At 70.8% G+C, this 115,343-nt stretch carries 95 protein-coding genes and 1 pseudogene (2 of these 96 running past the window's edge); 44 read left to right on the forward strand and 52 right to left on the reverse strand.

The window, feature by feature from the left end:
• The 17 genes from PV396_RS11030 to PV396_RS11110 all read right to left on the reverse strand — a co-directional run.
• Positions 1-817, reverse strand: partial view of a phage tail protein gene (locus PV396_RS11030; RefSeq protein ID WP_319203086.1) — the beginning only. 3,290 nt of this gene lie to the left of the window's left edge; 817 of the gene's 4,107 nt are visible here — the first part of the coding sequence; it begins with the start codon at positions 815-817; its stop codon lies off the left edge, out of view.
• Complete coding sequence (locus PV396_RS11035; protein ID WP_319203088.1) at positions 814-2,430, reverse strand: baseplate J/gp47 family protein; 1,617 nt, start codon at positions 2,428-2,430, stop codon at positions 814-816. The genes PV396_RS11030 and PV396_RS11035 overlap by 4 nt, the downstream gene beginning before the upstream one ends.
• 86 nt (positions 2,431-2,516) lie before the next feature.
• On the reverse strand, positions 2,517-2,882 hold the full coding sequence (locus PV396_RS11040) for a GPW/gp25 family protein (RefSeq protein ID WP_319203091.1): 366 nt from the start codon (positions 2,880-2,882) through the stop codon (positions 2,517-2,519).
• Positions 2,883-2,941: 59 nt separating this feature from the next.
• Positions 2,942-3,304 carry a hypothetical protein gene (locus PV396_RS11045; protein ID WP_319203093.1) on the reverse strand — a complete coding sequence of 121 codons (363 nt, stop codon included), beginning with the start codon at positions 3,302-3,304 and terminating at the stop codon, positions 2,942-2,944.
• A complete protein-coding gene (locus PV396_RS11050) occupies positions 3,301-4,104 on the reverse strand; it encodes a phage baseplate assembly protein V (RefSeq protein WP_319203096.1) in 804 nt (267 codons plus the stop codon). The genes PV396_RS11045 and PV396_RS11050 overlap by 4 nt, the downstream gene beginning before the upstream one ends.
• Positions 4,105-4,108: 4 nt before the next feature.
• Positions 4,109-5,272, reverse strand: coding sequence for a hypothetical protein (locus PV396_RS11055; protein ID WP_319203098.1), 1,164 nt, complete (start codon positions 5,270-5,272; stop codon positions 4,109-4,111).
• Positions 5,273-5,590: a hypothetical protein gene (locus PV396_RS11060; protein WP_319203100.1), complete on the reverse strand. Its 318-nt coding sequence runs from the start codon at positions 5,588-5,590 to the stop codon at positions 5,273-5,275.
• 34 nt (positions 5,591-5,624) lie between these two features.
• Positions 5,625-6,371 (reverse strand): hypothetical protein, encoded by a 747-nt coding sequence (locus PV396_RS11065; RefSeq protein WP_319203102.1) that lies wholly within the window; start codon positions 6,369-6,371, stop codon positions 5,625-5,627.
• A gap of 22 nt (positions 6,372-6,393) precedes the next feature.
• Positions 6,394-8,307 carry a hypothetical protein gene (locus tag PV396_RS11070; protein ID WP_319203104.1) on the reverse strand — a complete coding sequence of 638 codons (1,914 nt, stop codon included), beginning with the start codon at positions 8,305-8,307 and terminating at the stop codon, positions 6,394-6,396.
• On the reverse strand, positions 8,300-10,327 hold the full coding sequence (locus PV396_RS11075; RefSeq protein ID WP_319203106.1) for a hypothetical protein: 2,028 nt from the start codon (positions 10,325-10,327) through the stop codon (positions 8,300-8,302). Before PV396_RS11075 ends, PV396_RS11070 begins: the two co-directional genes overlap by 8 nt.
• Before the next feature lies 1 nt (position 10,328).
• Positions 10,329-12,281, reverse strand: coding sequence for a hypothetical protein (locus PV396_RS11080; RefSeq protein ID WP_319203108.1), 1,953 nt, complete (start codon positions 12,279-12,281; stop codon positions 10,329-10,331).
• A gap of 204 nt (positions 12,282-12,485) precedes the next feature.
• Complete coding sequence (locus tag PV396_RS11085) at positions 12,486-13,340, reverse strand: hypothetical protein (protein ID WP_319203110.1); 855 nt, start codon at positions 13,338-13,340, stop codon at positions 12,486-12,488.
• A 79-nt stretch (positions 13,341-13,419) separates the two neighbouring features.
• Entirely contained in the window at positions 13,420-13,887 is a 468-nt protein-coding gene (locus PV396_RS11090) for a phage tail protein (protein WP_319203112.1), read from the reverse strand.
• Between the two features lie 28 nt (positions 13,888-13,915).
• On the reverse strand, positions 13,916-16,033 hold the full coding sequence (locus PV396_RS11095) for a phage tail sheath C-terminal domain-containing protein (RefSeq protein ID WP_319203114.1): 2,118 nt from the start codon (positions 16,031-16,033) through the stop codon (positions 13,916-13,918).
• Between the two features lie 43 nt (positions 16,034-16,076).
• The gene (locus tag PV396_RS11100; protein WP_319203116.1) at positions 16,077-16,427 is read right to left on the reverse strand and encodes a hypothetical protein; all 351 of its coding nucleotides are present in this window, start codon (positions 16,425-16,427) and stop codon (positions 16,077-16,079) included.
• Positions 16,424-17,476, reverse strand: a complete 1,053-nt coding sequence (locus tag PV396_RS11105; RefSeq protein WP_319203118.1) for a hypothetical protein — start codon at positions 17,474-17,476, stop codon at positions 16,424-16,426. Before PV396_RS11105 ends, PV396_RS11100 begins: the two co-directional genes overlap by 4 nt.
• 146 nt (positions 17,477-17,622) lie before the next feature.
• Positions 17,623-18,300 (reverse strand): uracil-DNA glycosylase, encoded by a 678-nt coding sequence (locus tag PV396_RS11110; RefSeq protein WP_319203120.1) that lies wholly within the window; start codon positions 18,298-18,300, stop codon positions 17,623-17,625.
• Between the two features lie 182 nt (positions 18,301-18,482).
• Between PV396_RS11110 and PV396_RS11115 the strand changes: the two genes are divergently transcribed.
• The gene (locus PV396_RS11115; protein WP_319203123.1) at positions 18,483-19,403 is read left to right on the forward strand and encodes a hypothetical protein; all 921 of its coding nucleotides are present in this window, start codon (positions 18,483-18,485) and stop codon (positions 19,401-19,403) included.
• A 110-nt stretch (positions 19,404-19,513) separates the two neighbouring features.
• Here PV396_RS11115 and PV396_RS11120 read toward each other — a convergent pair whose 3' ends face one another.
• The gene (locus tag PV396_RS11120; protein WP_319203125.1) at positions 19,514-20,539 is read right to left on the reverse strand and encodes a lactonase family protein; all 1,026 of its coding nucleotides are present in this window, start codon (positions 20,537-20,539) and stop codon (positions 19,514-19,516) included.
• A gap of 269 nt (positions 20,540-20,808) precedes the next feature.
• Between PV396_RS11120 and PV396_RS11125 the strand changes: the two genes are divergently transcribed.
• The gene (locus PV396_RS11125; protein WP_319203127.1) at positions 20,809-21,495 is read left to right on the forward strand and encodes an HAD family phosphatase; all 687 of its coding nucleotides are present in this window, start codon (positions 20,809-20,811) and stop codon (positions 21,493-21,495) included.
• 240 nt (positions 21,496-21,735) lie between these two features.
• Here PV396_RS11125 and PV396_RS11130 read toward each other — a convergent pair whose 3' ends face one another.
• A complete protein-coding gene (locus PV396_RS11130; RefSeq protein WP_319203129.1) occupies positions 21,736-23,613 on the reverse strand; it encodes a helix-turn-helix transcriptional regulator in 1,878 nt (625 codons plus the stop codon).
• 308 nt (positions 23,614-23,921) lie between these two features.
• Here PV396_RS11130 and PV396_RS11135 point away from each other — a divergent pair, with 308 nt between their 5' ends.
• Positions 23,922-25,385 carry a lipase/acyltransferase domain-containing protein gene (locus PV396_RS11135; protein WP_319203131.1) on the forward strand — a complete coding sequence of 488 codons (1,464 nt, stop codon included), beginning with the start codon at positions 23,922-23,924 and terminating at the stop codon, positions 25,383-25,385.
• A 40-nt stretch (positions 25,386-25,425) separates the two neighbouring features.
• Here the strand turns inward: PV396_RS11135 and PV396_RS11140 are convergent, their stop codons facing one another.
• The gene (locus PV396_RS11140; protein WP_319203133.1) at positions 25,426-26,166 is read right to left on the reverse strand and encodes a LysR substrate-binding domain-containing protein; all 741 of its coding nucleotides are present in this window, start codon (positions 26,164-26,166) and stop codon (positions 25,426-25,428) included.
• A 67-nt stretch (positions 26,167-26,233) separates the two neighbouring features.
• On the opposite strand from PV396_RS11140, the gene PV396_RS11145 reads away from it, so the two are divergent.
• The gene (locus tag PV396_RS11145) at positions 26,234-26,638 is read left to right on the forward strand and encodes a DUF5997 family protein (RefSeq protein ID WP_319203135.1); all 405 of its coding nucleotides are present in this window, start codon (positions 26,234-26,236) and stop codon (positions 26,636-26,638) included.
• Positions 26,639-26,758: 120 nt separating this feature from the next.
• Complete coding sequence (locus PV396_RS11150) at positions 26,759-28,504, forward strand: SpoIIE family protein phosphatase (RefSeq protein ID WP_319203138.1); 1,746 nt, start codon at positions 26,759-26,761, stop codon at positions 28,502-28,504.
• Positions 28,505-28,591: 87 nt separating this feature from the next.
• Here the strand turns inward: PV396_RS11150 and PV396_RS11155 are convergent, their stop codons facing one another.
• Positions 28,592-32,467: a glycoside hydrolase family 2 TIM barrel-domain containing protein gene (locus PV396_RS11155; protein WP_319203140.1), complete on the reverse strand. Its 3,876-nt coding sequence runs from the start codon at positions 32,465-32,467 to the stop codon at positions 28,592-28,594.
• A 434-nt stretch (positions 32,468-32,901) separates the two neighbouring features.
• Here PV396_RS11155 and PV396_RS11160 point away from each other — a divergent pair, with 434 nt between their 5' ends.
• A complete protein-coding gene (locus PV396_RS11160; protein WP_319203142.1) occupies positions 32,902-33,801 on the forward strand; it encodes an amidohydrolase family protein in 900 nt (299 codons plus the stop codon).
• 38 nt (positions 33,802-33,839) lie between these two features.
• Here the strand turns inward: PV396_RS11160 and PV396_RS11165 are convergent, their stop codons facing one another.
• Together PV396_RS11165 and PV396_RS11170 are read right to left on the reverse strand one after the other, a co-directional pair.
• Positions 33,840-34,595, reverse strand: coding sequence for a CoA-transferase subunit beta (locus PV396_RS11165; RefSeq protein ID WP_319203145.1), 756 nt, complete (start codon positions 34,593-34,595; stop codon positions 33,840-33,842).
• Positions 34,592-35,470: a CoA transferase subunit A gene (locus PV396_RS11170; protein WP_319203147.1), complete on the reverse strand. Its 879-nt coding sequence runs from the start codon at positions 35,468-35,470 to the stop codon at positions 34,592-34,594. The genes PV396_RS11165 and PV396_RS11170 overlap by 4 nt, the downstream gene beginning before the upstream one ends.
• A 162-nt stretch (positions 35,471-35,632) precedes the next feature.
• Between PV396_RS11170 and PV396_RS11175 the strand changes: the two genes are divergently transcribed.
• From PV396_RS11175 to PV396_RS11195, 5 genes are read left to right on the forward strand one after another with little or no spacing between them, the layout of a single operon-like run.
• Positions 35,633-36,724, forward strand: coding sequence for an NAD(P)H-dependent flavin oxidoreductase (locus tag PV396_RS11175; RefSeq protein ID WP_319203149.1), 1,092 nt, complete (start codon positions 35,633-35,635; stop codon positions 36,722-36,724).
• A gap of 36 nt (positions 36,725-36,760) precedes the next feature.
• Positions 36,761-37,525: an enoyl-CoA hydratase family protein gene (locus PV396_RS11180; RefSeq protein ID WP_319203151.1), complete on the forward strand. Its 765-nt coding sequence runs from the start codon at positions 36,761-36,763 to the stop codon at positions 37,523-37,525.
• Between the two features lie 3 nt (positions 37,526-37,528).
• Positions 37,529-38,674 carry an acyl-CoA dehydrogenase family protein gene (locus PV396_RS11185; protein WP_319203153.1) on the forward strand — a complete coding sequence of 382 codons (1,146 nt, stop codon included), beginning with the start codon at positions 37,529-37,531 and terminating at the stop codon, positions 38,672-38,674.
• Between the two features lie 9 nt (positions 38,675-38,683).
• Positions 38,684-39,715 (forward strand): acyl-CoA dehydrogenase, encoded by a 1,032-nt coding sequence (locus PV396_RS11190; RefSeq protein ID WP_319203155.1) that lies wholly within the window; start codon positions 38,684-38,686, stop codon positions 39,713-39,715.
• The gene (locus tag PV396_RS11195; RefSeq protein WP_319203157.1) at positions 39,712-40,593 is read left to right on the forward strand and encodes an SDR family oxidoreductase; all 882 of its coding nucleotides are present in this window, start codon (positions 39,712-39,714) and stop codon (positions 40,591-40,593) included. Before PV396_RS11190 ends, PV396_RS11195 begins: the two co-directional genes overlap by 4 nt.
• Positions 40,594-41,005: 412 nt before the next feature.
• Here PV396_RS11195 and PV396_RS11200 read toward each other — a convergent pair whose 3' ends face one another.
• Complete coding sequence (locus tag PV396_RS11200) at positions 41,006-42,406, reverse strand: cytochrome P450 (RefSeq protein WP_319203159.1); 1,401 nt, start codon at positions 42,404-42,406, stop codon at positions 41,006-41,008.
• Positions 42,407-42,601: 195 nt separating this feature from the next.
• A complete protein-coding gene (locus PV396_RS11205) occupies positions 42,602-43,708 on the reverse strand; it encodes an NAD(P)/FAD-dependent oxidoreductase (RefSeq protein WP_319203161.1) in 1,107 nt (368 codons plus the stop codon).
• 270 nt (positions 43,709-43,978) lie between these two features.
• Between PV396_RS11205 and PV396_RS11210 the strand changes: the two genes are divergently transcribed.
• The 11 genes from PV396_RS11210 (at position 43,979) to PV396_RS11260 (ending at position 55,333) form a co-directional block, all read left to right on the forward strand.
• Positions 43,979-44,578 carry an acyltransferase gene (locus PV396_RS11210; protein ID WP_319203163.1) on the forward strand — a complete coding sequence of 200 codons (600 nt, stop codon included), beginning with the start codon at positions 43,979-43,981 and terminating at the stop codon, positions 44,576-44,578.
• Positions 44,579-44,863: 285 nt separating this feature from the next.
• Positions 44,864-46,030 (forward strand): hypothetical protein, encoded by a 1,167-nt coding sequence (locus PV396_RS11215; protein ID WP_319203165.1) that lies wholly within the window; start codon positions 44,864-44,866, stop codon positions 46,028-46,030.
• Positions 46,027-46,797, forward strand: coding sequence for a WecB/TagA/CpsF family glycosyltransferase (locus PV396_RS11220; RefSeq protein WP_319203167.1), 771 nt, complete (start codon positions 46,027-46,029; stop codon positions 46,795-46,797). The genes PV396_RS11215 and PV396_RS11220 overlap by 4 nt, the downstream gene beginning before the upstream one ends.
• Positions 46,797-48,056: a nucleotide sugar dehydrogenase gene (locus PV396_RS11225; protein ID WP_319203169.1), complete on the forward strand. Its 1,260-nt coding sequence runs from the start codon at positions 46,797-46,799 to the stop codon at positions 48,054-48,056. Before PV396_RS11220 ends, PV396_RS11225 begins: the two co-directional genes overlap by 1 nt.
• A 3-nt stretch (positions 48,057-48,059) precedes the next feature.
• Positions 48,060-49,193 (forward strand): non-hydrolyzing UDP-N-acetylglucosamine 2-epimerase, encoded by a 1,134-nt coding sequence (gene wecB, locus PV396_RS11230; RefSeq protein WP_319203171.1) that lies wholly within the window; start codon positions 48,060-48,062, stop codon positions 49,191-49,193.
• 69 nt (positions 49,194-49,262) lie between these two features.
• Positions 49,263-50,147 (forward strand): chain length determinant protein, encoded by an 885-nt coding sequence (locus PV396_RS11235; protein WP_319203173.1) that lies wholly within the window; start codon positions 49,263-49,265, stop codon positions 50,145-50,147.
• On the forward strand, positions 50,110-51,663 hold the full coding sequence (locus PV396_RS11240) for a lipopolysaccharide biosynthesis protein (RefSeq protein WP_319203175.1): 1,554 nt from the start codon (positions 50,110-50,112) through the stop codon (positions 51,661-51,663). Before PV396_RS11235 ends, PV396_RS11240 begins: the two co-directional genes overlap by 38 nt.
• 4 nt (positions 51,664-51,667) lie before the next feature.
• Positions 51,668-52,810: a hypothetical protein gene (locus tag PV396_RS11245; protein WP_319203177.1), complete on the forward strand. Its 1,143-nt coding sequence runs from the start codon at positions 51,668-51,670 to the stop codon at positions 52,808-52,810.
• Positions 52,807-53,604, forward strand: coding sequence for a glycosyltransferase family 2 protein (locus tag PV396_RS11250; protein ID WP_319203179.1), 798 nt, complete (start codon positions 52,807-52,809; stop codon positions 53,602-53,604). Before PV396_RS11245 ends, PV396_RS11250 begins: the two co-directional genes overlap by 4 nt.
• A gap of 71 nt (positions 53,605-53,675) precedes the next feature.
• Positions 53,676-54,353 (forward strand): class I SAM-dependent methyltransferase, encoded by a 678-nt coding sequence (locus PV396_RS11255; RefSeq protein ID WP_319203182.1) that lies wholly within the window; start codon positions 53,676-53,678, stop codon positions 54,351-54,353.
• The gene (locus tag PV396_RS11260) at positions 54,347-55,333 is read left to right on the forward strand and encodes a class I SAM-dependent methyltransferase (RefSeq protein WP_319203184.1); all 987 of its coding nucleotides are present in this window, start codon (positions 54,347-54,349) and stop codon (positions 55,331-55,333) included. Before PV396_RS11255 ends, PV396_RS11260 begins: the two co-directional genes overlap by 7 nt.
• Before the next feature lie 213 nt (positions 55,334-55,546).
• Here the strand turns inward: PV396_RS11260 and PV396_RS11265 are convergent, their stop codons facing one another.
• Together PV396_RS11265 and PV396_RS11270 are read right to left on the reverse strand one after the other, a co-directional pair.
• Complete coding sequence (locus tag PV396_RS11265) at positions 55,547-56,446, reverse strand: glycosyltransferase family 2 protein (protein ID WP_319203186.1); 900 nt, start codon at positions 56,444-56,446, stop codon at positions 55,547-55,549.
• A complete protein-coding gene (locus PV396_RS11270) occupies positions 56,443-58,500 on the reverse strand; it encodes an O-antigen ligase family protein (RefSeq protein ID WP_319203188.1) in 2,058 nt (685 codons plus the stop codon). Before PV396_RS11270 ends, PV396_RS11265 begins: the two co-directional genes overlap by 4 nt.
• Positions 58,501-58,625: 125 nt before the next feature.
• On the opposite strand from PV396_RS11270, the gene PV396_RS11275 reads away from it, so the two are divergent.
• Positions 58,626-59,306 carry a hypothetical protein gene (locus PV396_RS11275; protein ID WP_319203190.1) on the forward strand — a complete coding sequence of 227 codons (681 nt, stop codon included), beginning with the start codon at positions 58,626-58,628 and terminating at the stop codon, positions 59,304-59,306.
• 65 nt (positions 59,307-59,371) lie between these two features.
• Here the strand turns inward: PV396_RS11275 and PV396_RS11280 are convergent, their stop codons facing one another.
• The 8 genes from PV396_RS11280 to PV396_RS11315 all read right to left on the reverse strand — a co-directional run bounded on the left by PV396_RS11280 (position 59,372) and on the right by PV396_RS11315 (position 70,658).
• The gene (locus PV396_RS11280) at positions 59,372-60,418 is read right to left on the reverse strand and encodes a glycosyltransferase family 2 protein (protein WP_319203192.1); all 1,047 of its coding nucleotides are present in this window, start codon (positions 60,416-60,418) and stop codon (positions 59,372-59,374) included.
• Between the two features lie 74 nt (positions 60,419-60,492).
• Positions 60,493-64,098, reverse strand: coding sequence for a DUF4082 domain-containing protein (locus tag PV396_RS11285; protein ID WP_319203194.1), 3,606 nt, complete (start codon positions 64,096-64,098; stop codon positions 60,493-60,495).
• 79 nt (positions 64,099-64,177) lie between these two features.
• Positions 64,178-65,296: a DegT/DnrJ/EryC1/StrS family aminotransferase gene (locus tag PV396_RS11290; protein ID WP_319203196.1), complete on the reverse strand. Its 1,119-nt coding sequence runs from the start codon at positions 65,294-65,296 to the stop codon at positions 64,178-64,180.
• A complete protein-coding gene (locus tag PV396_RS11295; protein WP_319203198.1) occupies positions 65,293-65,982 on the reverse strand; it encodes an acetyltransferase in 690 nt (229 codons plus the stop codon). Before PV396_RS11295 ends, PV396_RS11290 begins: the two co-directional genes overlap by 4 nt.
• Entirely contained in the window at positions 65,979-67,118 is a 1,140-nt protein-coding gene (locus PV396_RS11300; protein WP_319203200.1) for a DegT/DnrJ/EryC1/StrS family aminotransferase, read from the reverse strand. Before PV396_RS11300 ends, PV396_RS11295 begins: the two co-directional genes overlap by 4 nt.
• Entirely contained in the window at positions 67,115-68,110 is a 996-nt protein-coding gene (locus PV396_RS11305; protein WP_319203202.1) for an NAD-dependent epimerase/dehydratase family protein, read from the reverse strand. Before PV396_RS11305 ends, PV396_RS11300 begins: the two co-directional genes overlap by 4 nt.
• A 29-nt stretch (positions 68,111-68,139) precedes the next feature.
• On the reverse strand, positions 68,140-69,195 hold the full coding sequence (locus PV396_RS11310; protein ID WP_319203205.1) for a Gfo/Idh/MocA family oxidoreductase: 1,056 nt from the start codon (positions 69,193-69,195) through the stop codon (positions 68,140-68,142).
• A 23-nt stretch (positions 69,196-69,218) separates the two neighbouring features.
• On the reverse strand, positions 69,219-70,658 hold the full coding sequence (locus PV396_RS11315) for a sugar transferase (protein ID WP_319203207.1): 1,440 nt from the start codon (positions 70,656-70,658) through the stop codon (positions 69,219-69,221).
• A 287-nt stretch (positions 70,659-70,945) separates the two neighbouring features.
• Here PV396_RS11315 and PV396_RS11320 point away from each other — a divergent pair, with 287 nt between their 5' ends.
• The 3 genes from PV396_RS11320 to PV396_RS11330 are packed head-to-tail and all read left to right on the forward strand — an operon-like array spanning position 70,946 to position 74,149.
• Positions 70,946-71,794: a glycosyltransferase family 2 protein gene (locus PV396_RS11320; protein WP_319203209.1), complete on the forward strand. Its 849-nt coding sequence runs from the start codon at positions 70,946-70,948 to the stop codon at positions 71,792-71,794.
• A 29-nt stretch (positions 71,795-71,823) separates the two neighbouring features.
• Entirely contained in the window at positions 71,824-73,095 is a 1,272-nt protein-coding gene (locus tag PV396_RS11325) for an MFS transporter (RefSeq protein WP_319203211.1), read from the forward strand.
• Positions 73,096-73,126: 31 nt separating this feature from the next.
• On the forward strand, positions 73,127-74,149 hold the full coding sequence (locus tag PV396_RS11330) for a TolB-like translocation protein (protein ID WP_319203214.1): 1,023 nt from the start codon (positions 73,127-73,129) through the stop codon (positions 74,147-74,149).
• 24 nt (positions 74,150-74,173) lie between these two features.
• Here PV396_RS11330 and PV396_RS11335 read toward each other — a convergent pair whose 3' ends face one another.
• From PV396_RS11335 to PV396_RS11355, 5 genes are all read right to left on the reverse strand, one after another.
• Entirely contained in the window at positions 74,174-75,451 is a 1,278-nt protein-coding gene (locus PV396_RS11335) for an SGNH/GDSL hydrolase family protein (RefSeq protein ID WP_319203218.1), read from the reverse strand.
• Between the two features lie 4 nt (positions 75,452-75,455).
• Entirely contained in the window at positions 75,456-77,873 is a 2,418-nt protein-coding gene (locus tag PV396_RS11340; RefSeq protein WP_319203221.1) for a glycosyl hydrolase family 95 catalytic domain-containing protein, read from the reverse strand.
• 27 nt (positions 77,874-77,900) lie between these two features.
• Positions 77,901-79,691 carry a carbohydrate-binding protein gene (locus PV396_RS11345; RefSeq protein ID WP_319203224.1) on the reverse strand — a complete coding sequence of 597 codons (1,791 nt, stop codon included), beginning with the start codon at positions 79,689-79,691 and terminating at the stop codon, positions 77,901-77,903.
• A gap of 92 nt (positions 79,692-79,783) precedes the next feature.
• Complete coding sequence (locus tag PV396_RS11350; RefSeq protein ID WP_319203227.1) at positions 79,784-80,980, reverse strand: ROK family transcriptional regulator; 1,197 nt, start codon at positions 80,978-80,980, stop codon at positions 79,784-79,786.
• Between the two features lie 145 nt (positions 80,981-81,125).
• On the reverse strand, positions 81,126-81,902 hold the full coding sequence (locus PV396_RS11355; RefSeq protein ID WP_319203231.1) for a carbonic anhydrase: 777 nt from the start codon (positions 81,900-81,902) through the stop codon (positions 81,126-81,128).
• A 264-nt stretch (positions 81,903-82,166) separates the two neighbouring features.
• Between PV396_RS11355 and PV396_RS11360 the strand changes: the two genes are divergently transcribed.
• Complete coding sequence (locus PV396_RS11360; RefSeq protein WP_319203234.1) at positions 82,167-83,387, forward strand: metallophosphoesterase; 1,221 nt, start codon at positions 82,167-82,169, stop codon at positions 83,385-83,387.
• Between the two features lie 122 nt (positions 83,388-83,509).
• Positions 83,510-84,277, forward strand: coding sequence for a Stf0 family sulfotransferase (locus tag PV396_RS11365; RefSeq protein ID WP_319203237.1), 768 nt, complete (start codon positions 83,510-83,512; stop codon positions 84,275-84,277).
• On the opposite strand, the gene PV396_RS11370 is transcribed toward PV396_RS11365, so the two are convergent.
• The 6 genes from PV396_RS11370 to PV396_RS11395 form a co-directional block, all read right to left on the reverse strand.
• Entirely contained in the window at positions 84,242-84,889 is a 648-nt protein-coding gene (locus PV396_RS11370; protein WP_319203240.1) for a DUF5825 family protein, read from the reverse strand. The two genes, PV396_RS11365 and PV396_RS11370, sit on opposite strands and share 36 nt — an antisense overlap.
• Positions 84,886-86,853, reverse strand: coding sequence for a RiPP maturation radical SAM C-methyltransferase (locus PV396_RS11375; RefSeq protein ID WP_416071377.1), 1,968 nt, complete (start codon positions 86,851-86,853; stop codon positions 84,886-84,888). The genes PV396_RS11370 and PV396_RS11375 overlap by 4 nt, the downstream gene beginning before the upstream one ends.
• A 15-nt stretch (positions 86,854-86,868) precedes the next feature.
• Positions 86,869-87,660, reverse strand: a complete 792-nt coding sequence (locus PV396_RS11380; protein WP_319203243.1) for a hypothetical protein — start codon at positions 87,658-87,660, stop codon at positions 86,869-86,871.
• Positions 87,657-88,673, reverse strand: coding sequence for a DUF692 family multinuclear iron-containing protein (locus PV396_RS11385; RefSeq protein WP_319203246.1), 1,017 nt, complete (start codon positions 88,671-88,673; stop codon positions 87,657-87,659). Before PV396_RS11385 ends, PV396_RS11380 begins: the two co-directional genes overlap by 4 nt.
• Positions 88,670-90,682 (reverse strand): B12-binding domain-containing radical SAM protein, encoded by a 2,013-nt coding sequence (locus tag PV396_RS11390; RefSeq protein WP_319203249.1) that lies wholly within the window; start codon positions 90,680-90,682, stop codon positions 88,670-88,672. Before PV396_RS11390 ends, PV396_RS11385 begins: the two co-directional genes overlap by 4 nt.
• A gap of 69 nt (positions 90,683-90,751) precedes the next feature.
• A complete protein-coding gene (locus PV396_RS11395; RefSeq protein ID WP_319203252.1) occupies positions 90,752-90,904 on the reverse strand; it encodes a hypothetical protein in 153 nt (50 codons plus the stop codon).
• Positions 90,905-91,172: 268 nt separating this feature from the next.
• Between PV396_RS11395 and PV396_RS11400 the strand changes: the two genes are divergently transcribed.
• The 6 genes and pseudogenes from PV396_RS11400 (at position 91,173) to mmuM (ending at position 98,026) form a co-directional block, all read left to right on the forward strand.
• On the forward strand, positions 91,173-94,220 hold the full coding sequence (locus PV396_RS11400) for a lantibiotic dehydratase (protein ID WP_319203254.1): 3,048 nt from the start codon (positions 91,173-91,175) through the stop codon (positions 94,218-94,220).
• Between the two features lie 150 nt (positions 94,221-94,370).
• A pseudogene (locus PV396_RS45075) lies at positions 94,371-94,544 on the forward strand (helix-turn-helix domain-containing protein); the annotation flags it as partial.
• 104 nt (positions 94,545-94,648) lie between these two features.
• Positions 94,649-95,551 (forward strand): ABC transporter substrate-binding protein, encoded by a 903-nt coding sequence (locus PV396_RS11405; protein WP_319203256.1) that lies wholly within the window; start codon positions 94,649-94,651, stop codon positions 95,549-95,551.
• The gene (locus tag PV396_RS11410; RefSeq protein ID WP_319203258.1) at positions 95,548-96,378 is read left to right on the forward strand and encodes an amino acid ABC transporter permease; all 831 of its coding nucleotides are present in this window, start codon (positions 95,548-95,550) and stop codon (positions 96,376-96,378) included. Before PV396_RS11405 ends, PV396_RS11410 begins: the two co-directional genes overlap by 4 nt.
• Positions 96,378-97,127 (forward strand): amino acid ABC transporter ATP-binding protein, encoded by a 750-nt coding sequence (locus PV396_RS11415; RefSeq protein ID WP_319204070.1) that lies wholly within the window; start codon positions 96,378-96,380, stop codon positions 97,125-97,127. The genes PV396_RS11410 and PV396_RS11415 overlap by 1 nt, the downstream gene beginning before the upstream one ends.
• Positions 97,124-98,026: a homocysteine S-methyltransferase gene (gene mmuM / locus PV396_RS11420; protein WP_319203260.1), complete on the forward strand. Its 903-nt coding sequence runs from the start codon at positions 97,124-97,126 to the stop codon at positions 98,024-98,026. The genes PV396_RS11415 and mmuM overlap by 4 nt, the downstream gene beginning before the upstream one ends.
• 74 nt (positions 98,027-98,100) lie before the next feature.
• On the opposite strand, the gene PV396_RS11425 is transcribed toward mmuM, so the two are convergent.
• Positions 98,101-98,658 (reverse strand): FAD-dependent oxidoreductase, encoded by a 558-nt coding sequence (locus PV396_RS11425; RefSeq protein WP_416071393.1) that lies wholly within the window; start codon positions 98,656-98,658, stop codon positions 98,101-98,103.
• On the opposite strand from PV396_RS11425, the gene PV396_RS11430 reads away from it, so the two are divergent.
• Positions 98,566-99,207, forward strand: a complete 642-nt coding sequence (locus PV396_RS11430) for a molybdopterin cofactor-binding domain-containing protein (protein WP_319203264.1) — start codon at positions 98,566-98,568, stop codon at positions 99,205-99,207. The two genes, PV396_RS11425 and PV396_RS11430, sit on opposite strands and share 93 nt — an antisense overlap.
• A 650-nt stretch (positions 99,208-99,857) precedes the next feature.
• On the opposite strand, the gene PV396_RS11435 is transcribed toward PV396_RS11430, so the two are convergent.
• Positions 99,858-100,280, reverse strand: coding sequence for a YjbQ family protein (locus tag PV396_RS11435; RefSeq protein WP_319203266.1), 423 nt, complete (start codon positions 100,278-100,280; stop codon positions 99,858-99,860).
• Between the two features lie 138 nt (positions 100,281-100,418).
• On the opposite strand from PV396_RS11435, the gene PV396_RS45080 reads away from it, so the two are divergent.
• The 5 genes from PV396_RS45080 to PV396_RS11455 all read left to right on the forward strand — a co-directional run bounded on the left by PV396_RS45080 (position 100,419) and on the right by PV396_RS11455 (position 104,494).
• Positions 100,419-100,487 (forward strand): putative leader peptide, encoded by a 69-nt coding sequence (locus PV396_RS45080; protein WP_351286961.1) that lies wholly within the window; start codon positions 100,419-100,421, stop codon positions 100,485-100,487.
• Positions 100,488-100,623: 136 nt separating this feature from the next.
• Complete coding sequence (locus PV396_RS11440) at positions 100,624-101,514, forward strand: ABC transporter permease (protein WP_319203268.1); 891 nt, start codon at positions 100,624-100,626, stop codon at positions 101,512-101,514.
• On the forward strand, positions 101,487-102,224 hold the full coding sequence (locus PV396_RS11445; protein ID WP_319203270.1) for an ABC transporter ATP-binding protein: 738 nt from the start codon (positions 101,487-101,489) through the stop codon (positions 102,222-102,224). The genes PV396_RS11440 and PV396_RS11445 overlap by 28 nt, the downstream gene beginning before the upstream one ends.
• A 67-nt stretch (positions 102,225-102,291) precedes the next feature.
• Positions 102,292-103,326 (forward strand): ABC transporter substrate-binding protein, encoded by a 1,035-nt coding sequence (locus PV396_RS11450; protein ID WP_319203272.1) that lies wholly within the window; start codon positions 102,292-102,294, stop codon positions 103,324-103,326.
• Between the two features lie 70 nt (positions 103,327-103,396).
• A complete protein-coding gene (locus PV396_RS11455) occupies positions 103,397-104,494 on the forward strand; it encodes an NAD(P)-binding domain-containing protein (protein WP_319203274.1) in 1,098 nt (365 codons plus the stop codon).
• A 29-nt stretch (positions 104,495-104,523) separates the two neighbouring features.
• Here PV396_RS11455 and mltG read toward each other — a convergent pair whose 3' ends face one another.
• The gene (mltG, locus tag PV396_RS11460; protein ID WP_319203276.1) at positions 104,524-105,429 is read right to left on the reverse strand and encodes an endolytic transglycosylase MltG; all 906 of its coding nucleotides are present in this window, start codon (positions 105,427-105,429) and stop codon (positions 104,524-104,526) included.
• 65 nt (positions 105,430-105,494) lie between these two features.
• Complete coding sequence (locus PV396_RS11465) at positions 105,495-107,294, reverse strand: ABC transporter ATP-binding protein (protein WP_319203278.1); 1,800 nt, start codon at positions 107,292-107,294, stop codon at positions 105,495-105,497.
• Positions 107,295-107,391: 97 nt separating this feature from the next.
• Here PV396_RS11465 and PV396_RS11470 point away from each other — a divergent pair, with 97 nt between their 5' ends.
• The gene (locus PV396_RS11470) at positions 107,392-107,862 is read left to right on the forward strand and encodes a MarR family transcriptional regulator (RefSeq protein WP_319203280.1); all 471 of its coding nucleotides are present in this window, start codon (positions 107,392-107,394) and stop codon (positions 107,860-107,862) included.
• Positions 107,863-107,934: 72 nt separating this feature from the next.
• Here the strand turns inward: PV396_RS11470 and PV396_RS11475 are convergent, their stop codons facing one another.
• A complete protein-coding gene (locus PV396_RS11475; RefSeq protein ID WP_319203282.1) occupies positions 107,935-109,341 on the reverse strand; it encodes a cation:dicarboxylate symporter family transporter in 1,407 nt (468 codons plus the stop codon).
• A 144-nt stretch (positions 109,342-109,485) separates the two neighbouring features.
• Positions 109,486-111,120 carry a peptide-N4-asparagine amidase gene (locus PV396_RS11480; protein ID WP_319203284.1) on the reverse strand — a complete coding sequence of 545 codons (1,635 nt, stop codon included), beginning with the start codon at positions 111,118-111,120 and terminating at the stop codon, positions 109,486-109,488.
• 215 nt (positions 111,121-111,335) lie between these two features.
• Between PV396_RS11480 and PV396_RS11485 the strand changes: the two genes are divergently transcribed.
• From PV396_RS11485 to PV396_RS11495, 3 genes are all read left to right on the forward strand, one after another.
• Complete coding sequence (locus PV396_RS11485) at positions 111,336-113,150, forward strand: ABC transporter ATP-binding protein (protein ID WP_319204072.1); 1,815 nt, start codon at positions 111,336-111,338, stop codon at positions 113,148-113,150.
• Positions 113,147-114,928 carry an ABC transporter ATP-binding protein gene (locus tag PV396_RS11490; RefSeq protein WP_319203286.1) on the forward strand — a complete coding sequence of 594 codons (1,782 nt, stop codon included), beginning with the start codon at positions 113,147-113,149 and terminating at the stop codon, positions 114,926-114,928. Before PV396_RS11485 ends, PV396_RS11490 begins: the two co-directional genes overlap by 4 nt.
• 141 nt (positions 114,929-115,069) lie before the next feature.
• Positions 115,070-115,343 carry the 5' portion of a DUF5709 domain-containing protein gene (locus tag PV396_RS11495; protein WP_319203288.1) on the forward strand. 197 nt of this gene lie beyond the right edge of the window, so 274 of the gene's 471 nt are visible here — the first part of the coding sequence; its start codon is at positions 115,070-115,072; its stop codon lies off the right edge, out of view.

Consider the following 115,343-nt stretch of genomic DNA (forward strand, 5'->3'; position numbering starts at 1 on the left):
TCTCGTTGCGCCGACGGGCGATGTCCTGGTCGGCGGTGAGGTCCCAGCCGATCCAGTCGGCCAGCAGCGGCAGGAACCGCGCGTCCACCGATGTCACGTCGCGCAGTGATCGCAGGCCCTCGGCGGAACTGCGCACGGAATCGAGTCCGGCGCCGAACACGTCGACGAACCTGCGCAGTTGGCCGCCCTTCCCGGCGGCCTCCGGCAGCAGTCCGGTGCCCTCGTCCGGCGGGCGGGTGACCGTGTCGTGGCGGCGGTACACCTCCGGGATCAGTTCGTACAGGGTGCGGTTGTGTCCGTGGGGCGATCCGGGGGTGGCGGTGGCGAGCAGCGGCTCGCCGGGCCGGCCGGGGGTCTCGAGCCGGTAGTAGTAGGTCGTGCCCGGGTCGAGTTCCGTGCCAGGCCCGCCGACGTCCAGGAGGTCCACCTCGTGGCGCAGCACCCGGCGGTCGGCGGCGAAGACGGTGCGGACGGTTCGGCGCACCATCTCGCGCGGGGCGCCCGTGACCAGTTCGGCGACGGTCACCGTCTGCTCCCTGACGCGCTCGGCGCCCTCGGTCCAGTCACGGTCCGGCAGATCCCGTACGACCAGCACTCCGGGCACGGGGGCTGGCGGGAAGGCGGCGCTGTCGTGGACGAGATAGGGATCGGCGCCGTTCGACGGCACGCCAGGGAAGGAGAAGTCGCGCAGTTTGCGCCGCAGGGCGACCGGCGGCGGAACGGCGACGCTCTCCCCCGGCTCCGGTACGAAGGTCCAGCTCACCAGGACACGCCGGCCGATCAGGTCGGCCGTCGCGGTGAACGCGTCGACTCTCATACCGCCCCCGTCCTGACCCGCACGTCGAGTGCGCCGAGGACGGGGATCTCGAACTCCCCTATGTCGATACGGCCCTCGGTCGCGATGTTCGACAGTGCCGCTTCCCGCAGGAATGGCGGGAGTTCCGCGAGCGGGGGCAGGTTGTGCCGGGCGAGCTCGGCGTCGAGGTCGGCGGGCGGCCGGTCGGCCCGGCGCAATGTGGTGATCGTCGAGGACAGCACGCCGGGGACCGCTTCGGCCACGGCGTAGAAGTCGCTCTGGTACAGGGTCTGCGCGAAGTCCACGCGGTCGAAGGCCAGCAGGCCCGCGATGGCCGTCTCGACATGGCTGGCCACGGCGTCGCTCACGAACCGTTCGTCGGTGAGGAGTTCGATCGTGATGTCCACGGGCACGGCCTGGGCGTCCAGGACACGTACCAGCGTGCCCGCCATCCGCTTGTCCTCGAAGTATCCGATCAGCCGGTGGCGCAGTGCCTCGGGTACGGGGCGGAAGGAGTCGCCCGCCGGGGCCACGTACAGGTCGATCCGGTTCCAGGAGGCGCTGTACGCCCGGGCCTTGGCGACGGTGCCGGTGCTGTGGGCGAGCGCCACGTAGTCGCTGGTGGTGACCGCGCGGTTGGTGGAACGGAAGGCGAACGGGGCGTACTTCGCCGCGTGGTCCGTGCGCTCGGCGTCGCCACCGCCCGCCGCGCCCTGGGGGTTGACCACGGCACGCAGTGAGGGAACGGGAGTCAGCGGCTGGGTGATCGCCCCCGCTCCCAGGTTGCCCGCCGCGCCCCGGCACACCCGGTAGGAGGCCCGGACGTTGCTGAGGCCCACCGGAGGACGCCGCCCCGCGCCGAACACCACATGCGCGGTGCCGGTGCCGTCGATCAGGAGCTGGTAGTGCCGGGCCTCCGGATGCGAGAACACCGCCCTGCCGTCCGCGGAGATGTCGAAGAGCAGGCTGTCCCTGCGGTCCCAGGTGACCCAGCCCGCGCCCTCGTTGACCTGTACGACGACGGAGTCGACCACCACGGTCGGGTCCGGCAGCCGGAACGTCTGGTTGGGTTCGCCGGTGGACGAGCCGAGCACCACGTCGTCGACGGCGACGCTCTGCTCCACCGGCAGCCCGTCGTAGTGCACGACGGGCCCGAGGTCCGGATCATCGCCGGGCCGAAGCTGGTCGGAGAGCAGGTCGAGGTCCAGGTCCGGCCCCAGATACACGTACTCCAGCACGGCGGCGCCGTCCTGCGACCGGGAGGCGAAACGGGTGCCGTGTGCCACCCTGACCCGCTGGGCGGTCGTGGGGCGGGTGAAGGTCAGCAGCAGGTCGGCGACGGCGGGGACGGCCGGGGACAGTTCGTAGCCGATCAGCCGGAGCAGGTCGACCACACTCTGCCGCTCGGTGGCCGTGCCGGGGAACAGCTCACTGGCGATGCGGTCCTGGTAGTACAGCATCACGTCGCCCGCGTAGGCGAACAGATCGACCATCAGCATGCCCAGGTCGGCGGGCGACTCGTCGGTCCATTCGGGCAGCCGCAGCCGGGCCAGCCGCAGCATGGCGTCCCGCAGGGACCGGAAGTCCTTGTCGGTGTAGTCGATGGCCGGCGGCGTGGCGGGCGGCTTGGTCACGGTGGGCTCCTGGATCGGTTCTTCTGTCTGCTCTTCTGTCTGCGAAGCGGCAGTCGGGGTGTCCCGAGGTGCGTGCCGGGGTGCGGTCAGTCCAGCGGCACGATCATCTGGCCGCCCACGGGCTGGTCGGCGTGGATGTAGTCCAGCGCCAGCCGCAGTTCGCCCTGGTCATGGCTGACATGGGCCCGGGTGACGACGATGCGCCGTTCCCAGCGCACGACGGCCTCGTGGGCCTGCCTGCGCAGCAGGTCGGCGGTGACGTCGTCGGCGGGCTCGTGGACGAGCGAGTGCACCCGGGTGCCGTACTCGCGCAGCATCGGCCGTTCGCCGAGCCGGGTGAGCAGCAGGATCCGCAGGTCCTCGCGGACCTTGTCGAAGCCGGTGGTCCAGGCGACCCCGCCGGTGCGCGGATCGATCCGGAACGGAAACGCGGCTCCCGCGGCTTCGGGCATGGTGTCCTCCTCGTTCGGTGATCGGTACGGAGTCGGTGGAGCGAGCTCGGTGGAACGGGTCAGTCGAGCGGGCAGGGCGGCGGTGCGGGCAGGTGCGGCGGCGCCGGAATCGAGGGCGCCGCGGGCAGACCGGGTACGGCGGGCAGGGGCACGGGGATCTCCGGGACCGGTGGGGCGGGCAGCCCCGGCAGCGCGGGGAGTGCGAGGCTCGGCGGCGCGGGAAGCGCGGGTGCGGCCGCCAGTCCCGGCACCGCGGGAAGGGGCACGGCGATCTTCGGCAGGGGTGGGGCGGGCAGGCCGGGAAGCACCGGCGTTTCGAGGACGGGCGGGGCCGGGGGTTCGGGAACCGTGGGCAGCCCCGGCAACGCCGGTACGGGTACCGGGATCTCCGGGAAGGCCGGGAACGAGCAGCGGCTGGTCATTTGACGACCACCGCGCTGCTGAAGTGCGTGCCGGGCTTCGGTAGGACGGTCGCCAGGTCCAAGGACGCCGTGGCCGTCCCCTGCGGCGTCGGGTGCGTGTGAGCGACCACGGCCTTCCACAGCGCCTCGAACCCCGACTTCAGCACCACCGCCTCTCTCGCTCCGCTGCCCACGGCCACGGTCGTCGCGTCCAGGACGATCTTGGCGGCACTGACATGGACGGTGTCCCCGGCGACGTTGAGGGTGGTGCCGTCCGGATTGACCAGGGCGGTGCCTTTCTCCCCCATCACCAGGTGGTTGCCGTGCTGTTCGACGAGGGTCGTGGTGCCGTTCTCCGCGTCGAGGTGCAGGTGCGATCCCTGCTGGTTGGCCAGCAGAACACTGCCGTTGTGGTCGATCGAGACGAACGCGTCGCCGCTGTGCCGGATGAGGACGCGCTCCTCCCCCTCGGTGTCGTCGATCTCGATGGTGTGTCCCGAGCGGGTCTGGATCACCCGCCGCTCGGGAGGGGAGACCTGGGTCTCCGGCGGGGTGGAGCCCTCCGGGTGCCACACGCCGACCCACAGCGGCGACTGCGGATCCCCCGCTTCGAACTCCACCCAGACCCGGGCGCCCACGGGCGGCACGAAGAAGTGCCCGTACGGCATGCACGCGGCGGCGGCGACCGCTGTCCCGCGGAATATTGTCGGCACCAGCACCGTGAGGGTGCCCTGGTTCTTGGGGTCGTTGTTGTCGACCACCTCGCCCCGGTACTTGCCGTAGTACCTGCCCATGTGCCGGCTCAGTCCGTCAGTAGGCATGTGCTCACCTCGTCGCCGTGAACTTGGTGTGGTACGAGGACCGGACCCGGTCCTTCTCCCGCACCCGGGAGTACACGTGGTTGACCTTGGTCAGGTACCAGTCGCCCTCCGCCCACGACGCGACGCCCTTGATCGTGACCATCGACTTGGCCCGTAGCTGTACGTTGCCGATGGCCACCCCGCGACCGTTCAGCCCGAGCCGGCGCGTGGGGTCGGGTTCGACCTGCACGGCCGTGGCCGCGACGGCGGCCTCTCCCGCCAGGTGCTCGACGGGACGTACGAGGGTGGCCGCCGCCTTGGCCCCCAGTTCCGTCAGTGCCTCGATCGCCCGCTTCTGTGCGACGGTCGCCTCCCGGTTGCGGACGGTTGCGGGGGGCGGCACCGGGTCTTTGGGCGGCTCGGCGGGTGCCTTCTGCTCGACGACCTGGCCGGTCGCCGGGTCCATCGCGCCGGCCTCGCGCAGCGCCAGCGCTCCGGAGCTGACCCGCTCGAAGGAGAATTCGAGGAGGCTGCCCGTGCCCTGGCAGTAGGTCAGCGTGCCGACGGGCTTGCTCTCCGCGACCGACTTGATGGGCAGGAAGTAGAACTTGGACACGTCGTCCTTGCTCACGAACTCCACGAACGCGAGGCAGCCCTGCAGTTCGGCCTGTCCGAGGATGAACTGCCATTCGGTGCCGCCCACTTGGCCCACCGGGCGGTGCGCGTCCATGACCCGGTCCTGGACGGGGAGGATCTCCGCCGTGCGGATCCGGTTCCCGGTCCGGGTCACCAGGCGGTCGATCACCGTGCTGAGCCGTTCACCCGGTTTCCACTCGTCCGGTGCCAGAGCCCGCCCGCTCATGAAGTAGCTGAAGTCGAACGCCGTGAGCTCGCAGCCCTGCCCGCCGGGCAGGGCGAGCATCCGGCTGCTGCGGATGACGCCTTCGAACACGGTGGCGTGCTCGGCCTGCCAGCCCACGGTCACCCGGGTCAGCAGTCCCTCGAACGACGCGTGCGCGAGCATGCCGGTGCTGTCGTCGAGCACGATGACGGCCTGGTCGGTCAGCCGGTCGTTGTCCTCGACGTCCACGGACTGCACAGCCGAGGAGACCGGCACCCAACTGTCCTTCGTCCCGTCGACACTGACCTGGAAGTCGACGAACGCCGCGTCGTCACCTGGCGATGCCATCTACAGGATCCGTTCTCGGTCGATCCGGCCGAAGCCGGAGATGGTGGGCACGGAGAGGGCGTCACCGGGCCGCAGGTCCAGCGGGCAGGCGGTCGGGTTGGCGTCGGCGATGCGCCACCAGATCTCGCTGTCGCCGTGGAACCGCCACGCGAGGTACTCGATGTCCTCGACGCCGGTGACCCGGTGGTGGTAATCCACGCCGTCGGCGCGTGGCGGGACATGGCGGCGGATCGCCACGGTGGGGTGCACCGCCCCGGTGGCGTCCGGGGCGTCGTAGACCTCCAGCCCGCGGTACCGGGATGTGATCGATACGGCCATGGCCGTCTCCTCCTGATGCGTGGGTCCGTTCCGGTCAGAATTCGAAGATGTTCTGGACGAGGCCCGCCCCGGGGGCCGCCTGGATCCAGTCGGAGCCGTCGAGCTGTCCGTACGACTTGGCGACCTCGACGAGCCGGCCGATGGCGTCGAGGCTGGTGGACAGCGAGTGGGTCTGCTCGCTCAGCGACACGCTGACCTCGGCCCGCTCGGGCGTCAGGTCCGGCTTGAACTTGGTGATCTTGATGTTGAGGTCGGTCATCACACAGTCCAGGTCAATGCCGCCGAGCTTGAGCGTGCACACCGGGGGCTTGACCGGCGGGCAGAACCCCTTGTGCCCGGTGACCCAGGCCAGCAGGTCGCTCGCCGGGTCCCAGCTGGGGTTCATGAACGAGCGCAGCACAGCCAGGCTGGGCTCGATCCGGCCGCCGAACCGGTCGTCGCCCTCGACCGGCACGCCGGGCTGGGAGACCGGCAGGTCCGGCAGCGGCCTGGCGTCCAGGGCGAAGTCGAGGGCGAAGGTACGGGGTTTGCCCGTCTCCGCCTCGAGGGCCTTGGTGTTGACCAGCCGGCTGCCGAGTTCCTTGAGGTCGTCGACGATGCCGAAGACGTTCCCGAAGCCCGTGGCACTCGCGGTCTGGTCGAAGTCCCACTTGCCGAAGTCGTTGGTCTCCCGGTAGCCGAAGCTCTTCTTCTCGGTCAGCAGTTCCGGGTGGAACTGGAAACGGAAGATCAGCGGAGGGACGTTCAGTACGTTGGCGAGGTAGCCGGTCGTCCGTGCCATGGTCTGTTCCCGTTCCTTTCGTCTAGAGGGGCAGCGGCCCGAGGCCGCGGCCACCGCGCAGCGCGTAGTCGGCGCGCATCCGGGCGTCGTGCTCCATGTAGTCCCGGTCCGCGGACGGCGGGAAGGGCAGGTCGGAGACGCCCAGCGGGCCGGGCGCGGCGGGCTGGGCGGGAGCGGCGGAGCCCGGCGCCGCCTGGGCACCGCCCACCTCGATCACCACCTCGTCGATACGGATGGTCGCGGCCGGCCGGGCGGCCGCGCCGGCACTGGTGATCGCGTCCGGTACCCCCTTGCGGCCGCGTTCGCCGGTGAAGTGGTCGGTGATTCGGTTGAGCAGGGCGTCCATGCCGCCGCCGGTCATCCAGGCCCCGTAGGCGTCGGCGATCTTCTTCAGCCTGCTGTCCGGCTCGACCGTCTCGCCCACGACCAGCGCGCCCGCCAGCTCCACCGAGCGCTTGCGGACCTGTTCCAGGCCCCGGTCGAGTACGGAGTCCGACAACCGTGCCTCCGCCCGCGCGCCGGTGTCGGCCCGCACGGCGAGGTCGGTCATGGTGGTCTGCATGGCCCCGGCGACGGTGCGCACACCATCTCTGGTCACCTGCTTCAGCCGGTCGAACTGGGCGGTGACAGCGTCCCGGCTCTTCTGGTCGGTGAGGGCCGCGCCGAAGTCGGGGACGGGCGGCGGCAGTACCGGAGCTCCGGTGGCCCCGGGCTTGCCGGGTGTCAGCGCGTCGAGGAACGGCAGCTCCGCCGCTTTCGTGAGCGCGTCCGCCTGGTTCTTCGGCAACGCCTTGTTGTCGTTGGCCAGCGCGTAGAGCGGCGGGATGATCGCAGGGAGGATCCGGACGACATGGGTCAGGACCCGGAAGGCGCGCAGATCGGCGAAGTTGCGCAGAATCGTGTCCACGGCGGGGACGAGCCAGTTCAGCAGTCTGTCCACGGTCGAGGCGACCGACGTGCCGAGCGCCGCCGCCAGGTCCATGGTGGCGAACAGTGCCTCGCGGACGGTGTCGAAGACCGCCGTGAGGATGCCGTCGAGCGCCTTGGCCAGGATGCCCACGACGTTCGCCGCCATCCGGGCCACCATGGCGAGGGTGTCGAACGCGATGACGGCGAGGGAGCCGCGCAGGAGCAGGGTATTGCGCAGGACGAAGGCCAGGGTCTCCGCGATGGCCTGCCGGATGTCCACGAGCCGGGTGATCAGCCATGCGAACGCGCCGAGGAGCAACGGCAGGGTGAGGACGAGTCCGTCCACCAGGCGGGACAGCGACTCGACGATCCCCTGGGCGCGGGCCCCCAGGGCCAGCCAGTTCTGCGCGTCGGTGCCCAGCGGGGCGTTCGCCACCTCCGTTTTCTGCGGGGGCTTGCCGGACGCGGCGCGGAACACACCGGTGATGCCGTCGAGCATGCCGCGCAGGTTGTCCATCCGGGCGACCTGGTTCCCGGCCGGTTCGACGGCCGCCGCGGTCTGCGGCGCGGGTTCCGTGGCCGCCGTCTTGCCCGCCTTCACGGCGGCTGCCGCCGGATCGGGCTTGGCGGGTTCGCCCACGCCCAGCAGTTTCAGGATCCGCTCGACGCGGGTGGCGATCTCGTTGATGGTGTCCAGATAGTTGGGGATCGCGAGCGAGGAGATGAGGCTGCCGCCGAATCCGCCCACCAGGTTGCCCACGAAGGCACCGGCCCCGCCGAGCAGCCCTTGGAGGAAGGCGCCGAACCCGCCGCCGGGGGCAAGGTCGGAGATGTTGACGACATGGACCTTCAGGGCGCCGTCGTACATCGGCGGGGCGCCGAACTTCGGCCCCGCGGTGACCACGGAGGTGAAGTTGAACGTGCCGTAGTTCGATGTGGCGCGTTCGATGTCCTCCAGTGCCCGCCGTGCGGATCTGGTCTGGGTCAGCAGCAGCCCGAGCTGGCCGATCAGTACGTCCTCACCCATGTCGGCGGCCACCCGTTCCGGCCCGTGCCGCCAGTTCCCTCAGTCCGGTCCGGTAGGCACCGCGCACCGCTGTCGCCAGTTGTTCGGCGACAGCGTCGGCCAGCGTCTCGTCGAGTTCACGGCCCGGCGTGGCGCGCAGCAGGACGCGGGGCACCTCCACCGCTTCGAGCAGGGCGCGGCGGCGCAGGATGTGCGGTGAGGTGGGCAGCGCCTGACCGGTCAGCTCCGTGGTCTCGGTGAGCCGCGCCTCCCAGTACGCGGCCAGTTGGCCGACGTAGGCGGGGATGGCCTCGCCGAGGAGCGCGAATCCGCCACCGGCCAGCCAGGATTCGAAACTCCCGGCGAGCGGGTCCAGGGCTCCGCGGGCCGGGCGCGAGGCCGTGACCTCGGGGCGGAGGACGAGGTCGGCGGAGTGCGCCGACCGCTCGCCGAGACCGGTCAGCGGCCCTCCGTCGCCGAGCCGGGCCGCCCGTGCGGCGTCCGCCGCGAACTCGGCGGCGAGCCCCGTCAGGGCGGTGCCGGCGGATTCGAGGGCGCCCCCGAGCCCGCCGCGCACCGCGGACCCGAGCCGGTCGACGGCGTCGGTGACGCGCCGGCCCCGGCCGCCGCCGAACAGGCCGTCGGCCAGGTTCGGGAAGGCGGAGCGGAAGGCGAGGGGGGCGGTCTCGACGAGCTCGGGCGTCACATAGCCCTTGCTGTTGTAGCCGAACAGCGCGTCCACCAGCTCCTGCGCGTGGGCGAGGGTGTCGGAGAGACCGAGGGTGAGCACCCTGGCGTCGAGGACGGCGTCGGAGAGTTGCAGGTGCAGCAGGGAGTTGGGGCGCCGCCCGTCGGCGTCGAGCAGATCGTCCAGGGAGAAGTCCACCACCCAGCCGACCACGTCACCCAGCTTCGACTGCCAGAGCTTGGTCAGGTCGAACGCGGTGAACGCGGTCAGCATCGCCGGAACGGCGTTCAGCAGGGCAACCATGTCGGCCAGGTAGCCGCTGAGCGCGGTGAGAAAGCCGGCCACGCCGGAGGACACCGTACTGAAGAACAGCTGGGCGAATCTGAGCTGGAAGGCGATGTTGGAGGCGATGACCCCGTGGGCGCCGATGGCCAGCGCGCTGCCCCGCCGCGCGAGACCACTCAGCTCGGTGAAGGCGGTTTCGAACGCGGTACGGCGCAGGTCCAGCACCGTCCGCTCGGCCTCGGCGAGGGTGTCGACCGCGACAGCTCGCAGGATGCCGGCCGCCACGTTGAGCAGGGCGGAGAGCAGCGCGGGCCCCGCGATGGTGCCCAGCAGGCCGGCGGTCAGCAGCCGGGCACTCTCGTCGAGGGACTGCGCCAGGTCGGGACCAGCGGGCAGGGACTGCTCGCGACCGGTGGACTCCGGCTGTCCGACAGTGCTTGTCGCCGGCTGCGAAGTGCCGCCGACCGCGGCCGAGTTGGCCGCGGCGGCGTCGTCCGGCCGCGCGGGCGGTTGCAGGGCCTTCGCGGCCCCCTCGATCTGTCCGCGGAACCGGTCGAGGGCGCCGCCGGTTCCGCCTGCCTCAGCCGCCGCCCGGAATCCGAGCGCGGCCGACCCGAACAGGTCGGAGGCGGTGGCCCGGCCAGGATCGAACATCCGCGCTGTGGGCGTTGCCGAACGTCGCACGGCCTCCTCGATGTCCCGCAGGGCCCGTTCGGCTCCGCCAAGGAGCCGGGTGATGGCGGTGTCCTGGGAGTCCTCGGCGAAGGGGGCGGTGGCGCGGGCGATGCCGTGGAGGAAGTCAAGGCCACCCTGCGCGAGGGAGCTTCCCAGCGACGGCGGTGGTTCGAGGCCGGTGAGCGACTGCCCGGGAGCCAGGCTCAGGGTCAGCGCGTCGCCCTCGAAGCGGAGCACGGGGTACTGCCTGGTGGCGCGCTCCACCAGTACGGCGGCGGCCTTACGTTTGGTGAGGACGGGCCCGATGGCGAGCTGTGCCATGGCCGCGCCCTTGAGCTGGAGGGCGAACGCTGCCGCGAACCGGGCGGCGACGGCGGTGAGATCGACCGGCATCTCAGGCCCCTCCCGCACGCTGCGGCAGCGGACCGGTGACCGGGTACTCGATACGCCGCAGGCGCTCGGTCACCAGGTTCTGGAAGCGTCGTACGGCGGCGGGGTCGGCCCCCGGCATCCGCAGCCGCAGCGTCCTGACCACCGGTGCGAGCCGCGCCCCTGAGGGCACGTCGAGCACGGGGTGCAGGTCGCCGTCGGCCTGTCCCGCAGGGCCGGTTCCGGTGCCCTTGCGGTCCAGGAACTCCTGGTGCTCCTGGTCGATCGCGGTCAGCACCCCCGCGATCCTCGGCAGCACGGTGGCCCGCATCCTGGGCGGCAGGACCTGCTCGACGACGGGAGTCAACAGGGCGCGGACGCGCTCGAACTGCTGGAGGTTCAGCAGGACCACCAGCGCCGGAGCGTCACCGGCCGCGTCCATGGCCCGCCGCTGGGCGGCGAACACGCCCAGTCGGCGCTCCGTCCTGGACAGGGCGGTACGAGCGGCGGCGCTCAGCTCGGCGGGCCGTCCCCCGTAGCTGCTGAGGCCCCACCCCTTCGCGGCCTCCTCGATGGCGCGGCCGGTCAGTGGCGGCACCGCGTCCCCGCCGGCCTTGCTGCGCAGTTCCGCCGTGTCCGGAAGGCCCGGCAGCGCGGGAAGGTCCGGGACGTCGGGGAGTTTGGGCAGCGCGTTGAGGACCAGGTTCTTGGGCGAGGGTGGCGGGCTGCTGAGCCACTGCCCGAGGCCGTACATCCGGGCGGCGACCCCCGGCGGGATCTGGATCGGGACGCCCGGTGTGGGTGTGGCCTTCGGTCCGGCCTCCGCCCACGCCTCCTTGATCGCCTGGACCTGTGCCCGCAGGGCCAGGAACACCCGGGCGACGGGGTGATCGGTGAACAGCTTGCCGACGAAGACCAGAACGTTCTCGCCGTACGCGGACAGGGTCGTGTCGAGGAGCTCCCAGGGAGTTCGGCTCGCCTGTATGACGAGGTCCAGTTGCTGGCTCATCGCGCGGACCGCCTTGACCAGCATCCGCCGAGCCACCCGGCCGGCGTCGGCCAGTACTGCGGGCACGGACGCGCTGCCCTCGGCCAGCGCCCGCAGGCGGTCCTTCAGCCCGTCCGCCACCGTGCCGAGCGTGGCGGTCACCGCCGATGCCAGGTCCCCCAGCCGGACCAGGCTCCTGACCGCCGGTTCGAGCCGCGGCCCGAATTCGACGACGACCACCGCCGCCACGCCCAGTGCCTGGGCCAGCAGTGCCGCCAGCCTGTCACCGAGGCGCAGCAGGTCGCGCAGCAACGGGTTGCGGACGGCCTCGCGCGGCCCGTGCAACTGGTCCAGCAGGTCCACGGTCGCGTTGGCGATCCGGGCCGCCGCGCCGCCGAGGTCGTAGAGCGCCTGCACCTCGCGGCGGTCGCCGAGCGCGGCGGCCACCGGGAACGCCGCGCCGGCCGCCAGGAGCCCGCCGCCCACGAGCGTGCCCGTGCCCTTGGCGATGCGGCCGATCACGCCGGCGCTCGCCGGGACGAAGTGGATCAGCACCGGGGCCGCCAGCACGGCCAGCGGGTACAGGAGCAGGGCCAGCGCCTTGGCGATCGCCTTGACGCTGCCGTCCGAGAACCGGAGCAGCAGTCCTGCCACGACCGCCGTGTTGATCGGGCTGAGCAGCATTCCCGCGACGGCCCCGGCGAAGCCCAGTACCGGCGCCGTGAGATTCGGCCCGTCGGCGCTGGTCCGTACCGACTGTCGCGCGGCCCGGAACTGGGCTTCCAGTTCACGCAGGTTGACCAGGCGAACCCGCAGGCTCAGGCCGTCGAGGGGCAGACGGGGGCCGAACCAGTGCACGAGGAAGGCACCGCGGGAGCGAGCCACGATCGTGGACTCCAGGTCGACGATCGTGATCCACGGCGTCAGTGTTTTGACCGCCGTGCCGAACGTGCCGGCCAGCTTCTGTACGAGCAGCATCGCGATGGGCATGCGCGCTCACCTCCCTTCCTCTTGTCGGGGGCCGGGGTCACCGGTCGCGGATGGACTCCACCCGGGCGTTCTCCCGGTCGATCTGCTCGACCAGGAGCGTCACGTAGGCACGGCGCTCCGCCGACTCCATGTCCATCAGCTCCGACCAGGGCCAGTGCAGGTGATAGGCGAGGAAGAAGACTTCGCGGCGTAGTTCGTCGAGCCCTACTCCGGAGTTAAAAAATTGGTCATGTCCAGGCTGGCCCGCAGTTCGTGCCCGCAGGCCGGACAGTCCAGCTCCCGGATCAGGTCGACGCCGGGCGCACTGTCGTTGAACGCCCGGTCGATCAGCCGTCGGTCGGTGAGCGTGAGGTCGGCCAGGATCTTGGGGCCCAGCGCCTCCAGCCGGTGCACGGGCATGTCACCGAAGGACTTCAGGCACCGGGAGAGCAGGGCGTTCTTCCCGAGTGAGGCGTTCTTGCGCATCTGCGGAGCGGCCGCCGACTCGTCGCTGCCGCGGGCGAGGCGCAGTGTCATCGACGTGTGCACGCTGCCGTCCCGGTCGACATATCCGTCATCCAGTTCGACGACGATGTCCTCCGGCTGTTCACCGTCGGCGAGCATCCGCGTGGGCAGCGCGTCAAGATCCTCGGTCTGCTCGAAGCGTTCGCCGCAGGAGGGGCAGCCGTACGCTGCGGACAGCTCGGGGCCGAAGGTGAAGCTGCGCAGCCTGATCAGCAGGTAGTTGCGGTCGACGGAGTACATCGACTCGATGTCGGCCCTGCGCAGCGTGGTCCTGTCGCCGAGCCGGGTGATGCAGCTGTGCAGCAGCGCTGTCACCAGTCGGCCGCCGTTGCGCTGGTTCGCCGGATCCGCGAGCAGTGCCTCGTCGCGGCCGGTCATCTTGCGCAGGGTGACCTGCCGGTGCGCGGCACCGTCCTCGTCGGTGTGGCCGACGGGCAGCGTCACCTCGATCTCGCGGGCGCCACGGGGTCCCGCGGCGGAGGGCGGCGGCTCGGAGAAGGGCGGAGCGAGGCCCTCGGGCAGGGCTCCGCCGTAGGGCTGAGCGGTGGTGGTCATGGTGAAAACCTCCTGAGGACTACGGAGTTGAGGTGTCCTGGGGGCGGAAAGAGGGCGGCGTCACAGCGGTGTGCGTCGGTCAGTCGACGCGTTCGAGCTCCTCGATCTCCAGCACGATCGTCTGGATGAACAGGCCGGTGGAGCCGGCCTCCATGTCGCTGAACGCGGAGGACTTCACCCAGGCTCCGTAGAAAGCGAACTTCAGCACGTCCTCGCCGAAGTGCCGCTTGATGATCATTCCGTTCTTGCGGACGGTGGAGCCGCCCCGCGTGGTGTCGAGCCGGAAGGTCTGGCGGAACCAGTCGAGGAACCTCTTGTCCTCCGCGCTGCCGTCCACCCTGCGTTCGATCGTCAGCGGCTGGAACGTCCGCTTGGCGGCGGCCAGTTTGTAGACATGGCCGGTGGCGCCGTCGGCCTGTTCGATGGTGTCCAGAGAGCCTTCGCTCAGTCCCGAGATCTTGCTGACTCCCGGACTCACCGTGCCGTCGATCATCATCACGAACTCGTCGGCCCTCAGGCCCTCGTAGAAGTCGCCCACTCTGGGCATGGCTGCTCCTCGAAATTCCGGTGGGGGCTCACGCCTCGCTGACGGAGGCGCCGCTGGGCTGCTGGCCGACGGTGATCACGACGGTCTCGGCGGGACTGTTGGGATACAGATAGACCTCGATGTTCAGCAGTCCCTGCTGCACCTGATCGGGTGGGTTGTTGGTGGCGTCGACGATCACGGTGAACGTCTCCGCCGGGCTGCCCGTGCCGAACGCGCCCAGCCGCCACAGCCCGGTCAGGAACGGGGTGACCGTGCCGAACTTGACCGCGTCCCACAGCGTGTCGCGGTTGGGCTCCTGCCTCACCCAGCGCAGTCCGTCGCGCAGACTGGACTTGACGAAGTTGAACAGCAGCCGCACGTTGACGTACCGCCAGCGCGGGTCGCTGCTGAGGGTGCGGGAGGCATCGATGACGATGCCCTCGCGGGGCAGCGGGCGGATCCCGTTGACGGCCCCGTTGACCACCAGGTCGGTGTGGTCGGCCTCGGAGAGCCGGGTCTCCACGTCGAGCACGCCGAGCAGGTTCGCCTCCTGCCCCGCCGGCGCCTTCCACACTCCGCGTCCGCTTTCGATCCGGGCGAAGACCCCCATGACGTGGCCGGTCGGCGGAATCGACTTGCGCGGGTTGTCGCCGACGCCGATCGGGTCCTGCACGACGATCCACGGTCCGTACAGCGCCCCGTACGACTTCTTCGTCATCAGAGCCTGGCCGTAGGCGACCGCCTGGCCGCCCCCGACGAACCCCTCGGGAACGGCGCCCACGTACATCGCGTCGCCCCGGCCCTCGCAGTAGGCGATGCCCGCCGAGGCGACGGCGGTGTCCGTGCGTTCGGCGCACACGAGCTGGACGTCGTACGGGTCGAAGGCGTGGAAGCCGGTGCGCGCGGACTGGTCGCCGATGAAGTGGTTCGCCGTGGGCAGACCGTCGTTGCCGCCCTCCAGGAGCAGGAACGCGCCCCCGGTGTCGGCGGGCCGGTCGGCGTTGGTGCCCGGCCCGCCGGAGTCGGTGAGCCGCACGAGGCGGGAACCGGTCAGTTCGTGGTTGAGCACGCGGACCGCGTAGTTGGGGCGGTCGCTCTCCATGGTGAGACCGGTGTGGGTCTCGACCACATGCCCGGCGTCGGCGCCCCCCACGGCGACGAGCAGGTCGAACTCGGCGGCGGAGACCGTCACTTTGCGAAGGTCGGTGAAGGCTCCGGGATTCGACAGCGCCGGTGCCCAGGTGACGGCGCCGGTGCTCGCGTTGACGGTGAGCAGCTTCACCTGGACGGGTGCCGTCCCGGCGGTGTCGCCGACGACCACGGTGGTGCCCGCGGTGAGGTCACGCGCCCGCGCCAGGGTGGTGCCGCCGGCCGTCAGGGCCGCCGGGGTGCCCTGGACGGGCTGGGCCATGACGGTGAAGCCGAGGGCGGCGTTGGCCGCGGTGACCTGCAGCGCGCTCCACTCACCGGTCAGCGCGGCCTGCTCCCCGGTGGAGGTCAGCACGAGCTGGTTGGTGCCGGCGCCGCCGATGGCGGCCGTCAGCAGATGGGTCTGCCGGTTGATCGCGTTTCTGATCTCCACCCGGGTCGCGGCGGCCGGGTTGGTGAAGTCCGAGGCGGCGAAGGTGAGTTCGGTGGGCGTGCCGGCACCGTCGATCCGCACCGCGAGTTTCGGGAAGGCCGACATGTCGATGGTGGCGGCGATCACCGACCCGGTCACGAACGCCTTCGCGGTCTCGGCGAGCCGGGTGACCGCCCCGGCGCTGTGCCGCACCCGCACCGCGAGACCGCCGCCCCAGCCGCCGGGGTCCGCCTTGCCTCGGTAACCGGCCTCGACGACCAGGCTCGGGACGTTGCCGGCGCCGTTGAGCGTGCGGGTGGCCGCCACCGCTCCGGTACCGGGAGCGGGGTCGATGATCCGGTTGACGTAGGCGGTGCGGCCTCCGTTGTCGAAGAAGCCCTTCACCAGGTACGCGCCGTAGCCGCTGGTGACATGGCGCCCGAACCGCTCGACGAACTGGGTGAAGCCGGTGATCCGGACCGGTTCGTTCGGTACACCGCGCTGGGTGACGATGTTGAACGCACCGACCGAGACGGCCGCGCCCGTGATCGACGGCGAGCCGGTGCCGTCCACTTCGACGACATTGACGCCGATATTGTTGGCCATCGCTGGGTCTCCTCCTTGGCCGTCCGGGGTGGGACCGCCGGGTCTATTCCTGGTCGGACGGCGCTGTGCGCCGGGCTCGTGCCGGGCTGTGTCGGAGCGCCCGTTTCGGCGGGGCGCCGGAGGCCGACGACTGTTCGTCGACCGGCGGCGCCGCGCTCTGCGGGGCGGATTCGGGCTCGGTGACGCGTACGGCGAGCACCCCTCGGCGGCACAGCTCCCGCACCTGGCCTCTCACCAGGTCCTCGGCCGCGCACCCGACGCGGGCCAGCGGCGACAGCACGACCACCGCGTCCCCGAGATGCAACTCCACCGGCCTGTCACAGGTGTTGACGAGAGTCGTGGCCGCCTCGCCGCCGGTCGTCGACGTCGCTTCGTCCTCGGTCGTCCTGCTCATAGCGCCTCCCACTGGTGGGGTTCGATGCGTACGTCGCTGACCACCTGGACGGGGCCGCCGCCGGTCGCGGCCCGCCGCGCCCCGACCCGGAAGACCAGGACCGGCACCTCTTCCGGCGCGCCGCCGATCCGGTCCGTTCCCGCGAGTCGCACCAGCTCGACCGGCAGCCGCTCACCGTTCACGGCCAGCTCGTCCAGCGGGGCCAGCCGATCGAGCACGGCCTCGATCAGAGCCGCCTGGTCGGCCCGGTCCTGGGCGACGGGGCTGATCGCGTAGTCGAGGTCGAAGGGGTCGCCGTAGTCGGCCAGTCGGGCGCCGCCGTCGGTGTGGGCGACGACCCGCTGCCCGTCGAGTGCCCGCTCCGCGGCGAACTGCGTGTCGAAGTGCACGACGTCCAGGGCGGGCGCGTCCGGCAGGGGTTGGCCGGCGGCGCGTATCGCCACGCCGACCGGGCCGGTGCCGACGGTGATCCCGGACAGCCTCACCAGAAGGGCGTGGTCGGTGTCGGCGAGCAGTTGCGGGCGTACCGCCACCATGTCGTCGAGGTGGGCGGTCAGCGGGGCGGTGGCGTCGACGCAGCGGAGCTGGATCTGGGTGAGCGCGCCGGAGACGGCTGTGTCGAGATCGTCGATGGCCATCCGTACCGTCTCCCAGCGGTGGGGAGCGCGCACGGGCAGCAGCCGGTGCCAGGTGTTGCCGGGATCGGTGAGGGGGCTGCCCGCGGAGCCCAGGCTCAGCTCCAGGAAGAACGGCCCGCCACCCGTACCGGCCCGCCGGTTCGACCGCAGCGACAGCCGCAGCTCCGAGCAGGCGGAGATGTCCAGGGGAGCGATCGTGCGGCGCAGCAGATGTCCGAGGGCTTTTGTCGTCCCTGTGACCCGGCTGCTGACCCCGTCCGGGCCGTAGCCGACGACGGTGGAGTCGTCGCGGATCGCGAGCTCGGTCGACGGGCGGGTTCCGTCCGGCTCCAGCGCCGTCCACTCCTGGGCGGAGTTCATGGCCTCGACGACGACGGCGCTCACCGGGCGGGGCCGTTCGAGTCCATGCACGAGGGAGTGCTTCGGTTGGGCATGGCCGGACTCTCGCAGGGGCCTCGTCACCGGGGCGTCACGCCGGTGTCACCGCCCCCGAACCGCCCGCCCCGGAACCGCCGGCGCCCGGCTGCCCGCCCGACCGGGCGGCCCCCGGCCGTCCCCTACGGCAGTTGCCAGTCCACCGGCTGGGCTCCCTGCTTGACGAGCAGGTCGTTGGCCCGGCTGAACGGGCGTGAGCCGAAGAAGCCTCTGTCCGCCGACATCGGGGACGGGTGGGCGGATTCGATCGAGGGCAGTTCCCCGAGAAGGGGCCGCAGATTGCGCGCGTCACGCCCCCACAGGATGGACACCAGCGGCTTGCCCCGGGCGGCGAGAGCGCGGATCGCCTGCTCGGTGACCTCTTCCCAGCCCTTGCCCCGGTGCGCCGCCGGGCTGCGCGGAGCCGTCGTCAGCGCCCTGTTCAGCAGCAGCACGCCCTGCTTGGTCCACGGCGTCAGATCACCGTTCGACGGCCTGGGCGCCCCCAGGTCGGAGTGCATCTCACGGAAGATGTTCTCCAGGCTGCCCGGCAGCGAACGCACCTCGGGGGACACGGCGAAACTCAGTCCGATCGCCATCCCCGGGGTGGGATAGGGGTCCTGACCGACAATCAGGACACGGACGTCGTCGAACGGCTGCTGGAAGGCCCGCAGGACGTTCGCCCCGGCCGGCAGATAGGTCCGGCCCGCCGCTATCTCGGCCCGAAGGAAGTCGCCCATCGCGGCGATACGCTCGGCCGCGGGTTCGAGAGCCTTCGCCCAGCCCGCTTCGACAAGTTCATGCAAGGGTCGTGGTGCCACGATCCGTCACCCTACTGGCACACACCGGAGCCCACACAAACAGGCAAAGCCCCGGCCGGGAAGTCATCACGTACCGACCGCTTCCGCTCCGTACGTAACTCATCAGACAAAAGCGGACGGATACCGCTCACCTGCCCCCTCCCCGAACAAGGGAGCCCAATAAGCCAGTAACATGCGGCGCCATGAGCTCCCCCACTGGGCCCGCCGGCCTGCCAGTACGAATGCCGCGCCCCCGCCAGCCGGGCCGGCACCGCCGCCCCGAGCCACTGGCGGCTCCCGAGGGGGCGCCTGCGCTCGTCCTCGCGGTGCCGGGTGCGCCCAGCCCCGCCACGCGGAGCCTCGCCGAGGAGGTCGTGAGCATCGCCCGCTCCGAGCTCCCCGGCCTCGACGCCCGCATCGGGTACCTCGACGGTGACGACGCGGAGTTCCCCACGCTCCAGTCCGTGCTCACGCACTCCGCGCAGGAGCGCACCGCCCGCTACGAGCAGGCCCTTGCCGCCGGTGTCGACGTCAAGCAGCCCGAGGGGCCCGTGGCCGTCGTCGTGCCGCTGCTCGCCGGTCCGGACAACGCGCTGCTGCGCCAGGTCCGCCAGGCCGTCATGGAGAGCCGTATCGCGGCCGACCTGACCGATGTCCTCGGCCCGCACCCGCTGCTCGCCGAGGGCCTGCACGTACGGCTGTCCGAGGCGGGCCTCGCGCGCGCCGACCGGGCCCGTCTGTTCACCGTGGCGACCGCCGCGGACGGCATCATCCTGGCCTCCGTGGGCGGCGAGGAGGCCGTGCAGGCGGCCGGTATCACGGGCATGCTGCTCGCCGCGCGGCTCGCCGTGCCGGTGATGGCGGCCGCCCTCGACCAGGACGGCTCGATCGCGGCCATCGCCGAGCAGCTGCGCGCCTCGGGCTCGCAGAATCTCGCGCTCGCTCCCTATCTGATCGGCCCGGAGATCGACGCCGGCCTGCTGGAGGCCGCGGCCAAGGAGGCGGGCTGCGCCTCCTCCGACGCGCTCGGCCCCTACCCGGCCATCGGCAAGCTGGCGCTGGCCAAGTACACGACGGCGCTGGGCATCGCCCCGCAGCAGCCGCAGGGCGCCCCGGTCCGCTGACGCCGACGGCATCCCCGTACGGCGAAGGCATCTGGTACGCCGAAGGGCCCGCTCCTCGCCCGGAGCGGGCCCTCGGCGTGTCCGGCCCGTGGGCCACGTGGGGCGTCGGCTCAGCCGAAGACCACGCAGGAGGCGGCCGGTACGGCGACCGAACCGGCCCGGCGCGGGATGCCGGTGTCTGGGTCGAGGCCGAACCAGGTCACATCCCCGGAGCGCTCGTTCGCGACGTACAGGAAGCCGTCCGAGGCGGCGAGCGCGCGGGGCCAGTGGCCGCCGCACGGCACCGTGTCCACCAGCCGCAGGGCGGCTCCGGCGTCGTCGACGGCGAGCACGGACACGACGTCCTGGCCGCGTGTCGCGGTCCACACGAAGCGTCCGTCGGGCGAGGCGACGATGCCCGAGGGGTAGGCGTCGCCGGCCGGGGCTCCCGCCAGTACCGGCGTCTCACGCAGGGGCGTCAACAGGCCCTCGGCGGCGTCCCAGCGGCAGACGGTGACGGTCGGGGCGAGCTCGTTCAGCACGTACGCGTACGAGCCGTCCGGGTGGAAGGCCAGGTGACGCGGCCCGCAGCCGGGGCGCAGCGCGGTCTCGAGGTGCGGTACGAGGGTGCCGTCGCGCAGGGCGTACACGTGCACGGAGTCCGTGCCGAGGTCGACGCAGACGGCCCATCGGCCGCTCGGGTCGGGCTGCACCTGGTGGGCGTGCGGCTCGCGCTGACGGGTCGGGTGCGGGCCCGAGCCCTGGTGTCGGCGCACGTCGGACGCGGCGTCGGCGAGGGTGCCGTCGGCGTGGACGGGCACCGCGGAGACGCTGCCGGAGCCGTAGTTGGCGGTCAGTACATGCCCGGCGAGGAGAGCGAGGTGGGTGGGCCCGCTGCCGGCGACCGGCACGGGCGGCCCGGCGAGTTCGGGCTTGTCGCCGCTCACCCGGTAGGCGGCGACCGTGCCTTCCACGGTCTCGCTGACCGCGTAGAGCATGCCTCCGTCGGCGGCCAGGGCGAGATACGACGGGTCGGGCAGGTCGTCCGTCGCGCCGAGCACGGTCAGCGCGCCGCTGTCGTCGTCCACGGCGGCGATGAGCACCCCTGGGCCGCCTGCCGCCGTGAACGAGCCGATGAACGCTCGCTGTTGCCCCACTGTCGTCCCCTCCCGGCCACCGGATCGGTCGGGGCGACAGTACCCTATCGGTCTAGACCAATCTCGCGGGCGCGGTAGTCGCTGAAGGGACGCGAGTACCCGGTGCGCAGGGCGCTTATGGGCGCGTACGGGGTTGAGTGGATGCACGGGCGGCGCGACCGGGAGTCGCACGCGCCCCAACGGCGGTTCCCGTTCGGCCGTGCGCGCGGGTGGCGCGGGTCGTGGCCCGCGACGGCCCCGTTCCTCATCCCTTTGTCATCCTGAGAGCCATGAGCACTCTTGGCACCACCGCGGTCATCTTCGATCTCGACGGAACACTCGTGGACAGCGAGCCGAACTACTTCGAAGCAAGCCGGCAGACGCTCGCCGCGTACGGCGTCACGGGTTTCACCTGGGCCGACCAGGAGGAGTCCGTGGGCATCAGCATGCGCGAGACGGTCGCCCTCTGGCGTGAGCGGTACGGGCTGCGCGCGCCGGTCGAGGAACTGCTCGCGGAGAAGAACCGCCGGTATCTGGAGCTGGCCCGGGCCGGCACCTCCGTCTATCCCGAGATGCGGAAGTTCGTGGAGTTGCTGGCGGGGGACGGTGTTCCCATGGCGGTGGCCTCGGGTGCCACGCTGCGAGCCATCGACGCGATCCTGGCGGGTACGGGCCTGGACGCGTATCTGCGGACCGTCGTGTCCTCCGACGAGGTCGCTCGGGGCAAGCCCGCACCGGACGTCTTCCTGGAGGCCGCACGCCGCCTCGACGCGGCCCCCGCGGACTGCGTGGTCCTGGAGGACGCCGCACCGGGCGCCGCCGCCGCGCACGCGGCCGGCATGCGCTGTATCGCGATCCCGTACCTGACAGCACAGGCGGACGCCCCCGAGTTCGCGACGGCGGAGCTGCTCCTGCGGGGTGGCCAACGGGAGTTCACGGCGAGGACGACATACGACTGGCTGGTCCGCAGGGGGTAGGGCCCGGACCGGGCCCGATCCAGCGGCACGACTGCCCGCAGCGGGGTGAGGTGGAACGGGACGCGCGGGCCGTGGGCAACGCCCAGCCGCAGACGCGCGAGCAGCCGCTCCCACTCCAGGGGCGCGGGGAACTGCGCGAAAACCCCCACCGAGCCGCAGACACAACCCAGCCGACCCACCCCACAACGCGGGCCAACCGCTCGGTCGGAGTCGTCAAGTCGGCCTGGGTCGGGTCACCCGTCAGGGCCGTGGTCGAAGTTGTTGTTCGGGGAGGGTCGGGGCCTGTGCTGTGAGCAGGTCGGCGCATTCTGCGGCCAGGCGCCGCATTCCGTTCGTCTCCGCTCCTGCCAGGGCCGCGCGGAGCAGCCCCACCGCCTCGGGGCGGCGGGCGCCGTCCTTCTGGCGCAGGAGGGCCCGGGCCTCGTCCGCTCTCAGGCGGGCCGTCTGAGGTGGGGAGCTGCCGACGACCAGGCGTTCGGCCTGGTGGAAGTGGCCGAGGGCCGTCGCCGTGTCGCCCTCGGCGAGAGCCAGCAGGCCCATGGCGCGTTCCGTCGGGCCGACCAGCACCACAGGCCAGCCCGCCAGCGCGATCCCCGCCGGTCTGCGGGCGAGCGCCTCGCGCAGCACCGGTACGGCGCGCGCGAGTTCGGCGTCATACCCGCCGCGTGCGTCGAGTCCGGCGCAGACCTCCGCGAGGAGGACCAGCGCCGGTACGGACCAGCCGTGCGGCGGCAGGGAGGCGCAGTCGGCGGTCTCGCGGAGGAAGGCGAGCAGGCGGTCGGCCGCCTCGTCATGGTCGCCGACCTCGCAGCGGGCCAGCGCGAACCCGGCCCGCCAGACAGGGAAGTACCCGTGCCGTTCGACGCCGTCGGCGAGCCCCGAGCTGAAGAGCTCAGCCATCCTGCCCTGCTCCCTGAGCAGCCAGTACACCTGGCCCAGCCGGGTCTGCAGCAAGGTGTCGGCGGGTACGGCGAGGTCCGCCTCCAGGCCCGCGACGATCTCCCGCGACTCGCCGAAGATCCAGTCGGTGGCGGAGTCGAACCGGCCGCACCACAGGTCGAGCAGGGTGTCCAGGGTGCACTGCTGCCAGCGCGCCAGGGTGCTGCGCGTACGGGCCGCGTGCCTGCGGTGTTCGGCGACCGTTCCCGTGGCGCCGTGGACGCGGCCGACGCGGAGCTGGTCGATGGCGAGCGCGACGAGGGACTCGCCGAGGAAGTACGGGGAGCGGGCGCGCAGGGCGCAGTCCCGCAGCCGGAGGGAGATGGTCAGCGATTCGATGGCCGGGACGAAGTCATACAGGCCCCACCGGCACTCGGTGAGCACCTCGCAGCGTGTCTCGTCGTCCTGGCCGCCGGTGGCGAGCCCCTCGAGGGTCCGCCGGGCCAGGTCGGCGCCGCGTTCGGGCCCGGCGCCCGGCCAGGCGGTGTCCTCGCTGACGGACATGGAGAGCTTCTTTGCCAGATGCGCGCCGAGCCGCAGCCGCATCCCGGCCGCCTCACTGCCCTCGCGCGTCCTGAGCGCGGCGAGGGTTTCCCGTACGAGGTGCAGGAGTTCGTGGTCGACGCGGCCGGGGTCGGACCAGCGACGGGCCCGCCGTACGACGGCCACGGCCTGTGCCTCGGGGTTGTCCGCGCCCCACTGGTACGCCTGGCGGTAGTACGCGTCCGCCTCCTCCATGCGCCCGGCCAGGTAGCTGGTGTCGCCGCGGTGCAGCAGCCGGTCGAACTCGGCGCCGTATCGGGAGGGTTGGGCCGCGGTGGCGACGGCGGTGCGGGGCGACGACGTGCGCCGGGCCGAAGTCGCCCGAGCGGGCGGTACGTCGGCGGTGTCGCCGCGTAACTCGGCTGCCAGGTCGAGGAGTTGTCCCTTGGCGTCCAGTGCGTCGTCGCATCCTTCGGCGAGTTCGCGGGTGACCCGGCGATGACCGTTCTCGATACGGCTGAGGTAGCCCCGGCTGCAGTGCACGAGCCCAGCCAGATCGGCGAGGGAGAGTCCGGCGGCGAGGCGTCGGCGTCGTAACTCCCGGCCGAACCGCACCGATTCCCCGGACTCCCCCGACTCCCCCGGTTCCCCGGATTCTCCTGTTTCCCGCGTCACGCCGTTCGCCGTGTCGTCCATGCGACCCCCAACTGCATGCATTCGCCCGCTTGTTGCTCGGTGTTGCCAAATATGCCCTGGCAACACCGGATCTCTCCCCTTGTCGGCGAGTTCGGACAAAGCTGACCCAAAAGGCGTACGGAGCGTCCCGTCGAACGTACGGAGAAAACATTGAGGATCAGATTGGGGACTCTCTCCCGCCTTCCGTGTCTTCCCTGTCTCCTCGGTACTGGTCCGAGGTATCGAGGCGGAGGTCCCGGGTGCTCCACGGGGGTGGGCACCTGGGGCCTCCACATCCGGATTCCGGGGGCAGAGCCGTGCGTTGTCCGGTGAGACATCCGATCGTCCTGGTCCCGGGCATCCTGGGCAGTGTCCTGGACGGGCCGACGGGCCCGCTGTGGGCGCCGGGCAAGCCGTTGCTCCAGTCCCTGGCGGAGCTGAGGGATCCGGACACCGCCCGGCATCCGCTGACGCTGCCCGGTGACACCTCGTCGGTCAGGGCGTCACGGCTGTTTCCCGACGTCGCCGTGTTGCCGGGCCTGTCGCGGACCAAGGGGTACGCGCGGACCGTCGACTGGGTGCGCGGGCACTTCGCCGTGACGGACGGTCCCGGCGGTGGGCTGCTGACGTTCCCGTACGACTGGCGGCTGGACAACCGGGTGCACGCCCGCAGGCTGGCCGAGACGATCGATTTGCACGTCGCCGAGTTCCGGGAGCGGACCGGCGCAAGAGACGCGAAGGCCGTCGTCATCGCCCACGGCATGGGTGGTCTCATCGCCCGCTACTACGTCGAGGTGCTGGGCGGCTGGCGGGACTGCCGGGCGCTGATCACCCTGGGCACCCCGCACCGCGGCTCGGTGCGCGCGCTGGACACGCTCACCGGCGGCTTCCGGCCGCTGCCAGGCGTACGGAGCCTGGCGCGAGGGTTCCCCTCGGTGCACCAGCTTCTGCCGGTCTACTCGGTCATCGACACCGGGGCGGGCCACATCCGGATCGAGGACGCGGCGCCGCTGCCGGGGGTGCGCCGGGATCTGGTCGGCGACGGCCTGGGCTTCCACCGGGAGATCGCGGCGGCAGCGGCGTACAACGCCGAGAACTTTCCGGCGTACGCGCACCAGCATGTGACGCTGCCTCTCGTGGGCACCCGGCAGAGCGGCACACTCCAGTCGGCGCGCTGGAACGGCCACGGGGTGGTCTGCTCGGCCGAGCCGCCGGGAGCGCTGGTGCCGCCGGTTCTGGCGGACGGGGACGGTGTGGTCCCCCGAGTGTCGGCGATGCCGCCCGCGCTGCCGGAGGATCGCTGCCGGTTCGTTCCGGCGGCGCACAGCGCCCTTCAGTCGCCGCGCGTACTGACCGGCCAGCTCCTCGAACCCCTGGTCCGTCTCCAGTCGCCCGGGCCGCTGGACGTGGGCGGGGCGTCGGATTCGGTCGCGCGGGTGGCGCCGCCGGCCATCAGCAGCGAGGTCGAGGACGCGTACGTCGACACGGGGCCGGCGGTTCTGCGTGCCCGGGTCGTGGGCGGCGGACGGCCGCCGCGGCGGTTGCTCGCCGCGGTGACACGGGAGGACGGTGAGAGGGTTTCTCTGGTGCTGGGGGAGGTGGCCGCCGGGCGGTATGAGGGGCGGGGTGTGCTGCCGGTCGGGCTGTACGACGTCGAGATCGCAGCGGAGTCGGGTTCGCCTGTGGCGGACCCGGTTCAGGACTGCTTCGCGGTGCTGCCTGGCGCCGGGGGGGTAGACGGTTTTCGGGTGCGGGCCGGTGGGGGCTTGTCGCGCAGTTCCCCGCGCCTCTGACGACGTCCGGTCCGGGCGAATCTTCAGGGCTCGGTCCTTCTTAGCGGCCGCGGCGGGGTTTGTTCTGGCGGGTGCTGTTGGATCGGGGGTTTTTGCCTGTTGCTCTGCCCTTTGTTGCTGTGGTGTTCGGGGTTTTCCTGGGCTTGGGCTGTTTGGGCTGGGGTTCTTCGCGGCGGCCGCGTGAGCTGTTGACCGTGCGGCCCCGCACGATGCCGATGAAGTCCTCGACCAGGTCGGTCGTGCGGTTCTCCGGCCACGACAGGGCGACCTGGGACTCGGGCGCGTCCGTGACCGGGCGGAAGGTGAGGTCCCTGCGGTGGTGGAGGCGGGCGAGGGACTGGGGGACGACGAGGACACCGATCCCGGCCGCCACCAGCTCGATGGCGTCCTCGGTGGTCGCGGGGCGCTCGAGCGCGGGGCGGCCGGGGAGGTTCTCCCAGGCGAGGGTGTCGTCGAGAGGGTGCAGCACGATCTCGTCGGCGAGGTCCTCGGCGGTCACCTCGTCGACGGCGGCCACGACATGGTCCTTGGGGACCACGACCACCGAGGTCTCGGTGTAGAGAGGGATCGCGCTGAGCACCGTACGGTCGACCGGCAGCCGTACGAGGCCCGCGTCGGCGTCTCCGGTCAGCAGCAGAGCGCCGACGTCGGCGGCGGGCACCTGGAGCAGGGTCAGGGGGACGTCGGTTCGCCGCTCGTTCCAGATCCGCACCCACTTGGCGGGGATCACTCCCGGGACGTACGCGAGCCGAAACGCGGGGGAATCTTCCGAGCCAGTCACCGCGCCAGGCTACCTGCCCCGTCCGTCGTGGTCGGCGCCGGTTCATACGCTCGATATTCTTGACCGCATGACGACGCACCAGACCTCCCAGACCATGAAGCCCGCGACCGCGGCGAAGAAGCTGGGTGTGTACCTCCAGGCCACCCCCGCGGAGTTCCAGGAGGGTGTCGTCACGCGCGCCGAGCTGACCGCGCTGCAGGCCGACCCGCCGGCCTGGCTGCGCGACCTGCGGCGCGACGGCCCGCACCCCCGTCCCGTGGTCGCGTCGAAGCTGGGCGTCTCCATCGCGGGGCTGGCCCGCGGCGGGGTCACCGAGGCCCTCACCACCGAGCAGATCGACGCCCTGAAGCAGGACGACCCCGAGTGGCTCCGCAAGGAGCGCTCCGTGCACGTCGACGTGCGCAAGGAGGCTGCGCGCGTCAAGGAGCTGCATCAGGACCAGCAGGCGAAGCGGCAGCAGCAGGGTAGGTAGGACGGTTCCCGGGAGACCGGACGCGCCCGTCGGTGGTCCCGACGTGCGCGGCGCCTCCGTCTCGCCGATCATTGTCTCTGCCGTACGGCAAGCGCCACGACGACGAGAGGTGCGGTGGCCATGGACGCTTACCGGCCGCTGCTCTTCGACGACGTCGAGGCGCTGCTCGCCGGGCCGGCCGCCGGGGACCTGCCGCGGCTGGTCGGGGAGTACGGGCTGCTGCGTCAGCTCGTCGAGGGCACGGCCGCCGGGATCGTCATCCTCGACACGGAGCTGCGCTTCCTCTACGTCAACCCGCACATGGTCCGGATCAGCGGCCTGTCGGAGCAGGAGCTGCTGGGGCGGACGCTGGCCGAGGCGTCGCCGGACGTCGACCGGCCCGAGGGCGTGCTGCGACAGGTGCTGTACGACGGGCAGCCCCGTGAGCTCGTCGGGACGGGGCACACCCGCGCGGACTCGCCCTTCACCCGCCGTGCCTTTCACGCCACCTACCACCGGCTCCAGGACGAGCGGGGCCGCGTTCTCGGACTCGCCGGGATCTTCCTGGAGATCAGCGCCCCGCAGCAGCACGTCGACGAGCTGGAGCGCGCGCACCGCCGGATGACACTGCTGGACACGGCCACCGCGCGCATCGGGACCACCTCGGACGTGCAGGCGACCTGCGTCGAGCTGGCCCGGTTCATGGTGCCGGACCTGGCGGACGCGGCCGGTGTCGAGCTGAACCTCGAGGGGAAGGCCGGCCCGCACCTGCCGCCCCCGGGAGTGCTGCGGCTGCGCCGGGCGGCCCTCGCGGCGGTGCCCGGCATCAAGGACGCCGTGCTCGCCCTGGCCGGTGTCGGCGACATCCTGGACTATCCGCCGGGCACCGAGATCCGCGCGTGCCTGGACGCGGGGCTCCCCTGGCTGAGCAACGGTGTCCCTGGGCAGGAGCAGCAGTCCGGAGTGGTGCATGCGGACGGGGCCGACGCATACCAGGGCCTCGGCATCCACTCTGTTCTCGTACTGCCCCTGATCGCGGGCAGGCGCCCGCTGGGCACCCTCTCCCTCGTGCGGGCGTTCGACTCCCCCGGTTTCACGGTCGACGACGTGTCGGTGGCCCTCGAGCTGGCGCAGCGGGCCGCCGGCGCCCTGGAACGGGCCGCCCTGCACACCCGTGAGCACAGCATGGCCCTGGAGCTCCAGCACGCGCTGCTCACCGACATCTCCGGGCCCCCGAACCCGCGCGCACCGACCGCGTTCCGCTATCTTCCCGCCGACGACGTGGCCCTCATCGGAGGCGACTGGTTCGACAGTCTGCCCCTGCCCGACGGGCGGAACCTGCTCGTCATCGGGGATGTCATGGGGCACGGGGTCGAGGCCGCCGTCGCCATGAGCCACTATCGCTCCGCGCTGCGCGCCCTGGCCCTGGCGGGCCTTCCCCCGCACCTGGTGCTCACCCACGCCGATCGCACGGTCGCCGACTCCGGGTTCGACCGGGTCGCCACCTGTCTGCTGGCCCTGGAGGACCCCGTCCACCGCACGGTGTCCTACGCGAACGCCGGTCACCTCCCGCCCGCCGTCCTCTCCCCGGACGGCAGGGTCGCCCTCGTCGACGTCCCGTCCGGCCCGCCCCTGGGCACCGGATTCGGCAGCTACACGACGCTGACCCACCCGACGGTCCCGGACTGTGTGCTCCTGCTCTACACGGACGGCCTGGTGGAGCGGCGCGGCGAGGACATCGACGTGTCGCTGCGCCGCCTCACCCGGCTGCGGCTGTCCCCGCGCGCCTCCCTGGACGTCATCCTCGACGACGTTACGGCCCAGCTCGCGGACGCCCCCGCCGAGGACGACATCGCCGTGCTGGCGGCCCGTTCCCGGGCGAACTGACGGCTGGGGACTACGAGGTCGGCTGAGGGCGCCACCCTGGCGAAAGGGTGACGCCCTCGGAGCGGCCGGAAGTGGCGCTCGGCCGTGCTAGTCGGTGAACTCCACCGCCGTGGGCCGGCGTGAGGCCGCCATCGCCTCGTCGACGTCCGTCAGGGGACGCAGCCGGTAGCTGTACGAGTAGTCGCGGCCCGCGAACAGCTTGTACTCGTCGTGGGTGTGCGCGCCCCAGCTGTTGTCGCCGCCGACGCCCATCTGGCGATGGCTCACGCGCAGGACGACCTCGTCGCGCGGGGTGAGCTGGTAGTCGTGGCGGGCCCCGACCGACAGGTCCTCCGGGGTGAAGTGCGAGGCGTTGACCTCGAGGAGCGGCTCGGCACTGACCAGCAGGCCGGTGCCCTTGCGGTCCGTCAGGGCGATCCAGCGGACGTCGGTCTTGTTGCCGTTCTCCTGCGGGCGCAGATAGCCGCTCCACTGCCCGTCGACGGTGCCGGAGTAGAGGCCCACATCGGTGGAGTTGTTGCGGTCCCAGTGGTTCTCCTCGGGGCCGCGGCCGTAGTAGTGCAGCCGGTCGAGGCGGCCGGGCAGGAGGAGGATGTTGCCGACCTCCGGGATGTACGGCAGCGAGGCGGCACCCGGGTGCAGGGTGTTGTCGACCTTGATCTCACCGTTGCCGAAGACGGTGTAGGTCGTGGTGTACGTCGATGCCGGTGTCGTGGGCAGGGTGCCGGCGACCTTGATCTCGACGGCCCGGTCCCGCAGAGCGCGCACGCTCACACCGGTCACGGCCCGCCGGGTACCCGCGTCGCGCCAGATCTGGTTGCGGGTGTGCTGGCCGTTACCCCGGTCGTTGTCGGTGGGCGCCCGCCAGAAGTTGGGGGTGGGCCCGGCCTCGATCAGCTGGGTACCGCCTGCCTTGTACGAGGTGATCACGCCGGTCGCCTTGTCGACGGTGACCGAGAAGGCCTTGCCCCTGACGGTGACCGACGTGTCGCCGTCCTCGTGGCGCAGTGCCGGGACCCTGGTCAGCGGCCTCGGCGTGACGGCGGGGCTTGCCGCGTCGAGGGCGAGTTGCTGCCGGGCCACCTCGAAGCCGGCCTTGGCCCACTTCGTGCTCTGCCTGGTGGTGAAGGACAGTTCCAGGAAGTACTCCGCGCCCGGCGCCGGGTCGTCCGGCAGTTCGAAGGGCACCGTGATGGTCTTGCTGGACAGGGGCGCCACGTCCAGTTGGGCCCGGGTCAGCTTGCCGCGCCGGACCACGCTTCCGTCGGCGACCAGTTCCCAACGTCCGTCGAATTCACGGAGGTTGGTGAAGAGGTACTCGTTGGTGAGGGTGACCGTGCCCGGTGCCGAGCCCGCCGCGATCTGCACCGCCTGGTAGATCCGCTTGACCTCGGCGGACTTGCCGGTGAGCCGGCGGTCGGCGGTGATGATGCCGTCCCCGGCGAAGGCCCCGTCGTTGGGGTTGTCGCCCCAGTCGCCGCCGTAGGCGTAGAACGTCTTGTCGCGGGGCTTCTTCTCGGTGAGGCCGGCGGTGGCGGCGTCGAACCAGAACCGTACGCCCTCGTCACCGGCCCCACGGCTCTCGGAGGCGAGCTCGGCTGCGGTCAGCGCGCGGGCGTAGACGCGGGCCCGGCGAATGGTGCCGCTGAACTCGCGGGTGGGGTTGTCGATGTCGGTGGCCAGCGCGAGGGAGGCGGTGTTGTTGCTGGGCCGCTGGGTGGTGTTCTTGGTGGCCCGCACCACGCCGTCGACGTGGAGGGTCAGGGTGCCGGCCGCCGCGTCGAAGACACCGGCGATGTGGTGCTCCTTGCCGGTCCAGTCGGCGGGCAGCGACCAGTACGCGCTGATCCACTGGCCGCCGCCGTAGATGAAGAACTCCAGGCCCCGGTCCGACTGCTTCAGGGCGTACTGGGTGTCGCCCTTGGCGATGACGGGCTGGTGGTAGCCGAGGAAGTGCGGGGTGATCCACGCCTCCAGCGTCAGGGAGCCGGTGAGGTCGAGGCTCTTGTCGCGGGCGAAGACGGTGCCGCCGGAGACTCCCTGGTCGCGGGTGAAGGTGCCGGCGGGGGCGATGATCTCGCCGTGGAGCGCGTTGGGCCCGGTTTCGGTGAGCAGCTTGCGCGTCGGGGTGGGCCAGCTGAGGGCCTGGTCGACGAAGTCCCAGATCCAGCCGCCCTGGAGGACCGGGTAGCGGCGGACGAGGTCCCAGTACTTCTTGAAGTTGCCGTTCGAGTTCCCCATGCCGTGCGAGTACTCGATCATCACGTAGGGCCGGGTGTCGTTGGTGTCCTTGGCCCGTTGCTCGACGCGGGCGGGACTGTCGTACATCTCGGAGCGGATGTCGCTGATCCCGGGGCGGTCGTCGCCCTCGTACTGGATGACCCGGGTGGTGTCGTAGGAGCGGATCCAGTCGTACATGGCGTTGAACGTGGTGCCGCCGCCCGCCTCGTTGCCGAGGGACCAGATGACGACCGAGGCGTGGTTCTTGTCCCGGTGGACCATGTTCTGGGCGCGAGCCACACATGCCGTGGTCCACTCGGCGTGGTTGCCGGGGTACTCGCCGCGGACGCCGTGGGTCTCGAGGTTGGTCTCGTCCACGAGGTACAGGCCGTACTCGTCGGCGAGTTCCAGCCATAGGGGGTTGTTCGGGTAGTGCGAGGTCCGGACGGTGTTGATGTTGAGCCGTTTGATGATGCCGATGTCCTCGACCATGTCGGCGCGGGTGAGGGCCGAGCCATGGACGGGGTGCATCTCGTGCCGGTTGGTGCCCCGGAAGGAGACCGGCTTGCCGTTGATGCGCATCAGCCCGTCCTTCAGGGCGAACTCGCGCAGGCCCACCCGGTGGGAGAGGGTCTCGATGACCTTGCCCGCGGGGTCGCGCAGCCGGAGCACGGCGGTGTAGAGGTTCGGGTGTTCGGCCGACCACAGACGCGGCGCGGGCACGGCCTTCGCGGCCTGTACGGACTTCTCCTCGCCGGCGCCGAGCCCGACGGTCTGCTGGAGCGGACGCGACCAGACGGGGTGCCCGCCGGCGTCGTACAGCTGGGTCTCGACGGAGTACTGGCCGGCGCCCTTGCCTCCGTAGTCCCGCACGTTCGCGGTGACCGACAGTTCGGCGGCCGTGTAGTCGTCGCTCAGCGGGGTGTCGAGGCGGAAGTCGCGCAGGCGTACGGCGGGTGTCGAGTAGAGGTAGACCGAGCGGAAGATGCCGCTCAGCCGGATCATGTCCTGGTCCTCCAGCCAGTCGCCGTCGGAGTAGCGGTAGACCTCCACGGCTATCTGGTTGGCGCCCGGCTTCAGGTACGGGGTGATGTCGTACTCGGAGGGGTCGTAGGAGTCCTCGTGGTAGCCGACGAGTGTGCCGTTGATCCATACGTAGTGGGCCGATTTGACGCCCTCGAAGTGGAGGAACGTACGGCGTCCCGCCCAGTCGCGCGGGAGGGTGAAGGTGCGGCGGTACTGGCCCACCGGGTTGTGGCGGGTCGGGGCGGCCGGCGGCTGCGCCTCCTCGCCCCGGCCGTTGGCGCCCCACCAGGGGTAGTCGATGTTGACGTAGATCGGGCTGTCGTACCCGTGCAGCTGCCAGGCGGACGGGACGGGAATGGTGTCCCAGGAACGGTCGTCGACGTCGGTGCGGTAGAAGTCCTTCGCCCGGTCGTCGGGACGGTCGACGTACGCGAACTTCCAGGTGCCGTCGAGGCTCTGCCGGTACGGGGAGTGGGTGCGGTCGGCGGCGAGGGCCTGTGCGACGGTCGCGTAGGGCATCAGCGTGGTGTGCGCGGGTTCGGTGCCGACGCGGAAGACGTCGATGTGGCCGTTCCACTCTGGGGTGGCCTCGGCCGTGCCCGCGGCGGTGGCCCGGTGGGCGGCCGCCGTGCCGGACAGGGCGAGCGCGCCGAGAACGGCGGCTCCTCCTTCCAGCAGACGGCGGCGGCTGACGGCGAACTCGTGGGGGTGCGGCATGACCGTGGCCTTCCTCGGTACGACTGTGCGATGCACGGACTGAGGGCGCGTCAGATCATGTTCGTTACTGTTGACAAACCGACCCGGAATCCGGCAGCGCTGTGGTCATCGGTGGCGGCTCAATCCACCTGGGCGGTGCGGGAGTTGCTATGGGGTCAGCACACAACTGCTGGTGACAGTGGGAGCTGCCGAGCCAGGCTCACCCTAGGACTTCGAACACAGCCTAAGCAAGAATCTTGTAGGACTCTGTTTGATCCTGATGACTCGACAGGACTTCCCTGGTACGCGTGCGTTGGTCCAGGCCCCGGCCGCTCGGATGTCGGACAGGGTGGACGACATGGCGGCCGGGCACGGGCATCCTGGGGTGCGACGACGTCCGGGGGCGCACCGCACGCGCTCCTGGGAGAATCGTCAGCCCCGGCGGGAGGAACGGCATGACCAGCGTCGACGTGCACCAGCATCTGTGGACCCCCTCGCTGGTGGCAGCCCTGCGCGCCCGCCGCGAACCGCCGTTCCTGGACGGCTGGACCCTGCACCTCCACGGCGAGCCGCCCTTCGACGTCCCGCCCGCCGACCACAACATCGCCGGCCGCGCCGAACTCGCCGCCGCCGACGGCCTCGGCCGGGTGCTCGTCTCACTGTCTTCCCCGATCGGCGTGGAGTGGCTGCCCGCCGCCGCGGCCCGGCCCCTGCTGGACGCGTATCACGAGGGCTCGGCGGCCCTTCCGGAACCGTTCAGCGCGTGGGCCGCCGCCTGTGTGCGGGACGTCGACGCGAACGCGACGGCCAAGGACCTCGACCGCGGGTTCGCGGGCCTCCAGCTCCCGGCGAACGCCCTTGCCGACGCGGCCGGTTACGCCCGGTGCGCCCCGCTCCTCGACCTGCTCGAGGAGCGCGGCCTGCCGTTGTTCGTCCATCCCGGACCGGCGCCGGCCGAGTCTGCGGGACCGGGCTGGTGGCCGGCGATGGTTCCCTACGTCCAGCAGATGCACGCCGCCTGGTTCGCTTTCCGCGCCTTCGGCCGGCCCCGCCATCCCGGCCTGCGCGTGTGCTTCGCCCTGCTGGCCGGGCTCGCCCCGCTGCACGGGGAGCGCTTCGCCGCCCGGGGCGGTGGCGCGGAGGCGGACGTGGACCCGGGCGTCTTCGTCGACACGTCGTCGTACGGCCCTCGCGCCGTCGACGCGACCGTCCGGGCCCTGGGCGCCGAGGCCGTCGTCCAGGGCTCGGACCGGCCTTACGCGCAGCCGCCGCTGAACCCCGGGTTCGGTCTGGGGGGTGCGGCCGCGTACGCCTTCCGGGTCGCCAATCCGCGGCGGCTGCTCACCGGGAGATGACCCGGGGCACCTGAGGTTCTACGGCCCTGCGCCCCGGCTCACCTCACGCTCACCTCGCGCTCACGCAGGCCGTGGGGGTCGACCACCTCGCGGATGAGCCGCAGTTCGGTCTCGTCGGGCAGCCGGGTCGCGGGGGCGCGGTTCGCGTCGAGTTCGAAGCCGGTGTTCGCCTGCACGTCCGCCGCGGTGACGCCGGGATGCAGCGAACGTACCCGCAGCCGTCCGTCGTCCCCGTAGTCGAGGACCGCGAGGTCGGTGATCACCACGCCCAGGTCGTGGAAGCGCAGCCCTTTCGTGCCGCGCGCCCGGTCGTTGCCCACCCCGCAGACCACGTCGACCTTCTCGACGAAGACCTTCGGGGTGTGTCTGGCCACCCAGTAGTCGGTGCGGTGGTTGGCCGTGTTGCCGGGAGCGCCCCGTACGCCGATGAGTTGGCGGGTGGGGCGACGCCAGTCGCCGATGAGGGAGATGTTCTGGTTCCCGTACCGGTCGATCTGGCTGGCGCCCATCATGCTCTGCCGCCGGCCGCTGGCGACGACGTCGAAGACCCGCCGATAGGGCACCCAGCCCTCGACGACGCCCCCGTCCGCCGCTGTCCGGCCGAGCGGTGGCGGATCGCTCATGAAGTAGGCCTCGCCGTCGGTCAGTACCAGGTCCGGGCTGGTCGTCAGGCGGGCGAGCCGCGCCCCGATCGAGGGCAGCACACCGGCCGTGTGCGCGAGCACCTCCCCGGCATCGCGCCACGCGTCGGCGCAGGCGGCGGCGCACACCTCGGCCCGGGTGATCTCCGTCATCGCCCCTCCCCCTGTTCTTCGCGGTGGGCGTGGAACTCGGCGACGGCCTCGTGGTAGGCCTGTTCGTCGCCGTCGAGGAAGGTCTTGTGGAAAAGCTTCCAGGAGTCGGCGTCGCGCGCCGCCGACGCGTAGTGCGCCTGGAAGGCCTCGTCCCGCGCGTAGTCGGGTGCGCAGGAGGTGAAGTGGGCACCACGGGGTGTCTCGATCACGCCGTTGACGAAGAGCCGGCTGATCAGCAGTGACTGGGCCGGTCCGGCGGCGAGCAGGTCCGCCGGCTCCACGATCCGCTCGGTGCTGACGTAGCAGCGGTCGGCCGCCATCGCGAACAGATCGTCGAAGTACGGGTCCGGGCCGAGGTACTGGGCGTTGCCGGCCCGGTCGGCGCGGTTGACGTGCACCAGGGCCACGTCGAGCCGCAGCGCCCGCATCGCGACGTACTCCTCGTCGGCGTACGGCGAGGCGATCGTCACCAGGTCGGGGTTCATCGTGAGGACGTCGGAGCCAAGGCCGGCTCGGGTCGGCAGGAAGGACAGCCGGCTCGCGGCGGCCCGCAGACCGGTGACGAACATGCCCTCGTCGTACTCGGCGGTCTCCACGCCGCCCCGCTCGCGCACGGCGCGGAAGTGCGGGTCGAGGGCGATGCTGTCCAGCGAGACGAAGCCGTAGACCAGCTTGCGGACCCGGCCCGCCGCGCACAGCAGCCCCACGTCCGGCCCGCCGAAGGTGACCACGGTCAGGTCGCGCACGTCCGTGCGCAGGAGTTGGCGTACCAGTGCCATCGGTTTGCGGCGCGATCCCCACCCGCCGACACCGATCGTCATGCCCGACTCGACGGTGCCCGCGAAGTCCGCCAGGGACATCGACTTGTCACCCATCAGTTGTTCCTCCCGCGCCGCCACCCGTTCGGAGTCTTACCTAGCAAACAATTGTTAGGTTACGTTGGCTCGACCGACAACCCCTCGTCGACCGACAACCCCTCGGCAGCCGGGACTCACCGCCCCGGCGCGCGGCGCGACAACGCGAGAAGGAGATCCGGCATGAGCGCCCCCACCGCCCCCGTCCATCCCGCCCTGCACACCGCGCTGTGCGACCTGGTCGGCGTCCGCTACCCGATCGTGCAGACCGGCATGGGGTATGTGTCCGGCCCGGAGCTGACGGCGGCCACCGCGGCGGCGGGTGGGCTGGGCATCCTGGCCAGTGCGACGCTCTCCCTCGACGAGACCAGGGACGCCGTCCGCGCCGTCCGGGAGCGCACCGACGCGCCGTTCGGCGTGAACATGCGCGGCGACTCCCCCGATGTCCTGGAGCGCGGCGCCCTCCTGGTGCGCGAGGGCGTGAAGATAGCGTCCTTCGCTCTCGCGCCCCATGAACGCGTTGTCCGCGAACTCAAGGACTCCGGGCTGGTCGTCATCCCGTCGGTCGGCGCGCGCCGCCATGCCGAGAAGGTGCAGGCGTGGGGGGTGGACGCGGTCGTCGTGCAGGGCAGTGAGGGCGGCGGTCACACCGGGGGCGTACCCACCTCGATCCTGCTGCCGCAGGTCGTGGACGCCGTAGACATCCCGGTCGTCGCGGCCGGCGGGTTCCGCGACGGGCGGGGGCTGGTCGCCGCGCTCGCCCAGGGGGCCGTGGGCATCGCGATGGGCACACGGTTCCTGCTGACCAGCGACAGCACCGTGCGTGACTCCGTCAAGGCCGAGTACCTCAAGCGGGGCGTCGCCGACACCGTCGTCACCCCAGTCCTCGACGGGATACCCCAGCGGGTACTGCGCACGGAAGCGGTGGAACGGCTCCTGCGGGAACGGGCACCCGCGCGACTGGTCCGTTCCCTGCGGCACGCCGTCACGTTCCGGAAGATCTCCGGCACCTCATGGGCCGACCTGGTCCGCGAAGGGCTCGCCATGCGGCGCGGTCACGAACTGGGCTGGTCCCAGGTCGTGATGGCGGCGAACACCCCGATGATGCTGCGCGCGAGCATGGTCGACGGCCGGACGGACCTGGGCACCCTCGCCTCCGGCCAGGTCGCGGGCGTCATCGACGACCTGCCCAGCTGTGCCGAACTCGTCGAACGCATCGTCATGGAGGCCGACGCCGTCCTCACCCGACTGACCACCGGCGGAGCAAAACGGTGACCACGGCCGACCGCCCCCCCGACACTGGGAGAACCCATGGGCACCGACATCATCAAGGCCACCGTGGACGGGCGCGGGATAGCCGAGGTCGTCGTCGACTGTCCGCCGGTCAACGCCCTCCCGGTGGGAGGCTGGTACCAGCTGGCGCGGACGGTCGAACGGCTCGGCCGCGACCCGGACGTACGGGTGGTGCTGCTGCGCGCCGAGGGGCGCGGTTTCAACGCCGGTGTGGACGTCAAGGAGTTGCAGGCCGACACCGGTCATGCCGCCGTCATCGGGGTGAACCGGGGCTGCTTCGCCGCGTTCGCCGCGGTCTACGACTGCGCGGTGCCGGTGATCACCGCGGTCCACGGCTTCTGTCTGGGCGGCGGGATCGGCCTGGTCGGCAACTCGGACGTGATCGTCGCCGCCGAGGACGCCTACTTCGGGCTGCCCGAGGTGGACCGGGGTGCGCTGGGCGCCGCGACGCATCTGTCCCGTCTCGTCCCTCAGCACAGGGCCAGGGCGATGATGTACACCTGCGCCACCGCGTCCGCCGCCGAACTGCACGCTTTCGGTTCGGTGTTCGACGTGGTCCCGGCCGACCGGTTGCGGGACCGGGCCCTGGCGGTCGCCGCCGACATCGCCGGGAAGAACCCGGCGGTGATCCGCGCCGCCAAGGAAGCCTTCAACGGAATCGACCTGTGGGACGTCAAGCGCAGCTACCGCTACGAACAGGGTTTCACCTTCGAGATCAACCTCTCGGGGATCGCCGCCGAGGTCCGCGACACCTTCGGTGGCCGTACGGACGGGGAAGGATGAGCCGTGGATCTCACCTGGAGCCCCGAGGAGGAGTCATTCCGGCAGGAGGCACGGGAGTGGCTCGCGGCGAACGTGCCGACGACTCCGCTGCCGTCCGGTGACACCCGCGAGGGGTTCGCCGCCCATCTGGAGTGGGAACGGGCGCTGTTCGAGGCCCGCTGGTCGGTCGTGTCCTGGCCCGAGGCGTACGGCGGCCGGGACGCCTCGCTGTGGCAGTGGCTGGTCTTCGAGGACGAGTACCACCGGGCCGGCGCACCCGCCCGGGTCACCCAGAACGGCATTTTCCTGCTCGCTCCGACCGTCTTCGCGTTCGGTACGCAGGAGCAGCAGCGGCGCATCCTGCCGAGGATGGCCGCCGCCCAGGATCTGTGGGCGCAGGGCTGGTCGGAGCCCGGAGCGGGCAGTGACCTCGCCGGCATCCGCAGCCGGGCGGTCCGTGACGAGACATCCGGTGGTTGGCGGCTGACCGGCCAGAAGACCTGGACGACCCGGGGCGCCTTCTGCACACACCTGTTCGGTCTGTTCCGTACGGATCCGGAGGCGGAGCGGCATCGAGGGCTCACGTACTTCCTCGTTCCGCTGGACGCGCCCGGGGTGACGGTCCGCGGTTTCGAACGCCTCGACGGCGACGAGGGGTTCGCCGAGGTCTTCCTCGACGACGTGTTCGTGTCGGACACCGAGGTGCTCGGCGGGGTCGGGGAGGGCTGGCGGGTCGCGATGGCGACGACCGGGTCCGAGCGCGGGCTGACGCTGCGCTCCCCAGGACGTTTTCTGCACACCGCCGACCGGCTGCTCGACCTGGCGCGGGCCAACGGGGCAGAGGCGGGGTTGGGGGTGGCGCATCGGGACCGGGTCGTGCAGTCGTGGATCGAGGCCCAGGCCTACGAGTTGTTCACCCTGGAACAGGTCACCTCGATCGTCGAGGGGCGGCAGGTCGGCGCCGAGTCCAGCCTGAACAAGCTGTTCTGGTCCCAGCTCGACATCGCCCTGCACGAGAGCGCCGCCGAACTGCTCGGGCCCGAAGCCGAGATCGACGGACCGTGGAGCCGAGGCTTCCTCTTCTCCCTCGCGGGGCCCATCTACGCCGGGACCAACGAGATCCAGCGCAACATCGTCGCCGAGCGGCTGCTCGGCCTGCCGAGGAGGTGACCGGACGCGATGCGCTTCGCCGTAGCCGAACGGGACGCGGCTCTCGCCGAGGCCGCCGGAGAGGTACTGGCCAAGCAGGCCGGTGCCGAACAGATCCGGGCGGGGTGGCCGGGTGGCCGCGCCGAGAGCGTCGATGCCGTGTGGCGCACCCTGGCTGGGGTTGGTGTAACCGGCCCGCTGGTACCCGAAAACCTGGGTCTCGGCCTCGACGAGAACGCGCTTCCGCCGCTGATGGAGACCCTGGGCCGCAGCGGACTGCCGGTGCCCGCCGCCGAGACCATAGCCGTGGCCGCACCCCTGCTCGCCGCTGCGGGCTCTCCGCAACTCCCGGCCGTACTGAGCGGCTCGGCGCTGCTCACGGTGTCCCTCGCCCCCGGGGCCCCGGTCCCCTTCGCCGCGCGCGCCGACCTGATCGCCGTACCCGTCGGCGACGGACTGCGCCTGTACGCGCGCGACGAGGTGGAGATCGACCCCGTCGGCTCGGTGGACGGCTCCCGGCGACTGGCCCGGGTCCGGACGCCCGTGGGCGGCGGACTGCTGCTGGCCGAGGGGCCCGCCGAGTTGGCCGTCGCCTACGGACGCGGGGTGCTGGCCACGGCAGCCCTGCTGGTCGGGCTCGCTGAGCGGATGCTCGAACTGACCGTGGCCCATGTCCGGGAGCGGCACCAGTTCGGCGTCCCGGTCGGCTCGTTCCAGGCGGTCAAGCACGCCTTGGCCGACGTGGAGTTGGCGGTGCGGTTCGCCCGGCCGGCGGTCCTCGCTGCGGGCTGGGCGCAGGCGGCGGGGGACCCGGAGGCCGCCGTACGGACGTCGATGGCCAAGGTGCTCGCCTCGGAAGCGGCACGGCAGGCGGCCCGTACGGCGATCCAGTGCCACGGCGCCATGGGCTACACGACCGAGTACGACCTCCATCTGTACGCCAAGCGGGCCTGGGCCCTGGCCTCGGACTGGGGCGGTCCCGCACAGCACCGTGAGTCCATCGCCCGGCGGCTCGGGCTCACCGGGGTGGCGGACATCGTCAGAGAAGGGGCGGGCACGTGAACGGAATCTGCCAGGACCGGATCGTCGTCGTCACCGGCGCGGGACAGGGGCTCGGGCGCGAACATGCCCTAGCGCTGGCCGCCGAAGGTGCACGCGTGGTCGTCAACGACCTCGGGGAGACGGCGAAGTCGGTGGCCGAGGAGATCGTGGCGGCCGGTGGCATCGCTGTCGCGGATCTCGGTGACGTCAGCGACTGGGGCTACGCGGAGCGGCTTGTCGGGCGGGCCGTCGACGAGTTCGGCACGTTGCACGCGCTGGTGAACAACGCGGGCATCAATCGCGACCGGATGCTGGTCTCCATGACCGAGGCGGACTGGGATCTGGTCCTGAAAGTCGACCTCAAGGGGCACGCGGCACCACTGCGGCACGCTGCCGCGTACTGGCGGGAGTTGAGCAAGCGGGGTCGGGCGGTCGACGCCCGGGTTGTCAACACCAGCTCGGGTGCCGGGCTGTTGGGCAGCGTCGGCCAGGGCAACTACGGCGCCGCGAAGGCGGGCATCGCGGCCCTCACCGTGATCGCCGCCGCCGAACTGGCCAGGTACGGCGTCACCGTGAACGCGATCGCCCCCTCCGCGCGTACCCCGATGACGGAGGCGGTCGAGGCGTTCGCCGAGCAGATGCGCGCACCGGAGTCCGGCTTCGACGCCCCGCACCCCGCGAACGTCTCCCCGTTGGTGGTGTGGCTGGCCTCCGCCGACTCGGCGGACGTCACCGGGCGCGTCTTCGAGGCCGAGGGTGGGGTGATCGGCGTCGCCGACGGCTGGCAGCACGGGCCGCGGCGGGTCCGCGACCGCCGCTGGACGCCGACCGAGGTCGGTCCGGCGGTACGGGGTCTGCTCGCCGAAGCGCCATTACCTGCACCGGTGTACGGCACCTGAGCGGCGAGCCGCGTGCGCGGCAGCGGGAGCGGGAGCGGGAACAGGTGAGCGCGGGGAGTTGGACCCCCGGCCCCCTCCCCTGGCGCCCTGCGGCCTGCGGCCAGCGGCCAGCAAACCGGAACCGGCGACGCGATGCAGTTGACCCCCGGTGGTTTGGTCGGACAGCGGTTCGTTGAGCCGGCGGCTCAGACGGGCGCCGCCCGAGCGACCACAACATGGGGCGACGGCATCACCGCCGGACCACCGGACGACCGCACCACCGCACCACCGCACCACCGCACCACCGCACCACCGCACCACCGCACCACCGGGCCACCAGGCCACCAGGCCACCAGGCCACCAGGCCACCAGGCCAGGGTGCTTCGCCTCCCCCCGGCGCGCGTCCAGCAGCGCCGGGGGAGGTCGTCCTCGTTCAACGGCCGGTGCGGATCAGGCCCGTCAGGTAGCGCCACAGCGAGGAGCGCTGGCGGGCCGACGGGTCCGGGAGTTCCGGTTCGGCCGGCTGTGTCGCCGGGTCGTACGCCAGCCGTTGCTCGGGCAGCGCGGCGAGTTCGTACCGCACGGGCAGAGACCGCAGGCCTCGCATGAACGGCGAGGAGCGCCACGGGAGTTGGTCGACCGGGAGGGCCAGTTCCAGGTTGACGAACCGTTCGAACAGGCGGCCCACTCCGACCGCCGCGACCGTCGAGGCGAGTTCGCGCGCCGGGCACTGGCGCGGGCCGGCGCCCCAGGAGAGATGGGCCCGGGTGCTGACCGTGGTGCTCGGGCACACGTTCTTGGCGAAGAGTGGGTCGGCATGCGCCGCGGCGGAGGAGACCCACACCGGGTCGCCCGCGCGGATCGTGTAGTTGCCCAGCCGGGTGTCCTTCGCCGCGAAGCGGGGCACGAAGTTGACCAGCGGCGGCTTGCGCATGACCACGCGGTTCATGGTCTCCCTGACCATGCCCGCGGAGAGGCTGGCCCGCACGGTGCCCTCGCCCGAGATGACCTCGACCACCGTGTTGGACACGAGGATGCCGACGTGGTCGGAGGTCATGCCCAGCAGCATGAACAGCTCCCGGGCCAGTTCGTCGACGGAGAGTCCGGGGTGCGCGGCTATCAGGTACGAGGGGAAGTCGTCGCCGGGTGTCCTGAGCTTCGCCTCCGCCAGCTCGGCCAGCGTCGCCAGCAGCCGCTCCAGGGCGGGCTCCGCGTCCGGACCCGCGTCCAGCACCCGCCACATGTCCATCAGCGCGTCGTCGCCCTGCGAACCGGGGAAACCGAGCAGACGGCTGGCCACCATCAGCGGCAGGGGCCGGGAGAACTGGGCGGACAGGTCGGCAAGGCCGGTGCCACCGCCCTGCCCCATCAACGTGATCAGTTCGTCGGAGTAGGCCGTGACCGCCCTCTTCAGCGCCCGCGCCTGGGGGTGGCCCGGGTCCTGGAACGGTTTCAGCGCCACGTCCCACGCGGCCCTCAACGGGCGGTAGCCGGGACCGCCTTGAATCAGCACATGGTTGACCTCGAGGGAAGGTCCGAGCGGCCAGTCCGCCGGCACCCGGCCCTCCGAGCGGGCCCGCCACTTCTCGAGGCCCTTCGGCCACCCGTCGTCGTCCTGGAGGACCTGGAGCGACTCCTGGTAGCCCAGGACCAGCCAGGCGGGCACGCCGAGCAGGTCGACCGGTGCGACCGGGCCGTGCTGTTGCCTCAGCCGTTCGTACACGAGCGAGGGGCGCGTCTCGTAGTCCCTGGTCAGCAGCGGTTCAGGTGTCAGCTCCTCCAGCCGTGTGCCGTCCAGGTCCACGGATCCGCCGTCGGCCCACTGAGAATTCATCGTCTCGCCGCCCCTCCAACACTCCCCGTACCGGACTACGTTCAGCCGGTAGTTGGAAACGGGGGGACCCTACCTCAGGGGTACAGCGCAGTAACAACGGGGGCGCGACCCGCGTTCGCGAATTTACCGCAGGCAATTCCACACGGCCCCCGCGAGGCCTTCACTTCCTCTCCACTCCTCCGCCCGGAGGGGGCCTCAGGCGGCCGTGTATCCGAGTTGGCGCCGCATGTAGGGGGTCATGAGGGTCTTGGCCTTGGCCAGGGTGGCGGTACGGCCGCCGAGGACCGCGGTCTCGCCGCCGGGGACGGGCACCATGGTCACTCCGTCGGCGGGCCCGAACGGCACGACGAGCGGGCTGCGGTGGACCGGCCGGTAGAGACGGGGCTGCTTGCGATGCCTGCCGGAACTCTGCAGGTAGGCCCGGATGTTGTGGACGGCGAGGTCCGCCTGGGCGAGCGCGACGGGGGTGATCTTGAGCTTGCTGACGTCGTTCACGTCACCGACGGCGAACACGTCCGGCCGGCCCTCGACGCGGAGCGTCCGGTCGACCTTCACATGCCCGGAGGAGTTCAGCCAGTCGCTGTGTCCCGCCATGCGCAGCCAGAACGTGTTGGGTGTGGTGCCCGTTGCCCAGAAGGAACGGTCGGCGTCGATGATGTTGCCGCGGGTGTCGCGATAGGTGTTGAAGTCGTTGCCGGGCGACATGAAGGAGTCGAGCCGGACCTCCACGCCATGCGCCTCCAGCCAGGCGCGGGCCCTGCTCCCGGCCCGTTCGCTGCCCGTGGAGTGCAGCAGCGCCGGCCCGGAGTGGGCGAGGGTGACCCGGGCGTCCGGGCGGGCCAGGCGGATCTCGGCGCTGAGTTCGACGCCCGAGGGCCCGCCGCCGACGACGAGGACATGTTCCGCGGCGGCGATGTTCCGCTGGTGGGCGGCGAACGACTGGGCTGCCTCTTCGACGGTGGTACCGGTGAACCGGGCGGGTTCCGGGTAGTCGGCGCCGGTGGCGATCACGACCACGTCGTACGGGAGGATCTCGCCCGAGGCCAGCGTCACCTGGCGCTCGTCGGTGTCGACGCGGACCGCTTTGCCCACGGCCACCCGGCCGTTGCGCAGCAGCCGGTCGTACGGAATGAACGGGGTGACGGTCCATTCCGGGTGAACTCCGGCGCGCAGGGAGGCAATACGGTGGAAGAAGACCTCCTTGCGGTCCACCAGCGTGACGCGAGCCGTCTCGTCCAGTCTTTTCGCCAGCCGTACGCCGGCATAGCCGCCGCCGATCACCACTACGTCGCCGTCTTGCACGCCGGGTCTCCTGTGCCTGTGGGGGGAGCGAGCACCGGGCGTGTGGGCGCCATCGGCCACTCGACTGCCGCCGAGCGTAGCGCTTGAAACTTAAAGATCCGATGAACTTCTGTGCGCATTCTGTGAAACGACGACCCGCCGTCAGGACACCTACGACCGGATGCAGTCGGGTACGACCGGATACTGCCCCCGTCGTCCGCCGATTCGGCATAAGTATGGTGATCCCGTGAAGGCACGGTCGTTGCCCCCTGAGCAGAAAGGTTCAACCAGGTGAGTTCCAGGATCCAGCCGACCGCACAGGTCGACGAAACGGCCACGATCGGCGACGGGACCACGGTCTGGGACCTGGCCCAGATACGGGAGGACGCCCGACTGGGCAGCGGGTGCATCGTCGGCCGGGGAGCCTATGTCGGCCCGGGCGTACGCATCGGCGACAACGTGAAACTCCAGAACTACGCGCTGGTCTACGAACCGGCGGTGCTCGGCGACGGGGTGTTCGTCGGCCCGGCGGCGGTCTTCACCAACGACTACTTCCCCCGCTCGGTCGACCCGGAGGGCCGGCTCAAGCGCGGCGGCGACTGGGAGGCCGTGGCGGTGGTGGTGGCCGAAGGGGCGTCCGTGGGGGCCCGTTCGGTGTGTGTGGCGCCGGTTCGCATCGGCCGCTGGGCGCTCGTCGCGGCGGGCGCCGTGGTGACCCGGGACGTGCCGGACTTCGCACTCGTGGCCGGAGTTCCGGCGCGCCGGATCGGCTGGGTCGGCCGGGCGGGCGTACGACTGACCGAGCGGGAGGGCGAGCCGGGCGGGTGGGAGTGCCCCGAGACGGGCGCGCTGTACGACGAGAAGGACGGCGAACTCGTGGAGCGGGCCTGACGCCCACATCCCACAAAACGCAAATCTTCGAACATCTACAGGCATAACATGTGTGCGAAGTATGCAGACACAGCACAATGAGCACACGAACCAGTGCCCAGGGGGGGTTACCGGGTGGACACGCCTGTGCCCAGAGCCAGGAGCGACAACCGCTTCGACGCTTGATGTTTGACGCCTGACGTCCGGCGTCCGGCATCTGCCTTCCGCCGTGTGCCCATTCGTGCCGCGGTGATCACCAGTCTGCTCAGAACACAGGACCCACAGGGGGGTTGGTGTGCCCAAACCATGACCATCACACGTCTGGCAGCGCTCGGTCATGAGGAACCGACGCTGCTTCCGCTCGCCCAACGGCTGCTGGCCGTCGCCGAGTCGGGGCTTCCGTCGATGCTTCTTCCCGGGGGCGAAGCCTTTGTCTTCACCATGGCCGGGCGACAGGCACCCGACGGTTCCTGGACCCTCGAGCGGCGTGGCACCAGTACCCGGTACGCCGCGATCACCGTGCTGGGCGCCCGTTTCCTGCCCGAGGACCGCCAGCGCGCGGTGCTCGGCGGGCACACGGCCCAGGAGTTCGCGGGTCTGCTGGTCGAGTCGCTGCCCTCGGTGACCAACCTCGGTGACGCGGCGCTCATCGCCTGGGCCGCCGCCGAGACCGACCATCCGAAGCTGTCCGACGCCCTCGCGCGGGTCGACGCCCTCGACGAGGACGGCCGGCCGCAGTACACCGTGGAGGCGGCCTGGGTGCTGTCCGCCCTGGCGGCGGCTCGCCACACGGTGGACGTGGAGAGACGTTTCACCGTGGCTCGCGACCGCCTGCTGCGGGCCCGGATCGGCAACAGCCCGCTCTTCCCGCACGCCACCGCGCCCGGCCTGGTGCCCTGGTTCCGGTCGCATGTGAGCTGCTTCGCCGACCAGACGTACCCGATCCAGGCCCTGGCCCTGGCGCACGCCAGCGGTGAAGGAGCGGGCGATCCGGAGTCGTTGGCGGCGTCCGAGGCGTGCGCGGCCCGCATCTGCGAGCTGCAGGGCGACGGCGGGCAGTGGTGGTGGCACTACGACGCCCGCACCGGGGGTGTGATTGAGGGTTACCCGGTCTACAGCGTCCACCAGCACGCGATGGCGCCGACCGCGCTGTTCGACCTCACCGACGCCGGTGGCAGCGACTTCGGCGCGTCGATCCGCAAGGGTCTGCGCTGGATGACGGACGTGCCCGAACTGGCCGCCGGTCACGAGGAACCGATGATCCTCGACGAGCTCGGCGTCACCTGGCGCAAGGTCTACCGGGGCGACCCGAAGAAGGCCGTGCGCGCCGCCCGGGGCCTTGGCACCCGGGTCGCCCCGAGCCTCCGGCTGAAGTCCCTGGACCGGGTGTACCGCCCCCTCTCGGTGGACCGCGAATGCCGGCCGTACGAATTCGGCTGGATGCTCCACGCCTGGCAGGGGGGACGAATATGAGTGGGCGTCAGACCCTGTTCGGGGTCGAACTGGATCCGCTGACCATGGACGAGACCGTCGAGCGCTGCCTCGAAGCGGTCCGTGACGGGCGGCAGTTGGAGATCGGGGTGGTCAACGCCGCGAAGCTGGTGAACATGCGGCGCGACCAGCGCCTCGCGGACGCCGTTTCGGGCTGCGATCTCGTCGTCGCCGACGGACAGGCCGTGGTCTGGGCCGGCCGGGTGCTGCGCGCCCCGCTGCCGGAACGCGTGGCCGGAATCGACCTGTTCCTGCGGCTGTTGGCGGAGTCGGAGTCGGCGGGCATGTCCGTGTACTTCCTCGGTGCCAAGGAGGAGGTGCTGGAGGAGATGCTGCGCCGGGTGGCCGACCGCTTCCCCGGCCTGAAGGTGGCCGGCAGCCGCAACGGCTACTTCGACGACTCCCAGCAGGAAGCCATCGCGGGCGCGATCGCCGAAAGCGGCGCCCAGATGCTGTTCCTCGGCATGACCTCGCCGAAGAAGGAGATCTTCACCGCCGCCTACGGCGAACGCACCGGCGCCCGCGTCGTGCACGGCGTCGGCGGCTCCTTCGACATCCTCGCGGGAATCACCAAGCGGGCCCCCGAGAGCTGGCAGCGGCTGGGAGTCGAGTGGCTCTACCGCGCGCTGCAGGAGCCGCGCCGCCTCGGCCGGCGCTACCTCACCACCAATGCTGCCTTCCTCTTCATGACGGCGCGGGAGCTCGTACGGCCCACCCCGTCAACCGCCTCCGCGAACAGGAGTCACTGATGCGCGTCGTCGTGGTCGGACAGGGATACGTCGGCCTGCCGCTGGCCATCCGCGCCGCCGAGGTCGGACACGAGGTGATCGGCTACGACGTCGACGCCCGCCGGGTCAAGACACTGGCCGCCGGTGAGTCCTTCGTCGAGGATGTCTCCTCCGAGCGGATCAGAGCGGCTCTGGACAACGGCTCGTACAGACCGAGCGATTCGGCCCGCGACTGCGGCGGGTTCGACGTCGCCGTGGTGACCGTGCCGACTCCGCTGCACGAGGGCACTCCCGATCTCCGTTACATCAAGGACTCGGCGGTCACCCTCGCCCGGTATCTGCGCCCCGGGGCGACCGTCGTGCTCGAGTCGACGACCTATCCCGGCACCACCCAGGAGCTGTTCGCGCCGATCCTGGAGGACGGCTCGGGCCTGGCCGCGGGCGTCGACTTCCACCTCGGGTACAGCCCGGAACGGATCGACCCCGGAAACGCCGTCTGGGGCTTCCAGGAGACACCGAAGGTCGTGTCCGGGGTCAACGAGGCCTCGCTCAAGGCCGTTCAGGACTTCTACGCGCAACTCGTCGACACCACCGTGCCGGTGGGCTCGCCGAAGGAGGCCGAACTCGCCAAGCTCCTCGAGAACACCTTCCGGCATGTGAACATCGCGCTGGTCAACGAGATCGCGATGTTCGCCCACCATCTGGACATCGACGTCTGGCAGGCCATCGACGCGGCCTCCACCAAGCCCTTCGGGTTCATGAAGTTCACGCCCGGACCGGGCGTCGGCGGCCACTGCCTGCCGATCGACCCCTCGTACCTGTCCTGGCGGGTGCAGCGCGAACTCGGCCAGAGCTTCCGCTTCGTGGAGCTGGCCAACGACATCAACAACCACATGCCCGAGTACGTGGCGCGCCGCATCAGCGACCTCTTCAACGAGAGACGCCGGTCCGTGAACGGCTCGCGCATCCTGCTGCTCGGCCTCGCGTACAAGAAGAACACCGGCGACGCCCGCGAGTCGCCCGCCCTGCGCATCTCCCAGCTGCTGCTCGACATGGGGGCCCAGGTCAGGGCGGCGGACCCGCACGTGGTCGAGAGTCTGCCGGTCGACAGCCGCCTGGTGCGGGTCGAGCCGACCCCGGAGGAGCTGGCGGCCGCAGACGTGGTGGTCCTGCTCACCGACCACGACAGCTTCGACTACGAACTCGTGGCCGAACACGCTCCCTTCGTCCTCGACTGCCGTCGGCGGCTGTCGTCGGGACCCACGATCGAGGTGCTCTGAACCATGCCGCGAATCGTCTGCGTCGCCGGCGCGCGCCCCAACTACATGAAGATCAAACCGGTGATGGACGCCCTGGAACGCCGGGGCGCCGAGGTGATCCTCGTCCACACCGGCCAGCACTACGACCCGGCCATGAACGACGTGTTCTTCGCCGACCTCGGCATCCGTCCGCCCGACCGCTTCCTCGGGGTCGGGTCGGGCAGCCACGCCGAGCAGACCGGACGGGTGATGACCGCGTTCGAGCCGCTCATCGGCGAGGTGTCCCCGGACATCGTCGTCGTGGTCGGCGACATCAACTCGACCCTGGCCTGCGCCCTGGTCACCGCCAAGGCGGGGCCGCTGCTGGCCCATGTCGAGTCCGGGCTGCGCAGCCGCGACTGGAGCATGCCGGAGGAGGTCAACCGCGTCGCCACCGACCGGGTCAGCGACTATCTGCTGGCCCCCTCCCCCGACGCCGTCGACAACCTGCGTGCGGAGGGCTACCGGGAGGACCAGATCCACCTGGTCGGCAACGTCATGATCGACACGCTGCTGGCCAACCTGGAGCGGGCCAGGGCCTCGGCCGTCCTGGCCGAACACGGCCTGACCAAGGGCGAGTACGGTCTCGTCACCCTGCACCGGCCGGCCAACGTGGACGACCCCGAGGTGCTCACCGGGCTGCTGAAGGCCCTGGGGGAGATCGCCGGCCGCCTCCCGCTCGTACTGCCCGTGCATCCGCGGGCGGCGGAGCGGCTGGCCGCCATCGGGGTGCCGGGTGGCATCCGGCTCGTACCGCCCGCCGGATACCTGGACTTCATCGCTCTGCAGGACTCCGCGCGTGTGGTGCTGACGGACTCCGGTGGGGTTCAGGAGGAGACCACCGCGCTGGGCGTGCCGTGTGTGACGCTGCGGGACAACACCGAGCGGCCGATCACCGTGGAGCAGGGCACCAATGTGCTGGCGGGCAGGGATCCGGCGCGCATCGTGTCCACCATGAACGGGGTACTGGACGCTCCGCCGGCGCCTCGCAGGCCCGAGCTGTGGGACGGCCGCGCGAGCGAGCGGATCGCCGATGTGCTGCTGGAAGGGGGAACAGCGAGCACCCGGCTCAGACCGACCGACCAGCCGGGAACCGCGGACCGCACATTCCCCATATGATCCGCTTGAAACACATGCTCGTTGAACATTTGGCCGTAGTTGAACATTTGGCCGTAAGGGGGGACCGCCATGGATCTCGCTGAGATCTTCCGGGTCACGCGCAGGCGCTGGTACGTCCTGCTGCCCGGGCTGCTGCTGACCGCCGGTCTGGTGGCCGCCGTGGTGATGCTGGTTCCGGTCACCTATCAGTCGCAGAGCACGGTGCAGCTGCTGAACTCCCCGAAGGCCACTGTCGCCTACGGCGGCAATCCGTTCCTCAGCACGCAGACCTCGCTCACCGGCATGGCCGACAGCCTGGCCCGCAACCTCAACTCCGACGACTCCGTCCGGGAGCTCAAATCCCGCGGTGCCACCGGTACGTTCGAGGCCAAGATCGCGGACAACGCCCAGGGGCCGCTCATGTGGCTGACGGTCACCGGCACCAGCAGGGCCAAGACCCTGGCCTCGGACCGCATTCTGACCGCGTACGCCAAGGACCGCCTCGAGCAGTTCCAGGAACAGCAGAAGGTCGCACCGAACGCCATGATCCAGATGATGACGATCGTGGTCCCGCAGCCGCCGCTGGCTCAGACCAAGACCCGGCTCGAGTACATGATCATGGCTGGTGGCCTGGGCCTGGTGCTGAGCCTGGTCGCCGTCTTCTACGTGGAGGCGCGCCGCCGGACCCGTCCGGCGGCGGAACCGGAGGAGGCCGCACCGCCGGTCGAGGTCCCCGAGCCGGCGCCGGCGGCCGAGGTCCGGGTCACCGCCGCCCGGTCGGTGACCGAGGAGTCGGTCGCGGAACAGACGATCGCTCTGCGCACCCCGCCCGCCTGGGCGCGGTCCGCCGGGAACAGATCTGCCACGGAGCCGAGAGCGGGGCGGACCACGACGGTCGTGGCACCCGCCGCCGAGCCGCTCGACGAGGAGTCGACTCATGGACAGCGTTCGCACACCGGACAGCGAGACCGCTGAACCGAGCGGCACTCCCGCTCCGCCCGCGCCCGCTTCCCTGGGCACCAAGGTCCGCTCGGCGGCCCGTTGGAGCCTGATCAACACGGTCGTCATGCGGCTGGGCAACTTCGCGACCGGCATCCTGCTGGCGCGCTTCGCCCTCGGCCCGGCGGAGTGGGGCGTCTACGGCATCTCCCAGACGGTGCTGCTGGTCCTGCTGTCCGCGAACGAGTTGGGCGTGGGCCTGGCCATCGTGCGCTGGGAGGGCGACGCACGGCGGTTCGCGCCGACCGTGCTGACCCTCAGCGCCCTGTCCAGCGGCCTGCTGTACGTGGCGCTGTTCGCGGCGGCGCCCACGGTGGCGGGCCTGCTCGGCTCGCCGGACGCGGCGGGCGTGCTGCGGGTGATGTGCCTGTGCGTGGTGATCGACGGGATCGCGCAGGTACCGGCCGGCTTCCTCACCCGGGAGTTCGCCCAGGGCAAGCGGATGATCATCGACGCGCTCAACTTCGTTGCCAGCACCGCGGTGACGCTGCTGCTGGCCTTCGCGGGCTGGGGCGCGATGAGCTTCGCCTGGGGTGCGGTGGCGGGGAACGTCGTGGCGCTGATCGGCTGTGCCCTGGCGGCGCCGGGCACCCTGAAGTTCGGCTGGGACCCCGACCAGGCCCGGGCACTGCTCAGGTTCGGGCTGCCGCTGGCGGGGGCGAGCATGCTGGCCCTCGGGGTGGTCAACGTCGACACCATGGTGGTCGGCGCGACGCTGGGCAACGTGGCTCTGGGCTACTACGTCCTCGCCTTCAACATGTCCGGCTGGCCCGTGCGGATCATCTCCGAGGCCGCCCGCCGGGTCTCCTTCGCCGGGTTCTCCCGGCTGGCCGAATCGCCGCAGGCGCTCGCCCAGGGCTTCAGCCGGGCACTGGGCGTGGTGGTCACCGGCACCGTCCCGCTGTGCGTCCTGCTGGCCTGTCTCGCGGAGCCGGCCATCGAGACGATCTACGGCAGCCAGTGGGGGCCCGCCGCCTCGGCGCTGCCCTGGCTGATGGTGCTCGGCCTGATCCGTATCGGCAGTGAACTGGCGTACGACTGTCTGGTCGCCATCGGGCAGCGCCGGTCGCTCTTCATGGTGCAGGGCCTGTGGCTGGTGGCCCTGATCCCGGTGCTGCTCGTCGCCGCCCATACGAACGGCATCGTCGGGGTCTCCCAGGCCCATGTCCTGGTCGCCGGCGGCCTGGTGGTGCCGGTGTTCCTGGTCGCCCTCAGCCGGGGTGGCATCGGGGCCGGCCGGATCGCCATGGCCTGCGCGTGGCCCTTCTTCGGCGGGGCCGTGATGGCCGCGATCGTCCTCGGCCTCCAGCGCCTGCTCGGCGACGGCCGGCTCGCCCTCCTCGCCATCAGCACGATCGCCCTGGCCGGTTACACGCTGTGCGTCCTGCCCAGCCGCGACTTCCTGCGCGGCGTCGGCCGCGGCGACCGGCCCCATCGCGGCCGGCACCGGTCCTCCGCACCGGTCCGGCCCGCCCAGAAGGACTTGAGGTGACCTGATGTCACGGCGCATCGGCCGCAACTCCCTCGCGGGACTGCTGCTCGCGGCCCTGCTGGCGGTCCTGGGAGTGGCCTGCTCGGGACCGGACCGGTCCACGTCACAGGGCTGCACGGACGACGGGCCGACCTGCCGTACGAGCAGGTCGTCGCCGTCACCGAGTGCCACTCCGTCGGCGACGGTCGGCGAGGCCACGGTCCGCCCCTCCCCCTCGGCGTCCCCGACGGCGCCGCCGACCCCCGCGAAGAAGCCCACCCCGGCCGGCAAACCGACCCCGCCGAAAGCCGCCGGCAGTGCGTCCGCCGCCCCGGCGGCGCGTACCAAGTGCGCCTCTCCGGGCGACTGCGGCTTCCCCGACGCCGACAGCACGGGTCCGCGCATCGCCCTCAAGCCCCACAACACCGGGTACTGGGCGATCCGTACCGACGGGCTCGTCATCCGGGGCTGGGACATCACCGGCACGCTCGACATCTACGCCAACAACGTCACCGTCATCGACACCAAGATCACCTCGGACAGCTGGTGGGGCATCAACCTGCGGCCCGGGTACAGCGGTCTGAAGGTCCTGCACTCCACCATCACGGCGGTGCCCGGCAAGGGCCCCGACAACGGCGGCGTGGACTACGCGGTGTCGAACATGGGGGTCAGCTCCATCGAGGTCGGCTGGTGCGACGTGTCGGTGTTCGGCGACGCCCTGTCCATGGGGCAGGGAAACCTGCACGACAACTACGTGCACGACATCGTCCCGTTCATCAACCTGGGCGGTGAGTGGCAGCACACCAACACGGTGATCAGCGGCGGCGGCAACACCGGGCATCTGATCATCCGCCACAACACCCTGCTGAACCCGACCAGTCTCAAGCAGGGGGCGTCGGGCAGCATCGGCCTGTTCGCGGACACCGGGGTGGTCCGCAACGTCACCGTGGACGACAACTGGATAGCGGGCGGCGCGTACGCCCTCTACGGCGGCAGCACCGGCGCCACCGGGATCAGGGTCACCGACAACATCTTCTCCACCGAGTACCACCCCGCGTCCGGCGGATACGGCGTGGTCGCCCACTGGAACGCGGACGGCGCCGGAAACGTGTGGCGCAACAACCGGATGTCCGACGGCCGCCTGGTCCAGCCGGAGCCGGCGTCGTGAGCGGCGCCGCGCGCCGGGTCGCACGGGCGCCCTGGACGCTGCTCAAGGCCTTGTTCGGCTGGCTGGTGCTGTTCGAGGTCAGGAACAAGGTCCTGCTGGCGCCCACCGCGGTGCGGTTGCGGAGGCTCGAGGACGCCGAGACCCGACGGCTGGCCGCCACCCTGCCGTCGCCGCCCACCGCGCTGGTCGCCACGGTGATCGCCACCCACCGACGTCCCGAGGCGCTGCGTGCCGCGGTGCGCTCGGCGCTGGACCAGACCGTTCGCGACCAGGTCGTCATCGTGGTCGACGACGGCGCCGGGCTGCCCGAACTCCCGGACGATCCAAGGCTGTTCGCCGTGTCTCTGGCGCACAACACCGGCGTGGCGGGGGTGGTGCGCAACGTGGGCATCCGCCTCAGCGGCTCGCGGTACGTGGCGTTCCTGGACGACGACAACCTGTGGGAACCCGACCATCTGGAACGGGCGTTGGCGGTCCTGGACTCCCCCGGCGGACCCGCCGGCGTCTACACGGCGTTGCGGCGCGTCCTGCCCGACGGAAGCGAACAGGACGTTCTGTCGGTGCCCTTCGACCGGCGCAGGGCGGCCCGCGAGTCCTTCCTCGACACCAACGCCTTCGTCGCCCGCCGCAACAGCTCCCTGCACTTCAGCCGCCTGCGCCGGACACCGGAGGTGATGCCCCGGGAGGACTGGGAGCTGATCCGCCGGTACGGCCGAAGGCACCGGGTCCTTCATGTGCCGTACCCCACGGTCCGGTATCTGATGAACCCGGCCAGCTTCTACACCCAGTGGTGACAGCCGGATGAATCCGGCCGGCCCCGCCAACCGTTGCTCCCCGCTCGTTCCGACTACAGGTGGTTGATCCCATGGCCCGCTCCCGCGCCCTCCGCAACAAGTTCGTCGACGCGCCCGGCTCGCTGGGCGAACGCATGCGCATCGCCCGCTGGGAGCGGTTCCGGCGCTGCTTCCCCGGTATCGAGAACATGAGCGTCGTGGACCTGGGCGGCACGGCCGAGATGTGGCTGCGCGCACCGGTGCGTGCCAAGCACGTCCACCTGATCAACCTGGCGGAACACCCCGCCGAACTTCCCGACTGGATCACCGCGGAGGTCGCCGACGTCACCGACGAGGCGGTGGCCGCCGAACTGAGCGCCACCGGCGGCTACGACCTGGTGTTCTCCAACTCGACCATCGAGCACGTGGGCGGCCACAGCCAGCGCCGGAAGTTCGTCGCGGCCGTCGAGTCGCTGGCCCCGCTGCACTGGATCCAGACGCCGTACCGCTACTTCCCCGTCGAGCCGCACTTCGTGGCTCCCGGCTTCCAGTTCCTGCCGCTCGCCGCCAGGGCCCGTCTCGTACGGCGCTGGCCGCTCGTCCACAGCCGTCCCGACAGTCCTGAGTCGGCGATGGACGCGGTGATCAACATCGAGCTGCTGACCCGCACCGAGATGCGCTATCTGTTCCCCGGTTCGGTGCTCCTCAGCGAGCGGGTGCTCGGTGCCCCGAAGTCACTCATAGCCGTCAGAACGGAGCCCGTATGCTGAACAACCTGATCAACAGACATGACGCGGACCGGTTACTGCGCAAAGTACGGCGATTAGAACTCGACCCGGTACTGGCCAAGTTACGGGTGCGTGGCGGTGCGCGAGTCGTTCAGCACTGGTCCCGGGTCGATCCCTCGCTCACCGAATGGTGGGCGATACCGGCGGTCGTCAGACGGTGGAACCTTCTGATGACCGGGGATCCCGAAACCTCCTTTCCCGAGTACGTGGCCGCCGAGCACTTCGCGCCACGCACCGATCTGCGCGGCCTGTCGCTGGGATGCGGCACCGGCGGAAACGAACTGCTGTGGGCGAAGACCGGCGCGTTCGGCCTGTTGGAGGGCGTGGACGTGGCGCAGCAGCGGATCGACTTCGCCACCCGCGCCGCCGCCGAGCACGGCCTCGCCGACGTCCTGCGCTTCCGGGTCAGTGACGTCAACCGGATGACCAGCGACGGGGAACGCTTCGACGTACTGCTCGGTCTGCAGTCGCTGCACCATTTCGACGACCTCGATCAGACCCTGCCCCGGCTGGCCCAACTGCTCGAGCCCGACGGCACGTTCGTGGTCGACGAGTTCGTCGGGCCGACCCGGTTCCAGTGGACCGACGGCCAGTTGGAGGCGGCGAACGAGCTGCTGGCGCAGCTGCCCGAGGAGCGGAGGCGACTGGCGGACGGCCGTGTCAAGCGCCGGGTGGTGCGGCCGAGCAGGCTTTCCATGGTGCTGGACGATCCCTCGGAGGCGGTTGACGCGGGGGCGTTGCTGCCGGGCCTGCGGCGTGAGTTCGATGTCGTGGAGGAGCGGCCGTACGGGGGGACGGTGTTGCATATCGCGTTCTCGGGGATCGCGCACAACTTCCTTGATCAGGAGGCGGGGACGCGGGCGCTGTTGGAGCGGTGTTTTGCTTTGGAGGACGCGGTCCTTCCTGTTTTGGGGCACGATTTCGTCGCCATGGTGTGCCGACGTCGGGGTGGTGTGGGCTGAGGGGGTGTGTGTAGGCGTTGGCGGCCGGGTGCGGCGGCATTGTGGCTGGTCGCGCAGTTCCCCGCGCCCCTTTGGGGCGCCGCCGGGGCCCAGCGCTGTCACGGGCCCGGAGCTGTTTGGGCTGAGGGGGTGCCGGGGCGTGTTGGCGGCCGGGTGCGGCGCCGTCGTGGCCCGTCGCGCAGTTCCCCGCGCCCCTTTTGGGGCGCTGCGCTGTCACGGGCCCGGTGTGGCTCGTAGGGCGCCCGGTCGGACCAGGGTGGATGCTGCTGCTCTGGCGGCCGGGCGGCCCAGTGCCGCCCGGGAGGTTTCTCGGAGGAGGACCGCTGTGCGGAAGGCCAGTGTGGCCAGGGGGCCGTGGCGTCGGCTGTACAGGCGGACTCGGTTGAGGGTGAGGAGGGTCCAGAGGCGGGGGGACACCTGGGAGTCGCCTCCCAGGTGTACCGCCTCGGCCGTCGGCTCCAACTGCGTGGCGTATCCGCGGTCCCGGGCGCGCAGACAGTACTCGGTCTCCTCCGAGTAGAGGAAGAAGGACTCGTCCCACAGGCCGCAGGCCGTCACGCACTCCCCCGAGATGGCCATGAGCGCGCCGGTCGCCCAGTCCGCGCGCGTGGGCCGCCGATACGCGGCGGGGTCGGTGACGAGCTCGCTCAGCCGGGGGAACCGTCCGGCCCGGGTGTTGCCGATGAGGGCCTCGCCCAGTGCGCGGGTCACACTCGACTCGCGGCGCAGGGAGTGGTGGGGGGTGTCGCTGCCCTCCTCGTAGAGGAGGGGTACGGCGATCCCGACGCCCTCGCCGAGACTGTCGACCAGGCGCTTCGCGCAGCCCTCCCGCATCCGGATGTCGGGGTTGCAGATGAGTGCGGTCCCGTACTCACCGGCCGCACCCAGCGCCGCGTTGACGCCGGCCGCGTACCCGGCGTTGCGGCCGGTCTGGACGATCGTGGCGTCGGGGGCCAGTGTCCGCAGGACCTCGACGGTGTCGTCGGCGGAGTCGTTGTCGGCGACGACCAGCCGCCAGTCGAGGCCGGCCATGCCGTCGGGCAGCGCGGCCAGGAAGCCGGGCAGCACCGAGGCACTGTTCCAGGTGACGACGATGACGGCGACGGGACTCATCGGGACTCCACGAGTTGGGGGAGCTTGACGTCGGACGGCGTACGGGCAGCCGGGATCGCGGAGGCTGCCGCTGCCGTTGCCCGCGCCTCGGCCGCCTCCTTGCGGATGAAGCCGAGGTAACTGCCGCCCGCCCCCAGGGTCAGGAAGAACATCCCGGCGTACATGGGGAAGCTGAGCGCGTCGAAGGTGGCGCTGATGACCAGGGCGACCAGCGCCGAGGCGAGGAACGCCTGGCCGAGTTCGCGGTCCGAGTCGGTGCGGGCGAGGCGGCGGACGGCACCGCCGGTGTGGATCCCGGTGACGAACAGGACGAGCAGCGCGACGAGCCCCACCAGCCCCATCTCGGCCAGGGTCAGCATGTACTGGTTGTCCGTGAAGAAGTACAGGTCGGGGGTGAAGGTGCCGAACCCGCGTCCGAACCAGGGGTGTTCCTCGAGGTACGGGACGATCGCGCTGTACTTCACGGTGCGCGCCTGGGTACTGCTGTCGGACCCGGCGAAGAAGGTGGCGAAAAGGTTGGTGATCGTGCCGATCAGCCCGGGAATGATCACCTTGAAGCCGGCCACCGAGGTCAGGATGATCCCGATCGCGGCCCAGCGACGCGCCGGCTTCCAGCGGGGCACCATCACGAGGATCACGATGGCCGCGCCGATGATGGACGTCCGGGACACCGTCAGCGGCAGCGCGCCCGCCATGATCGCCACCGGGCCCCAGCGGCGCAGCGCGCCGGCGTGACGGCGTACCGGATCGAAGGCCTGGTGGACGGCGAAGGGGACCAGGATGGCCAGCATCCCGCCGAACTCCAGCGGGTGGGCCGTGGTGGAGCGCGGCCGGGTGAACGAGCCGCGGTCCATGGCACTGATCCCGGCGGTGCTGGACTGCAGGCCGGGGATGTGGATGGAGTCGGCGATGTTGGTCGCCGCGAAGAAGTCGTAGTACCCGATCAGGGCGACCACCGTGCCCAGGACGACGAGCCGGCGCATCAGGGTCTCCAGGCGGCTGCGCTCCTGGATGCCGGCCGACACCAGCACCACCAGCGCCACCCACACCCCCAGCCCGATGAGCCCCCGGTCGGCCCCGAGGACCTCCTCGTGGGAGCTGTCGCGGGTCGCGTCCGCGAGGTACGCCAGCAGTACGGCCGCGGCGAGTACGCACATCGCCACGCGTGGCAGGCGGGTGCCCTCGGCGGGACGGATACGGCCGCCGAGCCAGGTCGCGAGGTACCAGAGAAGCCCCAGCAGCGCGAAGACGTTGGCCGGGGTGCCGACGCCGCCCAGCGCGGGCAGGGTGAGGTTCGACGGGACGAAGAAGGCCAGCACCAGATAGCCGGTGAGAATCGTCGTGGCGTCCAGGCGCCGTACCAGCAGGCCCCTGGGCTCCGGTTCGGGGGGCTGGGCGGCCCGGCGATGGCGTCGGGGAATGTATCCGGCCTGGGCTCGTCCCCTGCGGCGTACCACCGCGACGCCCTCCGCCAGGATGGACAGCAGGAACGCGCTGACCATCCCGACGATGAGGACGGAGGCGATGTTCTGGTACCGGGCCTTCGACTGCGAGACCGGGGTCTGCGGCAGCACGACCGGCGTCGCCTGCACCGAGTACTTCGCCGGGACCTTGGAGGCGGCCTGCAGTGCTTTGAGCTGTTCCCCGGTGAACTCGGTGAGGGTGGTGGTCTCCCGCAGCACCTTCGCCCGGTCGGTGCCGGTGACGCCCAGGGTGAGCAGCGGGCTGTCGGCCTCGGGTGCGAAGCCGACCGTGTAGCGGTCGGTGACGCCACGGGAGTGCAGTTCCTTGGCCGCGTCGCTCGACTGGAGTGTTCTGATCAGCACGTCGGCCGTGACGACCAGCGAACCGCCCGCGTTCGATATGGGGTTGCCGAAGGTCGGGGCCAGATCGGCGACCGCCGTGGAGTCGAGCAGGGTGACGGAACTCTGCGACTCGTAGGACACCGGGATGGTCCGGTACAGATATCCGCCCGCGAAGAGACTGAGCAGGGTGAGGGGCACCATGAAGTACCAACGCCTGCACATGATCGCCCAGATGTCGCCAAGGCTCATGGTTTCTCCCCCCGGCCCGTTGCCGCGTGACCGTGCGTCCGGGCTCCGGCCCAGCATAGGCGTCGTGATCTGGTGGCGATCTGTCCCCGCGCCTGCGAGGATCGGTGCCGACGGAAGGAATCCCCGTGTCGCCCCGTGATGTCGCCGAAGCGCTGCTCCGCCGCTGGTATGTGCTTGTGCTCGCGCTCCTGCTGACAGCCGCCGCGGCCTATCCGGTGGTCCGCCCCGCGCCGCAGTACCTGAGTTCGGCGGTCGTCGTCCTCAAGCCGCCGGTGACGGGCAACCAGCCCAACCAGCTGACGAACCTCCAACCGCCGCTCGCCACCCTCTCGTACGGGGTCATCCAGCAACTCGAGTCGCCCGCCGGGCGCGAGGAGTTGGGATCGGCCGGTGTCCACGGCAGGTATCAGCTGATCCCGCGCAACAGCGGCACCAGCGCGACACCCGCGTATCTGATCCCCTCCTTGCAGGTGCAGGCGCGGGGGGCCGACCCGGTCGGGGCCGACACGACGGTCCGCCGGATCATCGAGGTCTACGCGAAGCATGTGGCGGACGTCCAGGAGGCGCAGGGGATCTCGGCGGGGGCGCGGATCAACGCCTCCGTCCTGGTCGCTCCCAGCGCCGCCCCGATACAGGGCACCAAGAGCCGGGCGGTGGCCGGTACGGCTCTGCTGGGTGCGACCGCCGCGCTGCTGAGCGCGCTGTGGTTCGACCAGTACGCGTTGCGCCGCAGGAACAGGAAGGACGGGAAGGACGGCTCCCGGGACGCGGTCCGGGACGTCGGCGGGATCCCGGTGGCGGGCTGAGTCCCGAAGGTGACCCGGGGTACCGCGCCACGGGTCGGCCGACGTTGTCGGGTCGATCGTGACCATCAGATGCCGCGGCGCTTCCACGACTCCCACCACAGCCACTCCCGCCCGCGTTCGGCCACGGCCGACCACACCAGCGGCTGCAGATACGGCATCGTCTTCGCTCCGATCCGCTGTCTGAGCCGCAGTGCGCGGTACTCGGAAAGTGACTCGTACTCCGGCAGGCACTCCTGGGCGAAGGCCACGAGTTCGTCGACCGGTACGACATCGGTGCGCCCCCGGTCGTAGGCGCGGTAGGCGCGGCGCAGCGCGAAGCGGGCGAGCCGGGTGTGCACCGCGCCGGCCAGTCGGTCGGCCTGGGGCAGCAGGTCGGAGCATTTGCCGAGGACGGAGTCGTAGGCGACGAGGCGCTGGCGGAGGTCGTCGAGCTGGCCGCCGAAGTCGGTGGTGGACATGTTGTTGCCGTGGACGCGGTAGAAGGCCTGGTCGGCCCCGCGTACGTAGCCGACGTCGGCGCGGGCGGCGAGCCGCATCCACATCTCGATGTCGCCGGCGTGCGGAAGTTCGGGGTCGTAGCCGCCCACCTCGCGCTGCAGGCTGGTGCGGACGACGACCTCGGGCGAGGTGATGCAGCCGGTGCCCTCGCGGAAGCGGCGCTCGAGCCACCAGTGCCCGGGGTAGACGACCGAACCGGTGCCGCTGGTGCGGGCCTTGGGCAGCGGGCCGCCGTGCTGGAAGCGCAGCGGGCGGCCGTAGGCGAACCCCGCCTCCGGATGGGCGTCAAGGAGTGCGGCGGCGCGTACCAGTGCGCCGGGGACCAGCCGGTCGTCGGCGGAGAGGAGGGCTACGTAGTCGCCGTCGGCCCACTCGAGGAGGCCCTCGTTGTAGGTGGCGATGTGGCCCTTGTTGCTTTCGTGGACGCGGACCTGGATACGCGAGTCGGAGGCGGCGAGCTTGAGCGCGGTCTCCGCCGAGTCGTCGGGCGAGGCGTCGTCGATGATGAGTACGCGGACGTCAACGCCGTCCTGTTCGTCCAGGACGCTGCTCACGCAGTCGGCGAGGAAATGGCCGTACTTGTAGCAGGGGATGACAACACTGACGGTACTCATCGGTGGGAAGGCCAATCCCCGGCGGTGGCCTCCCGCGAACGTGCGGGAGGCCACCGCCGGTGGGTTGTGATCGGTCAGTTCTTCTTGCGGACGGTCTTGCTGGTCAGGCTCCAGACCCGCGTCGCCACCGTGTGGCGCTGCTTGTCCTTGGCTATGACCGTGATCTTGAACCGCGTGCCGTCCGGCAGCGGGGTGGACAGATGGACGGACACCTTGTGGGTGGCCCGGTTGTAGGAGAGGACCGCCTTGACCTTGAGCTTCCCTGCGGCCGCTGCCTTGGCGCCCGGCAGGATGGTCACCGAGGCCTTCACCGTCGACAGTTTGGCCGTGCTGGGCACCGCGGTGACCAGGGCGTGTGCCGCGTCGGCGGTACGCGCCAGCGTCGAGGTGGACGTCTCCGAGGAGGTGGTCGACGTCGCCAGCTGCGCGGACGGGTCGTCGGCGGTGAATACGGGGCCGACCCAGTAGTTCGCGGATCCGTAGGAGCCGTTGGGGAAGGCCACGTCACTGCCGTACCGGTACAGCCCGTTGTGGGCCGTGCTGATGTCGGCGGTCGCGGTCAGCGGGTAGGACTTGTGGGCCGACGCGAAGTAGCCGCCGTCCACCGCGTAGTTGCCGTTCGGCGCGTGGTAGGAGACGACGTACGAGGTGTCGGCGGCGATCGCCACCGGGTTCGCGAACGTCATCGTCTGCCAGCCGGTGGCGGACTCGGCGGTGAAGGTGCCGGAGGCGAGGAGCGTGCCGTCGGCGGCCCAGAGGCTGCCCGTGTGGGTGCCGGTGTTGGTGGCGCCCTTGTAGAAGGTGACACCGGTGACCCAGCCGCTCGCCGAGGACTGGAACCTGGTGCCCAGTTCGAGGGAGTTGGGGTCGTCGGTCACGGCCGTCCTGGCCGGCACCGTGCTGGTGTTCCACAGGGTGCAGGGGCAGGTGACCGCGGGCGGTGTGGAACTGGTGGTGAACGACCATGTCACCGGCGCCGTCATGGCGTTGCCCCACAGGTCCTCGGCCTGGACGGAAGCGGTGTACGTGGTGTGCAGTTCCAGTTCCGTCGACGGGGTGAACATCGCCTGGTTCGACGCGGGGAGCGTCTTGACACCCGGCACGGTGTTGCCGTTCGGGTCCTTCAGGGTGAACGTCAGGGTGTCGGCGTCGATGGCGTGGTCGAAGACGGCGGACACCGGTGCGGTGATGGACGCGCTGGTCGCCCCCGAGGTCGGGGACGTCGAGGTGACGGCGGGCGGGGTCGTACTGGCCGTCGAGGTGTCCAGCACCACGTCGACCCAGTAGTTGCTGCCCGAGGACGCCGAGGACGGGAAGGCGCTGGTCGAGTTGTAGCGGTAGACGCCGTTGCCGCCGTCGGTGCCGGACTGGAGCGCGGTGAGCGGGGCCAGTCCCGCGGCGCTGTTCGAGAAGTAGCCGCCGTCGTAGGAGTATCCGCCGTTGGGGGCGAAGTACGAGGCGACGTAGGTGGTGTTGGCCTTGACGGTCACCGGGGTGGCGAAGTTCAGCTGCTGCCAGCCGGAGGCCGTCTCGTTGGTGAAGGTTCCGGTGGCCAGGCGGGTGCCGGAGGCGCTCCACAGGCTGCCGGTATGGGTGCCGGTGTTGGCGGGTGACTTGTAGAAGCGGACGCCGGTGATGGAACCGGCCACCGTGGTGCGGATCTTGACACCGAGCTCCAGCGGGCCGCCGTCACCCGCGTTGATGGTGCCGGGCACGGCCGTGGCGGGCCAGATGGTGCAGGGGCAGGCCTGCGGACCCACGGTCACCGGGCGGGTGGTGACGGCGCCGATGTTGACGCTGTCGTCGACCGCGCGGACCTTGATGGACGCGGCGCCCGGGGCCGTCGGCGTCCAGCTGTAGGTCCAGGACGTCAGTCCGGTCGCCGCGTTCCAGGTGGTTCCACCGTCGGTGGACACCTCCACGCGGGCCACCACACCGCCGCCGGAGTCACTTGCGGTACCGGTGATGGTGACCGGCTTCAGTGCCGGGACGGTGACCCCGGAGGCCGGGCTGGTCACGGTGATCGCCGGGCCGGTGGTGTCGGTGCTGGCCGTGGCGGAGACGAGGTTGCTCTGCAGGGTCAGCGGCTGGACACCCATGTCGGCGAAGATGTTCACCGTCGCCTGTTGCATCCGGGTGTCCTCGGTGACCACCGCGTCATCGGGGTCGTACGTGGGGAGATTGGTGAGACCCCACGACCACTGCACGGTCCCCGACCCGAACACCAGCGCACCGGAGTCCTGGTCGCGGAACTCGACGAGATGGTGCGTCGCCGTGCCGTTGCCGTACATGTTGCCCCAGTCGAGGCGGTACTTGCCGTCGTTGATGTCCACTGTCGTGGACGACACGGCGATCGCTCCGGCGGGCCTGGTGCTGTTGACGAGGTCGCTGTCCCACTCGTAGCCGAGGGTGCCGGTCGGGAAGGTGGCGGTCTGGCTCGCCGTGAGGTTGGCGATGGAGGTGTTGCGCCAGATGCGGTTCTTGCCGTACGAGCCGGGGACCGTGATCGCGTCGTCGCGGGAGCCGTTCACCTGGAACATGGAGCCGGTGAGGATGTTCGGCGGCTGGTAGGCCTGACCGTACTGGGTGCTGGTCGGGTCCATCCAGGTGCCGGTCCAGGTGCCGCTGGGGTCGGCGATGCCGTTGCCCTGCACCATCTTGGTCATCTTGTAGCAGACCAGGGTCCGGTTCGCGGTGTTGGTGCCGTCGTTGCTCGCGGCGAGGCGGGTCTTCCAGAAAACCTCGTTGCCGCTGAAGAAGGCCTGTCGTACGCCGGCCTTCCTGGCCGCCAGGACGTTGGAGTACTGGCTCTGCGTCCAGTACTCGTCGTGGCCGGAGGACAGGTACACCTTGTGCTTCGGCAGCAGGGTCGCGCCGTTGGTCGACACGTCCACGCCGGACAGGTAGCTGACGTCGTAGCCGTTGCGCTCCAGCCAGGACAGCATCATGAACTCGGAGCCGTAGATGCCGTTGTCGCCGCCGATGTCCAGCGGCCGGTTGTAGCTGACCTCGTAGGCGCGGCCGTCCGGCGCGGGGCCGCCGCCGCCGTAGAGGTCCTGGCCGCCGTAGTCGTTGTAGGCCTGCCAGGTCTGGTCGCTGGTCTGCACGACGATGTCGGAGGTGCTGGAGTCCTTGCGCACGACGAAGGGGTACGGCATCAGGCCGTCGCCGTCGTTCTGCGTCAGGTTGGCGATGTAGAGGCCGGACACGGCGTCGCTGGGAACCGTCCAGTTCACCGTCACGGGCCAGTTGCCGCAGTCGACCAGGCCGGTGCTGCTCTTGGTGGTGCAACCGGCGGGGTTGTTGCTGTAGTTGGCCGGGTAGGTCACCGCCGCCTGGGCCGCGGTCGACACCATGCGCGCGCCGTCGCCGCCGTACCAGCCCAGGCGGTAGATCTCCACGTGGTACGGGACCGGCGACTGGATCTTGAACTGGACGGTGTCACCCACCTGGACGCTCTCCTTGGTGGTGAAGCCCTTGATGTCACCGTAGGAGTTGGGCGAATACCAGTCGGACATGGGGCTGCCCGGCTTGGAGTTCTCACAGACGACCGGGTTCGAGCCGGCTCCGCACGGATCGGATGCCGCCTGCGCGGGCAGGGCCTGCGGGAGCACCGCCCATATCAACGCTGCTACGACGGCGAGGCGCCCGCCCCGGATCCGTCTGCTCCATCTGTTCATGTGTACCTCTCAGCGGTGCTGTGCAGGGCCCGACCCTGAAAGTCGGGGGTGGAGCGTGAATCGTGAATGTGGGGGCCGATCAGCTGTGGAGCGCCCTGGCGAGCGTCTCCACGACGCGCTGCTGCTGATCGGGGCTTATTTGGGGGAAGAGCGGCAGGGACAGGATCCGGTCCGCCGCCCTCTCGGCGTGGGGGAAGTCGCCGGGTGCGTGGCCGAGATGCCGGTATGCCTCGGTGAGGTGGACGGGGGCGGGGTAGTGCACGCCCGCGCCGATGCCTTCCGCGTTGAGCTTGCCGACGATGTCGTCACGGTCCGCGCCGGCGACCTGCACGACGTAGAGGTGCCACACGTGGGCGTTGTCGGCGTCCGTCGTCGGGAGCACGACCCGTCCGGCGAACGCGAGTTCGGCGAGCAGTTCGTCGTAGCGGGCCGCTGCCGCCCGCCTGGCCGCGTTGCCGTCCGCCAGCCGCGCCAGTTTCGCCCGCAGGACGACGGCCTGCAGGCCGTCCAGCCGGCTGTTGAATCCGGGTACGTCGTGGCGGTACTTGGCGACGCCGCCGTGGTTCGCGATCGCGCGGATCAGGCCGGCCGACTCCTCGTCGTCGGTGAGCACGGCGCCCGCGTCGCCGTAGGCGCCGAGGTTCTTGCCCGGGTAGAAGCTGGTCGCCGCGATCCCGCCGCTGCCGGGGGTCCGGCCGTCGCGGGTGGCGCCCTGGCACTGGGCGGCGTCCTCGACGACCCGTACGTGGTCGGGCAGTTGCGCGGCCAGCTTCGTCACTTCGGCCATCTGTCCGTACAGGTGCACCGGTACGACCGCGCGGGTGGCGGGGCCGACCGCGTCCAGGGCGGCCTGTGGGTCGAGGAGGTAGGTGTCGGGCAGGCAGTCCGCGAGGACGGGCCGTGCGCCGATCCGGGCCACGGCGCCCGCGGTGGCGATGAACGTGTTGGCGGGTATGACGACCTCGTCGCCGGGCCCGACCCCGCTCGCGCGCAGGGCGAGTTCGACGGCGTCGGTGCCGTTGGCGACGCCCACGCAGTGCGCGACGCCGCCGAAGTCGGCGTACTCGCGCTCGAACGCCTTCACCTCGTCGCCGCCGATGAAAGCGGTGTTGGCCAGGACTCGTTCGAATCCGGCCCGTACCTCGTCGGCGACCTCCTGGTGGGCCGCCTTCAGGTCCACCAACGGAATCTGGTTCATGCGACTGGTCCCCCCAGTTGCTGTGTCAACAGTTCGTCGAGCGCGGGCGCCGCCGCCTCGCGCAGCCGTCGGGCCGGGCTCCCCACCCAGACCTCGCCCGGCGGTACATCACCGAGCACGGCGCTTCCCATCCCGATCAGCGACCAGGCGCCGACCACCGTGCCCTCCCTGACCAGGGCGCCGGAGCCCACGTAGGCGCCCCGCTCCAGCCGCGCTCCCCCGCCCAGCCGGACGCCGGAGGCGATCGTGGCGAAGTCCTCGACCACGTCGTCATGGGTGAGGACGACGTGCGGCATCACCGCGACATGCGCGCCGACCCGCACGGCGGCGGTCAGCACGCAGTGCGCGAGCAGCACCGAGCCGGGGCCGACCTCCGAGGTCGCCGACACCGACGCCGTCGGGTGGACCACGGTGGCGTAGCGGTCCGCGGGCAGGGCCAGCCTGCGCACCAGCCGGGCGCGGGCCGCGTAGTCCCGGGGGTTGCCCACACAGATCACGACCCGCGCCTCGGGCAGGTCGTGGACGAGGTCGCAGCCGCCGAGTACGGGCACGCCGTCGACCTCGGTGCCGTGCAGGTCGGCGTTGTCGTCGAGGTGCCCGAGCAGCTCGATGTCACCCGCGTCCCGTACGGCCTGTGCGGTCTCCCGGGCGAAGCCGCCCGCGCCGATGATCAGAAGTCCGCTCATCCACGGGCCTGTTCGCGCAGTGCCGCGACGACGCGGTCCTGCTGGGCCTCGGTGAGCGTGTGGAACAGGGGCAGGATCAGCGAGTCGCGGCTGATCCGCTCGGTGACGGGCAGCGGGGCGCTCGGGTGGCCCTCGTAGGCCGGTTCGAGGTGCGAGGCCATGATCCCGCGCCGGGCGGAGACGCCGGCCTCGGCGAGCGCGGCGAGCAGGTCGTCCCGGCCGACGGGGAAGTCCTCGTCCAGCAGCACCCAGTACGACTGGAAGTTGCTCTGCCCGTGCTCGGGGTCGCGTACGGGGGTGAGTCCGGGGACGTCCCGCAGCAACGCGTCGTAGCGGGCCGCCAGTTCGCGGCGGCGGGCGATCATCGCGTCGAGCTTGCCGAGCTGGACCAGGCCGATCGCGGCCTGGACGTCCGTCATCCGGTAGTTGTAGCCGACCTCGAGGTAGCTCTCCAGGACCGGTTTGCTGCTCGAATGCCGTTCGGCCGCCGAGGCGTTCATGCCGTGCTCGCGCAACCGGCGCAGGCGCGCCGCCCATTCGGCGTCGTCGGTGGTGATCATGCCGCCCTCGCCGGTGGTGACGAGCTTGCGGGGGTGGAAGGACCAGGCGGCGATCAGCGCGCCCTGTCCGACAGGCTTGCCGCCGACGGTCGAGCCGATGGCGCAGGCCGCGTCCTCGACGAGGGGCAGGTCCCAGTCGGCACAGGCGGCGCGCAGGCTGTGCACATCGGCCGGGACGCCGCCCTGGTGGACGGCGAGGACGGCCTTGGTGCGGGGGGTGCGGACCGCGTCCACGGTGGCCGCGGTCAGGTTGCCGGTGGCGGGGTCGACGTCCGCGAACACCGGCTCGGCGCCGACGTAACGCACCGCGTTGGCGGTGGCGATGAACGACAGCGACGGCACCACGACCTCGTCGCCGGGTCCGAGTCCGAGCGCGACGAGTGCCAGGTGCAGGGCGGTGGTGCAGGAGCTGACGGCGATGCCGTGCTCGGCGCCCACCCGCTCGGCGAAGGCCTTCTCGAAGGCCGCGACCCGGGGGCCCTGGGCGACCCAGCCGGACAGCACCGCGTCGGAGGCGGCCTTGGCCTCCTCCTCCCCGAGCCAGGGGATCATCACCGGGATACGGTCGGCGCTCACTTGGCCGCCTCCTCTGCGGCGGCGTCGGCGGCGCGCTCGGCCCGCCACCACTCGACCAGGTCCCTGAGCCCCGTCCGCAGGTCGATCCGAGCGGTGAAGCCGAGCCGGTCGGCGGCCTGGCTGGTGTCCGCGAGCCGCCGGACCACGCCGTTCACCGCGCGGGCGGGCCCGTGCTCCGGCTCCAGGCCGGCGGCGCCCATGGCCTCGAGCAGGCCGTCGGCGAGTTCACGCAGCGAGGTCTCCGTGCCGCTGGCGACGTTGAACACCTCGTCGGTGACGTCCGACTCGGCGGCCAGCACGTTCGCTCTGGCGATGTCCCGTACGTCGACGAAGTCCATGGTCTGTGTGCCGTCGCCGAGGATCAGCGGCGGCTCGCCCGCCTCGATGCGCTCCATCCAGCGGATGAGTACCTCGGTGTAGAGGCCGTGGATGTCCATCCGGGGCCCGTAGACGTTGAAGTAGCGCAGCGCCACGTAGTCCAGGCCGTACATGGCGTGGAAGCTGCGCAGCATGCCCTCGTTGAAGGCCTTCGCCGCGCCGTAGAACGTGTCGTTGTTGTAGGCGTGGTGGCGCTCGGTCGTCGGGAAGGTCTCGGCCATGCCGTAGACGGACGCCGAGGACGAGGCGATCACCTTGCCCACTCCGGCCTCGGCGGCGGCCTCCAGGACGTTGAACGTGCCGTCGACCATGACCTCGTTGGCCAGGCGGGGTTCCTGCGCGCACTGGGTGATGCGGATCGCGGCGAGGTGGAACACCAGCTCGGCGCCCTCGGTGACCTTCCGTACGGTGGCGGCGTCCCGGATGTCACCCTCGACGATCTCCACGACCCCGCTGGGCAGGGCCTTGGCGAGGTTGGCGCGGCGTCCGCGGACGAAGTTGTCCAGCACCACGATCTCGCGTGCGCCGCCCTCGGCCAGGAGGTCGACCAGGTTGGAGCCGATGGTGCCCGCTCCCCCGGTGACCAGGATCTTCTTGCCTCGTACGCTGCTCAACTGCCCTGCCCTCTCAGTGAATGGGTACGTCAACGTCCGGCACGCAGGCCGACGACCGCGCCCTTGAACTCCAGGCTCCGGGAGGCCGCCTCGAGAATGTCCAGCACCCGCAGGCCCGCCCGGCCGTCGGTCAGGGGTGCCCGGCGCTGTCTGATCGCGTCGCCGAACTCGTCGACCATGCTGCGCAGCGCTTCCTTCTCGCCGATGGCGGGCGCGACCATGTCTCCCGAGCGGTACGAGACGAGCATGTCCCGGCGCTCGTCGGCGCCGATCTCCTGGGGCGCGGCCAGGTCCACGCCCCGGTCGAAGATCGCCACGCGCTGGGCGGGGTTGAGGTCGTCCCAGATCAGGGTGCGTTTGGCGCCGCCCACCATGGTGGTGCGGACCTTGGTCGGCGACAGCCAGTTGACGTGCACGTGGGCGATGGCCCCGGTGTTGAGCTGGAGCGTCAGATAGGCCACGCAGGCCTGTCCGGCGCCGATCGGGTCGGCCCCGTGGGCGGCGACGGCGACCGGCTCGACGTTGTCGGGGAGGATGAAGTCCAGGATCGACAGGTCGTGCGGGGCGAGGTCCCACATGACGTCGATGTCCTTCTGGACCAGCCCCAGGTTGATCCGCACCGAGTCCACGAAGTGGATGTCGCCGAGTTCGCCGGAGCGGACCAGCTCGCGGATGCGGCCCACGGCGGGTGTGTAGCAGTAGGTGTGGTCGCACATCAGGGTGAGCCCGCGCTCCTCCGCCTCGGTGACCAGGCGCATCCCGTCGGCGTAGGTGGCCGCGAGGGGCTTCTCCACGAGGACGTGCTTTCCGGCGCGCAGGGCGGCCAGGGCGATGTCGAGGTGGGTGCCGGCGGGTGTGGCGACGGCGACGGCGTGCACCGACGGGTCGGCGAGGACGGCCGCGTAGTCCGCGGTGGCCTGGACGGTCGAGTAGCCGCCGAGGACCCGCTGGGCGCGGTCCACGTCGAGGTCGCACAGCCAGCGCAGCCGGAACTGTTCGCTGGCCTGGAAGTTGCGGACGAGATTGGGACCCCAGTAGCCCGCCCCGACGACCGCGACGCCCAACGGCTCGTCTGTCTGCGTCACTTGGTTCCTCTTCCCTCGGTCCATCAGTAGGCCCCCGTTCCGCGCACCACGACGGACCCGGTGCGCGCCAGAATTTCCAGGTCGAGGCCCATCGACCAGTTGTCCACGTATCCGAGATCGAGCCGGACCGCCTCGTCCCAGGGCAGGTCGGAGCGGCCGCTGACCTGCCAGAGGCCGGTGAGGCCGGGCTTGACGAGCAGTCGGCGCTTGACCTCCGCCGGGTACTCCTCGACCTCCTCCGGCAGCGGCGGGCGGGGTCCGACGAGCGACATGTGCCCGCTGAGCACGTTGATCAGCTGGGGCAGTTCGTCGATCGACGTACGGCGCAGCACCGAGCCGACCCGGGTGATCCGGGGGTCTTCCTTCACCTTGAACAGCAGGCCGTCGCTGTTCTCGTTGAGGTGCTCCAGTTCGGCCCGCAGGGACTCCGAATCCGGCCGCATGGTGCGGAACTTGTACATGGTGAAGTGGTCGCCGTAGCGGCCCACCCGCTGCTGCCTGAACAGCGTCGGCCCCGAACTGTCCAGCCGGACGATCAGAGCGATCACCAGCAGGGGCAGCGCGAGGAGCGCCAGGAGCACCGCCGCGAGCGACCGGTCCAGGATCTCCTTGGGCAGCCGGGAGAACCGGGTGAGATTGGGCGCCTGAATACGCACCAGCGGTACCCCGTTGGTGGGGCGTACCGCCAGCCGGGACGCCGACACGTCGGTCAGTACGGGGGCCAGCAGGAAGTCGACCCCCTGTACGGCCGCGGTCCAGGACATCCGGCGCAGGACGGAGGCGTCGGAGTCGGGGAACGGCAGTACGACCACGGTGCCGATGCCCATGACCCGGACCACGTCGTCCATGTCGCCCACGCCACCGAGGACGGGGAGCCCCAACTTGTGTATCTCCGCCCGGTTCTTCGGGTCGCTCAGGCACACGCCGGCGACCTGCAGTTCCTGTGCGCCGCCGCGCCGCAGTACGGTGACCAGCTCCACGATGCCGTGAGCGGGCCCGACCAGCAGTGTCGCGCTCCGGTCCCGGCCCCGTGCCCATCTTCGGTGGAGGCGGCGGCGGAGCGCGTAGCGGCCCGTCAGCGCGATCGCGAGAGCAGGCAGCGCAGCCATGATCATGTCATGGAGGAGCCCCTCGTCGTGCACGAGCAGATAGTGCGCACCCGCGGCCAGCGCCGGCAGCGCCAGCGCGCCCCGGAGCACCCTTCGGTACTCCTCGGTCCCCAGACCCAGGGCGGTGCGGTCGTAGGAGCGATGGACGAGCATGGCCAGGATCCAGGCCGGGGGCAGCACCAGGGCCACCGCCCAGCGACCGTAGGCCGCGTGGATCAAGAAGGCCGCGACAACGGCTGCGAAACCGTCCGCGACCAGCAGGGCGAATCGATACTTCTGATCCCAATGTCTTCGGCGAGCCTCCGGCCTCCTGCGCCCCACGACCAGTTGCTCATGCGTGACCTCAATGGCCATGCTCCCCCCACCACATGCGCGGCTACCCCCCGATCGAAGTGCCCTCCACACAGCGACACTGGAAAGCAAGGGAGCTGCAGCGGTTCCCCAACCGCCTCACGCCCCCCGGCATGTATTTTCGTACAAGTTCAAATCCGTGCAAAATGCCGCACCATGACATGTAGTCAAGGACAAGTTCCCCACCCAAACCGGTCCGGCGGCACTCAATCTAGACCACAGAACGCGGCGACGGGAACGGTTGAACGAAACACACATCGCATTAGTGACACTGACGGCATACTGCCCACGTGACGAGCATCGTGATTCCGGCCCACAACGAGGGGCAAGTCATCGGCAGACTCCTCGATTCGCTGCTGGCCGGCCCGGCCGAGGACGAGACCGACATCGTGGTCGTGTGCAACGGTTGCACCGACGACACCGCCCGTGTCGCGGCGGCCCGCGGACCGCGCGTCCGGGTGGTCGACATACCCACGCCCTCGAAGCACGCCGCGCTGCGGGCGGGAGACGACCACGCGCGCGGCTTCCCGCGCGTCTACGTGGACGCCGACGTCGTGATCACGGGCGCCGACGTCCGGGCCCTCACCGAGCCCCTGGACGACGACAGTTCGGACATCCTCGCCACCGCCCCCGAGCGGCGGATCCCGCTGGCCGGCTGCGCCTGGCGGGTGCGCGCCTACTACCGGGTGTGGCAGCAGCTCCCCGCCGTACGCGCCGGACTCTTCGGCCGGGGTGTCATCGCGGTCTCCAAGGCCGGGCACGCCCGGATCGCCGCGCTTCCGCCGCTGATGGCGGACGACCTGGCGGCCTCCCTGGCGTTCGCCCCGCACGAGCGGCTCGTGGTCGACGGGGCCAGTGTCGTGGTCCACCCGCCGCGCACCTGGCCGGACTTGATGAAACGGCGGGTGCGGGCCGCGGTCTCCACGGCCCAGGTAGAACAGCACCAGGCGCCGGAGGAGGCCTCGGCGCGTACGAGCGCGGCGGATCTGAAAGCCCTGGTCCGCAGGGATCCGAAGCTCCTCATGAGTGTCGTAGTCTTCCTCGCGGCGGCGGTCGCCGCCCGGCGGAGGGCCGGCAAGGCGATCCGGGCCCAGGACTTCGGCACCTGGCTACGGGACGAGAGCAGCCGGCAGAACTGATCGCACCGCACCTGGAGTTCAACTCGATCATGTATCTCACCGACCGTTCCGCCCCCGCAGAGGCGGACAGCGAACAGGGCCGAAGACGCGGACCGGGGCACCGGGTCGCCCCGGTCGTGCTCGTGCTGGGCTCGGTCAGCCTGATAACCGACATCTCCTCGGAGATGGTCACCGCCGTTCTGCCGCTCTATCTCGTCTCGACGCTCGGTTTCACCCCGCTGGTGTTCGGCACCCTCGACGGTGTCTACAACGGCGTCAGCGCGCTGGTCCAGCTCACCGGCGGCCATCTCGCCGACCGGGTGCGCAACCACAAGCTGATGGCCGGGCTCGGGTACGGCCTGTCCGCGCTGTGCAAGCCGCTGCTCCTGCTCGTGAGCAGCGTCGGAGCACTCGGCACGGTGCTCGCCCTGGACCGCACGGGCAAGGGCCTGCGCACCGCCCCGCGCGACGCGATGATCTCCCTGTCCACCCCGTCCGAGAAACAGGGCCGCGCCTTCGGCGTGCACCGGGCGATGGACACCACCGGTGCGATGCTCGGCCCGCTGGCCGCCTTCTTCATCCTGCGCGCGGCGACCGACGGCTACGACGCCGTGTTCGGCGTCAGCGCGTGTGTCGCGGTCCTCGGTGTGCTCGTGCTGGTGCTGTTCGTCCCCGGCAGGCGGCGAGACGCCCGGTCGGCCGACGCGGGTACGGTCGCGGGCAAACCGCCCGTGCGCGTACGCGAAGCGCTGGCGCTGCTACGGCTGCCACGGCTGCGGGCGCTCGCCGGCTGCGCCGCGCTGCTCGGCCTGACGACGGTCAGCGACGCCTTCGTCTATCTGCTCCTGCAGAGGCGCGCAGGCATCGCCGACGAGTGGTTCCCACTGCTGCCGCTGGGCACCGCCGCGGTGTTCCTGCTGCTGGCCGTACCCCTCGGCGCGCTGGCCGACCGGATCGGGCGGCGCACGGTGTTCCTCGCCGGGCACGTCAGTCTGCTGACCGGCTACGCGCTCCTGCTGTGGGCCCCGGCCACCCCGGCCCTGCCCTTCCTCGTGCTCGCCCTGCACGGCCTGTTCTACGCGGCCACCGACGGCGTGCTTCCGGCCGCCCTGGCCGACATCGTGCCCGAGCAACTGCGCGCCAGCGGCCTCGCCATCGTCGGGACCAGCCAGGCCCTGGCCCGGTTCTGCTGCTCGCTGGCCTTCGGCGCCGCCTGGACCATGTGGGGCGACGGTCCGGCGCTGGCCGGGTCGGCGATCGGTCTGCTGTGCTGCGCGGTCGTCGCGGGCGTGGTACTGCGGCCGGCGGGCGAAACCCGATGACCACCACCGTCACCATGTCCCAGGGATCCACATGACATCGCTGCGCAGCCGCCTGCTCATACTCGTCACGGGGGTGCTGATCCTCGCGGGCGTGGCAACCGGCGTGGTCCTGAACGCCGCCGACCGCGCGGACCGGGCGAACCAGTCCCAGCCGGGCGGCCCCGCCGTCAGCACGGGCAAACTGACGCTCGACCAGAAGAGCCGCCTGGCCTTCGTCAACGCGGCCTCGGGACCGCACCGCACCGCGGTCGCCTCGGTCCCGTCCACCGACCCCGGGGCGGGCCGGACCGCGTCCGACCTGAAGTGCGCCCGGTTCTACGCGGCGGCCGGCACGGGCGTCTGCCTCCAGTCCGTCCCCGGTGTCCTCAAGCAGAGCAACCGCGCCCTGCTCCTCGACGCCGACCTCCGCACCGTGCGCACCTATCCGCTCGCGGGCACCCCCAGCCGGGCCCGGGTCTCGCCCAGTGGCCGCTTCGTCGCCTGGACCGTCTTCGTCTCCGGCGAGTCCTACGCGTCCGCGTTCTTCTCCACCCGGACCTCGGTCCTGGACACCCGCACCATGAAGCTGACGCCCAGCCTGGAGACGTTCTCCGTCGTCCTGGACGGCAAGTCCTACCGCGCCTCGGACATCAACTTCTGGGGCGTCACCTTCGCCACCGACGACGACACCTTCTACGCCACCCTCAACACCGGCAACAAGACCTACCTGGTCCGCGGTTCGCTCTCCGAGCGCAAGGTCACCACCCTGACCGAGAACGTGGAGTGTCCCTCGCTCTCCCCGGACGGGACGCGCGTCGCCTTCAAGAAGCGGGTCCTGTCCCGTACCGCCCTCTGGCACGAGTACGTCCTCGACCTGGGCACCCTGAAGGAGACGGCGCTCGCCGAACGCCACAGCGTCGACGACCAGGCCACCTGGCTCGACAACGACACCGTCGCCTACTCGCTCCCCGCCGACGGCAAGGTCGGCAGCAGCGACCTGTGGAGCGTGCCCGCCGATGGCACGGGCAGCCCGCGCCTGCTGATCCCGGGGGCCTCCTCACCCGCCCCGCTGTAGAGGCGGGGCGGGGAGAACTCAGGGTCAGGGGGTGTCGCGAGCGCAGGAGAGGTCCTCGATGCGCACCGCGTCGGCCATCGCCCGCATACCGGTGTCGTTGGGGTGCAGATGGTCGCCGTTGTCGAAGAACGGCAGGATCCGCTCATGGTCGTAGGGGCTGCGCAGGATTCGGTCGAAGTCCGCCACGGCGTCGAACTCGCCGCCGGAGCGGATGAATTCGTTGACCTCGCGCCGTACGGCCTCGGCCGGCGCGTCCCACTCGGACCAGCCCTTGAAGGGCCCGACCGTCGCCCCGACGACACACACGCCCACGCTGTGCGCGCGGTCGATGATCCGGCGGTAGCCGTCGATCAGGTCCGCGGCCGTGACACCGGTGTGCGCCTTGATGTCGTTGACACCCTCGAAGAGCAGGATCGTGCGTACACCGGGATGGGACAGCACGTCCCGCCCCAGCCTGTTCAGTGCGCTCTGCCCGGCCCCGTCGGCGAGGACCTTGTTGCCGGAGATCCCCTCGTTGGCAACTCCCTCGATGTCGCTGTCGGCGTCGCTCTGAAGTCGGCGGGCCAGGTAGTCGGGCCAGCGGCGGTCCTTGTCGGTGCTGGACTGCCAGCCGTCGGTGATGGAATCGCCCAGCGCGACGACCGCTCCGACAGCCTGGGTGGTCCGTACGGTGACGGCGTCCAGGTAGAACCAGGAGCCGGTGGTCGCGGTCCAGTTGTCCGGGCCCTCCTCCGCCGCGTGGTCGCCCGTGGTGGTGTAGGAGGTCTGCATCGCCATGCCGTGCCCGGTCGCGGGACCGCCCGCCTCGGCCACGTACAGGCTGATCACCAGCGCGGTCGCGGCCGGCAGCCGTCCGGGCAGCGGATCGCTGAGCACGGTCCCGCCCGCGGGTACGGTGACGGATCGCGCCCCGCCGAACGACAGCGGCCGGTTGCTGCCCCGGACGAGGGCCGCGCCCTCCTTCTGCACTCCCGCGTATGCCCGCCCGATGGACAGGGGCCGGTCGCCGAAGGCGTTGGAGAGGCGGACGCGTGGCCGGGTTCCTCCGGCGCTGGTCCGTACGACGAGCCGGTAACCACGGTCCGAGGCGGCCTCGCCCATACGGTCGGCGCTCGCACCCCAGGTGACGATCTCGTGCGTCGCGGCAGAAGCAACAGGCCTGACGGGTACGGCACTTGGGGCAGGGGCCGCTGTCGCCGTCGTGGTCAGCAGCAGAGCGGCGGCGGTGAGCGCAACAACCGGCAGGGTGAGTTTCCGCAGCACTTTCAGCGGGCGCGCGAGGCGGGGAGTGTGTCGACGCATCGCTTCACCGCCCCAGGTCGCGCAGGGTCACGGACCGGCCGGGTGACAGGGTGAGTCTCCGTGTCCTCGCCCCGTACGTCACCGTGGTCGTACGGCCGCCGACGCTTGTCACTGTGACTTCGGTCGGTCTGCCGTTCTTCCAGCGCAGGTCCACGGTGAAGCCGCCGCGTACGCCCACGCCCGTGATCGACCCGGACTCGGCCCAGGCTTCGGGCAGGGCGGGCAGCAGTTCGACATGGCCGGGGCGCGAGTACAGCAGCATCTCGATCATCGCGGCGGGCGTGCCGAAGTTCCCGTCGATCTGGAAGATGCCGCGGCCCTGCTCCACCTGGTAGATGTCGAACAGGTTGGGCGCGGTGCCGTTGCTGCCGGACGCGGAGGGCCGCAGGTTGTTCACGACGAGCCGGTAGGCCCTGTCGGCGTCCTTCAGACGGGCCCAGCACAGGCTGCGCCAGGCGTTCGCCCAGCCGAAACTCTCCATGCCGCGTGCGGTGAGCAGCGCTCTCGCGCCCTCGACCATCTCTTCGGGCGTCGAGCCGTCGGGGCGGATCCGGTCGCCGGGGAACAACTGGACGAGGGGGGACAGATGCCGGTGGGTGGTCTCCCCCAGGTTGTCGGGGGACATCCACTCCTCCAGCCAGCCGGTCTTGGGGCTCACGTGTGGGAGGTGGAGCCGTTTCTGGAGGCCGGCGACGGTCCGGGCGTAGGCGCTGTCGCTGCCCAACAGTGCAGACGCAGTGCGGTAGTTGGCGAACAGGGCCCACACCAGTTCCTGGGCGTAGGTGATGCCTTTGGCGTCGAGCGGGCCGTGTTCGGGCGACCAGTCGCTGTCGGCGACGAGGACCTCCCGTTCCTCGCCGGTGGCCGGGTCCGTGACGGTCGTCGTCAGCAGCCTCGCCTCCCAGAACTCACAGGCCCCCCTGAGCATCGGGTGGATACGGGCCAGATGGGCGCGGTCCTGGGTGAACTCGTAGTGCTCGTAGAGGGAGTTGCACAGCCAGGCGTTGCCGGCGGGATGCCACCACCACCCCATTCCCCCGTGGATGTTGGTGGAGATGGCGACGGTCCAACCGGCGATCCTCCCGCTGGAGTTGCGGTAGCGGTTGCGGGGGTCGTTGAAGTGGGTGCGGGTGAGTTCGGTCCACGAGGACAGTTGGGCCAGGCAGTAGTCGGTGAAGGCGTCGAAGCAGTCGGACAGGGCGGCCCGGTCGGCCATCCAGTAGTTCATCTGGAGGTTGATGTCGGTGTGGTAATCGCCCATCCAGTCCGGGTCGTTGCCGTCGAGCCACAGACCCTGGAGGTTCAGCGGCAGACCGCCCCGTGATCCGGCGATCATGAGATAGCGACCGAACTGCAGGTAGGACGCCTCCAGTTCGGGATCGGGCGTGTCGTCCGTGTGGCGTGCCCTGATCCGCTCCCAGGTGTCCATACCGCGTTGCTGAGCGGTGGAGGCGCCGAGCGACACCCGCATACGCTCGAACTGCCTTCGGTGGTCGGCGACATGGGTGTGCAGCAGGGTGGTCACGGAGTGCTGGGCCGCGTCAAGGACCTTGGTGCGGGCGAGTTTTCGGGGGTCGAGCGACGGATTTCGGTAGTGGTTGGCCGCGTCGGGCGCGTAGTCGGTGCCCCCGGCGACGATCACCGTGAGGCTTCCGCAGTCACGGAAGGAGATCCGCGCGCCGTCGACGGAGACGGTTCCCCCGCTGCCGTACGCGGTGACGGCCGCCCCGTACCGCAGCCGGTTGGGCAACTCCGCGCCGAAGGACACGCAACGGTCCGCCGGTACGCCCGTGGTGGTCTCCCCGTGGGTGCCGTCCAGGCTGATGGCGCCGGTGTAGCGCCCGCCGCCGTCCTGGGTGAAGTGCAGGACGATGACGTCGTCGGGGGCGCTGGCGAAGATCTGCCGTCGGTACGTCACACCGGAGCGCACATAGGAGGCGGTGACCAGGCCCTGGCGGAGGTCGAGGGCGCGCCGGTAGCCGGAGACGGCCGAGAGGTCGTGGTCGGGGATGTCGACGGTCAGTTCGGCCAGCAGGGTGAACGACCCGAAGTCCGCGCGCCCGTACGGGAACTGGCCGTCGTTGTCGAGGGTGGCGTTGAGACCACCGGTCCACATGGTGGCGTCGGTGACGAACAGTCGCTCCCGGCCGGGATCGTTGCTCACGAGCGCCCCGAGGCGGCCGTTGCCGACGGGCAGGCCCTGGGTGATCATCGAGCCGTCGTCGGCGGGGGCCTGCCACCACAGTCGGGTGGAGGTGCCCTCGGGCAGCATCGGGGACCCGGCGGGTCGCGCGGGTGCGGCGGAGGCGGTGAAGGCGGGTGTTCCGCCGAGGGCGGCGAGGGCTCCGGAGACGGCGGCGAAGGAGAGAAGTCCGCGTCGGCTGGGGAGGGACGGCGGCGAATCGGGGCGTGAGGTGTCCATTGGTTGCGCTCCCTGGGTGGTTGGCCGTCAGGACGGGTTCGGTACGTCGATCCGGTCGATGTCCGGGGCGTAGCCGTCGCCGCTGTCGAAGGTGACGGTGTTGGCGCCGGCCTTCAGGTTGAGCGGTACGGCGACCGTCTCGACGGTCCCCCAGTCGCCCGTGGAGGGGAACCTGTGGCTGGTGGCGCCGCCGCCGTTGGCGGAGATCCGCACGGAACGCGCGTCGCCGCTGACGTAGGCGATGTCCACGACGTACCGCCCCGCCCTCAAAACCGTGACGCCGTTCATGGTGAGCTTTCCGCCGAGGTAGAGATTGCCGACCTTCCTGTCTCCGGAGCAGGCTCCGCAGTCGGCCACCGAGGCGTTGCCGGCAAGGGAGTTGGCTCCCGACTCCGCCTCGTAGGCCGTCTTCGTCGCCGCCGGGCCCTGCGGGGTGACGGTGAACAGCCGGGAGCCGTGCGTGGGCAGCGCCTGGGTGACCTTGTCCTTGTACGTACCGAGGTTTTCGCGATTCCACAGGTCGCGGACCTTGGCCTTGCCGGAGAAGCCCAGGGCGGACCAGTCGGCGGTCACGGACGCGGGCGCGTCCCCGAGGTTGAACAGGGCGACCGTGAAGCTGCCGTCGGGGTTCTCGGCCGCCCAGACCTGCTGGTCGTCGGAGGGGGTGATCGGCCGGGCGGGCGGTGTGCCGCCCTGGTTGAGCGCGATGACCTCCCTGTTGGTGAGCAGGGACAGCCCGTAGGAGTCGAGGCGCGTCAGGTCGTCGCCGGCGTAGAGGGGCGACTTGGCGACGGCCCACAAGGTGGCGTAGCTCTGCCGTTCGGCCTTGGTGAGCCCGTCCATCTCACCGTTGCCGACGTTCAGCGAGTCCAGGTCGTTCCAGCCGCCGGGGCCTGCGTGGCGGGTCCAGGCGGGGGTGTCGTCCCAGCGGTCCTCGACGGAGTTCTCCCAGGTGACCAGGGTGTTGCAGTAGCACTCGACGTCGGTGTCGATGCGCCAGCCGTTGGAGTGCCGCTTCCAGTCGGCGGCATGGCCGATGTCTAGGGACCAGGACAGTTCGAGGTGGATCGGCCGTCCGGTGGCGGCGATGGCCTTCTGCCATGCGGCGACGTCGGCAACGTTGTCGTAGTTCTCGCCGCTCTTGAACGAGCCGGGACCGACACCGTCCAGTTTGAGGAAGTCGTAACCCCAGTCGGCGAACAGCCGGGCCTGGGAGTCGATGTACTTCTGGGCACAGGGCCGCGAGAAGTCGATCTTGTACGCGCTGTCCCATCCGTTGGTGGTGCGCAGGTCGTCGTAGACGATGTCGGCGGTCACGCAGTCGCCGGCGTTCCAGACGGGAACCCGGCCCTCGCCGTAGGCCTCCTTCTCCAGTCCCACCGGCAGATAGATGCCCGCCTTGAGCCCCTTGGCGTGGAGGTCGTCGGCGACGGCCTCCATCCCGCGGGGGAAGCGGCCGGGGTCGGCGGCCTGTCTGCCGTAGGCGTCGAAGCGGGGCTTCCAGTCCAGGTCGCGCCACCAGCCGGCGTCGATGTTGACGTACTCGTAGCCGTAGGGCTTGAGCTTGGCGGCGAGGGCGTCGGCCTGCTTGAGGACGTTCTTCTCGGTGAGATAGCTGTAGTCGCCGTCCGGGTTGAGCCCCGGGTACTTGGACGACTGCATGCTCCAACTCGTCCAGCCCATGTACGGCTTGGCCGCGGGTATCGGCGAACCGGAGTCCGGGGAGGCAGCCGGGGTGAACGCCGTGAGGCCTCCGGTGAGGGTGAGAACGAGCAGGGCACTACCGGGCCGACGGGCACGGAAGGGGGACATCCGCATGGGCGGTTACCTCCGGAACACAGATGGGTTATGGCGTGGGCATGACACCCAGAAGGCCGTGCGAACCTCCTCACGAATTCGACTCCGCAGGGTCACCCCTGCAACTTCTGCCCCTGGGGCGGATCCGATCGGATGAAGGACTGGATGGCGGTCGCCGCCGCTCCCCGCGCCCACTCCTCGAAGGGCAGCGGGCGCGTTCTGACGTCGCATCGCGCGGCGGCGCCGAAGGCGGAGGCGGCGAAGGCGTCCCGGATCCGCTCGGCGAACAGGTCGTAGGCGGCCAGCCCTTCACCGGAGATGATCACCCGTTCGGGCCCGAGCAGGTTCACCACGGATCCGATGGCCCGCCCGATGGCGGCGCCCGCCCGCGCGTACACCTCGCGGGCTCCGGGGTCGCCCCGGTGGGCGAGTTCCAGCGCCTGGGCGGCGTCCGCGACGTCGACCCCGGTCTCCGTCCGCACGTCGCGCACGATCGCCGAGTCGGAGGCGATGGCCTCGACACAACCCCGGTTGCCGCAATGGCACTTGGGGCCCGCCGGATCGAGGGAGAGATGCCCGATCTCACCGGCCACACCGTGCGCGCCGGAGACCACCCGGCCGCCCACGACGAGACCGCAGCCGATACCGGCCCCCACCGTCACCAGCGCGAAGTCCGACAGACCCACGCCCGCACCGAACCACTGCTCGGCGACGGTGAGCGCGCGGACGTCGTTGTCGACGGTGACCGGCAGACCGAGGGTCATGGCGGCGAGGTCGGCAAGCGGGACGTCCCGCCACTCGAGGAACGGGGAGTACCGCACCATGCCCTCGGCGCGGTCCACATCGCCGGAGACGGCGATGCCCACACCCCTGACCGGCACCCCGAACCCCTCGGCGTCGGCGAGCAGTCCGAGGACGAGCCCGCTCAGAGTGGCGAGGACACCCTCGGGTCGTCGGTCATCGAGCGGGGCGTGCCGGGCGACCCTGATCCGGCAGCACAGGTCCGTCAGGACGGCGATGATCTCGTCGCCCGTCACCTTGACCCCGAGGAACAGCGCACGACCACCGTCGACCCGAACCGGGTTGGCCGGGCGGCCGAGCGCCTGCCGATGCTCCTCCTCGACGTCCTCCAAGAGGTAGCCGTTGTCGAGGAGAGGCCGGACGGCCTTGGTCACCGCCGCCGGAGACAGAGCGGCCCTGCGGGCGATCTCCGCCCGGGTGAGCGGGCCGTGGGAGAGCACGATGGTGAAGATCTGAGCGGCGGCGGGCGTATGGGCCGGGAACGTCTCGGAGGGCGAGGTCGAGCGCATGGCCGGAACGTACGGTTGATTCTTTTCCGTTGTCAATAAAAGAAGCACGATTGCTCCGAAGCCAACGGCACACAGGCACACGGCAGTTCCCGCCTTCCTTCGGGACGGCGGGAACTGTCGGACCAGGTCGGGACAGAGCTGCGGGTCAGGCGGAAGGTGCTCCGGTCAGGGTCTCCACTCGGCCCGTGTCGAGCGAGTAGTACGCGCTGACCACGGTCAGGTCGCCCTTCTTCACCAGGGGGGCGAGCGAGGCGTTGGACCGCAGGTCGGCGGCGGTCAGATTGGCGTGGGCACGGATCATCGCGTCGACGGGGTCGGCGTGCTTGACCTTGGCGATCTGCTTGTAGGCCGGGCGCAGGGCCTCCACGATCGACTGCAGGTTGCCCGGCAGGTCCGTACCGTCCTTGAGCGCCTTGTAGGCCGCCTTGATGGCGCCGCAGTTCTGGTGCCCGAGGACGACGATGAGTGGGGACCCCGCGGTGACGGGCCCGTACTCGATGGAGCCGACGACCACCGGCTGCACGACCTGCCCGCCGGTGCGTATCACGAACAGGTCGCCTATGCCGGTGTCGAAGACCAGCTCCGGCGGTACGCGGGAGTCGATGCAGGAGACGACCACACCGTACGGCTTCTGCTCGGGGGCGACGGCCGCGCGCCGGGCGGGGTCCTGGTCGGGGTGCTGCAACTGCCCGCTCACCCAGCGCTTGTTGCCCTCCAGCAGCCTCGCGTATGCCGTCCGGGCGGAGTCGGGCCGGGGCGCGGCGTTCGCGGAGGGGCTGGGCGAGGCCGCGGCGGCGTGCGCCGCATTCGCCGTGTCGGAGCCGTTCGTCTTCGACGAACAGCCGGTGAGCACGGCCGCGGTGGCCGCCGCGAGTCCTCCGGTGAGAACGGCCCTGCGCTGCGGTCGCACAGCGTTACCCATGAGTCTGCCCCTTACAGTCCTGAGCGGTGTCCGCCCGGGAGTTCGGGGAGGGGGCGCCGAGGTCGGCTCTCCGCTCCTTCTCCCAGGTGAAGTTGGTGATTCCACCCTCGCTGGGGAGCGGTTAGGGGCCGTCCAACGTTCATGCAGCGCAGGGGAAGCGCTCGTCCAAATCACACGGTGCAACCGCGCGGAGTCATTTTCGGACCGGCCGGAGGGGACCGGATACAGTGCGCGAGACTGGAAGCCTGGCCAGAGAGGGGAAGCGTGACCGACACCAGTGACACCCGACCCGCCGACAGCGAAACGGGGGCTCCGCGGCAGAGCCGACTGCTCCGCCTGATGCGCTACCTCCCCCTGATCGCCCCCGTCCTGCTGTGGGCCGTGCCCTGCTGGATGCTCCTGCACACCGGCCAGCACTGGCCCCTGTCCGTCACCCTGGCCGGCACCACCCTGTTCCTCCTCGGCTTCACAGCCATGCCGCTCACGATGGCGCGCGGTCACGGCCGGCGCCAGCAGGACTGGGCGGCGATCGTCGGTGACACTCTGCTGGGCACCAGCTGGGTTCTGTTCACCTGGTCCGTTCTGCTCGGTGTCCTGTTGCGGCTCGCGCTGACCGTGGCCGGCGTCGGCGAGGGTCAGGACCGGGCCCGGATCGTCACCTGGGCCGTCCTCGGCACAACCGCCGTACTGCTCGCCTGGGGATACGCCGAAGCCCGCCGCCTGCCACGCGTGCGCCGGCTCGACGTACAACTCCCGCGCCTGGGCGCCGGATTGGACGGCACCCGTGTCGTCCTCATCACCGACACCCACTACGGCCCGCTCGACCGCGCCCGCTGGTCGGCGCGGGTGTGCGAGACGGTGAACACGCTGGAGGCCGACCTGGTCTGCCACACCGGCGACATCGCGGACGGCACGGCCGAACGCCGCCGCGCCCAGGCCGCCCCACTCGGTACCGTGCGAGCCACCCACGCCCGTGTCTACGTCACCGGCAACCACGAGTACTACAGCGAGGCCCAGGGCTGGGTCGACCTGATGGACGAGCTGGGCTGGGAGCCGCTGCGCAACCGTCATCTGCTGCTCGAACGCGGCGGCGACACCCTCGTGGTCGCCGGCGTGGACGACGTCACCGCCGAGTCCTCCGGCCTGGCAGGCCATCGCGCCCACCTCGCCGGAGCCCTGGACGGCACAGACCCAGACCTCCCCGTCCTGCTCCTGGCACACCAGCCCAAGTTCGTCGACAGGGCAGCGGCAGCCGGCATCGACCTCCAGCTCTCCGGCCACACCCATGGCGGCCAGATCTGGCCCTTCCACCACCTGGTTCGCCTCGACCAGCCCGCCCTCGCCGGCCTCAGCCGTCACGGCGCCCGCACCCTCCTCTACACCAGCCGCGGCACCGGCTTCTGGGGCCCGCCGTTCCGTGTCTTCGCCCCCAGCGAGATCACCCTGCTCGTGCTCCGCTCGCCGCACCCGTCCACGTCCCCGTAGCACTGGGCGGCCCCGCACCTCCGCGAAAGCCGGTGCCATGCGGGGCGGGTCGCTGTAGTGACCGTGTCCGGAACCCGACGGAGCCGGTGGCAACCACGGGTGCCGGGCACGAAGGTGTTCCCATGGCGCTGCGCTATCGGACCAACTCTCCGGAGTTCGACTTCCCGCCCTTCTCCGGTCTGCCGCCGGTCCGTTACGTGCTCGCGTCGACCCCACGATGCGGCAGCAACATGCTGGCCCGCGCCCTGTGGCACACCGGGCTGGCCGGTTTCGCCGAGGACTACTTCGCCGACGCCTTCGTGCTGGACTACTTCGAGCGGTGGGGATTCGACTCCGGCGATCCGCAGGAGTTGGCGACGGGCTATGTGCGGCGACTGATGACGTGCCGGACCAGCCCCAACGGCGTGTTCGGGCTGCGGATCCACGCGGGCCACCTCGGGAGCCTGGAGGTCGACCCGGACGACATCCTCCAGGCACCCCGGTACATCTGGATCCAACGCCGGGACCGGTTGCGGCAGGCGGTCTCGTACACCATGGCTGAGCAGACCGGTGTCTGGATCCTGGACGGGACCCTTCTGCCGGAGGGGAGTGCGCGCGCCGCTCCCCGGTACAGCTATGAGGAGATCCGCCGGCATCTGCGGCTGCTCGACCGCGACGCGTCGGTCTGGGAGGACTACTTCGGCAGGCACGGTGTCGTCCCGCATGTCGTCGTCTACGAGGACCTGGTCGCGGACTACGAGGCAGGTTTGCTGGGCTGCCTCGACTTCCTCGGTGTTGGCGCGCCCGAGTCGGTGCCGGCTCCGGGGATCAGGCGTCAAGCCGACGAGTTGACAGACCGGTGGGTCGAGAGGTTCCTACGGGATCGTCGTGCTGAGCGGCCAGCGTCGTAGGCGGTACGGCGTCCACCACAGGTGGCGCCCGGCGCGATGGAGCAGGTTTTCGCGCAGGTAGCGCTCCAGGGCCCGCTCCGTCGACGCCGCCGCGACCGCCGGGACGCCGTCCAGCAGTCCCTGGAACGCCGTGCTCCGGGGGGCGTGGACGACCAGGCGTCGGAAGGAGCCCCAGCGGTGGTCGCGGATCTCCAGGAAACCGGGGCCGCGGCGGTAGCCGCACTTGGCGATATGGAACGAGCCGCGCCACGCGGTGACCACGCGTTCGTCGTTCTCCTCTCCCGTGGAGCCCCGGAAGACGGCTGTCGGGGGGTAGAGATGGCTCAGCGCCCGCCACTGGGCCGGGTCGGCCATGCGCAGGGTCCAGTCCACCGCGATGCCGTGGCTGGTGAGTTCCCGGACGAGGAGGAGGACGGCGACCGCGGACGCGCCGTCCGGATCGGTGAGGTCCACGGGCTCGTGCACCTGGACGAACTGAACGCCGTCGGAGGCGAGTCGTTCGACGGCGTCCACCGGGTCGCCCGGCGGCCCTTCGAGGGTGCCGCAGCGGATGCCCGGCAGGCGCATGGCCGCCGGATCGCGGTCCTTCCACAGAGTCAGCTCCGGCTTCATCGGATGTCTCCCCCTGCCGGGACCGCCAAGGCGGGGACGAGCGGCGTGTCGTCCCCGTGCAGTCCGTGCCCGTTGAGCCCGTCGGCGTCGAGCCGCAGCAGGTCCTGGTTTGCCACGGCGGGCGCGACCTGGACGTACTGGCCGCCCTCGGCGAAGACCAGGCCGAGGGCGCTCCAACGCGCCAGCAACCCGGTGAGGCGTTCCGCTGTCACCTCTCCGGCCGGCTCCCCCGCGTCCGCGCACCGGGCGGCGGCCTTGCGCAGCAGCGCCGCCGGGCTGTGCGGTGTGTCGAGCAGCCGGAACACCGTCACTTCGAGCGGGTCGGTGAGGTCGAGGAGCCGCCAGGAGAAACCCGGCCGGGTGTCGACCAGGACGATGTGTCCGCCGAGGTCGCAGTGGGTCAGACGGCTGCGCGGGTACGCCCGCGTCCAACTGGCGACGGCCGCGCGCAGCCGGTTCAGGCAGTCGTCGGCGATGCCCTGGTGCGGTGAGTCGAAGATGTAGACCAGGTCGGCGAGTTCGTCCGTGGGCAGGTCGTAGATGTGGTGGTAGTGCGAGGCGGGGCGCAGTTCGCCGAAGCCCAGTTCCGGCCGGTCGAAGTAGGGGCTGAACCGCTCGACCTTCAGACGGGTGGAGTTGGCCGGTGGTCCGAGGTGGTGCAGCGCGGGCAGCTGGTCGATGATCTCGTCGTAGTCCTGTTCGGTCTCCCCGGGAAAGCCGTAGAGGTAGTTCCAGCTGAGGTTGACGCCGGTGGTCTCCGCGTCCCGCAGCAGCCGGACGTTCTGGCAGCCGCTCACCCCCTTGTCCATCAGTTTCAGCACCCGGCTGCTGAGGTTCTCCACGCCGGGCTGCACGTAGCTGACGCCGGCCGCGGACAGGGTCGCCAGCTGCTCGCGCCGCAGGTTCGACTTGATCTCGTAGCACAGCCGCAGGTCGTACCCGGACTCCTGGAGAAGCGGGGCCATCGAGTTGAGGTAGGCCATGTCGAGGATGTTGTCGGTGACCCACACGTCGAGTACGCGGTGGCGCTCGACCAGGCCGAGGATCTCCTCCACGAACCGCCGTGGGTCCTTGCTGCGGAACTCCATGAACGAGCCGTTGAGGCCGCAGAAAGTGCAGTGGTGCTTCTCGCCCCACCAGCAGCCGCGCGAGCCCTCCACCACCAGCCGCGGCTCCACCCAGCCGCCCGCGGTGGACCGCGCGTGCCGCTCGAAGTAGTCGCCGTAGTCCGGGGTGACCAGTGCTCCGGGGGGCAGCGGGGCGGCGTCCATGGGATGGGCCACGGACCGGCCCTGCGCATCGCGGCGGCACAGGCCGGGGATGGCGGCCAGGTCGTCGGCGTCACCGTCACGGAGCGCGGTGAGCAGCCGGGGGAACACGATCTCGCCCTCGCCGCGCACCACGAAGTCGACCTGGGGGAAGTTGCGGTGGAGCGCGGCACCCTGCGGGCCGTCGCAGTTCGCGCCACCGAAGACGGTGGTGGTGCCGGGTGCCAGTTCCTTGACCACGCGGGCCGCGGCGAGGGTGGCCGCGTTCTGCGCGAATGTGGTGGTGAAGCCGACCACGTCCGGTGCCGTGGCGGCGATCTTGGCAGCCGTCTCCCGGACGAACAGCGGCGCGAGTTCGTGCAGTTCCCGCGCCTTGGCCAGCATGCGCTCCGGCATCTTCCCGTCGAAGTGCTCGGTGAACTCCGCCATCCGCCAGCGGGGTCGGCCGTTGAGCGCGGCCGAGAAGATCCACTCACTCTGTCCGGAGAAATAGGAGTTCGCGCAGAACTCGTACTCCTCGAAGCCGTACTCCGTACGCGCGGCCACCCAGTCGGCGAAGTCGAGGTTGGCGTGCACCACCTCGATGTCCGCGGCTCCGTCGGGGAAGACGTCGAGGATCCGTCGTTTGAGAATGCCGAGCGCGAGGGACGGCGCGTCGAGCGACGACCACGGCATGTCCACCAACACGATGTGCAAGGCGGTTCCTCCCCGTCACCACAGTCCGCGGCGTGCCAGCGCGCGCCGCGCGGTCTCGCGCCGGGCCGTCGGTTCGGCCTCGAAGGCCGCCGCCACCCGCCCGGACACCACGCCGTGAGCCAGTCCGGCGGACGTGGTGAAGTACGCGTATTCCACTGCTTCCGCGCTCGCGGCGCGCTCCGTGACCTCGGTGCCTCCCGCGCCGGCCCGCTCCCCCGGGATAGTCCCCCAGGCGGCGACGGACGCCGACGCGTACGCGCGCAGGGCCGCGTGGCCTCGGCCGGTGGGGACGATTCCCTCCGCCTCGATCACGAACGACAGCGGCTGCTCGCACGTCAGAGCGGTGAACAGGGCGATCATCAGCTCGTGGGTCACGGTGTCGCGCAGCTCCCCTGCCCCGCCGCCGTCCAGCAGGTAGGAAGCGAACGCTTCCTCCGAGGACAACCCAGGGGTGGTGTACGGGATCAGCCGGAACCGGGCGAAGTGCGGTGAGCCGAGAAATCCGGTGAGCAGGCCGGCCTCGGTGGCACCGGCGTCCTCAAGCAGCCGCAGACTGCGCGGGAACGTGGTCGCGAGGCTGCCTCCGCTGCCGGGCCGCCACACCTGGGAGCGCAACCGGCGCGCGGTGGTGTCCAGTTCGGCCAGGTCGACGGAGGCCAGGCACTCCAGCTCGCCGGAATCCGCCGCCACGGCCTCGGCGCCCTCCTCGGCGAGCCGGGAGCGCAGGTCCGCGTCGAGCAGAAGCCGCAGGAGCAGGTCGGTCAGCCGCTCGCCGTCCAGCGACGCGCCCGGCTCCACCGTGCTCACGCCACCTCCTCGCGCTGCCAGGCGGCGACAATGTCCCGCAGCCGCGCGTAGTTGCGCCGGGACTTCTCGACCAGCTGTCCGTCCTCGCGGTACATCGGGTCCTCGTAGGTCACCCCGAGGAGGTTCGGGCAGCGCGGCAGCAGGTACTCGGTGAGGTCCACCTGCTCGTCCAGCAGGACGCCGTGGTGCAGGTCACGGAACTTGCCTCCCACGATCTGACAGCCCGAAAGGTGCAGTTCCCGGCAGCGACTGAGGGGCAGCGCCTCGATCCCGTCGTACATGCTGTTTCCGGTACGTCCTCTCAGCCACTGGTAGCTGAGCAGATGGCCGACATCGAGCGTCACCCACACGTCGGCGTCCTGTGCCAGCCGGGCGAAGTAGTCGAAGGCGTCCATGTGCCCGAGGACGAACGAGCCGCCCTCGGTGAAGCCGGGGAACTCGACATGCAGCGGCGGATCGAGCAGCCGGGCCGCCTCCGCGACGTTCCGGGTGGCGATCTCCAGCCCCGGTTCGGTCAGCGGCGGCGGGAGCGGATAGGGCATCGGTATGCCGCGCAGGCTCCAGATGCCCAGGTCCTCGACCACCCAGGAGAAGCCGTAGCGGGCGGCCAGTTCGTTGGTGAACTCGGCGGCCGGGCGACGGTCGTAGCGCTCGGGCGTGCCCATGTTCAGCTCGGTCTGGTGGAAGGCGCGGGCCGACCCGGCGGGCGACGCCTCGAAGAATCGGTCGTACGCACGCACGTAGTCGACCGTCTGTACGCGGGCGCGCGAGCGCGGCTGGAACGCGAGGGCCGAGTAGGCGAAGTCGCCGCCGTGGCGGCGCAGGAAGGCGCGGACCCGGTCGGTGGTGTCTCCGCCGCCGTCGTCGCTCTCCACGAATCCGATCCCGCGCCTGCCGAGGCGTCCGCCGCCCCACGGCATGTCCATCAGTACCCCCAGGCCCATCCGACGCGGGGATCCGGTGACGGTGGCGGTTCCGGCGCCGCCGGGTGCGGTCCGCGGCGATTGCGTCATGACGAGCTCCTGGCTGAGGGGACCGGGTCGGCTGCACGGGCCGGGTCGGGGGTGCCCGCTGCCGCGTCGGCCAGGCGGGCCAGCAGTCGGCCGCCACGGTCGGTGCGGGCCGTGAGCAGACCGTCGGCGCGCTGTTCCACGTCGCCTCGCGGGAGCGCGTAGAACCGCTCCCGGACGACATCGGCGAGGGTGAGGCGGTCTGCCGTACGGTCGTCGGCGTGCTCGGGCACGGTGCGTACCCATGTGTGCGGACGCAGGGCCGCGACGGCGGGCGCGCGATGGTCGCCCGGGGCGGGGCTGGAGGGTGTCGAGGCGTTCGTGCGGCCCGGCCTGACGGTGTGGAAGATCCGCACCAGCCGGTCCAGTGCCTCGGTGCGCGTTGGGCCGCCGGGGACCGCGAGCGGGTGGCCGACCCGGCCGGCCAGGTAGCTGAGCTCGGGGTTGCCCGCCAGGCGGTCCGACGGGTCGAGAGCGAGCCCGTAGTCCTCCGGGCCGGCCACGAGTCTGCTGCCGGGCTCCGCCACCATCAGTTCCAGCGCGTCGATGCCGATCCGCCGCTCGTTGTCGACGAGGAAGCGCAGGGATGCCTCGAACTCGTCCGGTGTCTCGTCCAGGACCTGGCCCATCACGGTGAACCGGACGGTGATGCCCGCCGCGGCGAGGTTGTCGAGGATCCGCTGGTAGTCGGCCGCGCGCACGCCCCGCTCCATCCGGTCCAGCAGGCGCTGCGTGGTGCCTTCGTAGCCGACCGAGATCATCGCGCAGCCGACCGCGGCGAGGTCGTGACAGAACGCCGGGTCGGTCAGGACGACCTCGAGTCGGCTGCGGACGCCGAACCGGACCCGTATGCCACGTTCGCGTGTCGCGCGCATGGCCTTCAGGATCAGCCGCAGGTTGGTGTTCTCGTCCGCGACCGACACGTACCGGGTGCCCGTGGCACGCACCACGGACTCCACGGCGTCGGCGATCTGGGTCGCGGTGCCCTGCTGGTACCCGCCTTGCGGAAGCGACCGGTTGCCGTACGAGCAGAACGCGCAGCGCCCCCAGAAGCAGCCGACGCATGTGACGATCGCGAGTTCCAGGGCGTCGTTGAGATAGGAGCGGAACGACAGTCCCGTGAAGTCGGGTGGGCCGAGGTCACGGAAGCGCAAGGTCACCGCGGGACCCGTGCGCGGCCCGGCATCGGACCGTGGCAGCCAGGTCATGCCGGGCACGGCGGCGAGCGGAACCGTCCCGTCCAGCGCGTCCAGCCAGCGTTCGAGCGGCTCCTCTCCGGCGGTCGTGCAGAGGGCGTCGACTGTGTCCCGGACTCCGGGCAGCCGGACGAGGCTGTCGTGACGGAGCATCACCTGCTGGCCGCCCAGGCAGATCAGGGTGTCCGGCGCCAGCCGCCGGACCCAGGCGGCGATCAGCAGCGCGGGCGCGAGCTGGCTGAAGAACGCCACGGACAGGCCGACCACGCGGGGGCGATGCCGGCCGAGCAGGCCGGTCACCAGGCGGTGCAGCGATTCGACCGGTACGCCGGACGCGACGGGCGGCTCGTCCGCGGCGCGGCGTACGGCATCGTCGAGCCGTCCGAGGTCGTCCCAGGTCCGGGTCAGGAAGGTGTCGCGGACCAGCAGTTCGAGGCCCAGGGTGGCGAGCCGGACCGCGCGGTCGGGGCCCAGCTCGCCTGCTGACTCCTTGTGCAGGACGTGGGCACGCAACTCGCCGATGTGCGCGGCGAAGACGTCGGCCACCGCTCGGCGATACCAGTCGCTCACGGCTGTACCGTCGTCGTCCCCCGTGTCCTGGGCGCGGACCGCGTCGTCCAACAGCGCGGGACAACGCAGCAGTTCGTGGAGCACAGCGATGTTCAGGTCGGCCTGGTGAACCAGCCGGCCCCGGCGCCGCAGGTGGCCGGTCAGGTACGGCAGGCTCAGATACGGGAAGAACCTGGCCTCGGTCTGCGGCGGAAAGATCAACAGGACGTCGGTGCGGGTACGTCCCACCGACCGGCTGGACGGCACGACCTGCCTCCTCGTCTCAACCGGTCTCGTCCGTCGGAGAGTTGCCGTCGGCCGTTGCTACCGGGCGTCCTACTCGGGGATGTCCTCCGTGCTCTCCGCCGCGATGTAGGTGTACGTGTGGTAGGCCGCGCCGAGCTTCAGCTCGCTGGAATCGATCACCTGGAGTTCTTCGAGTTCACCGAATTCCTCGTCGGCGAGTTTCTCAGGAGATGCAGCAGTCATGATTTTCTCCCCTTCGCAAACGTGCTGGGAATGTGCCGCTTGCCGTGTGCGGCGCCCCATGCTAGCCAGACCGCACGTGCGACAACAGCCCAAACGTCGTCGTTTGGAATGGACGGCATTCTCCCAGGTCAGCACCTTATGGGGACTCCGCAGCATCGGATTGCGCAGCAACGGCGCCAAATGACCATGACTCATAATCGCCTCTGCCACCGCGCGCTTTGGGAAGATCGAAGGTCGAGGTCAACGCCGTTGTGCTGCTGGAGGCTGTTTGTACCGCCATGTAGATGCGGCCGTGGTCCGGGCGGCGGTCCGGCATCCCGACCAGCCGATGGTCTGGCCCGACCTGACCGGCCCGTCCGCGCACCAGGAGTCGTGGCGGGCATGGCTTCAACAGACGTGGCAGGCAACCGATTTCGCCACCGCGGTCGAGTTCTCCAGCCCGGACCTGGCGAGACGGGTGCGTCAGATATGTGTCGGCGAGCCGGTGGCGGACCTCGCCGTGCGGCGCGCGGTGGTTTCGGTGGTGCGCTACCTGCTGCGCGCCCGCTCACGTGCCACTCCGTTCGGTCTGTTCGCCGGGGTCGCGGCCGCCCGCACAGGGGCCGCTCCCATGCTGCGTGCGGGCACCGGGCATCGGGCGATCACCAGACCGGAGGCGGCATGGACCGCGGCTCTTGTCGACCGGCTGGAGGAACACCCTGAGCTCCGGCCCCAGTTGACGCTGCGGGCTTCCAGCCTCGCGTTCGAGCGCGACGGACGCCTGACGGTCGAGCACCGCGCAAGCGGTACGAACGACGGTGGCCCGGTGCACGTGGGGATACGCGCGACCGGACCGATCCGCATGGCCATGGACATCGCACAGGCGCCGGTTGTGTGGACGGTCCTCGCCGAAACTCTCTCCGGCGGTTTCCCTGCCGCATCGCCCACCGCGATCGAGAACCTGCTCGCGAACCTGGTACGCCAGCGATTCCTGATCACCAGTCTGCGTCCCGCAGTCACGGCCTCCGATCCCCTCACCACCCTGCTCGGACAGATACAGCATCTGCCCGCCGCTGAAGCCGACGAGTTGCGGGAGGTCGCGGCGGCACTGACACGACACGACGATGCCACCGTCACCCCCACAGGCGCCGGCGCCGAACGCGCACGAGTGACGGCCGCGATGACACGGCTCTGTCCCACCGCAAAACCCGCGCTCGCCCTCGACCTGCGGTTGGACTGGGACCTGGTGATCCCGGAGTCGGTGGCCGAGGAGGCGGCTTCGGCCGCCGCGGTGCTCACGCGCCTGGCACCCCGGGCGGCGCTGAGCCCTGGATGGACTGCCTGGCACGGCCATTTCCTGGAGCGCTACGGCTCGGGAGCGGTGGTACCCGTTCTGACCGCCATCGACCTCCTCGGCTACCCGGCCGGCTACCTCGGGTCCGCGGCCGCGTCCACAGCAGCCTCGGCGGGCCCGACGCTGACCGCCCGCGACAGCCGGCTGCTGAGACTCGCGTACGCCGCCGCGGCGCGGCGTCGCCACCACATCCGACTCGATGACGCCGCGATCGACGAACTGGCGGTGGTGGATCCCGGCAGACCCGTGCAGCCGAGCGCCGAGGTGACCGCGCGGATCCACGCCGCGAGCATGTCCGCCCTGGCACAAGGGGAGTTCACGCTGCACGTCGTCGGGGTGGCCCGTGCGGCCGGTACGGCCACCGGGCGCTTTCTCCATCTGTTCGACGCCGAGGACCGCCGCCGGATGACCGATGTGTACGCCGGTCTGCCCGGCGTACAGCAGGACGCGCTGATCGCGCAGATCAGTGCCGCCCCGCTGTACATGCGCTCGGTGAACGTCGCGCACGCCCCGCAGGTCGCGGAGGTGGTGATCCCCCTCGGCGAACACCACGGCCCGGACATGGACCAGGTGCCCGTGACGGACCTGGCGGTGACCGCCGATGCCGAGCGGTTGCACCTGATCTCGGTCTCCCGGCGCCGCCCGGTGCACACGATGCTGCCGAACGCGGTGGATCTGACCCAGCACACCCATCCGCTGGCCCGCTTCCTGCTCGAGGCACCGGTGGCACTGGCCGTCCCGTGCACCGGGTTCTCGTGGGGAGCGGCCGTGTCCAGCCTGCCGTTCCTCCCCGCGCTGCACTACGGGCGCACCGTACTGTCGCCGGCCCGCTGGACACTCGGCGTCGACGACCTGCCCGGCGTGCGGACGCCGTGGCCTCGGTGGGACGAGGCCCTGGCCGAATGGCGTCGTGACGTTCTCCTGCCCCAGCACGTGTACCTGGGTGACGGAGACCGGCGTATGAACCTGGACCTGGCGGAGCCCTCGCACCGGGTCCTGCTCCGTACGCACGTGGAACGCGACGGCAGGGCACTGCTACGTGCCGCGCCGAAGCCCGGGGACCTGGGCTGGACCGGCGGGCGCGCCCACGAGATCGTCATACCCCTGGCCACTGCGGGCCCGACCCGCGCACCTGTCCGCGCATCGGGCGACGTCGTCGGTCCGGAGTACGGCAGCTTGCCCGGCTGCGGCAACCTGCTCTCCATCAGCTTGCATGGACACCGCGACCGCCAGGACGCGCTCCTGACCCGCCATCTGCCGTCCTTTCTCAGGGAGTTGGGCGAGCCCCGCTGGTGGTTCGTCCGTCACCGCGATCCCGACGACCACCTACGTCTGTGTCTGACCTGCGCACCCGGTTCACTCGGCACCGCTGTCGGGCAGCTCGGCGAGTGGACGCGGCGGCTTCGGCACGCGGGCCTGATCACGCACGCGAGCCTGGACACCTACTACCCACAGACCACGCGCTTCGGCGGCCCCGCGGCGCTGGAAGCGGCCGAAGAGTACTTCGCCGCCGACGCGGCAGCCGTCCTCGCCCAACTGACCGCGCAGGCCGGGCGGGACGCTCCCGACGTCCGTGCGGTGATCGCCGCGAGCATGGTGGACATCGCCGTCGGCCTGCTCGGGGACGACGCGAAGGCGATGCGCTGGCTGGTCGGGCACGCCCACACGGACAGAAGCGCCCCACCCCGAGCGGTCTACGACCAGACCATCGCCCTGACGACCGCCTTCCCCCAGGCCCCAGGCACTCCGGCGCTGGACGCTCGCGTCACCGCGAGCTGGTCGGCACGCCGCGCCGCGCTGACCGCCTACCGCAGCACGCTCGAGGGTGCCGGGACGATGCCCGTCCAGGACCTGCTCCCGGACCTGCTGCATCTCCACCACGTCCGCATGCGCGGGCCGGGACTACCCGAGGAACGGGCGCACCTGCACCTGGCCAGAGCCGCCGCACTGAGCTGGAGGGCACGGGCGAGGAGAACACCCTGACCACGACAGCCCGCCGACGCCACCGCGCGGCCGGACCGCGGTACGCGTCCATCATGCGTTCCGGCCGCGCCCGTCAGGTGATCGGGGTCCTCCGCGATCACCCCGGTCGTGGCGCCGACCGGCTCCGCCGGGCTCTGTAGCATCCGGCGCATGGACGTGGCGACGGGCGCACTGGCTCGAGGACTTGGGCTTGCGGAACGGGTGGTTCGCGGGGAGCTCGACAGTCGAGGGGGGCCCGGTGTGGTCCGGCTGGCGGAGGAGAGCGGGCTGGACAAGGGGCAGGCTTCGCGGCTGCTGCGGGATCTGGTCGGCACCGGAACGCTCGCCCGGGACGGGCACGAGTTCCGGGCCGGGGCGGATCTGCTGGCCGTCGCGGCCGAGGCCGGGCCGTGGGGTGTGGAGAGCCGGGCGCTGCTGCGGAGTACGCCTTGTCCGCTCTGCGCCCGCTCATCCTTCTCGGCTCCGCGACGCTTCTCCTGGCGGGCTGCGCCGACCCCTCCGAGCCGACCGCCGGCTCCGCCGGCACGCCGTCCGGCGCCGCCTCCTCCGCCGCTCCGATCACGGAGAACGCCGCGCTCGCCGCCAAGGTCCCGGCCACGCTGAAGGCGAGCGGGATCAAGATCGCCAGCGACGTGAGTTACCCGCCGATGGACTTCTTCGCCTCCGACAACAAGACGGTCATCGGCGCCGAGGCCGACCTCGACAAGGCCCTCGGCACGGTCCTCGGCGTCAAGGTCACCATCGTGAACGTGCCCTTCGACTCGATCCTGCCCGGCCTGCAGTCGGGCAAGTACCAGCTCGGCGTCTCGTCCTTCACGGACACCGCCGAGCGGGAGAAGGTCGTCGACTTCGTCACCTACTTCGACGCGGGCACGTCCCTGCTGGTCCCGTCGGGCAACCCCAAGGCGCTCAAGCCCGAGGGCGACTCCCTGTGCGGCCGTACGGTCGCCGTGGCGAAGGGGTCCACGCAGGCGCTGGTGGACCTGCCGGCCCGGGCGAAGACCTGCAAGACGGCGATCAAGGCCAGCACCTTCCCGGACGGCACCGGTGTGAACCTCGCCGTCACCAGCGGCCGCGCCGATGCCGCCCTGGCCGACTCGCCGGTAGCCGCCTACGCCGCCAAGCAGTCCGGCGGCAAGCTGGAAGTGGCCGGCGACTCCTACGGCAACGCGCCCTTCGGTATCGCCGTACCGAAGAACAGCGAGCTGACCGAGCTGCTCAAGTCGGCCCTGGAGGACCTCAAGGCGAGCGGCGGTTACCAGCAGGTCCTCGCCAAGTGGGGCCTCGAGTCCGGCGCCCTGGACAAGTTCGAGATCAACGCGGCCTCATGAGCGAGGAGCTGCCGGTCTACCGGCGCCGCCGGCCGGGCCAGTGGGTGCTGACCTTCGTGGTCCTGCTCCTGGCCGCGGCCCTGGTCCAGTCGCTGATCACCAATCCCCGCTTCGGCTGGGACACGGTCGGCGCCTGGCTGTTCAGCCGGACCGTGATGACCGGCCTGCTGACCACTCTGGAACTCACCGCCGCCGCCATGGCGATCGGGCTCGTACTGGGCATCGTGGTGGCGCTCATGCGGCTGTCGGACAACCCTGTCGCGCGGACCGTCAGCTGGGCGTACATCTGGCTCTTCCGGGGCACCCCGCTCCTGGTCCAGCTGTTGTTCTGGGGGTTCATCTCCGCGCTGTACCCCACACTGTCGCTGCACCTGCCCTTCCTGCCGGCGATCGGCGGCGTCCCCGCGAACTCCGTCATCACGACCTTCGCCGCGGCCCTGCTGGGCCTCGGTCTCAACGAGGCCGCCTATCTCGCCGAGATCATCCGGGCCGGAATCGTCTCGGTCGACCACGGGCAGACGGAGGCGGCGGACGCGCTCGGCCTGTCCCGGGCCAGGACCCTGCGCCGGATCGTCCTGCCCCAGGCGATGCGGGTGATCATCCCGCCGGTCGGCAACGAGACCATCTCCATGCTCAAGACGACCTCCCTGGTGAGTGTGCTGGCCTACGCGGAACTGCTCTACTCCGTGCAGATCGTGTACTCCCGCACCTACCAGACGATCCCTCTGCTGATCGTCGCCAGCATCTGGTACCTGGCCGTCACGACCCTGCTGAACGTCGGCCAGCACTACCTCGAACGTCACTTCGCGAAGGGCAGCAGCCGATGATGATCGAGGCCACCGGCGTCCGCAAGTCCTTCGCCGGGCGGGAAGTGCTGCGCGGCATCGACCTCTCCGTACCGCGCGGGACGGTCACCTGTGTGATCGGGCCCTCCGGATCGGGAAAATCCACCTTCCTGCGGTGCGTGAACCGTCTGGAGCGGCCCGACGGCGGCCGGATCCTGGTGGACGGCGAACCGATCGGGTACGAGCCGTACCGGGACGGGCTGCGCGAACTGCGCCGCCGTGACCTGGCCCGGCAGCGTCGTCACATCGGCATGGTCTTCCAGCGCTTCCATCTCTTCCCGCACCTGACGGCCCTCGCCAACGTCGTCGAGGGACCGGTGGGCGCGGGCCGCCCCCGTGCCGAGGTCACCGGCGAGGCGCTGGCACTCCTCGACCGGGTCGGTCTGGCCGACCGGCGCGACGCCTACCCCGCCCAGCTCTCCGGCGGCCAGCAGCAACGGGTCGCCATCGCCCGCGCGTTGGCGATGCGGCCGAAGCTCATGCTGTTCGACGAGCCGACCTCCGCCCTCGACCCGGAACTGGTCGGAGAGGTGCTGGACGTCATGCGCGGCCTCGCCGCCGACGGCATGACGATGCTCGTCGTCACCCACGAGCTGGGCTTCGCCCGCGAGGTCGCCGACGAGGTCGTCTTCTTCGACGACGGCCGGATCCTGGAATCCGGACCGCCCACCCGCATCCTGACCACCCCCGACCACCCCCGAACCCGCGACTTCGTGACGAGAGTGCTGTGACGACCTTTCGCGACGCCCTGGCCGCCGGTCCCCTCGTCCTGGACGGCGGCATGTCCAACGAGCTGGAGGCCCAGGGCCACGACCTGAGCGGCACCCTCTGGTCCGCCCGCCTGCTCCGCGACGACCCCGACGCGATCGCGGCCGTCCACCGCGCCTACTTCGCGGCGGGCGCCCAGGTCGCCATCACGGCCGGCTACCAGGCCACCTACGAAGGTTTCGCCCGGCTGGGCATCTCCCGCACCGAGACCACCACGCTGCTGCGACGCAGCGTGTCCCTGGCCCGCGAGGCCGCCGCAGCCGAGAGAGACGGCAGGCGCTGGGTCGCGGCGTCCGTGGGTCCCTACGGCGCGATGCTGGCCGACGGCTCGGAATACCGGGGCGACTACGGCCTCACCGTGGCCGAGCTGACCCGTTTCCACCGGCCCCGGCTCGAGGCGCTGGCCGAGGCGGGCCCCGACGTCTTCGCCGTCGAGACCATCCCCGACCTGCGGGAGGCCGAGGCCGTGCTGATCGCCCTGGACGGCCTGGGCATCCCGGCCTGGCTCTCGTACAGCATCCGTGGGACGACCACCAGCGCGGGCCAGCCGCTGACGGAGGCCTTCGCCCTGGCCCGGAGCAGCGACGCCGTCATCGCCGCGGGGGTGAACTGCGCCCCCGCCGCCGACGCGGCCGCCGCGCTGGACCTGGTCACCGGAGTGCCCGGCGTCGTCTATCCGAACGGAGGCGGCGTCTGGGACGCCGGAACCCGCGGCTGGCTCGGCGCCCAGGACGAGATCGCGGAGCTGGCACCCTCCTGGCTCCGCGCCGGCGCGTCCCTCGTCGGCGGCTGTTGCCGGGTCGGCCCCGCCGAGATCAAGGAGCTGGCCGGCCGCCTCCACGCCGCGCCGACAGGCCACTGAGGGCGTACCAAGCCCGGCAGACACGCCGTGTGCCCCGCGCCCGACCCGGCGCGCCGGGAACCAGCGATCCCCGCTCACCCCCTCCCTGTACACGCGCCTCTCGCGACGAACACCATCCATATTTCGGAGGCCACGGTCTCCATTCCGGTCACGAACCTGACGTTGGGTCGCTTGGCGGCGACGTGGTCGGCTGTGGTAGCCCCTGCTGCCCGGCCGCCGACGTCGAACACGAGTATGTTCCTGCCGGCCACGGTGTCGTCGGCGAGGACTTCTCGCGCGGTGTGCACGTGCGGGAGGTTCGCGCCGGTCACCTCCGGCACGAAGGGTGTGGACCCGGTGGCGACGAGGATGACGTCGGGAGACTCGGACGGGACGGTCTTCGCGTCAGCCTCCACGCCGAGTCGGACATCCACCCCGAGCTTCGGCAGCTGGCGTTCGAACCAGAGGATGACCTCCTCGAAGTTGCCGCGTTTCGGCATCGTCATGACGAGGTTGACCTGGCCGCCCATGCGCTGGTCGCGTTCGAAGAGGACCACGTCATGTCCCCGCATGGCGGCGGTGCGGGCCGCCTCCATGCCGGCCGGCCCTGCGCCGACGATGACGACCCGCTTCGGTCCGTCGACCGGCTCCAGCTCTCCCCACGTCTGCTCCCGGCCGGTGACGGGGTTGTGAAGGAGCGCGAACGGGATGTTCCAGCCAGGGTTCTTGGTCTCGGCGCCGAGCTGAACGGCCTGCTCGAAGCGCGGCAGGCCGACGTCGCGCCGGGCGACCACCTGCGACGCGGCTACGGGCTCGCCTGCGCATGGTGGTCCACCCTCGGCACACCGTCGGCCGCGACCGTCGAACTGCACGAGGACGGCACCGCGACGCTCTCCTCGGGCGGAACCGAGATCGGGACCGGCGCCATCTCAACTGCCCTGCCGAGCATGGTCGCCGAAGAGCTCGGGCTGCGGCCCGACCGCGTCGTCCTGAAGTCCGGCAGTACCCGGGACGCCCCCTACGACTCCGGCTCCCGCGGCAGCCACACCATGTTCGCCACCGGCAACGCCACGGTCCTCGCCGCTCGCGCCGTCGCCGAACAGATCAGGAACGAAGCGTCACGACTGCTCGAGTCGACCCGGCCGACCTGGTGCTCCGCGAAGGGCGTGTCGAGGTCAAGGGCACACCGGAGACCGGCATGACCCTCGCCGAGGTGTCCGCGTCCGCTCACCTGCATTCCGGCCCGGTGGTCGCGACCGGTCGATACCGAGCAGAGCTTGCCCCCGTCGAAGGCTCCGCCCTGCAGGGTGCCCGTTTCCTCGGACTGGGCGAGCCCACCTTCTACTACCACGGCGTGGAGATCGCCCTGGACGAGTTTCATCGAGACCAACCACTCGCACACCGGACCGTTCGGAGCCAAGGGCCTGGGCGAGCCACCGGTGATCCTCCCGGTGGCGGCCATCGGCTCGGCTCTCCGTGACCTCCTGGGCGTACAGCCGTACCAGCTGCCCCTGGACGCGGACCGAGTGGTCCTCACGATGGCCGCGCGGGACTCTCGTCCGGCGCCGGGGCCGCCTCCGTCGACAGCGCACCAGACTCCGAAACCGGAGGTTGGGGGGTGAAGTGGTTCCGGAGTCTGGTGCGCTTCCTCAGCGACTCCTTCGACGGCGTCACCAAGGCATGGAGCCAGGACGAGCCCGAATCGCCGCCGAAGCCGCCATCGCCGCCGGTCACGCCCCCCTGGTGAGCATGCGCGCCGGCCCCTCCGGCAGCCCGTCTCCCCGTCCGGCTGCCGGGCCTACCTCGGACTGCCCCACCGTTACCTGGAACGCACCGAGGCGTTCGACCATATTCAGCCCAGGAAGCCAAGTCGCACCTGACGGTTCGCATTGTCGACGTTCGTGTCCACCAGGCACACCGACTGCCAGGTCCCCAGCTCCAGCCGCCCGCCCAGCACCGGCAACGTGGCGTGCGGCGGTACGAGGGCCGGGAGTACGTGGTCGCGGCCGTGGCCCGGGGTGCCGTGGCGGTGCTGCCAGCGGTCGTCGGCGGGGAGCAGGGTGCGCAGCGCGGCGAGGAGGTCGTCGTCGCTGCCCGCGCCCGTTTCGATGACGGCGATTCCGGCGGTGGCATGCGGTACGAAGACATTGAGAAGACCGTCGCGCCCGTCCGCCACCTCCCTCAGGAAGGTCTCGCAGTCATGGGTGAGGTCGACGACCGTCTCCCGGGTGCCGGAGGCGATGTTCAGTACGCGGGTGGTGAAGGCGTTGGACATGTGACCCATCATCACCCGGCGAACGGGAGCCACACCCGATCCCGCTTCCATCCCTTGACATGCCAGGACCATTACGTGAGACACCATTGACCGCGACCGCGCCACCTGGCTACTTTCAGCGGCATGTTGCGTTCAGCCATGCTCACCACGCGCGGTCACATCGACCTGCTGCGGGTGGCCTCCGCCGCGTGTCGCCGCGGCTGCTGACGCCCTTTTCCCCTTTCCTCCAGCCCGCCTGGGCACCGCCCAACCCGCACGTCCGGGATCTGCCCTGATCCAGCTCGGACGTGGCGGCGCCGAGGCACACCCCCTCTCCGGTCGCTCTCCTCCTCGTGGAGCACTCATGAGCATCAGCCATGCCCCACCCGGTTCCCCCGCACCCGACATATCCGGTAAATCACCATCTGGCGACATCGGGCGCGACGCCGCTCCGGACCTCGAACCCATCGTCCCCACCTCCACACGCCGTACCCGCGTCCCACGCTGGCTGCGCCGCACCTCGAGCCCCCTTCTGCTCCTGGCCCTCTGGCAGCTCCTCAGCAGTACCGGCGTGTTGACCTCCGACATCCTCGCCTCGCCCGGGCGGATCGCCGAGGTCGGCAGCGATCTGATCGCCGACGGTTCGCTGGGCAACGCGATGGGCACCTCGCTCCAACGCGTCGCGCTGGGACTGCTCTTCGGCACCGTCATCGGCACCGGACTCGCCCTCGTCTCGGGCCTGTTCCGGGTCGGCGAAGATCTCGTCGACGCCCCGGTCCAGATGCTGCGGACCGTGCCGTTCGTCGGTCTGATCCCCCTGTTCATCATCTGGTTCGGTATCGGCGAGGCCCCGAAGGTCGCGATCATCACCCTCGGCGTGACCTTCCCGCTCTACCTCAACGTCTACGCCGGAATCCGCGGTGTGGACGCCCAGTTGATCGAGGCCGGGGAGTCACTGGGCCTGTCCCGGTGGGGACTCGTCCGGCATGTCGTGCTGCCGGGCGCGCTCCCCGGGGCGATGACCGGGCTGCGTTACTCGCTCGGCATCGCCTGGCTCGCGCTGGTCTTCGCCGAGCAGATCAACGCGGACTCCGGTATCGGCTTCCTCATGGTGCAGGCGCGGGACTTCCTGCGGACCGACGTGATCGTGGTCTGCCTCATCGTCTACGCGTTCCTCGGCCTGCTGGCCGACTTCGTCGTCCGCTCCCTCGAAAGGCTGCTGCTGCAATGGCGACCCACGTTCACCGGACGGTGACCTCGCCGGCCGTACGGGTCGACGGGCTGACCCGGTCCTTCGACGGCCGCGCCGTCATCGACAACCTGCAACTCGACGTCCGGCCCGGCGAGTTCGTGGCCCTGCTCGGCCGCAGCGGCTGCGGGAAGTCCACGCTGCTGCGCATCCTCGCCGGTCTCGACCGCGACATCAAGGGCACCGTCCTCGTACCGCGCCGCAAGGCCGTCGCCTTCCAGGCGCCTCGGCTGATGCCGTGGAAGAAGGTGTGGCGCAACGTCCTGCTCGGGCTGCCCGGCAAGCCCGGGCGCGAGGTCGCCGAGCAGGCACTCACGGAAGTCGGCCTCAGCCACCGCTCGGACGCCTGGCCCAAGACGCTGTCCGGCGGCGAGGCCCAACGCGCCTCACTGGCCAGGGCGTTGGTGCGTGAGCCGGACCTGCTGCTGCTCGACGAGCCGTTCGGCGCCCTGGACGCGCTCACCCGTATCAAGGCACAGAGGCTGGTCGGTGAACTCTGGCAACGCCGGGGCTGCGCCGTCCTGTTGGTGACGCACGACGTCGAGGAGGCGGTGCTGCTCGCCGACCGCGTGCTCGTGATGGACGAGGGCGTCATCGCGTACGAGACGACGGTCGACCTGGACCGTCCGCGCGACCTGACCGACCCCCGGTTCGCCGAGTTGCGCGCCCGGCTCCTGGAACGCCTGGGCGTCGACACCGCCGCCGAAGCCGCCTGAACCCCCGCGCCCCCACCTCCCCTTGGGGTTCGCCCCAGCCGAACAGAACGATCGGAACGACGACACCATGCGACGACACCTCGTCCCCGCCGGACTGCTCCTCCCCCTCGCCCTCCTCGCCTCCGCCTGCGGCGGCAGCTCTGCCGCCTCTTCGCTCGGCTCCGGCAGTGATACCGACGGCAAGGGGTCCCTCACGCTCAACGTCGGTGACCAGAAGGGCGGTTCGGAGGCCGTACTGCGGGCGGCCGGGGAACTCAAGAACCTGAACTACAAGATCAAGTGGTCTACCTTCACCTCCGGCCCGCCACTCCTCGAAGCCGTCAACGCCAAGGCCGTCGACATCGGGAGCGTCGGCAACACCCCGCCGGTCTTCGCGGCCGGCGCCGGTTCCCACATCACGGTGGTGGGCGCCCTGCGCGGCGGACCCCAGGGCGAGGCCATCCTGGTGCCCAAGGACTCGAAGCTCAGGAAGGCCGCCGACCTGAAGGGCAAGTCCGTTGCCGTGGCGCAGGGTTCGTCCGCGCACTACCAACTGATCGCCTCGCTCAAGCAGGCCCGGCTCACCCTCGACGACATCAAGGTCAAGTACCTCCAGCCGGCCGACGCGCTGGCCGCGTACACCAGCGGCAGCGTCGACGCGTGGGCGGTGTGGGACCCGTACACCTCGCAGATACTCAAGGGCGGGCAGGGGCGCGTCCTCGCCGACGGCGTGGGGGTGGTCAACGGGCTCAACTTCCAGGTGGCGGCGCCCTCCGCACTGGCGGACAGCAAGAAGGCCGCCGCCGTCAAGGACTTCGTGGAGCGGCTGCGGCGGGCCCAGGACTGGGTGTACGCGCACCCGGAAGCATGGGCCAAGGTGTGGGCGAAGGACACCGGGCTGCCGTACGACGTGGCGCTCGCCTCGGTGAACCGGTCCAACGCGACCCGCATCCCGGTGGCGATCGATGACGCGCTCGTTGCGTCCGAGCAGCAGATCGCGGACACGTTCACCAGCCTCGAGTTCATCCCGAACAAGGTCGACTTCGCGAAGTACGTGGACCGGCGGTTCAACGACGACCTGCCTCCGTCCACCACCGCCCCGCGCCCCAGCAAGGAGTCATGAGCCGGGACGGCTGCATGCCGCGGACCGGCGGCCGGGGAAGATCCGCACCCCTTCCCTGGTTAGTAGAAGCGTGAACAACACCGGGGTACGCGAGGGCGTACAAGAAGTCGATGTCGTCGTCATAGGCGCAGGTCAGGCCGGCCTGTCCAGCGCCTATCACCTGCAGCGCACCGGTTTCGTGCCGGAGCGTGACTTCGTCGTACTCGATCACGCCCCGCGTCCCGGTGGCGCCTGGCAGTTCCGCTGGCCGTCGCTCACGTACGGCAAGGTGCACGGGATGCACGCGCTGCCCGGCATGGAACTGACGGACGCCGATCCGGCTCGGCCCTCCTCCGAGGTCATCGGTGAGTACTTCGACACCTACGAGCGCGCCTTCGAGCTGAGGGTGCGGCGGCCGGTGGAGGTACGTGCCGTGCGCGAGGGCGACGGAGACGGGCGGTTGCTCGTCGAGACCTCGGACGGTGTCTGGTCGGCACGTGCGCTGATCAACGCCACGGGCACCTGGGACCGCCCGTTCTGGCCGCGCTATCCGGGCCAGGAGACCTTCCGCGGGCGCCAGTTGCACACCGCGCAGTACCCGGGGCCCGAGGAGTTCGCCGGGCAGCGGGTCGTCGTGGTGGGCGGCGGGGCCTCTGGTACCCAGCATCTGATGGAGATCGCGCCGTACGCCGCCGCGACCACCTGGGTGACCCGGCGTCCGCCGGTCTTCCGGGAGGGGCCCTTCACCGAGGAGTTCGGGCGGGAGGCCGTCGCCCTCGTCGAGGAGCGGGTCCGGCAGGGACTGCCGCCCAAGAGCGTCGTGTCGGTCACCGGCCTGCCCCTCAACGACGCGATCCGGCAGGCCCTCGCCGACGGCGTCCTCGACCGGCGGCCCATGTTCGACCGGATCACCCCGGACGGGGTCGAGTGGGCCGACGGACAGCGCGTCGAAGCCGACGTGATCCTCTGGGCGACGGGATTCCGGGCCGCGATCGACCATCTGGCGCCGCTCAGACTGCGTGAGCCCGGCGGTGGCATCCGCGTCGAGGGGACGCGCGCGGTCACGGATCCGCGGGTCCATCTGGTCGGTTACGGTCCCTCGGCGAGCACCATCGGCGCCAACCGGGCCGGGCGGGCGGCCGTACGGGACATCAGACGGCTGCTCGACCAGGAGCCGGCCGCTGTCTGACGTCCCGTGCCGCTGTGCCGCCCGTCAGGTCACTTGGCGGGCGGCCCGCTCTGCTGGCCACGGGCCGGGCTCTTCTGGTTCTGATCGCTCTTCTCGTTCTTCTGATTCTTCCGGTTCTTCTGGTTCTTGTTGAACTCGGCGACATTGCGCTGGTGTTCTGCGTAGTCGGCCGTGAAGCGGGTGTCGCCGGGCTTGACGGTGACGAAGTACAGCCAGTCGCCCGGCGTCGGGTTGATGGCGGCCCGCATCGCCTCGTCACCGGGGTTGGCGATCGGCGTGGGCGGCAGACCCATGCGCAGGTAGGAGTTGTACGGGCTGTTCAACCGGGTATCGCCGGCGGTCGTTCTCAGCGTGGACCTGTTCAGCGCGTAGTTGATCGTGGAGTCCATCTGGAGCGGCATCCCGCGTTCGAGCCGGTTGAAGACGACCCGGGCCACCTTCCCCATGTCCTGCTTGCCGGCAGCCTCGGCCTGGACGATGCTCGCGATGGTGACGGCCTGATAGACGTTCATGGCGTTGCGCTGCGCCCCCGCGGTGACCGGCGGACCGCCGAACCGCTGGTTGGCGGTGTCGACCATGACCGACAGCAGGGATTCCGGCGTGGCCTTCTCCTTCAGCGGATAGGTCGCCGGGAAGAGATACCCCTCGGGGTTGCCCTCTGCGTCGCTCGGGAGTCTCAGCCGGGCCTTGGCGAGCGACTTCTTGGTACTCCCGGCCGGCAGGGCGAGGGCCTTGTCGACCGCCTCGTACACCTGGATGGAGCGCCAGCCCTCCGGGATGAGGAGGGAGGTCGGCCGGTGGTCCCCTTCGCTGTCGACGCTCAGCAGCGGCACCGCCACGGCGGTGGCCGCGACGACGGCTCCGGTCGCGATGAGGACGGCCCGGCCACGGCGCGTCAGGCGAATCGTGTTCCGTGACGGAGTGTTCATCTGCATGCGGGCACGGTAACCCGCAGAAGGTCACAAACCCGACATATCTTCATCTTTTTCGACCAGATACGTCACCCAGTCGGCTCCAGTTGGGCATCCCGGCGGACGAGAGCCGCGTAGCGCCCGTCCTGGCGCAGGAGTTCCTCGTGCGTGCCCCTCTCGGCCACGTGCCCGGAGTCCAGGACCACGATCTGGTCGGCACCCCGGATGGTGGACAGCCGGTGCGCGATGGTGAGCGTGGTGCGGTTGGCCGACAGGGCATCGATGGCCTCTTGGACGGCGTGTTCGGTGCCGGTGTCCAGGGCGCTGGTCGCCTCGTCGAGGATGAGGACGGGCGGGTCGCGCAGGATCGTACGGGCGATGGCGAGGCGCTGCTTCTCACCGCCGGAGAAGCGGTGGCCGCGTTCGCCGACGACGGTCTCGTAGCCGTCGGGCAGCGACGAGATGTGGTCGTGGATCTGGGCCGCGCGAGCCGCCGCGTGCAGTTCCTCGTCGGTGGCGTCCGGTTTGGCGAAGCGCAGGTTGTCGGCGACCGTGGCGTGGAAGAGGTACGTCTCCTGGGAGACGACGCCGACCGCGCGGGCGAGCGTGTCGAAGTCGAGGTCGCGGACGTCGACGCCGTCGATGGTGACCCGGCCGCCCGTCACGTCGTACAGCCGGGGCACGAGGTGGCCGAGCGTGGACTTGCCGGCGCCGGTCGGACCGACGATCGCCAGACTGCCGCCCGCGGGGACGGTGATGTCGACGCCGTCGAGGATCGGGCGGCTCTTGTCGTCGTAGCGGAACTCGACGTCCTCGAGGCGGACTTCGCCCTTGACCGTGTCGAGGTGGACCGGGTTCTTCGGCTCGGTGATGTCGATGGGCAGGTCGAGGTACTCGAAGATGCGCTGGAAGAGCGCGAGCGAGGCCTGGATCTGGACGCCGGTGCTCAGCAGGCTGACGGCGGGCCGGAACAGGCCCTGCTGGAGCGAGACGAAGGCGACGAGCGTGCCGATCGAGACGGACGGGCCGCCGAACTGGAGGGCGAGCCCCGCGGCCCAGTAGATGACGGCGGGCATGGCGGACATGACGATGCCGATGACGGCCATCCGCCAGCGGCCGGCCATGCTGGAGCGCACCTCGAGATCGACCAGGCTCTCGGACTCCGCGGCGAAGGACCGGGTGAGCGAGTCGGCGCGGCCCATCGTGCGGCCGAGCAGGATGCCGCTCACCGACAGCGACTCGGTGACCGTGGCGGCCATCGCGGCCATCTGCTTCTGGCGCTGGGTGGTGATCCGCTTGCGTTCGTTGCCTACGCGCCGGCTGATCCAGACGAACACGGGCAGCAGGAGCAGCGAGACGATGGTCAGCCGCCAGTCGAGGGCGACCATCGCGACGATCGTGGCGACGACGCTGGTGAAGTTGGAGACCAGCGAGGTCGCGGTGGAGGTGACGGTGGCCTGCATACCGCCGATGTCGTTGGCGATGCGGGACTGGACCTCGCCGGTACGGGTGCGGGTGAAGAAGGCGAGCGACATCATCTGCAGCCGGCCGTAGACGGCGGTGCGCAGGTCGTGCATGACGCGCTGGCCGACGGTCGTGGAGATCAGCGTCTGCAGCACACCGAGGACACCGCCGAGGACGGCGCTGACGATCATGCCGAGCGCGAGCAGGCTGAGCAGTCCGGTGCGGCCCTCGGGGATCGCGACGTCGAGGGTCTCCTTCAGCAGGAAGGGGGTGGCGACGGAGACGAGGGACGCCGCGGCCACCAGCAGGCCGACCACGGCGAGTCGGCCGCGGTAGGGGCGGAAGAGTTTCAGGATGCGGCGGGCCTGGTGCGGCTGGTCCACCGAGTCGGCGGAGGGCGTCCAGGCGGGTTGTTCGGGTTTCATGGGCTCCTTCGGGAGAACCGGTGATGATGACGACTGGCGGAGCTTAGCTCATAGTTACCTATGTTCACAATGAACTGCATCCTGATATTGTTCCCGTATGAGTTCCCCCGACGCCGACGGTCCGCTCGCCGACCAGTTGCTGAGCCTGACCCGCCGTCTGCACCGCATCCACAAGCACCACCTGGAACAGCGCGGAGTCGGCATCACCCCGGCCCAGTCACGGCTGCTGCGCACCCTCTCGCGCCACCTCCAGCACCACGGTTCGCCGCCGCGGATGGCCGATCTGGCGGAGGCACTGGAGGTGGTCCCCCGGGCGGTGACGACACTGGTGGACGCGCTGGAGACGAGCGGCAAGGTGCGCCGGGTGCCCGATCCCGACAACCGCCGGGTCATCCGGATCGAACTCACGGACGTCGGCCGTAAGGCGCTGGACGAGTTGCGTGGAGCGCGTCGCGCGGCGGCCGAGGAAGTCCTCGCGCCGCTGACGGACGAGCAGCGCGCGGTACTGGGCGGACTGCTGGACACGCTGATGGACGGCGCCGGCGGGCCGCCCGCGCGGCACTGCTGACAGAAAAACGGGCTGTGGGCCTCCTCCGGTGTGTCACCGGAGGAGGCCCACAGCCCGTCTGAGCGGCGCGGGTCAGCCCGCGGGCTCCTTGGTGTCGGACGCCTGGGCCGGGACCGCCGACTCCAGCGGCTCCTTCACCACGGCCACCTTTGCGCCCTCGTCGCCCTCGTCGTCCTCGTCGGAGATCACGATCTCCCGGTCCAGCACCTTCTTCGCGCGCTCCAGATCCAGCGCGCCCTCCCAGCGGGAGACGGCGAAGACGGCGACGCAGTTGCCGAGCAGGTTCGTGACGACGCGCATCGAGTCCATGATCCGGTCGACGCCCAGCAGCAGAGCGACCGCGCCGGCCGGGATGGCCCCGAGCGAGGAGGCGGTCGCGGACAGGGCGAGGAAGGCCGAACCGGGGATTCCCGCCATGCCCTTGCTGGTGAGCATGAGCACCAGAACCACGGTGATCTGCTGGCCGAGGCTGAGGTCCACGCCCACGGCCTGGGCGATGAACAGGGTGCCGATGGAGAGATAGAGCGACGCGCCGTCGAGGTTGAAGGAGTACCCCGTGGGCAGCACCAGACCCACGGCGTCGTCGCGGGCACCGGCCTTGCGCAGCTTCAGCATCACGCGCGGCATCACGGACTCGGTGGAGGCGGTGCCGAGCGCGAGGAGCATCTCCTCACGGATGTAGCGGAGGAACTTCCAGAGGCTGAGGCCGGTGACCATCCTGAGAGCGACGGCGAGCAGCGCGATGAACAGTGCGGCGGCCGCGTAGCAGAGGATGATCAGCTTGGCGTACGTCTCGATCACGCCGAGCCCGTACTGACCGATCAGCACCGCCATCGCGCCGAACACGGCGATCGGGGCGAGTCGCATGATGAAGCCGACGACCGCGAAGATGATCTCCTGGGCCTGCTCGATGGCGGGCAGCACCTTCGGCACCTTGGTGTGGCCGAGGTGGAGCAGCGCGGCGCCCACCAGGCAGGCCAGGATCAGCACCTGGAGGAGTTCGTTCTCGGCGAAGGCGCCGACGAAACTGGTGGGGATCGAGTTGACGATGAACTCGGTCGTCGAGGGCAGCGAGCCGCCGCCCGTCTTCGCGTCGATCGCCGAGGTGTCGAGCGTGGACGGATCGACGTTCATGCCCGAGCCGGGCTGGACGACGTTGGCGGCGAGCAGCCCGATGACCAGGGCGAGCGTGCTCGCCACCTCGAACCAGATCAGGGCCTTGAGCCCGATCCGGCCGAACGCCTTGAGATCTCCGGCCTTGGCGATGCCGACGACGACCACACAGAACACGAGCGGCGAGATGATCGTCTTGATGAGCCGGGTGAAACCGTCGCCGAGCGGTTTGAGATCCGTGGCCACGTCGGGCCAGAGCTTGCCGACGACGATGCCGAGCACAAGCGCGACAGCGACCTGCGCGAACAGTGAGGTACGCAGTATGCGTGCGACGCGTCGCGGCAGGGACGGTACGGACTGCGGCACGAGCACTCCTCCAGGGGGTTTCTGGGATGCGGAAAAGCACTTCCGCGTCGCACACACTATTGAGGACCTGTTCGCGCCGTCTGCAACTTGCGTATGACGGCCGTGTAAATCATCGGCCGCCCCCACAGCGCGCTCACAGCACTGTCAGCAGCGGTTCCGGTCCTCCGTCAGCACCCCCTGCACGGTCACCAGCGAACGGTCGTGGCATCCCGCCGAGCCGTGGAGCCGGTAGCGCTCGCTCGTTGTCCCGACGGCGTGGCGCTGGTCGCGCGGCACATTCGCCGTATACGTCGCGTCGCCCGCGTACGTGTCGTCGAGCCACGACCACGCCGTGCGCCGCCCGGCCGATGTCTCGGTGACGGCCGCCCGGTCGCCGAGCGTCAGCACGGTCCGCAGGCGGTCGCCCGCGCCGAGCGTGGTCGTGCCGTCCATGGTGTACGTCCGCTGCGTGCGCGTCGTTCTGGCCGGTCCGCGTCCGTCGACGGTGACGTTCTCGGCGTCCGTCCAGGTGGCGGTGAGGCCGTCGGTGTTCTCGCCGTCGGTCCAGCGGTGCACGGAGGTGTTGGCGAGGACGCGGCTGACGGTGGTGACGACCCTGCCGTGCGAGGTGTCCACATACCCGGCGACGGTGAGCCGGTGAGCGCCCTCGGTGTCGAGACGGTGCTGCTCGTCGGCCGAACCGGGTGTGTACGTCGAGGAGTTGGACAGGCCGCTCGCGTGGTGCGCGGTGAGGCCGCCGGCCACCCGGGCGCGCCCGGCGTCCTGCCAGACGAGGACGTTGACGGGGGTGTTCCAGCCGGCCTGCCCCTCCGGGACGCCGACGACGGAGACCCGCACATCATGCGGGCGGCCGTCGTTGAGAAGCCCGGCGAAGGGGGTCAGATCGTATTCGATGGGTTTGATGTCGAAGGCGCGCGGCCCCGGAACCACGTACCAGAGAAAGGGGTTGGACCAGCCGCCGGTCCAGACGGTCGGGAACGGGGCGGCGATTCCGGCCAGTTGTCCGTCGACCTTGATCTGCACCTCCCGGTACGGGCCGTCCGTGGCCTTGCAGGAGTAGGGAGCGGCGTCGGGGACGGTCAGGTACCAGTACTCCTCGCAGCCGCCGCCCGAACCGGTCGCGTACACCTCGGCGACGATCCGTTCGCTGTTGCGCGGAGTGGTGAGGGTGCCGTCGTGGAGGGTGAGAACGCGGTCGGGGGTGTTCTTCGCGACGGGTTTCCCCGCGTAGAACGTCAGGGTGACCCTGACGTCGAGAATGCCGGTGTAGGTGTCGTTGACAACGTTTCCGATGAGCATCTCGACGGGCTGGGGCCTGCTCAGGGTGTCGCTGTAGCGCGTGACGTCCTTCTCCACGGACCAGGCGATGCCGTCCGGAGAGGGCTGCGGAGTGGAGGTACGGAGGACTTCGACGCCGCCGATGTGAAGGTAGCCGAGCCGGTCGTACTGACGGCCCTTGACCTTGCCGTCCATCCGCAGCACGACCTTGCTCCAGCTCGCGCCGCATCCGCTCGGGGGCGTGTACGTGCCCTCGTAGGGCGTGAAGTCCTTGAACTGGGCCTCGGCGACGGTGACTTCGCAGGACGGGGTGCCGACGGGCCTGGTGACGGGCGGGGCGGCGGTGACCGGGTCGTGCCAGTCGGTGCCGAACTCGGCGGGCACGTCGACCGGCCGGGCAGCCCCCGCTGCCACTGCCGACTGGGCGGGGCCCGCCCCGAGGAGGGTGCTCGCCAGGAGGGTCGCTCCGGCAAGCATGGACATGATGATCCGGCTTCTCATGGCCGGTGTTCTACGGGCAGTCGGCCCCGCACGGCAATGAGGCGAACAACCGCCAATCGGGCCGAATCCACGCCTCTTGCCGGAAAACCGTTTGCCTTCGGCCACGCAGTGACGCGAACCTTTCACGGCCCGTTGTAGGCCTCCCGGCCTCTGGTAACCCCCACAGTCACCCCCGAAACCACCCCCTCATGCGAGATGCGAGCCACTGGGACGTCATGAAGATCCAAGACCTTCCGTACCCCGACCCTGGTGAGCCGGACGCGCGCTCGGGCCCCAGATTCCTGTACTGGCTCTTCCGCAACCAGCTCGGCGGTCAGATCACCTCTCTCGCCTGGGGACTGCTGCACTTCGTGGCCGTGTCCGGACTGCCGTTCGGCGTCGGGTTCGCCGTCCAGGCAGTCGTCGACCGCTCGGGCGGCCGGCTCGCCCTCGCGGGCGGGCTGATGGTGCTGTGCGGTGGGGCCATCGCGCTCGGCGACAGCATGCTGCACCGGGCCGCGGTCACCAACTGGATCACGGCCGCCGCCCGCGTCCAGCAGCTCCTCGCCCGCAGGACCGCCCAACTGGGCTCGGCCCTCACCCGTCGGGTCGCGGCCGGTGAGATCGTCGCCGTCTCCACCGGGGACGTGGAGAAGATCGGCTGGTTCGTCGAGGCCCTCTCCCGGTTCACCGCCGCCGCCCTCACTGTCGTCCTGGTCTGCGTCGGCCTGTACGTCTACCAGCCCGCCCTGGGCATCGTCGTCGCCGTGGGTGTCCCGGTCCTCGCGCTCGCCGTGCTGCCGCTGTTGCCCCGGGCCACCCGACGCGCCGACTTCCAGCGCGAGAAGGCGGGCCGTGCGACCGAACTGGCCTCGGACACCGTCGCGGGACTGCGGGTGCTGCGCGGCATCGGCGGCGAGGAACTCTTCCTCGACCGCTACCGCCGGGCCTCGCAGGAGGTGCGCCACGCGGCCGTGCGCAGCGCCCGTATGTGGGCACTGATCTCGGCGGTACAGGTGCTGCTGCCGGGTCTGCTGATGATCGCGGTCGTCTGGCACGGTGTGCACCTGGCCAGGCAGGGCCGGATCACCGTCGGCGAACTGGTCACCGTGTACAGCGCGGTCATGCTGCTGACGTATCCACTGCGGCACTTCGAGGAGATCGCCATGGCGTACTCCTTCTCCCGGCCCTCCGCGAAACGGGCCGCGCGGGTGCTGTCCTTGGAGCGGGCCACGGACACGGCGGGTTCACGCGAGGCCGTGGTGCCTGCCGGTGATCTGTACGACCCCTCGACCGGGTTGCTGGCACCCGCCGGGTGTCTGACCGCCGTGGTGTGCGGCGATCCCGACGCAGCGGGTCTGCTGGCGGAGCGGCTGGGCGGACACCCCTCCGAGAAGGGCACCTCGGCGCTCCTCGGTGGAGTGCCGCTCGACGAACTGCCGCTTGCCAGTACCCGCACGGCCGTCCTCGTCCAGGACAAGGACCCGGTGCTGCTCTCCGGTTCGCTGCGTGAGCTCCTCGACGTGCCCGCCTCGGGTGGGGTGAGCGCCGGCGCGGCATTGGCCGCCGCACAGTGCGGGGATGTGCTGGAGGCGCTCGTGCAGGGGTCGCTCGGCGCCGAGGATCCGCTGGACGCACGGATCACCGAGCGCGGACGGTCACTTTCGGGCGGGCAGCGCCAGCGACTGGCGCTGGCGCGGTCGCTGATCACGGACCCCGAGGTGCTGGTGCTCGACGAGCCGACGTCGGCTGTCGACTCGCACACCGAGGCCCGGATCGCGGACGGGGTAAGGGAGTTGCGCGCCGGCCGCACGACGGTCGTGTTCACCTCCTCACCGCTGCTCCTGGACCACGCGGACCGGGTGGTACTGGTCCACGAGGGCGAGGTCGCCGCGGTCGGTGTGCATCGCGAACTGGTGCACAAGGACCCGCGGTACCGGGCCGTGGTGACCCGGGAGACCGAGGACGAGACGGCCCTCGACCCCGACCTGGACGACCTCGGTGACATGGAAGAACTCGCAGAACTCAAGGAAATCGGAGAGACGGCATGATCGGCGTGGCGCCACCGGCGTACGATCCGGCGGCCCCGACCACGGCGAGCACCTTGCCGGTCGGCGCCTCCTCGACCGTTCGCGCCTACGTGGCCGAACTGTTCCGCAGGCACCGGCGTGCCTTCCTGCTCCTGGTCACCGTCAACACGGTCGCCGTGGTGGCCTCGATGGTCGGCCCGTACCTGTTGGGCGACCTCGTCGAGCGGGTCTCGGACGACGCCCGCGAACTCCATCTGGAGCTCACCGTCGGCCTGTTCGCCGCCGCGCTGGTCGTGCAGGCCGTGTTCGTACGGCAGGTGCGGCTGCGCGGTGCGATGCTCGGCGAGCGGATGCTGGCCGACCTGCGCGAGGACTTCCTCGTCCGGGCGGTCGGGCTGCCGCCGGGTGTTTTGGAGCGGGCCGGCACAGGTGATCTGCTTTCCCGCATCACGACCGACATCGACCGCCTCGCCAACGCGATGCGTGAGGCGGTTCCGCAGCTCGCCATCGGCGTGGTGTGGGCAGCTCTGCTGCTCGGCGGGCTCGTCGTCACGGCACCGCCGCTGGCACCGGCCCTGCTCCTCGCCGTGCCGCTGCTGGTGGTCGGCTGCCGTTGGTACTTCCGCCGCGCCCCCTCCGCCTACCGCTCGGAGGCCGCCGGTTACGCCGCTGTCGCCGCCGCGCTCGCGGAGAGCGTGGACGCCGGACGGACCATCGAGGCCCAACGGCTGGGTGAACGCCGGATCGCACTGTCGGACCAGCGGGTCAGGGAGTGGACTGCCTGGGAGCGCTACACGATGTGGCTGCGCTGCGTGCTCTTCCCGGTCATCAACGCCACCCATGTGACGGTGCTGTGCTCGGTGTTGATGGTCGGCGGGGTCTTCGTGCTCCACGGCTGGATCGACGTGGGCCAGCTGACCACCAGCGCGCTGCTCGCCCAGATGCTCGTCGACCCGGTGAACCTCATCCTGCGCTGGTACGACGAGCTCCAGGTCGCCCAGGTGTCGCTGGCCCGGCTCGTCGGGGTCCGGGACATCGAGCCGGCCGCGGGTGACCCCTCGCTGGCCCCGGACGGGAGGGACGTGCACGCGGACCGGGTGCACTTCGGCTACCGGGAGGGCGTGGACGTGCTGCGCGAGGTGTCCCTGGAGGTCGCGCCGGGCACCCGGCTGGCCCTGGTCGGCCCCTCGGGCGCGGGCAAGTCCACGCTGGGCAGACTGCTCGCCGGGATCTACGCGCCCCGCACCGGCCGTATCACCCTGGGCGGCGCCGAACTGTCGCAGATGCCGGCCGAGGAGGTGCGCTCGCACGTGGCGCTGGTCAACCAGGAGCACCACGTCTTCGTCGGCTCCCTGCGCGACAACCTGCTACTCGCCCGCACGGACGCCGGGGACGCCGAGCTGTGGGCGGCACTGGGCGCGGTCGACGCGGACGGCTGGGCCCGTGCGCTGGACGAGGGGCTGGACACCGAGGTCGGCTCGGGCGGGTTCGCGCTCACCCCGGCACAGGCCCAGCAGATCGCCCTGGCCCGGCTGGTCCTGGCCGACCCTCACACGCTGGTCCTGGACGAGGCGACCTCGCTCCTCGACCCCCGGGCGGCCCGCCACCTGGAACGGTCCCTCGCCCGGGTCCTGGACGGCCGTACGGTCGTCGCCATCGCCCACCGGTTGCACACGGCCCATGACGCGGACGTCATCGCCGTCGTGGAGAACGGCCGGATCAGCGAGCTCGGCAGCCACGACGAGCTGGTCGCGGCGGACGGGGCGTACGCGGCACTGTGGCGGTCGTGGCACGGGTGACACACCGGTGATCGGACAGCGGGGCGGGGCCTGGTCGGCCTCGTCCCGTTGCGCGGTCCCGTCGACGGGTGGAACGCTGGAGGCGGCTGCCCGCTCCTGTGGGCGGCGCCGGGGTCGGTCCGCACCCACCTGGAGGTACCCGTGGACAGTGACGAGGGATGGGGAGACGACGTCTACCAACCCGACGGATCCGAGGTCCAGGACGACGCGGGCCTCCTGGACGCCGAGGACACCCTGGTCACCGACGGGGTCGACGACCCTCTCGACCGTGGCTGGTCCCCTCCGGACCGGCCCTGGGCGGTGGAACGCACCGGTGTGACGGCGGCGGAGCGCAGACAGGGCGAGACCCTGGACCAACGCCTCGCGGAGGAGCTGCCGGACATCTCGGCATCGGACGGCGACGGCATCGGCGACT

This window comes from Streptomyces sp. ME02-8801-2C (assembly GCF_033793965.1).
Lineage (GTDB): Bacteria > Actinomycetota > Actinomycetes > Streptomycetales > Streptomycetaceae > Streptomyces.

Coding starts and splice junctions, on each gene's coding strand:
- PV396_RS11040 (WP_319203091.1), bottom strand. CDS start 2,882: ATGCCCGAAGCCGCGGGAGCCGCGTTTCCGTTCCGGATCGATCCGCGC.
- PV396_RS11045 (WP_319203093.1), bottom strand. CDS start 3,304: ATGACCAGCCGCTGCTCGTTCCCGGCCTTCCCGGAGATCCCGGTACCC.
- PV396_RS11050 (WP_319203096.1), bottom strand. CDS start 4,104: ATGCCTACTGACGGACTGAGCCGGCACATGGGCAGGTACTACGGCAAG.
- PV396_RS11055 (WP_319203098.1), bottom strand. CDS start 5,272: ATGGCATCGCCAGGTGACGACGCGGCGTTCGTCGACTTCCAGGTCAGT.
- PV396_RS11060 (WP_319203100.1), bottom strand. CDS start 5,590: ATGGCCGTATCGATCACATCCCGGTACCGCGGGCTGGAGGTCTACGAC.
- PV396_RS11065 (WP_319203102.1), bottom strand. CDS start 6,371: ATGGCACGGACGACCGGCTACCTCGCCAACGTACTGAACGTCCCTCCG.
- PV396_RS11070 (WP_319203104.1), bottom strand. CDS start 8,307: ATGGGTGAGGACGTACTGATCGGCCAGCTCGGGCTGCTGCTGACCCAG.
- PV396_RS11075 (WP_319203106.1), bottom strand. CDS start 10,327: ATGCCGGTCGATCTCACCGCCGTCGCCGCCCGGTTCGCGGCAGCGTTC.
- PV396_RS11080 (WP_319203108.1), bottom strand. CDS start 12,281: ATGCCCATCGCGATGCTGCTCGTACAGAAGCTGGCCGGCACGTTCGGC.
- PV396_RS11085 (WP_319203110.1), bottom strand. CDS start 13,340: ATGACCACCACCGCTCAGCCCTACGGCGGAGCCCTGCCCGAGGGCCTC.
- PV396_RS11090 (WP_319203112.1), bottom strand. CDS start 13,887: ATGCCCAGAGTGGGCGACTTCTACGAGGGCCTGAGGGCCGACGAGTTC.
- PV396_RS11095 (WP_319203114.1), bottom strand. CDS start 16,033: ATGGCCAACAATATCGGCGTCAATGTCGTCGAAGTGGACGGCACCGGC.
- PV396_RS11100 (WP_319203116.1), bottom strand. CDS start 16,427: ATGAGCAGGACGACCGAGGACGAAGCGACGTCGACGACCGGCGGCGAG.
- PV396_RS11115 (WP_319203123.1), top strand. CDS start 18,483: ATGAGCTCCCCCACTGGGCCCGCCGGCCTGCCAGTACGAATGCCGCGC.
- PV396_RS11125 (WP_319203127.1), top strand. CDS start 20,809: ATGAGCACTCTTGGCACCACCGCGGTCATCTTCGATCTCGACGGAACA.
- PV396_RS11130 (WP_319203129.1), bottom strand. CDS start 23,613: ATGGACGACACGGCGAACGGCGTGACGCGGGAAACAGGAGAATCCGGG.
- PV396_RS11145 (WP_319203135.1), top strand. CDS start 26,234: ATGACGACGCACCAGACCTCCCAGACCATGAAGCCCGCGACCGCGGCG.
- PV396_RS11150 (WP_319203138.1), top strand. CDS start 26,759: ATGGACGCTTACCGGCCGCTGCTCTTCGACGACGTCGAGGCGCTGCTC.
- PV396_RS11155 (WP_319203140.1), bottom strand. CDS start 32,467: ATGCCGCACCCCCACGAGTTCGCCGTCAGCCGCCGCCGTCTGCTGGAA.
- PV396_RS11160 (WP_319203142.1), top strand. CDS start 32,902: ATGACCAGCGTCGACGTGCACCAGCATCTGTGGACCCCCTCGCTGGTG.
- PV396_RS11165 (WP_319203145.1), bottom strand. CDS start 34,595: ATGACGGAGATCACCCGGGCCGAGGTGTGCGCCGCCGCCTGCGCCGAC.
- PV396_RS11170 (WP_319203147.1), bottom strand. CDS start 35,470: ATGGGTGACAAGTCGATGTCCCTGGCGGACTTCGCGGGCACCGTCGAG.
- PV396_RS11175 (WP_319203149.1), top strand. CDS start 35,633: ATGAGCGCCCCCACCGCCCCCGTCCATCCCGCCCTGCACACCGCGCTG.
- PV396_RS11180 (WP_319203151.1), top strand. CDS start 36,761: ATGGGCACCGACATCATCAAGGCCACCGTGGACGGGCGCGGGATAGCC.
- PV396_RS11190 (WP_319203155.1), top strand. CDS start 38,684: ATGCGCTTCGCCGTAGCCGAACGGGACGCGGCTCTCGCCGAGGCCGCC.
- PV396_RS11200 (WP_319203159.1), bottom strand. CDS start 42,406: ATGAATTCTCAGTGGGCCGACGGCGGATCCGTGGACCTGGACGGCACA.
- PV396_RS11215 (WP_319203165.1), top strand. CDS start 44,864: ATGACCATCACACGTCTGGCAGCGCTCGGTCATGAGGAACCGACGCTG.
- PV396_RS11220 (WP_319203167.1), top strand. CDS start 46,027: ATGAGTGGGCGTCAGACCCTGTTCGGGGTCGAACTGGATCCGCTGACC.
- PV396_RS11225 (WP_319203169.1), top strand. CDS start 46,797: ATGCGCGTCGTCGTGGTCGGACAGGGATACGTCGGCCTGCCGCTGGCC.
- wecB (WP_319203171.1), top strand. CDS start 48,060: ATGCCGCGAATCGTCTGCGTCGCCGGCGCGCGCCCCAACTACATGAAG.
- PV396_RS11235 (WP_319203173.1), top strand. CDS start 49,263: ATGGATCTCGCTGAGATCTTCCGGGTCACGCGCAGGCGCTGGTACGTC.
- PV396_RS11240 (WP_319203175.1), top strand. CDS start 50,110: ATGGACAGCGTTCGCACACCGGACAGCGAGACCGCTGAACCGAGCGGC.
- PV396_RS11245 (WP_319203177.1), top strand. CDS start 51,668: ATGTCACGGCGCATCGGCCGCAACTCCCTCGCGGGACTGCTGCTCGCG.
- PV396_RS11255 (WP_319203182.1), top strand. CDS start 53,676: ATGGCCCGCTCCCGCGCCCTCCGCAACAAGTTCGTCGACGCGCCCGGC.
- PV396_RS11260 (WP_319203184.1), top strand. CDS start 54,347: ATGCTGAACAACCTGATCAACAGACATGACGCGGACCGGTTACTGCGC.
- PV396_RS11265 (WP_319203186.1), bottom strand. CDS start 56,446: ATGAGTCCCGTCGCCGTCATCGTCGTCACCTGGAACAGTGCCTCGGTG.
- PV396_RS11270 (WP_319203188.1), bottom strand. CDS start 58,500: ATGAGCCTTGGCGACATCTGGGCGATCATGTGCAGGCGTTGGTACTTC.
- PV396_RS11280 (WP_319203192.1), bottom strand. CDS start 60,418: ATGAGTACCGTCAGTGTTGTCATCCCCTGCTACAAGTACGGCCATTTC.
- PV396_RS11285 (WP_319203194.1), bottom strand. CDS start 64,098: ATGAACAGATGGAGCAGACGGATCCGGGGCGGGCGCCTCGCCGTCGTA.
- PV396_RS11290 (WP_319203196.1), bottom strand. CDS start 65,296: ATGAACCAGATTCCGTTGGTGGACCTGAAGGCGGCCCACCAGGAGGTC.
- PV396_RS11295 (WP_319203198.1), bottom strand. CDS start 65,982: ATGAGCGGACTTCTGATCATCGGCGCGGGCGGCTTCGCCCGGGAGACC.
- PV396_RS11315 (WP_319203207.1), bottom strand. CDS start 70,658: ATGGCCATTGAGGTCACGCATGAGCAACTGGTCGTGGGGCGCAGGAGG.
- PV396_RS11325 (WP_319203211.1), top strand. CDS start 71,824: ATGTATCTCACCGACCGTTCCGCCCCCGCAGAGGCGGACAGCGAACAG.
- PV396_RS11330 (WP_319203214.1), top strand. CDS start 73,127: ATGACATCGCTGCGCAGCCGCCTGCTCATACTCGTCACGGGGGTGCTG.
- PV396_RS11335 (WP_319203218.1), bottom strand. CDS start 75,451: ATGCGTCGACACACTCCCCGCCTCGCGCGCCCGCTGAAAGTGCTGCGG.
- PV396_RS11340 (WP_319203221.1), bottom strand. CDS start 77,873: ATGGACACCTCACGCCCCGATTCGCCGCCGTCCCTCCCCAGCCGACGC.
- PV396_RS11345 (WP_319203224.1), bottom strand. CDS start 79,691: ATGCGGATGTCCCCCTTCCGTGCCCGTCGGCCCGGTAGTGCCCTGCTC.
- PV396_RS11350 (WP_319203227.1), bottom strand. CDS start 80,980: ATGCGCTCGACCTCGCCCTCCGAGACGTTCCCGGCCCATACGCCCGCC.
- PV396_RS11355 (WP_319203231.1), bottom strand. CDS start 81,902: ATGGGTAACGCTGTGCGACCGCAGCGCAGGGCCGTTCTCACCGGAGGA.
- PV396_RS11365 (WP_319203237.1), top strand. CDS start 83,510: ATGGCGCTGCGCTATCGGACCAACTCTCCGGAGTTCGACTTCCCGCCC.
- PV396_RS11370 (WP_319203240.1), bottom strand. CDS start 84,889: ATGAAGCCGGAGCTGACTCTGTGGAAGGACCGCGATCCGGCGGCCATG.
- PV396_RS11385 (WP_319203246.1), bottom strand. CDS start 88,673: ATGACGCAATCGCCGCGGACCGCACCCGGCGGCGCCGGAACCGCCACC.
- PV396_RS11395 (WP_319203252.1), bottom strand. CDS start 90,904: ATGACTGCTGCATCTCCTGAGAAACTCGCCGACGAGGAATTCGGTGAA.
- PV396_RS11410 (WP_319203258.1), top strand. CDS start 95,548: ATGAGCGAGGAGCTGCCGGTCTACCGGCGCCGCCGGCCGGGCCAGTGG.
- PV396_RS11415 (WP_319204070.1), top strand. CDS start 96,378: ATGATCGAGGCCACCGGCGTCCGCAAGTCCTTCGCCGGGCGGGAAGTG.
- PV396_RS11430 (WP_319203264.1), top strand. CDS start 98,566: ATGTCCCCGCATGGCGGCGGTGCGGGCCGCCTCCATGCCGGCCGGCCC.
- PV396_RS11435 (WP_319203266.1), bottom strand. CDS start 100,280: ATGTCCAACGCCTTCACCACCCGCGTACTGAACATCGCCTCCGGCACC.
- PV396_RS11440 (WP_319203268.1), top strand. CDS start 100,624: ATGAGCATCAGCCATGCCCCACCCGGTTCCCCCGCACCCGACATATCC.
- PV396_RS11445 (WP_319203270.1), top strand. CDS start 101,487: ATGGCGACCCACGTTCACCGGACGGTGACCTCGCCGGCCGTACGGGTC.
- PV396_RS11450 (WP_319203272.1), top strand. CDS start 102,292: ATGCGACGACACCTCGTCCCCGCCGGACTGCTCCTCCCCCTCGCCCTC.
- mltG (WP_319203276.1), bottom strand. CDS start 105,429: ATGCAGATGAACACTCCGTCACGGAACACGATTCGCCTGACGCGCCGT.
- PV396_RS11465 (WP_319203278.1), bottom strand. CDS start 107,294: ATGAAACCCGAACAACCCGCCTGGACGCCCTCCGCCGACTCGGTGGAC.
- PV396_RS11470 (WP_319203280.1), top strand. CDS start 107,392: ATGAGTTCCCCCGACGCCGACGGTCCGCTCGCCGACCAGTTGCTGAGC.
- PV396_RS11480 (WP_319203284.1), bottom strand. CDS start 111,120: ATGAGAAGCCGGATCATCATGTCCATGCTTGCCGGAGCGACCCTCCTG.
- PV396_RS11485 (WP_319204072.1), top strand. CDS start 111,336: ATGAAGATCCAAGACCTTCCGTACCCCGACCCTGGTGAGCCGGACGCG.
- PV396_RS11490 (WP_319203286.1), top strand. CDS start 113,147: ATGATCGGCGTGGCGCCACCGGCGTACGATCCGGCGGCCCCGACCACG.